Annotated in this window: 113 protein-coding genes, 2 tRNA genes and 1 pseudogene (2 of these 116 running past the window's edge); 76 read left to right on the top strand and 40 right to left on the bottom strand. The window is 58.4% G+C overall.

The window, feature by feature from the left end; all coding sequences use genetic code 11:
• A protein-coding gene (locus tag WG936_RS03690) for a hypothetical protein (protein ID WP_339572143.1) crosses the window boundary here: on the top strand, positions 1–559 show its 3' portion. The gene continues 350 nt to the left of window position 1, outside the view; 559 of the gene's 909 nt are visible here — the last part of the coding sequence; its start codon lies off the left edge, out of view; the stop codon is at positions 557–559.
• A gap of 170 nt (positions 560–729) precedes the next feature.
• Here the strand turns inward: WG936_RS03690 and WG936_RS03685 are convergent, their stop codons facing one another.
• Positions 730–1,572 carry a DMT family transporter gene (locus WG936_RS03685; protein ID WP_339572142.1) on the bottom strand — a complete coding sequence of 281 codons (843 nt, stop codon included), beginning with the start codon at positions 1,570–1,572 and terminating at the stop codon, positions 730–732.
• A 134-nt stretch (positions 1,573–1,706) separates the two neighbouring features.
• Here WG936_RS03685 and WG936_RS03680 point away from each other — a divergent pair, with 134 nt between their 5' ends.
• The 8 genes from WG936_RS03680 (at position 1,707) to WG936_RS03645 (ending at position 11,721) form a co-directional block, all read left to right on the top strand.
• Positions 1,707–2,972 (top strand): aspartate kinase, encoded by a 1,266-nt coding sequence (locus WG936_RS03680; protein WP_339565079.1) that lies wholly within the window; start codon positions 1,707–1,709, stop codon positions 2,970–2,972.
• An 85-nt stretch (positions 2,973–3,057) separates the two neighbouring features.
• Complete coding sequence (locus WG936_RS03675; RefSeq protein WP_339572141.1) at positions 3,058–4,086, top strand: aspartate-semialdehyde dehydrogenase; 1,029 nt, start codon at positions 3,058–3,060, stop codon at positions 4,084–4,086.
• Positions 4,087–4,583: 497 nt separating this feature from the next.
• Positions 4,584–6,029 (top strand): SpaH/EbpB family LPXTG-anchored major pilin, encoded by a 1,446-nt coding sequence (locus WG936_RS03670; RefSeq protein WP_339572140.1) that lies wholly within the window; start codon positions 4,584–4,586, stop codon positions 6,027–6,029.
• Positions 6,030–6,115: 86 nt separating this feature from the next.
• Positions 6,116–7,072 carry a class C sortase gene (locus WG936_RS03665; RefSeq protein ID WP_339565076.1) on the top strand — a complete coding sequence of 319 codons (957 nt, stop codon included), beginning with the start codon at positions 6,116–6,118 and terminating at the stop codon, positions 7,070–7,072.
• Entirely contained in the window at positions 7,065–7,850 is a 786-nt protein-coding gene (locus WG936_RS03660) for a SpaA isopeptide-forming pilin-related protein (protein WP_339572139.1), read from the top strand. Before WG936_RS03665 ends, WG936_RS03660 begins: the two co-directional genes overlap by 8 nt.
• A 3-nt stretch (positions 7,851–7,853) precedes the next feature.
• Positions 7,854–8,771 carry a class C sortase gene (locus WG936_RS03655; protein WP_339565074.1) on the top strand — a complete coding sequence of 306 codons (918 nt, stop codon included), beginning with the start codon at positions 7,854–7,856 and terminating at the stop codon, positions 8,769–8,771.
• Entirely contained in the window at positions 8,768–9,748 is a 981-nt protein-coding gene (locus WG936_RS03650; RefSeq protein WP_339572138.1) for a hypothetical protein, read from the top strand. Before WG936_RS03655 ends, WG936_RS03650 begins: the two co-directional genes overlap by 4 nt.
• 35 nt (positions 9,749–9,783) lie before the next feature.
• Entirely contained in the window at positions 9,784–11,721 is a 1,938-nt protein-coding gene (locus WG936_RS03645) for a SpaA isopeptide-forming pilin-related protein (protein ID WP_339572137.1), read from the top strand.
• A 43-nt stretch (positions 11,722–11,764) separates the two neighbouring features.
• On the opposite strand, the gene WG936_RS03640 is transcribed toward WG936_RS03645, so the two are convergent.
• Positions 11,765–12,325: an RNA polymerase sigma factor gene (locus WG936_RS03640; RefSeq protein ID WP_339572136.1), complete on the bottom strand. Its 561-nt coding sequence runs from the start codon at positions 12,323–12,325 to the stop codon at positions 11,765–11,767.
• 139 nt (positions 12,326–12,464) lie between these two features.
• Here WG936_RS03640 and WG936_RS03635 point away from each other — a divergent pair, with 139 nt between their 5' ends.
• A complete protein-coding gene (locus WG936_RS03635) occupies positions 12,465–12,890 on the top strand; it encodes an Ohr family peroxiredoxin (protein ID WP_339572135.1) in 426 nt (141 codons plus the stop codon).
• 77 nt (positions 12,891–12,967) lie between these two features.
• Here the strand turns inward: WG936_RS03635 and WG936_RS03630 are convergent, their stop codons facing one another.
• From WG936_RS03630 to WG936_RS03605, 6 genes are read right to left on the bottom strand one after another with little or no spacing between them, the layout of a single operon-like run.
• Entirely contained in the window at positions 12,968–13,234 is a 267-nt protein-coding gene (locus WG936_RS03630) for a Na+/H+ antiporter subunit G (protein ID WP_339572134.1), read from the bottom strand.
• Positions 13,231–13,482 (bottom strand): monovalent cation/H+ antiporter complex subunit F, encoded by a 252-nt coding sequence (locus WG936_RS03625; protein ID WP_339572133.1) that lies wholly within the window; start codon positions 13,480–13,482, stop codon positions 13,231–13,233. The genes WG936_RS03630 and WG936_RS03625 overlap by 4 nt, the downstream gene beginning before the upstream one ends.
• Complete coding sequence (locus WG936_RS03620) at positions 13,479–13,904, bottom strand: monovalent cation/H+ antiporter subunit E (protein ID WP_339572132.1); 426 nt, start codon at positions 13,902–13,904, stop codon at positions 13,479–13,481. Before WG936_RS03620 ends, WG936_RS03625 begins: the two co-directional genes overlap by 4 nt.
• A complete protein-coding gene (locus WG936_RS03615; protein ID WP_339572172.1) occupies positions 13,901–15,316 on the bottom strand; it encodes a monovalent cation/H+ antiporter subunit D family protein in 1,416 nt (471 codons plus the stop codon). Before WG936_RS03615 ends, WG936_RS03620 begins: the two co-directional genes overlap by 4 nt.
• A gap of 50 nt (positions 15,317–15,366) precedes the next feature.
• On the bottom strand, positions 15,367–15,783 hold the full coding sequence (locus tag WG936_RS03610) for a cation:proton antiporter subunit C (RefSeq protein WP_339572131.1): 417 nt from the start codon (positions 15,781–15,783) through the stop codon (positions 15,367–15,369).
• Positions 15,780–18,551, bottom strand: a complete 2,772-nt coding sequence (locus WG936_RS03605) for a DUF4040 family protein (protein ID WP_339572130.1) — start codon at positions 18,549–18,551, stop codon at positions 15,780–15,782. The genes WG936_RS03610 and WG936_RS03605 overlap by 4 nt, the downstream gene beginning before the upstream one ends.
• A gap of 174 nt (positions 18,552–18,725) precedes the next feature.
• Here WG936_RS03605 and WG936_RS03600 point away from each other — a divergent pair, with 174 nt between their 5' ends.
• The 3 genes and pseudogenes from WG936_RS03600 to WG936_RS03590 form a co-directional block, all read left to right on the top strand.
• Complete coding sequence (locus tag WG936_RS03600; protein ID WP_339565065.1) at positions 18,726–20,099, top strand: hypothetical protein; 1,374 nt, start codon at positions 18,726–18,728, stop codon at positions 20,097–20,099.
• Positions 20,092–20,370, top strand: a complete 279-nt coding sequence (locus WG936_RS03595; protein WP_339565064.1) for a metal-sensitive transcriptional regulator — start codon at positions 20,092–20,094, stop codon at positions 20,368–20,370. The genes WG936_RS03600 and WG936_RS03595 overlap by 8 nt, the downstream gene beginning before the upstream one ends.
• Before the next feature lie 507 nt (positions 20,371–20,877).
• Positions 20,878–21,306, top strand: a pseudogene (locus tag WG936_RS03590) (DUF5067 domain-containing protein); the annotation flags it as partial.
• Between the two features lie 147 nt (positions 21,307–21,453).
• On the opposite strand, the gene WG936_RS03585 reads toward WG936_RS03590, so the two are convergent.
• Together WG936_RS03585 and WG936_RS03580 are read right to left on the bottom strand one after the other, a co-directional pair.
• Positions 21,454–21,527: transfer RNA gene (locus tag WG936_RS03585), tRNA-Pro, on the bottom strand.
• Between the two features lie 48 nt (positions 21,528–21,575).
• A complete protein-coding gene (locus tag WG936_RS03580; protein ID WP_339572171.1) occupies positions 21,576–22,463 on the bottom strand; it encodes a metallophosphoesterase in 888 nt (295 codons plus the stop codon).
• 43 nt (positions 22,464–22,506) lie between these two features.
• Between WG936_RS03580 and WG936_RS03575 the strand changes: the two genes are divergently transcribed.
• Positions 22,507–22,947 (top strand): GatB/YqeY domain-containing protein, encoded by a 441-nt coding sequence (locus tag WG936_RS03575; protein WP_339572129.1) that lies wholly within the window; start codon positions 22,507–22,509, stop codon positions 22,945–22,947.
• A 6-nt stretch (positions 22,948–22,953) separates the two neighbouring features.
• On the opposite strand, the gene WG936_RS03570 is transcribed toward WG936_RS03575, so the two are convergent.
• Positions 22,954–25,332: a transglycosylase domain-containing protein gene (locus WG936_RS03570; RefSeq protein ID WP_339572128.1), complete on the bottom strand. Its 2,379-nt coding sequence runs from the start codon at positions 25,330–25,332 to the stop codon at positions 22,954–22,956.
• 127 nt (positions 25,333–25,459) lie between these two features.
• Between WG936_RS03570 and WG936_RS03565 the strand changes: the two genes are divergently transcribed.
• From WG936_RS03565 to WG936_RS03550, 4 genes are read left to right on the top strand one after another with little or no spacing between them, the layout of a single operon-like run.
• A complete protein-coding gene (locus WG936_RS03565) occupies positions 25,460–25,768 on the top strand; it encodes a WhiB family transcriptional regulator (protein ID WP_339565060.1) in 309 nt (102 codons plus the stop codon).
• Between the two features lie 2 nt (positions 25,769–25,770).
• A complete protein-coding gene (locus tag WG936_RS03560) occupies positions 25,771–25,926 on the top strand; it encodes a hypothetical protein (protein WP_339565059.1) in 156 nt (51 codons plus the stop codon).
• Positions 25,923–26,378, top strand: a complete 456-nt coding sequence (locus tag WG936_RS03555) for a RidA family protein (RefSeq protein ID WP_339565058.1) — start codon at positions 25,923–25,925, stop codon at positions 26,376–26,378. Before WG936_RS03560 ends, WG936_RS03555 begins: the two co-directional genes overlap by 4 nt.
• A gap of 22 nt (positions 26,379–26,400) precedes the next feature.
• Positions 26,401–27,228 (top strand): MBL fold metallo-hydrolase, encoded by an 828-nt coding sequence (locus WG936_RS03550; protein ID WP_339565057.1) that lies wholly within the window; start codon positions 26,401–26,403, stop codon positions 27,226–27,228.
• Positions 27,229–27,341: 113 nt separating this feature from the next.
• Here WG936_RS03550 and glxR read toward each other — a convergent pair whose 3' ends face one another.
• On the bottom strand, positions 27,342–28,025 hold the full coding sequence (gene glxR, locus WG936_RS03545) for a CRP-like cAMP-activated global transcriptional regulator GlxR (RefSeq protein ID WP_339565056.1): 684 nt from the start codon (positions 28,023–28,025) through the stop codon (positions 27,342–27,344).
• Between the two features lie 331 nt (positions 28,026–28,356).
• On the opposite strand from glxR, the gene nth reads away from it, so the two are divergent.
• From nth to WG936_RS03525, 4 genes are all read left to right on the top strand, one after another.
• Positions 28,357–29,106, top strand: a complete 750-nt coding sequence (gene nth, locus WG936_RS03540; RefSeq protein WP_339572127.1) for an endonuclease III — start codon at positions 28,357–28,359, stop codon at positions 29,104–29,106.
• Positions 29,106–29,657, top strand: coding sequence for a TlpA family protein disulfide reductase (locus tag WG936_RS03535; RefSeq protein ID WP_339565054.1), 552 nt, complete (start codon positions 29,106–29,108; stop codon positions 29,655–29,657). Before nth ends, WG936_RS03535 begins: the two co-directional genes overlap by 1 nt.
• On the top strand, positions 29,654–30,352 hold the full coding sequence (locus WG936_RS03530; RefSeq protein ID WP_339565053.1) for an NUDIX hydrolase: 699 nt from the start codon (positions 29,654–29,656) through the stop codon (positions 30,350–30,352). The genes WG936_RS03535 and WG936_RS03530 overlap by 4 nt, the downstream gene beginning before the upstream one ends.
• 81 nt (positions 30,353–30,433) lie before the next feature.
• Positions 30,434–31,615 carry a MarP family serine protease gene (locus WG936_RS03525; RefSeq protein WP_339565125.1) on the top strand — a complete coding sequence of 394 codons (1,182 nt, stop codon included), beginning with the start codon at positions 30,434–30,436 and terminating at the stop codon, positions 31,613–31,615.
• On the opposite strand, the gene WG936_RS03520 is transcribed toward WG936_RS03525, so the two are convergent.
• Together WG936_RS03520 and WG936_RS03515 are read right to left on the bottom strand one after the other, a co-directional pair.
• Entirely contained in the window at positions 31,608–32,321 is a 714-nt protein-coding gene (locus tag WG936_RS03520; protein WP_339565052.1) for an alpha/beta fold hydrolase, read from the bottom strand. The genes WG936_RS03525 and WG936_RS03520 overlap by 8 nt on opposite strands.
• Positions 32,322–32,383: 62 nt before the next feature.
• Entirely contained in the window at positions 32,384–32,890 is a 507-nt protein-coding gene (locus WG936_RS03515; protein ID WP_339565051.1) for a phage holin family protein, read from the bottom strand.
• Between the two features lie 134 nt (positions 32,891–33,024).
• On the opposite strand from WG936_RS03515, the gene WG936_RS03510 reads away from it, so the two are divergent.
• Positions 33,025–33,180: a hypothetical protein gene (locus WG936_RS03510; RefSeq protein WP_339572126.1), complete on the top strand. Its 156-nt coding sequence runs from the start codon at positions 33,025–33,027 to the stop codon at positions 33,178–33,180.
• A gap of 163 nt (positions 33,181–33,343) precedes the next feature.
• Here the strand turns inward: WG936_RS03510 and WG936_RS03505 are convergent, their stop codons facing one another.
• Entirely contained in the window at positions 33,344–34,156 is an 813-nt protein-coding gene (locus WG936_RS03505; protein ID WP_339572125.1) for an HAD family hydrolase, read from the bottom strand.
• Positions 34,157–34,587: 431 nt separating this feature from the next.
• Between WG936_RS03505 and ssd the strand changes: the two genes are divergently transcribed.
• The 7 genes from ssd to WG936_RS03470 are packed head-to-tail and all read left to right on the top strand — an operon-like array spanning position 34,588 to position 38,895.
• The gene (ssd, locus tag WG936_RS03500; protein ID WP_339572124.1) at positions 34,588–35,619 is read left to right on the top strand and encodes a septum site-determining protein Ssd; all 1,032 of its coding nucleotides are present in this window, start codon (positions 34,588–34,590) and stop codon (positions 35,617–35,619) included.
• A complete protein-coding gene (locus WG936_RS03495; protein WP_339572123.1) occupies positions 35,616–36,749 on the top strand; it encodes a TadA family conjugal transfer-associated ATPase in 1,134 nt (377 codons plus the stop codon). The genes ssd and WG936_RS03495 overlap by 4 nt, the downstream gene beginning before the upstream one ends.
• The gene (locus WG936_RS03490; RefSeq protein ID WP_339572122.1) at positions 36,746–37,528 is read left to right on the top strand and encodes a type II secretion system F family protein; all 783 of its coding nucleotides are present in this window, start codon (positions 36,746–36,748) and stop codon (positions 37,526–37,528) included. Before WG936_RS03495 ends, WG936_RS03490 begins: the two co-directional genes overlap by 4 nt.
• On the top strand, positions 37,525–38,067 hold the full coding sequence (locus WG936_RS03485) for a type II secretion system F family protein (RefSeq protein WP_339565046.1): 543 nt from the start codon (positions 37,525–37,527) through the stop codon (positions 38,065–38,067). Before WG936_RS03490 ends, WG936_RS03485 begins: the two co-directional genes overlap by 4 nt.
• A gap of 15 nt (positions 38,068–38,082) precedes the next feature.
• Positions 38,083–38,277, top strand: coding sequence for a DUF4244 domain-containing protein (locus WG936_RS03480; protein WP_339572121.1), 195 nt, complete (start codon positions 38,083–38,085; stop codon positions 38,275–38,277).
• Positions 38,252–38,578 (top strand): hypothetical protein, encoded by a 327-nt coding sequence (locus WG936_RS03475; RefSeq protein ID WP_339565044.1) that lies wholly within the window; start codon positions 38,252–38,254, stop codon positions 38,576–38,578. Before WG936_RS03480 ends, WG936_RS03475 begins: the two co-directional genes overlap by 26 nt.
• A complete protein-coding gene (locus WG936_RS03470; RefSeq protein ID WP_339565043.1) occupies positions 38,575–38,895 on the top strand; it encodes an Rv3654c family TadE-like protein in 321 nt (106 codons plus the stop codon). Before WG936_RS03475 ends, WG936_RS03470 begins: the two co-directional genes overlap by 4 nt.
• A 3-nt stretch (positions 38,896–38,898) precedes the next feature.
• Here the strand turns inward: WG936_RS03470 and WG936_RS03465 are convergent, their stop codons facing one another.
• Positions 38,899–41,244, bottom strand: a complete 2,346-nt coding sequence (locus WG936_RS03465) for a DEAD/DEAH box helicase (protein ID WP_339572120.1) — start codon at positions 41,242–41,244, stop codon at positions 38,899–38,901.
• A 274-nt stretch (positions 41,245–41,518) separates the two neighbouring features.
• Between WG936_RS03465 and WG936_RS03460 the strand changes: the two genes are divergently transcribed.
• Both WG936_RS03460 and topA read left to right on the top strand, forming a co-directional pair.
• Positions 41,519–41,722 (top strand): cold-shock protein, encoded by a 204-nt coding sequence (locus WG936_RS03460; RefSeq protein WP_339572119.1) that lies wholly within the window; start codon positions 41,519–41,521, stop codon positions 41,720–41,722.
• 229 nt (positions 41,723–41,951) lie between these two features.
• Positions 41,952–44,906 (top strand): type I DNA topoisomerase, encoded by a 2,955-nt coding sequence (gene topA / locus WG936_RS03455; protein WP_339572118.1) that lies wholly within the window; start codon positions 41,952–41,954, stop codon positions 44,904–44,906.
• A 63-nt stretch (positions 44,907–44,969) separates the two neighbouring features.
• Here topA and WG936_RS03450 read toward each other — a convergent pair whose 3' ends face one another.
• The gene (locus tag WG936_RS03450; RefSeq protein ID WP_339572117.1) at positions 44,970–45,962 is read right to left on the bottom strand and encodes a DUF5692 family protein; all 993 of its coding nucleotides are present in this window, start codon (positions 45,960–45,962) and stop codon (positions 44,970–44,972) included.
• Between the two features lie 145 nt (positions 45,963–46,107).
• Here WG936_RS03450 and WG936_RS03445 point away from each other — a divergent pair, with 145 nt between their 5' ends.
• Positions 46,108–46,656, top strand: a complete 549-nt coding sequence (locus WG936_RS03445) for a TetR-like C-terminal domain-containing protein (RefSeq protein ID WP_339572116.1) — start codon at positions 46,108–46,110, stop codon at positions 46,654–46,656.
• Positions 46,657–46,748: 92 nt separating this feature from the next.
• Here the strand turns inward: WG936_RS03445 and WG936_RS03440 are convergent, their stop codons facing one another.
• Positions 46,749–48,275 (bottom strand): adenylate/guanylate cyclase domain-containing protein, encoded by a 1,527-nt coding sequence (locus WG936_RS03440; RefSeq protein WP_339565037.1) that lies wholly within the window; start codon positions 48,273–48,275, stop codon positions 46,749–46,751.
• Between the two features lie 40 nt (positions 48,276–48,315).
• Between WG936_RS03440 and WG936_RS03435 the strand changes: the two genes are divergently transcribed.
• The 3 genes from WG936_RS03435 (at position 48,316) to WG936_RS03425 (ending at position 50,719) form a co-directional block, all read left to right on the top strand.
• The gene (locus WG936_RS03435) at positions 48,316–49,545 is read left to right on the top strand and encodes a DNA polymerase III subunit delta' (RefSeq protein WP_339572115.1); all 1,230 of its coding nucleotides are present in this window, start codon (positions 48,316–48,318) and stop codon (positions 49,543–49,545) included.
• A 64-nt stretch (positions 49,546–49,609) separates the two neighbouring features.
• Positions 49,610–49,682 (top strand) — tRNA-Thr (locus WG936_RS03430).
• A gap of 101 nt (positions 49,683–49,783) precedes the next feature.
• Positions 49,784–50,719: an NAD-dependent epimerase/dehydratase family protein gene (locus WG936_RS03425; RefSeq protein ID WP_339572114.1), complete on the top strand. Its 936-nt coding sequence runs from the start codon at positions 49,784–49,786 to the stop codon at positions 50,717–50,719.
• Positions 50,720–50,725: 6 nt separating this feature from the next.
• On the opposite strand, the gene WG936_RS03420 is transcribed toward WG936_RS03425, so the two are convergent.
• The 10 genes from WG936_RS03420 to WG936_RS03375 form a co-directional block, all read right to left on the bottom strand.
• Complete coding sequence (locus WG936_RS03420) at positions 50,726–51,901, bottom strand: HNH endonuclease signature motif containing protein (RefSeq protein ID WP_339572113.1); 1,176 nt, start codon at positions 51,899–51,901, stop codon at positions 50,726–50,728.
• A gap of 161 nt (positions 51,902–52,062) precedes the next feature.
• Complete coding sequence (locus WG936_RS03415) at positions 52,063–52,926, bottom strand: DsbA family protein (protein ID WP_339572112.1); 864 nt, start codon at positions 52,924–52,926, stop codon at positions 52,063–52,065.
• Entirely contained in the window at positions 52,927–53,283 is a 357-nt protein-coding gene (locus WG936_RS03410) for a DUF2304 domain-containing protein (RefSeq protein ID WP_339572111.1), read from the bottom strand.
• Positions 53,280–53,990 carry a glycosyltransferase family 2 protein gene (locus tag WG936_RS03405; RefSeq protein ID WP_339564413.1) on the bottom strand — a complete coding sequence of 237 codons (711 nt, stop codon included), beginning with the start codon at positions 53,988–53,990 and terminating at the stop codon, positions 53,280–53,282. The genes WG936_RS03410 and WG936_RS03405 overlap by 4 nt, the downstream gene beginning before the upstream one ends.
• Before the next feature lie 26 nt (positions 53,991–54,016).
• A complete protein-coding gene (locus WG936_RS03400) occupies positions 54,017–54,835 on the bottom strand; it encodes a glycosyltransferase (protein WP_339572110.1) in 819 nt (272 codons plus the stop codon).
• Between the two features lie 20 nt (positions 54,836–54,855).
• On the bottom strand, positions 54,856–56,049 hold the full coding sequence (locus WG936_RS03395; RefSeq protein WP_339572109.1) for a hypothetical protein: 1,194 nt from the start codon (positions 56,047–56,049) through the stop codon (positions 54,856–54,858).
• A complete protein-coding gene (locus WG936_RS03390; RefSeq protein ID WP_339572108.1) occupies positions 56,046–57,434 on the bottom strand; it encodes a M1 family metallopeptidase in 1,389 nt (462 codons plus the stop codon). Before WG936_RS03390 ends, WG936_RS03395 begins: the two co-directional genes overlap by 4 nt.
• A complete protein-coding gene (locus WG936_RS03385) occupies positions 57,431–59,407 on the bottom strand; it encodes a prolyl oligopeptidase family serine peptidase (protein ID WP_339572170.1) in 1,977 nt (658 codons plus the stop codon). The genes WG936_RS03390 and WG936_RS03385 overlap by 4 nt, the downstream gene beginning before the upstream one ends.
• 73 nt (positions 59,408–59,480) lie before the next feature.
• Positions 59,481–60,542: an alpha/beta hydrolase gene (locus tag WG936_RS03380; protein ID WP_339572107.1), complete on the bottom strand. Its 1,062-nt coding sequence runs from the start codon at positions 60,540–60,542 to the stop codon at positions 59,481–59,483.
• 97 nt (positions 60,543–60,639) lie between these two features.
• The gene (locus WG936_RS03375; protein ID WP_339564408.1) at positions 60,640–61,689 is read right to left on the bottom strand and encodes an alpha/beta hydrolase; all 1,050 of its coding nucleotides are present in this window, start codon (positions 61,687–61,689) and stop codon (positions 60,640–60,642) included.
• Between the two features lie 629 nt (positions 61,690–62,318).
• Here WG936_RS03375 and lpdA point away from each other — a divergent pair.
• Together lpdA and WG936_RS12250 are read left to right on the top strand one after the other, a co-directional pair.
• Positions 62,319–63,713, top strand: coding sequence for a dihydrolipoyl dehydrogenase (gene lpdA, locus WG936_RS03370; protein WP_339564407.1), 1,395 nt, complete (start codon positions 62,319–62,321; stop codon positions 63,711–63,713).
• Between the two features lie 226 nt (positions 63,714–63,939).
• Positions 63,940–64,113, top strand: a complete 174-nt coding sequence (locus WG936_RS12250; protein WP_445227785.1) for a DUF6767 domain-containing protein — start codon at positions 63,940–63,942, stop codon at positions 64,111–64,113.
• Here the strand turns inward: WG936_RS12250 and ramB are convergent.
• A complete protein-coding gene (ramB, locus tag WG936_RS03365; protein ID WP_339564406.1) occupies positions 64,110–65,537 on the bottom strand; it encodes an acetate metabolism transcriptional regulator RamB in 1,428 nt (475 codons plus the stop codon). The genes WG936_RS12250 and ramB overlap by 4 nt on opposite strands.
• A 414-nt stretch (positions 65,538–65,951) precedes the next feature.
• Between ramB and WG936_RS03360 the strand changes: the two genes are divergently transcribed.
• The 6 genes from WG936_RS03360 to WG936_RS03335 all read left to right on the top strand — a co-directional run bounded on the left by WG936_RS03360 (position 65,952) and on the right by WG936_RS03335 (position 71,746).
• Complete coding sequence (locus WG936_RS03360) at positions 65,952–66,707, top strand: succinate dehydrogenase cytochrome b subunit (RefSeq protein ID WP_339564405.1); 756 nt, start codon at positions 65,952–65,954, stop codon at positions 66,705–66,707.
• An 18-nt stretch (positions 66,708–66,725) separates the two neighbouring features.
• Positions 66,726–68,732 carry a fumarate reductase/succinate dehydrogenase flavoprotein subunit gene (locus tag WG936_RS03355; RefSeq protein WP_339564404.1) on the top strand — a complete coding sequence of 669 codons (2,007 nt, stop codon included), beginning with the start codon at positions 66,726–66,728 and terminating at the stop codon, positions 68,730–68,732.
• Entirely contained in the window at positions 68,732–69,481 is a 750-nt protein-coding gene (locus WG936_RS03350) for a succinate dehydrogenase/fumarate reductase iron-sulfur subunit (RefSeq protein WP_339572106.1), read from the top strand. Before WG936_RS03355 ends, WG936_RS03350 begins: the two co-directional genes overlap by 1 nt.
• Positions 69,482–69,522: 41 nt before the next feature.
• Complete coding sequence (locus WG936_RS03345) at positions 69,523–69,867, top strand: hypothetical protein (RefSeq protein WP_339572105.1); 345 nt, start codon at positions 69,523–69,525, stop codon at positions 69,865–69,867.
• A gap of 255 nt (positions 69,868–70,122) precedes the next feature.
• The gene (locus WG936_RS03340; protein ID WP_445227927.1) at positions 70,123–71,406 is read left to right on the top strand and encodes a DUF445 domain-containing protein; all 1,284 of its coding nucleotides are present in this window, start codon (positions 70,123–70,125) and stop codon (positions 71,404–71,406) included.
• A 49-nt stretch (positions 71,407–71,455) separates the two neighbouring features.
• Complete coding sequence (locus WG936_RS03335) at positions 71,456–71,746, top strand: DUF2516 family protein (protein WP_445227926.1); 291 nt, start codon at positions 71,456–71,458, stop codon at positions 71,744–71,746.
• A 3-nt stretch (positions 71,747–71,749) separates the two neighbouring features.
• On the opposite strand, the gene purU is transcribed toward WG936_RS03335, so the two are convergent.
• Positions 71,750–72,643 carry a formyltetrahydrofolate deformylase gene (gene purU / locus WG936_RS03330; RefSeq protein ID WP_339572103.1) on the bottom strand — a complete coding sequence of 298 codons (894 nt, stop codon included), beginning with the start codon at positions 72,641–72,643 and terminating at the stop codon, positions 71,750–71,752.
• Positions 72,644–72,679: 36 nt separating this feature from the next.
• On the opposite strand from purU, the gene deoC reads away from it, so the two are divergent.
• Positions 72,680–73,330 (top strand): deoxyribose-phosphate aldolase, encoded by a 651-nt coding sequence (deoC, locus tag WG936_RS03325; RefSeq protein ID WP_339572102.1) that lies wholly within the window; start codon positions 72,680–72,682, stop codon positions 73,328–73,330.
• Here the strand turns inward: deoC and WG936_RS03320 are convergent.
• Genes WG936_RS03320 through WG936_RS03310 form a run of 3 tightly spaced genes read right to left on the bottom strand, consistent with a single transcriptional unit; the run spans position 73,327 to position 75,486 of the window.
• Positions 73,327–74,139, bottom strand: coding sequence for an LmeA family phospholipid-binding protein (locus tag WG936_RS03320; RefSeq protein WP_339572101.1), 813 nt, complete (start codon positions 74,137–74,139; stop codon positions 73,327–73,329). The two genes, deoC and WG936_RS03320, sit on opposite strands and share 4 nt — an antisense overlap.
• A 26-nt stretch (positions 74,140–74,165) precedes the next feature.
• Positions 74,166–74,969 carry a class I SAM-dependent methyltransferase gene (locus WG936_RS03315; RefSeq protein WP_339572100.1) on the bottom strand — a complete coding sequence of 268 codons (804 nt, stop codon included), beginning with the start codon at positions 74,967–74,969 and terminating at the stop codon, positions 74,166–74,168.
• Positions 74,970–74,985: 16 nt separating this feature from the next.
• Complete coding sequence (locus tag WG936_RS03310; protein WP_339564396.1) at positions 74,986–75,486, bottom strand: DUF2505 domain-containing protein; 501 nt, start codon at positions 75,484–75,486, stop codon at positions 74,986–74,988.
• Positions 75,487–75,524: 38 nt separating this feature from the next.
• Here WG936_RS03310 and WG936_RS03305 point away from each other — a divergent pair, with 38 nt between their 5' ends.
• Together WG936_RS03305 and WG936_RS03300 are read left to right on the top strand one after the other, a co-directional pair.
• Entirely contained in the window at positions 75,525–76,634 is a 1,110-nt protein-coding gene (locus WG936_RS03305; protein ID WP_445227928.1) for a UDP-N-acetylmuramate dehydrogenase, read from the top strand.
• A 30-nt stretch (positions 76,635–76,664) separates the two neighbouring features.
• The gene (locus WG936_RS03300) at positions 76,665–77,354 is read left to right on the top strand and encodes a metal-dependent transcriptional regulator (RefSeq protein ID WP_339572098.1); all 690 of its coding nucleotides are present in this window, start codon (positions 76,665–76,667) and stop codon (positions 77,352–77,354) included.
• On the opposite strand, the gene WG936_RS03295 is transcribed toward WG936_RS03300, so the two are convergent.
• Entirely contained in the window at positions 77,351–77,602 is a 252-nt protein-coding gene (locus WG936_RS03295; protein WP_339572097.1) for a hypothetical protein, read from the bottom strand. The genes WG936_RS03300 and WG936_RS03295 overlap by 4 nt on opposite strands.
• Before the next feature lie 130 nt (positions 77,603–77,732).
• Between WG936_RS03295 and nrdI the strand changes: the two genes are divergently transcribed.
• Genes nrdI through WG936_RS03280 form a run of 3 tightly spaced genes read left to right on the top strand, consistent with a single transcriptional unit; the run spans position 77,733 to position 79,832 of the window.
• Positions 77,733–78,218, top strand: a complete 486-nt coding sequence (gene nrdI / locus WG936_RS03290; protein WP_339564392.1) for a class Ib ribonucleoside-diphosphate reductase assembly flavoprotein NrdI — start codon at positions 77,733–77,735, stop codon at positions 78,216–78,218.
• The gene (nrdF, locus tag WG936_RS03285; RefSeq protein ID WP_339564391.1) at positions 78,218–79,216 is read left to right on the top strand and encodes a class 1b ribonucleoside-diphosphate reductase subunit beta; all 999 of its coding nucleotides are present in this window, start codon (positions 78,218–78,220) and stop codon (positions 79,214–79,216) included. Before nrdI ends, nrdF begins: the two co-directional genes overlap by 1 nt.
• A 28-nt stretch (positions 79,217–79,244) precedes the next feature.
• On the top strand, positions 79,245–79,832 hold the full coding sequence (locus WG936_RS03280; RefSeq protein WP_339564390.1) for an NADPH-dependent FMN reductase: 588 nt from the start codon (positions 79,245–79,247) through the stop codon (positions 79,830–79,832).
• Here the strand turns inward: WG936_RS03280 and WG936_RS03275 are convergent.
• Positions 79,810–81,516, bottom strand: coding sequence for a long-chain-fatty-acid--CoA ligase (locus WG936_RS03275; protein WP_339572096.1), 1,707 nt, complete (start codon positions 81,514–81,516; stop codon positions 79,810–79,812). The two genes, WG936_RS03280 and WG936_RS03275, sit on opposite strands and share 23 nt — an antisense overlap.
• Before the next feature lie 109 nt (positions 81,517–81,625).
• Positions 81,626–83,335: a long-chain-fatty-acid--CoA ligase gene (locus WG936_RS03270; protein WP_339572095.1), complete on the bottom strand. Its 1,710-nt coding sequence runs from the start codon at positions 83,333–83,335 to the stop codon at positions 81,626–81,628.
• A 111-nt stretch (positions 83,336–83,446) separates the two neighbouring features.
• Here WG936_RS03270 and mshA point away from each other — a divergent pair, with 111 nt between their 5' ends.
• The 4 genes from mshA (at position 83,447) to WG936_RS03250 (ending at position 87,468) form a co-directional block, all read left to right on the top strand.
• Positions 83,447–84,712 (top strand): D-inositol-3-phosphate glycosyltransferase, encoded by a 1,266-nt coding sequence (mshA, locus tag WG936_RS03265; RefSeq protein ID WP_339572094.1) that lies wholly within the window; start codon positions 83,447–83,449, stop codon positions 84,710–84,712.
• 77 nt (positions 84,713–84,789) lie between these two features.
• Positions 84,790–85,536 carry a phosphoglyceromutase gene (locus WG936_RS03260; protein ID WP_339564386.1) on the top strand — a complete coding sequence of 249 codons (747 nt, stop codon included), beginning with the start codon at positions 84,790–84,792 and terminating at the stop codon, positions 85,534–85,536.
• Positions 85,537–85,545: 9 nt separating this feature from the next.
• Positions 85,546–86,778, top strand: coding sequence for a sensor histidine kinase (locus WG936_RS03255; protein WP_339572093.1), 1,233 nt, complete (start codon positions 85,546–85,548; stop codon positions 86,776–86,778).
• Complete coding sequence (locus tag WG936_RS03250) at positions 86,779–87,468, top strand: response regulator transcription factor (RefSeq protein ID WP_339564384.1); 690 nt, start codon at positions 86,779–86,781, stop codon at positions 87,466–87,468.
• Here the strand turns inward: WG936_RS03250 and WG936_RS03245 are convergent.
• Entirely contained in the window at positions 87,450–88,313 is an 864-nt protein-coding gene (locus tag WG936_RS03245) for a hypothetical protein (RefSeq protein WP_339572092.1), read from the bottom strand. The genes WG936_RS03250 and WG936_RS03245 overlap by 19 nt on opposite strands.
• Before the next feature lie 33 nt (positions 88,314–88,346).
• Here WG936_RS03245 and WG936_RS03240 point away from each other — a divergent pair, with 33 nt between their 5' ends.
• From WG936_RS03240 to WG936_RS03220, 5 genes are all read left to right on the top strand, one after another.
• Positions 88,347–89,276 carry a Ppx/GppA phosphatase family protein gene (locus WG936_RS03240; RefSeq protein ID WP_339564382.1) on the top strand — a complete coding sequence of 310 codons (930 nt, stop codon included), beginning with the start codon at positions 88,347–88,349 and terminating at the stop codon, positions 89,274–89,276.
• A gap of 5 nt (positions 89,277–89,281) precedes the next feature.
• Entirely contained in the window at positions 89,282–90,082 is an 801-nt protein-coding gene (locus tag WG936_RS03235; protein WP_339572091.1) for a hypothetical protein, read from the top strand.
• Positions 90,083–90,118: 36 nt separating this feature from the next.
• Positions 90,119–90,979 carry a pyrroline-5-carboxylate reductase gene (gene proC / locus WG936_RS03230; RefSeq protein WP_339572090.1) on the top strand — a complete coding sequence of 287 codons (861 nt, stop codon included), beginning with the start codon at positions 90,119–90,121 and terminating at the stop codon, positions 90,977–90,979.
• Between the two features lie 225 nt (positions 90,980–91,204).
• Complete coding sequence (locus tag WG936_RS03225) at positions 91,205–91,396, top strand: helix-turn-helix domain-containing protein (protein ID WP_339564379.1); 192 nt, start codon at positions 91,205–91,207, stop codon at positions 91,394–91,396.
• 320 nt (positions 91,397–91,716) lie between these two features.
• Positions 91,717–91,818, top strand: coding sequence for a 30S ribosomal protein bS22 (locus tag WG936_RS03220; RefSeq protein WP_003855542.1), 102 nt, complete (start codon positions 91,717–91,719; stop codon positions 91,816–91,818).
• Positions 91,819–92,003: 185 nt separating this feature from the next.
• Here WG936_RS03220 and WG936_RS03215 read toward each other — a convergent pair whose 3' ends face one another.
• Complete coding sequence (locus WG936_RS03215) at positions 92,004–93,050, bottom strand: HAD-IB family hydrolase (protein WP_339564378.1); 1,047 nt, start codon at positions 93,048–93,050, stop codon at positions 92,004–92,006.
• 113 nt (positions 93,051–93,163) lie between these two features.
• On the opposite strand from WG936_RS03215, the gene WG936_RS03210 reads away from it, so the two are divergent.
• The 10 genes from WG936_RS03210 (at position 93,164) to WG936_RS03165 (ending at position 104,854) form a co-directional block, all read left to right on the top strand.
• Complete coding sequence (locus WG936_RS03210; RefSeq protein ID WP_339564422.1) at positions 93,164–93,388, top strand: glutaredoxin family protein; 225 nt, start codon at positions 93,164–93,166, stop codon at positions 93,386–93,388.
• 127 nt (positions 93,389–93,515) lie between these two features.
• On the top strand, positions 93,516–94,880 hold the full coding sequence (locus WG936_RS03205) for a glutamyl-tRNA reductase (protein WP_339564377.1): 1,365 nt from the start codon (positions 93,516–93,518) through the stop codon (positions 94,878–94,880).
• Positions 94,877–95,779, top strand: a complete 903-nt coding sequence (gene hemC, locus WG936_RS03200; protein WP_339572089.1) for a hydroxymethylbilane synthase — start codon at positions 94,877–94,879, stop codon at positions 95,777–95,779. The genes WG936_RS03205 and hemC overlap by 4 nt, the downstream gene beginning before the upstream one ends.
• A 143-nt stretch (positions 95,780–95,922) precedes the next feature.
• Positions 95,923–97,620, top strand: a complete 1,698-nt coding sequence (locus WG936_RS03195; protein WP_339564375.1) for a bifunctional uroporphyrinogen-III C-methyltransferase/uroporphyrinogen-III synthase — start codon at positions 95,923–95,925, stop codon at positions 97,618–97,620.
• Between the two features lie 14 nt (positions 97,621–97,634).
• Positions 97,635–98,639, top strand: a complete 1,005-nt coding sequence (gene hemB / locus WG936_RS03190) for a porphobilinogen synthase (RefSeq protein ID WP_339564374.1) — start codon at positions 97,635–97,637, stop codon at positions 98,637–98,639.
• Positions 98,640–98,649: 10 nt separating this feature from the next.
• Positions 98,650–99,195 (top strand): hypothetical protein, encoded by a 546-nt coding sequence (locus tag WG936_RS03185; protein ID WP_339564373.1) that lies wholly within the window; start codon positions 98,650–98,652, stop codon positions 99,193–99,195.
• Between the two features lie 19 nt (positions 99,196–99,214).
• Positions 99,215–99,709: a hypothetical protein gene (locus WG936_RS03180; protein WP_339572088.1), complete on the top strand. Its 495-nt coding sequence runs from the start codon at positions 99,215–99,217 to the stop codon at positions 99,707–99,709.
• Positions 99,710–99,711: 2 nt separating this feature from the next.
• Positions 99,712–102,351 (top strand): heavy metal translocating P-type ATPase, encoded by a 2,640-nt coding sequence (locus WG936_RS03175; RefSeq protein ID WP_339572087.1) that lies wholly within the window; start codon positions 99,712–99,714, stop codon positions 102,349–102,351.
• A gap of 31 nt (positions 102,352–102,382) precedes the next feature.
• The gene (hemE, locus tag WG936_RS03170) at positions 102,383–103,441 is read left to right on the top strand and encodes a uroporphyrinogen decarboxylase (RefSeq protein ID WP_339564370.1); all 1,059 of its coding nucleotides are present in this window, start codon (positions 102,383–102,385) and stop codon (positions 103,439–103,441) included.
• Positions 103,442–103,453: 12 nt separating this feature from the next.
• A complete protein-coding gene (locus WG936_RS03165) occupies positions 103,454–104,854 on the top strand; it encodes a protoporphyrinogen oxidase (RefSeq protein WP_339564369.1) in 1,401 nt (466 codons plus the stop codon).
• A 405-nt stretch (positions 104,855–105,259) separates the two neighbouring features.
• On the opposite strand, the gene WG936_RS03160 is transcribed toward WG936_RS03165, so the two are convergent.
• Together WG936_RS03160 and WG936_RS03155 are read right to left on the bottom strand one after the other, a co-directional pair.
• Entirely contained in the window at positions 105,260–105,490 is a 231-nt protein-coding gene (locus WG936_RS03160; protein ID WP_339564425.1) for a hypothetical protein, read from the bottom strand.
• 1,226 nt (positions 105,491–106,716) lie between these two features.
• Positions 106,717–107,208 carry a hypothetical protein gene (locus tag WG936_RS03155; RefSeq protein WP_339572086.1) on the bottom strand — a complete coding sequence of 164 codons (492 nt, stop codon included), beginning with the start codon at positions 107,206–107,208 and terminating at the stop codon, positions 106,717–106,719.
• Positions 107,209–107,464: 256 nt separating this feature from the next.
• Between WG936_RS03155 and WG936_RS03150 the strand changes: the two genes are divergently transcribed.
• The 7 genes from WG936_RS03150 to ccsB all read left to right on the top strand — a co-directional run.
• Complete coding sequence (locus tag WG936_RS03150) at positions 107,465–107,779, top strand: DMT family transporter (protein ID WP_339564367.1); 315 nt, start codon at positions 107,465–107,467, stop codon at positions 107,777–107,779.
• 9 nt (positions 107,780–107,788) lie between these two features.
• A complete protein-coding gene (gene hemL / locus WG936_RS03145) occupies positions 107,789–109,105 on the top strand; it encodes a glutamate-1-semialdehyde 2,1-aminomutase (protein WP_339572085.1) in 1,317 nt (438 codons plus the stop codon).
• A 3-nt stretch (positions 109,106–109,108) separates the two neighbouring features.
• On the top strand, positions 109,109–109,717 hold the full coding sequence (locus tag WG936_RS03140; RefSeq protein WP_339572084.1) for a histidine phosphatase family protein: 609 nt from the start codon (positions 109,109–109,111) through the stop codon (positions 109,715–109,717).
• Positions 109,718–110,305: a TlpA family protein disulfide reductase gene (locus WG936_RS03135; RefSeq protein WP_339564364.1), complete on the top strand. Its 588-nt coding sequence runs from the start codon at positions 109,718–109,720 to the stop codon at positions 110,303–110,305.
• On the top strand, positions 110,306–111,091 hold the full coding sequence (locus tag WG936_RS03130; RefSeq protein WP_339564363.1) for a cytochrome c biogenesis CcdA family protein: 786 nt from the start codon (positions 110,306–110,308) through the stop codon (positions 111,089–111,091).
• 7 nt (positions 111,092–111,098) lie between these two features.
• Positions 111,099–112,676 carry a cytochrome c biogenesis protein ResB gene (locus WG936_RS03125; RefSeq protein ID WP_339564362.1) on the top strand — a complete coding sequence of 526 codons (1,578 nt, stop codon included), beginning with the start codon at positions 111,099–111,101 and terminating at the stop codon, positions 112,674–112,676.
• Positions 112,677–112,752: 76 nt separating this feature from the next.
• Positions 112,753–112,804: the start of a c-type cytochrome biogenesis protein CcsB gene (gene ccsB, locus WG936_RS03120; protein ID WP_339564361.1), read on the top strand. The gene runs 911 nt beyond the window's last position; the window shows 52 of its 963 coding nt (coding positions 1–52); it begins with the start codon at positions 112,753–112,755; the stop codon falls past the right edge of the window.

The following is a 112,804-nucleotide window of genomic DNA, read 5'->3' as shown; positions in this document are numbered from 1 at the left end:
CTGGCATTTTGGGGTGCGGGTGACCACTCTCGCCCGTACGGTGATTGATTCCGCACGTTGGCACAGTTTTGCGCAGGCATTGGCGATAGCGGATGGATTCATGAATCGTGAGGCACAGGCGCGTCGGGTATTGCAGGACGAGCTGGGCACGATTGGCCACACCAAAGGTGTGAGCAGGGTTAGAAGAGTTGTGAATGAGGCTCGCTCCAAGATCGGATCCGCAGCTGAGTCTTGGGCGCGGGCGCAACTGCTCGAGTCGGATATTCAGTACGCGTCTTTGTTAACGCAGCAGGATTTCATGACGAAGGGAGAGCGCTTCGTTGTGGACATGGTGCTGGATGGTTGGCTGGTCATTGAGGTAGATGGCGCGATCAAGTATTCCGGCAGCTACGGGCCGGAGGAATTGGTGCTTGCGGAGCAGGTACGTCGCGAACGAGAGTTGGTGCGGCTCGGGCTCTCAGTTTTCCGAGTCGATTGGGGGATGCTCCGGGAAGGGCGGTTCATTCCGGAACTGCGGGACTATTTGGCCCGCGCTTCTCGACGCCCGCTGTACCCCTAACCCGGTAGCCTGCGCCTTCGGTTCGGTGGCTACGCCTTCTCGTGAAAGTCGGATCATGAAAGTCGGATTTCGGCAGTAATCGGGTCGGGGACCGCTATTTGCAAGACTGTGGCCCCGAAATCCGACTTCCATGATCCGACTTCGAGCCATAGCGGACTGCAAGCACAGCGTTAACCAACCTCGCGCCGGGACAACATCACGGTGGCGAAGATCATGGACACCAGCGCGAGGGCCATCCACAACCATTCGAGGTCAGTGGCTTGGAACTTCTCACCCAGCACCAGATAGGACAAAGAGAACGCTACGACGGGTTCGGCGCTCTTCATCGCGGGCAGGGAGTTTTTCAGGGCTCCGGCGTTAAACGACGACTGCTGGACGATGGTGCCGAGCGTCGATGCTGCAATCAGTGCGTAGAGCTCCCAGTTGTTCAATAGGCCAATTACTCCCTGGAGCACGAAGATGTCTGCCACTGCCTTTGAGAACACGCTCACGTAGCCAAAGACCGCGCCCGTGACGATTCCGAGGATCAGCGCCTTTTCTCGCCTGATCTGGCGCGCAGCGAAGCGATCGAGTGTGAACAGGGCTAGGGCGCCGACGCCGACAGGAATGAACCAGCGCTCGAGAGGCGGGTGCGAGATGCCGGGCAGGGGGCGTCCGAGAAGGACGAGGATGGTCACTGCGAGGGTAAGAACTGTGGACCACGACATCTCTGAGACGGTGATGCGCCGGCCGTCGTAACGCGCGGAGAGGGGGAGAGTGAACATCAGCGACATCACCAAAATGGGCTGTACCACCAGCAATGGCCCAAAACCGAGGGCTACCACTTGTAGGAAGTAGGCGATGATGGCCGTGGACATGCCAGCCCACCAGAGGGGGCGTTTCATTGCGGAGAGGATTGGCGATTTCCCGCCTTGAGGTGCAGCTTCGGCGATGCGGTGGCGCACAACAGTCCCCCACGCGATGGTGAGGGCTGAGAGTAGTGCGAAGAGCACCGCCAGAAGGTTATTTTGCACGCATTCTAGGGTACTGGAAAATGGGAAAATCCCGGTACAGGCATTGATTAACTAAATGTTAACTAACGTAAGGATTGCTTAAAAAGGTGGACGCGGTACGATAGTTTCCAACGGATAAGGAAAGGTGGCGACGCATGGCACTCATAGTGCAAAAGTACGGTGGCTCTTCGCTAGAGTCCGCAGAACGGATTCGGGCGGTGGCGGAGCGGATTGTCGCTACCAAGAAGGCTGGTAATGATGTCGTAGTTGTGTGCTCCGCGATGGGGGACACGACCGATGAGCTGCTCGATCTTGCCGCCCAGGTGAACCCAGTGCCTCCAGCGCGTGAGATGGATATGCTGCTCACTGCCGGCGAGCGCATCTCGAATGCCCTGGTGGCAATGGCTATTGAGTCATTCGGCGCGAAGGCGCAGTCCTTTACTGGTTCTCAAGCAGGCGTCATTACTACGGAGCGTCATGGCAATGCGCGAATCGTCGACGTGACTCCGGGGCGCGTGCGGGAAGCTCTCGACGAAGGCAAGATCTGCCTCGTCGCTGGTTTCCAGGGTGTCAACCGCGAGTCCAAGGACGTGACCACCCTGGGTCGTGGCGGTTCCGACACCACTGCCGTCGCCCTCGCAGCTGCGTTGCGGGCCGACGTCTGTGAAATCTATTCCGACGTCGACGGGGTCTACACCGCCGATCCACGCATCGTCCCTAACGCACGCAAGCTTGATCAACTGTGCTTTGAGGAGATGCTGGAACTCGCGGCCGTCGGCTCGAAGATTCTTGTCCTGCGCAGCGTTGAGTATGCCCGCGCATTCAACGTGCCGATGCGCGTCCGTTCGTCGTATAGCAATGACCCCGGCACCCTTATCGCCGGATCTATGGAGGAAATCCCAGTGGAAGAAGCAATCCTGACCGGCGTCGCCACCGACAGTTCCGAAGCAAAGGTCACCATCCTCGGCATTCCAGATTCGCCAGGTGCTGCAGCAACCGTGTTCCGCGCGATTGCCGACGCCGAAATCAACATTGACATGGTGCTGCAGAACATCTCCTCGGTGGAAGACGGCAAGACCGACATCACTTTTACCTGCCCTCGCTCTGATGGCCCGCGCGCCATGGAACTCCTCAAGACGCTTCAGACTCAAGAGGGCTGGGAAAATGTGTTGTATGACGACCAGGTCGGCAAGGTTTCCCTTGTTGGCGCCGGTATGAAGTCTCACCCGGGGGTTACCGCGACATTCTGCGAGGCGCTGCGCGACAAGGACATCAATATGGAGCTCATCTCGACCTCCGAGATCCGCATCTCTGTCCTGATTCGCGAGTCGGAGTTGCCAGAAGCCGCTCGCGCGCTCCACGAAGCTTTCGAGCTTGGGGGCGAAGAGGAAGCCACTGTCTACGCTGGTAGTGGTCGCTAATTACCGTCTCGAACTTCCATACTCAGCTGGCCAAAACCTTGCAGCATCTGAAGATGGAAATCCCGCATCCTAGAAAGGCTTTCCCATGACTGTCGTCGCAGTTGTCGGCGCAACCGGCCAAGTCGGTCGCGTCATGCGCACGCTCCTCGAGGAGCGCAATTTCCCTTGTGATCAGGTTCGCTTCTTCGCTTCCGCTCGTTCGGCGGGATCGACGTTGCCGTTCCGTGGCACCGATGTAGTAGTTGAAGATTTGGCGCTGGTGACTGAGGAGTCGCTGCAAGGCATTGATATTGCATTGTTCTCCGCAGGTGGGGCTACTTCTAAGCAGTACGCGCCTATTTTCGCTGCTGCCGGTGCCACCGTGGTGGACAATTCCTCCGCGTGGCGCAAGGATGATGAGGTTCCGCTCATCGTCTCTGAGGTCAACCCCGTGGTGGTTCGTGAGCTGAAGAAGGGCATCATCGCCAACCCGAATTGCACCACGATGGCAGCGATGCCGGTGCTAAAGCCATTGCATGACCGTGCTGGGCTTGAACGCCTGCACGTGTCCTCCTATCAAGCAGTTTCCGGTTCCGGCGTGGCGGGCGTAGCTGCATTGGCTAGCCAGGTGGCGGGTATGTCTGATTCAACCGTGCTGGCTCATGATGGTTCCGCCTTGGCTCCTGAAGATTTGGGCCCGTATGTGGCTCCGATTGCCTTCAACGCCCTGCCCTTTGCCGGCAACCTTGTCGACGACGGCTCCCTCGAGACCGATGAAGAGCAGAAGCTTCGCAATGAGTCTCGCAAGATCCTCAACATCCCTGATCTTAAGGTGGCGGGAACCTGCGTGCGGGTGCCAGTGTTCACGGGACACACTCTAACGATCCATGCCGAGTTTGCACGAGCAATCACGGTGGAGGAGGCCGCGCAGCTGCTTGTCGACGCCCCCGGCGTCGAGGTTGTGGACGTGCCTACCCCGCTGATGGCCGCGGGTAAGGATCCTTCCTTCGTGGGACGCATCCGTCAAGATCAGTCCGTCGACGATAATCGAGGCCTCGTTCTCGTGGTGGCTGGGGACAACCTCCGCAAGGGTGCTGCCCTGAATACGATTCAGATCGCTGAACTACTGGTTTAAGCTTCTCCACTTTCTTAACCCCCTGACGCCAACCCTCAGAAACTTTGAGGACTGACGTCAGGGGGTTTCTGTGTTTAAGCAGGCTTGTTTCTGTGCTGAAACTCAGGAAACTGAGGTAGAAGATGTGAAGCAGGCAGGAGAAGGGCACGATTACCCCCATATGCGGGCAGGTTGCCACCCTATTAATTTGATGCAAATTGGCTATCAATTGGTGACGAATCTGCATCTTACAGGGCAAATAGGCTAAGGGTAATTGCCGAATACTTAACTTTGTAAGGAATTCGGTAAGGGTATTCTCATGAAACTACTTTTGAGGTTAGAATCATCAATATGCCAGTAAAGAGTTGGCGCTAGGGGATCCCAGCAGGGGTTTCTTAAGGGTGGAGTCCAGCAAAGCAGCCGATTTCTTCGGTTTAGCAGCTAGGAACGACCACAAAGCTCATTATTGTGTTCTACAAGAACTGTAGAACAACTCTGTCGTTTCAAAGAAAGAAACCATGATTAAGAATTCCGTCGCACTCCGCAGTGCTACCGCAGCTGCAGTTGTTGGGCTTACATTTGGCTTAAGTGTCCCGGTCGCCTTCGCGCAGACCGCACCGGTAGCTGCGGGAAATATTGATTTCGCCAAAACTGGCTCCATCAACATTCATAAGCGACTCGGCGCTGAGGGGCAAGATAACAACTCTGGCACTCCAATGGCCCCAGCTCCTGGTGCTGATTTGCCTGCCGATCTGCAGGGCAAGGTTTCCTTCAAGGTGGAACAGCTCGACTTTGATCTGGCAAAGGACTTCGCGGCCGCATCAAAGGCAACCGTCGATTCACCGTTGAAGTCGGGTGGCTACTCCAGCCAGAAGAGCGTCGCTGAAGGTACAAACTTCGCTAACCTGCCGATCGGCGTCTACCGGGTCACCGAGGTTGTCGACCCTTCAGTAACCACCCTGGTGCCGTCTCAACCGTTCGTCGTGTTTGTGCCTACAACGAATCCTGGCGGCACGGGCTGGAATTACGATGTCAACGTTTACCCGAAGAACTCGCAGGTTGACGTAAGTAAGACGGTGAAGGACGACGACAAGCAGGTAGGCGATATGATCTCCTACACCATCACGGGTCAAGCGCCACAGTTCTCTAAGGAAAAGCCACTATCCAAGTTCTGGTTTAAAGATACTCTGGACGTGCGCACCCAGTTTGACCAGGCAAACGCTGAAATCTCCGTCAAGACCGCTAGCGGTGTTGACTTGGGCGCCGGAGACTACACGGTTGCTGCAACTGGTACCCCACAGGTCTTGCAGGTTGAGCTGACTGATTCCGGCCTTGCGAAGGTCAAGCCTGGCGAGATCGTGTCCTTGACCTTCAGCGTCAAGGTACTTCCCAGCGGTGACGCTAGCGATATTGATGTGGTGAACAACGCAACGGTGATCACCAATAATCCAAACGGTGGTTCGGACATCGAAAACACTACAAACGATGTCACGACCTACTACGGAAAGCTGAAGATCGTTAAGACTGACGCCAATGGTGACAAGCCGCTGGCTGGAGCAAAGTTCCAGGTTATCAAGTGTGGCACCACCACTCCGATCGCTGTCAATGGCATCTCAGAGTTTGCTACGGGAGAAGACGGCACCATCACGATTGATGGCCTGCACGTTACCGATGTGGCAGACAATGCGACTGACACCTCTCCGTCCACCTTCTGCCTCCTGGAGACCAAAGCGCCTGAAGGCTATGCCAAGCAAGATGGTGAAATCCAGGTGGGTGACTTTGATTCCAAGACAGTTGAAAGCGCTCCAGAAAATACCATCTCTGTTGCGGTGAAGAACGTCCGCTCGGAAACTCCTAACCTGCCACTTACTGGTGGCGCGGGTATCGGTGTCCTGGCCGCGATCGGTGCGGCGCTGGTCGGTGCCGGTGCATGGTTTGCACGTCGCAACTCCAACAAGGGCTAATCACAGCCTTTTCCGCTCACGATGAGGCGGCCGTCCTGGTCGCCTCATCTGCACTTATCATCCGAAACCGACAAGAGTGATACATCATGACGCTAAGCACTGAGGCTCCACAGCCGGCAGTCGAGGGTAGCGGGCATGCCAAGCGCGACCTAAAGTCCATTGTGGTGCCCGCAGTCCTTGTGCTGCTCGGAGTCTTGGTGCTGATGTATCCGGTAGTTGCTACCCAGTGGAACAACATTGAACAGCAACGTGTGGCCGATGAGTATGCGAAATTTGAAGAAGAGACCGATCCTACCCAGCTGAACAAGATGCTGGAGGATGCTCGCAAGTACAACGAAGGCCGGAAAACTGGTCCGATCCTTGATCCTTGGCTTGCTCAAATCGCAAAGGATAATCAGGACTACCGGATGTACGAAGAGCAGCTCAACCAACATCCAATTATGGCGCGTTTGGTCGTCACGACAGGACAGATCAATCTGCCGATCTACCACGGCACAGAGGACGACACGTTGCAAAAGGGTGTCGGGCATCTCTTCGGATCAGACCTGCCGGTAGGCGGCAGCGGATCGCACACAGTGCTCACGGGTCATACCGGACTGTCTAATGCCACGCTCTTTGACAACCTGAAGGAAGTCAAAGAAGGTGATGCCATCTACGTTCAGGTCTCCGGCGAAAAGCTCAAATATCGGGTGGATCAGGTCAAGGTCGTGCTCCCGGAAGTCACCGAGGATCTGCGACCCGAAGAAGGCAAAGACTTGATCACCCTGGTGACGTGCACACCTTATGGCATTAACTCGCATCGTCTCCTGGTCCGCGGACACCGCGTTGACCTGGATCCTGAGGATCTCAAAGCGATTGAAAACGCCGAGGGATCGCAGTGGCAGTGGTGGATGTGGGCTCTCGTCGCTGGTGCGATTGCGGTGGCAGCCGCACTGTTGTACTGGCTGCGTAAAGAGCTGAAGAAGGAGCACGCTGAATCCCACGGCGTATCCGCGATGGATCTCATCCGGAAGTATGAGTTGGAGGGCGAGGGCCATGAATAGGAGCATCGCAGTTGCGGCCGCAGTCACCATCGCGGCACTAGGAATCACGCCAGCACTCGCGGACGTTGTCACAGTAACCGGTAGCATTTCTGGGCTCGAAGTGGCAGAGACCGCCCAGTGCGGTGCCATCGATGTCACCATGGTGGTCAACCGGACTCGCCCTCATGACGTCATCGAAGGCACTACGTTCACCCTCGACAAGGTCTCCGGCATCGATCTGGCCACGCAGGCAGGCTGGGACGAGGTAAAAGGAATGGACGTCGATAAGGTGCGCGATGCCCACAAAGACGGCTCCTGGCACGCCACTACCGACGCTACCGGCCATGCCTACTTCACCGGGCTGCCCATCGGCGCGTACTACGTTTCCGCCACCGTGCCTAACGACGGCAACCATTTGAAGCCCCAGGAGTTCATCATCACGTTGCCGACCGGTAGCAATGAAGGCTGGAACTGCACACCGATCATCAACGCGAAATTTGAACCAGTTCCCAGCACTACTACGCCAAGCACAACAACTCCTGACTACCCACCTTTCGATCCCAAAAATCCCGATACCTCCACGCCAGGCACACCACCACCAACCACGACGCCAACCGATGAGGTGGGCGGAATTCACAATGCCCCGAACGGAGGCGGAGACCCCAGGCAAGATCAGGTGCTCGGCATTAGCCGCGCATTGGCAACTACCGGTGCAGCAGTAATCGGAGTTTTCGCGGCAGCTGTGGCCCTTATGGTGATCGGTATCTTCCTGGTCCGTCGGCGAAAGAACGAACGTTAAACAATGGGTACTCACACCGCAGTTAAGGCCAAAGAGATAACAGGAAAGCGCAGTCTCACCAGCGTGCTTGTCCCGGTACTACTTGTGCTCGCTGGACTGTGTGTGCTGCTGTACCCGGTCGTCGCCACGCAGTGGAACAACATTCGGCAAATTAAAGTTGCTGAAGAATACGCCAAAATTGAGCAGGAGATTCCTGCAGAGGTAATTAACCAATCGCTCGTGGATGCTGTGGCATATAACGATAACCTCGGTCAGGCCGCCACCACTGATCCATGGACGGACGTCATCGACGAGCAGCAGCCCGGGTACCAGGAATACAAAAAGCAGCTCTCTACCTGGAACGCCATGGCCCGCCTCGTAGTGCCAGCCGGAGAGATCAACCTGCCCATCTACCACGGCACCAGCCATGAAACTCTGCAACGGGGCGTCGGCCACCTGTACGGCACTGACCTGCCCGTTGGTGGGGAAAGTCGCCACGCAGTGATGACTGGTCACACCGGACTGCAGAATGCCACGCTCTTTGACAACCTCTCCAAGGTCAAGGTTGGCGATGCCATCTACATCCAAGCAGCGGGCCAAAAAATGAAATACCGGGTGCGCAACATCGACACCGTCCTGCCCACTGAGGTGGAAAGCCTGAAGCGGGAAGAGGGCAAAGACCTTGTCACCCTTGTCACCTGCACGCCTTATGGCATCAACAGTCACCGGCTGTTAGTTCACGCCGAGCGTACCACCATGGATCCCGAAGACGAGAAGTTCTTCGAAGACAGCGGATTTCACTGGCAGTGGTGGATGTGGGTAATAGTGGGGGCTTCGATCCTCATCATTCTGCTTCTAGTGCTGTGGATCCGATCCATGCGACGTAGTTCTAACAAAATTCAACAATGTGAAGCAAGCACCGCAGTTAAGGAATGTCGATGATGAACAAACAAAGGCTCTACGGGCTTAGACGAATTCTCGCAGCTGTCTTATCTGCCTTGACCGTTTTATCGGCAGTCTTTTTTATTGATACTATGAACGGGCCTAGTGTGGAGGCGCAAGTAGCGAGCTGTCTTGCGGTAGGCCCCACCACGTCAGCCAAGGTGTCTTCTTCGGATGCGAAGTACCGTAGAACCTTTACTGCGACTGCTTCGATGACAGGGTCGATAGAGTCAATTGTTATTGATCTTCCTGATAACCTCAGTACGAAGTTGGCAAGCCCCTACGCTTACAATTTGGTTCAAATAGGTGGTAAAACTGTAGCGCGAGAATCATCAGCTCAAGCTAGCGAGCTCACCTTGTCGATCGCGCGGGATCCCGCAACCGGTACTATCACGGTTGATTTTCCAACGGCTGTTAATGTCAATGCTGGTCAAACAGTGATGGTGCAGGTAGGATTCCTCGCTGATATCAATATCACATCCACGAATATGGCTCTAACTGGCGTGTGTCCTGCGCCAACTTCCACGCCTGCGGTTAGACCAACCCAGACGGCAACCGCTACGCTAACCTCAACTCCGGCAATTTCGTCAACCCCTATGGCAACTCCGGTTGCTACTTCGACGCCAACCTTAACTCCGACGGCAACCGCTACCCCATCCCCAAACCCAATCCCCTCCCCAACCCCAATCCCTGCCGGGCAGGCCGCAAATTTCAAAGTGGTTGCTCTTAGAGGTATCGAGATCGGTACCTCTACAACGACGGGTACGAATCCCTTTACTACGCAAACTAACGTCGTCAGTGCTACACAGTTTGAGCGAGCAGTTGTCAAGGTAAAATTGGCAAACGTTGGAGCAATGGACAAGGTTTTCAAGTTTGGTATCGATCAAATTGAGCCCGGAGTGGAATTGGGGCAGCGAGTAGTTACTCAAAAGGACAACTATGTAGAGGTTGAATTCTTCCCGGAAAAAACGGTGTGAGAGTAGGATCTACCGTAATTCCGGAAGGTGCATTGTTGTCCTTAGCTACTGAGCTTTTCGGAGTTTCAACCGATATCGACGCGACCCTGGAACTCTACGGTACCCAGCTTGTGACCGTACAGCCCGTTCCGGATGCGATTTTGAATTTGCAGGACCCGCTGCAAAATCCTCCGTTGCAACAACGTTGTGGCCAAAATATCGCCGTTGTCTTCGACCTTTCTTCATCGATCACACGCACGCCTACCGGGCTTTCCTCTATTGTGGATGCAGGGACAGCGGCTATAAACTCCCTGGCTGGAACTCAGACCAAAATGGGCCTATATAACTTCGGTACCAGCGCTTCTACCGTTCCAGTTGCTGAAGTCAGAACACCGCTTAGTTTGAGTGATCCAAAGAACGTTACGACGCTAAAGAACTCGATCCAAACTTTGAATACGTACAATCCAAATGCGACTCAAGGTACTAACTGGGAGGCAGCGCTTAAATCAGTACTTGCCGCAGAGCAGAGCGGTGGGTTTGTTTATGATGCCGTGTACTTTGTGACCGATGGCTTGCCAACCAATTCCAGCCAGGGGATGCCTTACGGCGCAAGTCCAAACTTCGTGACCGATGCGACAGACCTCGACACTGCTATCGCTGCGGCCAACAATGTGAAAGCACTTGGCACTCATATCACTACGGTGCCGATCGGTGTTGGTGGCACAGAGTATCTGCTTAAGGGTACCTATCCATCTCTTAAAGCAGCTCAAGCAGACAATTGGTCTCGAGGAAATTACTACCTCGAGAACGGTAACAGCGATCAAAACGTATATGACTTGATCAAATCCGGCAAAGCGTGGGTGAAAAATCGATCCGGAGCTATTGAGCCTGATTCTGCAAAGTGGAGCGAGGGTGCTTACAGTAGCACGCAAATTATCCAGTCGATGATGGGGCCAAATCAGGTGGACGGTGGATTCGACATCGCTTCTACCGATCTTACAAATTTCATGAAGAACCTGCGGACTGCGGTCGCAAGCACTTGTGCTGGAAAGCTTATCGTTAATAAGACGATCGTAGATGTGAACGGCAACGTGCTAATGCCCGGTGAAGGCTGGCGATTCGACGCCACAGCAATTGATGCAGTTAACTCTCCACAGCAGAATATCGTGTATACGGATGTCGACGGCAAGTCAACTAGGACGGACAAGCGATCACAGATGACCGATGCTCGCGGTCAGGTGATTTTCAACATTGATTCCACCACCGACCAGAAGATTAGTGTGAATGAAGTGATCCCAGAAGGCTCTGGGTACGCTCTGTTTAAACAACATGGTGAGAATGCCGTGTGCAACATCATTTCTGAAGATCCAAATACAGGAGTGATGTCTAAGACCCCGGTGAGTGTCGTGAGTGATGCTGCTGGAGTTGGGTTCTCTGTGATCCTGCCCTATGACAAAACGATGGCGTCCGTACGCAATGTCGAATGCGACGTACGAAATCAGGAAAAACCGCAGGAGGCAATGCTCAAAATCACAAAAGTTGCTTATGATTCAGACGCTACTAAAGACAACTATGTAATCATTGATGGATCCAATGCTGAGTTTGTAGTTTATCCAGACAAGGAGGGTAAGCCTGATTATGCTGGCGTACCTTTGTTAACTCTGAAAGCGGGCGAAACTGCTGCTAAGGGGCTGGAGGCAGGTACGTATTGGTTAGTCGAATCCAGGTCACCAGCAGGCTATCAGCTTCTTCCATCGCCTGTGCGCTTTCAAATTACCCCAACTGGTGAGGCCTGGACCACCACGATTCAAAATGACGGTACTTTGGTGTTCGAAGATGACGTTAACAAGCCGACAAATGAAATTTGGCTGAAAGTTGCGGACATTAAGACTGGTAAGCTACCTAAAGCTGGGGGTAATGGTGTCTTCGTGTACCTGTTGCTTGCCGTGTCGTTGATCGGAGTGGGCGCACTGTACGCTCGACGTCGAGCCTAGCTCAAAGTGCCTCTTCGCGATGCTGGGGAGGAACTTTCAGGTTTTAGGCTTCCTTAATTAATGGAATTTTGGAAGCCGCAATCATGTCCGCCCTGGCACGTGCCACGCGGGAGCGGATGGTGCCCACGCGAACATCGGCGATGCGTGCGGCTTCCTCGTAGGTGTAACCCAACACCTGGGTGAGGATCAATGCTTCACGACGGTCGGGGTCGAGGGCGTCGATAAGCATGCGGGCGTCGACAAGCTCTGCCCAGCTGCTGGACGTGGCGGTATCGGCAGCAGCATCCTCGAACTCGGTCGCGGATTTGCGGGGCCGCGCCATGTCGTGGCGGATGTTGTCCACCCACACACGGCGGGCGAGGGAAAGTAGCCAAGTTTTCGCAGAGCTGCGGGCCGAGAAGCGGGGGAGCGCCCCAATGACGCGGAGGTAGGTTTCCTGGGTGAGATCATCGGCGATATCACGGCCGCCGAGGTGAGCGAGCAGCCGCCACACATCACCTTGAGTGAGTTCGATGAACTCGCTGAGGGCACCCCGATCGCCCCGGCCGGCCTTCAAGGCGAGCCGGGTGACGTAGGAATCGTCGCGCTCGGGTTTGAAACTCATGAAACCCTACTCTACCAGGTGCGATCACCAAACTAAAAGACAGTCGATCTGGGTGACATGCCAACTAATTTGGGGATGGGGAAGATCCAAGGGCGGGACTTTTCGCTACACTGGGCAACCCCGACCAAAGGAGAACTGAATGTCTGAAAAGCTGTACACCGCATCCGTAACCTCAACCGGTGGTGGCCGCGATGGCCACGTAGTCTCCACCGATGGCCAGATCGACTTTGATGTTCGTCCGCCCAAGGAACTAGGTGGCTCCGGCGAAGGCGTCAATCCAGAGACTCTATTCGCAGCAGCCTGGGCTGCCTGCTTCAACGGCGCCCTGCAGAAGACGATGAAGGAAGCGGGAGTTTCCGTAGCCGATCACGCGCCGACGGTCACTGCCGAGGTGGACCTCAACAAGGTTTCTGACGGTTTCCGTCTTTCCGGTTCGATCTTCGTTGCTTTTGCAGATCAGGATGCCATGGAAGATCCCGCAGGTCTCGTGCAGAAGGCACATGAATTCTGCCCGTACTCCCGCGCGGTACGCGGCGACTTCGACGCAACTGCTGGTTTGAAGTAGCACGCACCCTGTTAACTACAGCTGCACCCGGCCGAAAAATCGCATTCACTCGGCCGGGTGCAGTTTTGCTGTGGGTCTTAGAGATCGTGCACTGATCGGGCGATGTAAAACGAGGACACTGCAGCAACGACCCACAACGCGGCGATGGTGAGCAGCGCGCGCACGAGGTTGTGCCAGTCGAAAGGATCTGAAATCAGGTGGGCAATGACAAGCAGCGGCAGCGCCACCCCCACCGTGGGGCCCATTAGGTTGATTCTGGTCAGGGCATCAGGGGCACGCCACATGATGACGGTGGTGCCCAGAATGAACACCGCAGCGATAATCAGCAGAATATTGACAATCATCGTCGTCCCTTCGACAGGATTCGGGCAACGGAGACGGTTGATAGGAGACCTAAGAGGGATCCTAGAACCACAACTTCGTAGACAATCGAGGTCGGCCACACCAAGGTCCACACCAAGTAGATGGCAATCATGAGGTAGAAGATCATGTCGGCGAGTACGCCTCGCGTGGCGTCGTCACGCAGGATGATCAGCATGAGATTCGCCAGCAAGCACAGCGCAATAACGCCCATGACTAGGTAGGCAATCATGAGTTGTCCTCCATTTCGGCGGTAGAGGTGGGGCCGTAGTTATGGTCCGAGTGGCCGGCGACGAATGTAGAGTGCAATGGGTTGCCGAGCCCCTGGCCGGGAGCGCCCTTATCGATGTCTCGTACAGCGGGCACGAGGCGTTCCTCCATTTCAGCCAGGCCTGCGAGTACTTCGGCGGGGTCCGCGCCGTATACGGCGTGGACGAGGAGCCTATCGCCGCGCAGTCCTAAGGAGAGCGTGCCTGGGGTGATGGTGATGCAGGTGGAAAACCAGAAGATGTGCCGGTCAGAGGTAACTCGCAGTGGGTATGAGACCACCACGGGTTCAATGCCCGCATTCCGAGAAAAGGCAGAACGGACGATGACTGCGCCACCCACGATGATCTGGCCAATCAGCCACAAGACGAATCGCAACAGTGTCATCGGACTACTCCAATCGCGTCGGTGCCGAGGATGGCGGAGCTATAGGCGGGGACGTCGAGAAGCGCCTGCGAGGCGCCGGTACACCAGGAGGTCACTGGGCCGGCGCACAAGAACATCAGCACGGACAACACTGCCAGCGTTCCACCGGGTAGCGCCTTGATTGGCATGACAACCAGCGTCGATGGGTAGCGAGTAGGCGGTTTTCCCCAGAAGACCTTGCGCCATACTCGCAGCAGGGAAAGGAGCGCGCCCAGGGAAGCGATGACGATCGTGCCGATGATGAGCCAGGCACGTGGGCCGCCTGCGGTAGCGACCTCAAACATGATGCCTACCTTGCCCCACATGCCGGAAAACGGTGGGAAACCGACAAGAGAGAAGGCTCCAGCCGCCCAGATGGTGGATGTCCAGGGATCGCGGCGCGCGATGCCAGACAGCTTGGAGAGCGTGCTAGTACCGTAAGTTTCTTCGATCGCGCCCGTGGTGAGGATCAATGAACCGACCGTGACCATGTGGTGGATCGTGTAGAAGATTCCTGCTGCTAGTGCCCCAGCGGAAGGGAATGCCAACATCACCAGGATGAAGGGCATGCCGTTCACCATCTGGTAGGCAATCACGCGGCGGATGGTGTTTTCTCCTAGGCCGGCAAAGCCGCCGACCAGCATCGACACCATCATCACGCCGATGATGAACCAAGCCCAGCGCGGGGAGGCATCGAAAATCACCACATAGATGCGGTACAAGGCGTACACCGCGACCTTGGTGTGTAGACCGGAGAACAAGCCCATTACCGCTGAGCTCGTCGAAGGATAGGTGCGTGGCAGCCAGGTGTGCATTGGAAACACTCCCGCTTTGATGCTCAGCGCCAGCACGACGATGCCCATGGCGATCACGATCGGACCCTGGTCGGCGGCGCCCGCCAAAGCTGCGATGTTTACGGTCCCTGCCACCCCGTACACTACGCCGACGCCCATGACGAGAAGCGTGGAAGCTAGCAAGTTAGACAGCACAAAGGTGCGGCCCGCCGCCAACCGGGAACGCCCACCTGTCATCGCTAGTAGCGCATAGGAAGGCAGCAGCATGACCTCCACCATGACGAACAGGTTGAACAGATCCGCGGTCAGTAGCGCGCCGTAGACGCCTCCTAAGAGCATGAGCGCCAGTGCGGGGAAGAAGCGCGCTCGAGTCTCCCCGACGATGACCGCGAAGAGGCAGGAGAACAGCGCCACTATCGACGCCGCGATGATCATCACCGCAGAGAACTTGTCCGACACAAAGGGGATGGCTACACCGCCGACATAGAGACCGACGGAGTGGGCGATCGTTCCGTGCTGGAACAGGAATACGCCACCACAGATTCCGGCGAAGGGAACAGCAAGTAGCAAGCAGTCACGCACCGCCCGCCACGGGAGCATCGCGTTGAGTGCCGCGGCGAACAGTGGAATGGCAAGAAACAGTGGCAAGATCACTGGCCTGCCTCCGATTCAGCAGCCTGGACCCTTCGTACGCGTGCACTATCCTCCGGCAGTGGACGGACGTTGCGCGCCGTCGTGATCAAAGGTGCGAGCGCAACGTGTGCGGCGCGCTTTGATTTGGTGTCATCGTTGTAGCCAACTGCGGACAGCGCAAGCATAAATGTGGTGGTGGCCATCGCAATCACAATAGCGGTGAGCACAAAGGCTTGGGGAAGTGGATCTGCGGCCAACTCCAGTGGTGAGTTGATGGGTTCGGCGCGCCACTTGGGGATACCGAGGGCTAGGATCGTCAGGTTTCCGGCGTGGCCGATCAAGGACATTCCCAGAATCAGCCGGTACATGCCGCGCTGTAGGACGAGGTACACGCCCCCGGCCATGAGAATGGAAATGGTGAGAGCCATTATCATGAGCGGCCTCCTGCGGTCTGGTCGGTGGAAACTGAGGTACGTGGTCCGGGCACTGGACTGTCTTTGGGGCGCTCATAAGGTGTGTGTTCCACACCTGGCCGGAGCCTTTGCCCCAGAATGTTGATTCCTAGGGTGATCATTCCAAGCACCGCGAGGAACACACCCGCGTCAAAGATCATCGAGGTGGTGACGTGTTCGCCAGCAATATGGCCGTGAATGGCGTACAAGAAAGAGCCATGGGTCATGCCAATGAACCCGGCCACCAAGGCAGTGATGACACCCAAGCCGGTGAGCAGGAAAGGCACGTTCTTAGGTACTACCGGCGCGTCCTTAGGGGCTGCGAGATACTTCAGCATGAAGATGCTGGAAGCCACCAGCGCGGCAATGAAGCCACCACCAGGAGCGTTGTGGCCCCGCAAGAAGATGAGTACGGAGAGCGCAATCACGATTGGGATCAGCAGCTTTCGGAGGTATTCCAGAGGGAGTGCGTTGCGCTTTGGCTCTTCAAACTCGGAGAGTCGGAGTGTGTCCTGGCGTGGCATGGAGCCCACCACTGCTGCAATAGCGACACCAGCCATACCCAGCACGGTGAGCTCGCCCATGGTGTCTAGTGCGCGGAATTCCACCAGGATGGTATTCACCACGTTGGCACCGCCGGAGATTCCGGGAGCTTCATTCAAGTACCACAATGCGAGTTCGGGGCGCTCATGCCGGCCAAGCAGGCCGTAGACGATGAAGAAGCTCGACAATCCAGCAGCCAATGCGATGGCGCCGGTCCAGTACTTGCGGTTCTTTGACACGGTGTAGAAACCGCGCGGATGGTGGCGGAGCACCATCATCATCATGACGATGACCAGCAGTTCCACCATGAACTGGGTCAGCGCAACATCTGGTGCACCGAGGAACAAGATCTGCAAAGTAACACCGACACCTACCGCGGAAAGCAGCAGGGTGGCGGCCAGGCGCGAGCGCACGAACAACAACACTGGAACAGAAATACCGACTATTGCCAGCGGGATGAGGTCCCAGGGCCGATCGATGCCAGGCACTCGCGGGGCGAAACCCGCACCGTCGAGCTGGGTGAAGAAGCCGAAAGCCATCAGGCTGGCTAGCCCAACAAATGGCCACGCCAGGTGGCGAGCTGGGCTGAAGGAGTCAGCCATGCCCCCCAGCCACGTTCCGACGCGTTTGAGGTAGCGAACCTTCAAGTCCAGGAGGGCAGATCCTGTGACAGGAAGTAGCTGCCGCCCAGTGATTGGGGCGAGGAGCTGCTTGCGGAAGACTACTCCGACCACGCCCAGCACGAGCACAGCCAACGACACCAGCAGCGGTGTGTTCACACCATGCCACAGGGCGAGATGTGCCGCATAAGGCAGGCCAATGTCTGCCAGTGCAGCGGAAATTGGGGTGTCCAAGACGCCAACGAAGAATGCCAGCGGCAGGGACAAAAGGCCGGGGAGGGCGGCTGGCAACCACAACGCGACGGGCGCTTCGCGGACGTGGCTCAGGTCGCGCGGGCCGTCGACAAAAGCGCCAAATACGATGCGCGCAGAATAAGTGAAGGTCAGCAACGCGGCTAGTGCGGCGAGCGCCAGCATGAGAGGGTATTCCTCAAAGGCTGCCAACATGGACTCCTTGGACACGAATCCGAGTAGCGGTGGGACGGATGCCATGGACAACGCCGCGATGAGTACCGAAGCGAAGGTGAAGGGCATCTGCCGCACCAACGGGCCTAGGCGTCGAATATCGCGCGTACCAGTTTGGTGATCCACCACGCCGATCAGCATGAACAGCGAGGACTTGAACATTGCGTGCGCAAGGGTGTGGAGCAGCGCCGCCGCGAGTGCAAACGGCGTGCCGACGCCAATTACCGCCACCAGCCAGCCCAAATGGGACACCGTGGAGTATGCCGTCAGTTGCTTCAGATCGGTCTTCTGAATCGCAAAAAGCGCTGCCATGATCGCGGTAGTCATGCCCACGCCCATGAGTAGGTGCTGCCAGATCGCAACGTCGTGGAATAGTGCGGATAAGCGAATTAGTAGGTAGATGCCGGCTTTGACTACGGCGGCAGCATGCAGGAACGCAGAGACCGGGGTGGCGGCAGCCATAGCTTCCGGGAGCCAGAAGTGGAAGGGGAGCTGCGCGGCCTTGGTAAATGCGGACACCGCGATCAGCACTGCCATCACCGGAGTTAGTGGGTTGTTAGCCCAGGCATCGCTGTGGAGGATCGCAGTCAGGTTCGTGGTATGCGTTTGAGACACCGCGATCGCGGTCGCAGTGAGCAAGGTTAGCCCGCCGATGAAAGTCAGGATGAGGGTGCGGGATGCGCCCGCTTGACCCCCTGATCCCGAACGGGCAATAAGGAGGAAGGATGCGAGCGAAACCAGTTCCCAACCTGCGAACAGGACAGTGACGTCGTCGGCAAGCACGAGTAGTAGTACCGACAACATGAACGCTGACATGATCAGGTAGAAGCTGGTGTTGCCCTTTTTTGCCGGTAGGTACGCGGCGGAATAGCAAAAAACGACCGCGCCGATGAGCAAAGCTAGCATTGCGAAGAAGAAGGATAAGCCGTCGGCTTTTAACGCGAAGTTTGCCCCCAATGCCCATGGGAAACTCACTGCGGGCGGATGGCCCGCAAGCACAGTAGCGGCGGCCAAGAAAAGTACAGCCAGCGGCCAGCCGGCTTTCCTATCCATGACGCGAACGAGTAGCGGAGAAGCTACCACAGCTGCCCCGGCAAGAAAAAGAACGAGGAGCAGGGTCACGTGAAAATCACACCTTGCTTGATCGAATGCGGTCAGTACAGGCCTGTTGAGCCCTTTAAAAAAACTTGGCATGGTGACCAAGAAAGCAATACGGAAAATCTTACCAGGTGGAACACTCGTCACATCGGTGCGCCTAACAGTGGACAGTCCCACAATTCCTTAGATTCATAGAGTATGAGCCTGCTTCGCCGCGTACTCCTAACCCTGATGCTGCTTGCGCCACTGATCGGTGGCGCGATTTACTCAGCCACGGTTTCCCTCGAGCCTGCATCCTCATGGTCGGAGGAGCCAGCCGCTGCGCCGGGGGCTGTGGACCTCGTGCCTGCGCGCCGGGCGGCCGGCGAGGCGAGTTCCCAGGCGGGCTTCCTGAAGCAGGGTACTACCGGGCTTGTCGACGGCACCGGCAAGCTTGCCGACGGCACCAACCAGCTTGCGGGTGGCTCCACCGATGCTGTGGCAGGGGCAAACGAGCTGGCTAACGGCATGACCCAGATTCAGGCGGGTACCGGCCAACTTGGTGATGGCGCCGTGAAAGTAGCCGACGGGGTCTCTCTGGCTGTGGACCAGGTGCAGGGAATCGGCCTAGTGCAGGGGCGCATCGTCGAAGAAATTAACCGAGTGGACGCGGACCTGGCGAAGAAGAAGGATCCGGAATCCGTCGCGTTTCGTGCGCAGCTAGCCGAGTTCAAGACTCAAGTAGAAGCTTTCAAATTGGATGCAGCGGTGGTGGATCAATTGGCGCAGCTGCGCTCGGGCTCGCGGGAGATCGCCAATCAACTTGCGGTCCCTGGATACGGCTACCATGACGGAATATATTCCGCGACGAAGGGTTCTAAAGAACTCGCCACCGGACTTACTGAGTTAGACAAGGGGCTGGCGGAGGCGGCCACCGGTGCCGGGGAGCTCAAGGACGGCGCGGTGAAGGTTGACGGCATGGCTACGTCCAACAAGGACAAGATCGGGGCCGTGCAGCGTGCTTTGCCTGCGGATCCAGCAACACCTACGCAGCCACAGCCGATGCTCGTACCGCTCTTCGGGTTCTTTGTCGCCGCCCTGGTGATGGTCGGCGCGGCGCTGAGTAGTCGTTGGCGCGCGCTCGCAGCGGTGGCCCTGGGTGCGATGATCATTCTCATCATGGCGGCTGACCTCTCTCCACTGGTGGGACTGGGGCTGGTTGGCGTGGTGGCGTTGGCTGGCCTCGTCTCGGCCCTAGTGAGCCGCGCGCTCGTGGGCTTGTTTGGGGAACGTGTTGGTCGCATCGCTGTCTACGTAGGATTGCTCCTCCAGGCTGGCGTTGTCGGCTGGGTGTGGAAGCTGGCTTCTACCGATAGTGTTTCCCCGGTTCTGAACGTGCTGACGCACCTGATGCCTATGCACTACGCCACCTCTGCGATGTCTGCGCTTGGTAATGGGGGTTCGAATATCGTGCTCGGACTGTCTTGTGGGGTGCTTGCCGCCCTAGTAGTGCTCGCTGCGGTCACGCTCCGCCTAGCTGGGACTGCGCCTGCGCTCGAGCCCGTTGATATCGAGGCAGATCACGATGCATAGCCACGGCTATTCACCGGACAAAGAGAAATACCTCACCCGCCTGCGCCGAATCGAAGGGCAAGTGCGCGGTATTCATCGCATGGTTGAGGAAGACGAGTACTGCATCGATATCCTCACGCAGATCTCTGCGGCTAACAGTGCCCTAGAGAATGTGGCGCTGGCGCTGCTCGGCGATCACCTCGAGCATTGCGTTGTCGATGCGGCAAGAAATGGCGATCCTAGCGAGAAAATCGAAGAGGCGAAGGCGGCCATTCGGCGCCTGGTTAAGTAGGCCAACCTCCCATACTCACTAGGATGTTGCGGTTCCTTTTGGAGAGATGAACATGTGACTATCTGGCAGGACTGCTGTGCGGATGGATTAGAGCAGTCGCACTGCTAGAACGGGACTGTTCATTGATGACCACAGGGTATAAGTAAACACTTATTGCTTCTAAACGTCTTAGTATTAGCTATTTATAACTATTTCATTACATTGTGCGCCTTGGGTCATGAGTTTTGATTAGATGCTTCTAAAATTGTTTTCGACAGGAAAGTATGACATCAGTGCAGTTAGATGACCTTGTTCTTGTCGTGTCCACATATAAGACTTTCAACTTTTGTTGAACAATTTTGGGAGCTCCTCATGAAAACCCCATCCAAGCTTGCAATTGCTGCACTGTTTATGATCGCCCCACTCACCCTCGCCGCATGAGGCTCCGGCGACTCTGAGCCGGAGGCGAAGAAAGAAACCCAAGCCACCACTGCAGACAAAGCTTCCGGAAGCTCGGCAGCTAAGCCTGCGGCACAGCCGAGCGGGAAGCCAGGATTCGCCGACAGCGTCTTAGAGACCGAAGACTTCGTAGCCACCATCACCGAGACCAAAGTGATTCCGGCGGGCGAGAAGGGCAATACGAATGGCAACAAGCCAGTGGTCGCGTTCTACTACGACATGACTTCTAAATCTGCCGATGACGTAGTCCCAGGCGTGTCCTGGACTTTCGTGGTCACCGCGTACCAGGGCGGAACCGAAGAATCGAATGAAATCGAAATCGCCCCGAACCCTGATGACAATTTGGCGCTCGCCGAGTTGGCTGCAATCAAGCAGGGAGAATCCCACTCCAACATCGCCGCCTACTACCTTAACGACGAGACCACCCCAGTCACCCTAGTCGCCAGCGAAGATCTCGGCTTCACTGAACTCGGCAAGCAAAACTTCGAGGTCAAGTAAGCACACTGCGGTGGCGTAGCTGCCGAAATGGAAAGCGGTCCAGCAGAAGAACTCGTTCTGGTGGACCGCCCCTCTTGTTAGCCAGCTTGCGTGCTAGTGCCGTGTAAATAGCGAAAAGCCACCTCCTCAGAGGTGGCTTTTACAGAGTCGGGATAACAGGATTTGAACCTGCGACCCCGTCGTCCCGAACGACGTGCGCTACCAAGCTGCGCTATATCCCGCTGCTTTTTCACCATACGCCCGTGCGAAACAGTGACAAAATCAGCAGGTCAGCGCTTTTCGACGACATGTATCAGCGTAGCTGAGGGCCGGCAGAATACCCGGAATGGCACAAACGGCGAAGTGCCGAGGCCATTGGAAACGTGCATAAACATGCGGCCGAATCTGTGCAGTCCGCTTGCCCGTGCCCGATCGATGCCACAGTTGGTGACAATCGCGCGTTCTCCGGGAAGACAAAGCTGGCCGCCGTGGGTATGGCCAGAGAGGGAGAGCTGGTAGCCATCGGCCTCAAACTGTCCGAGTACCTGCGGTTCTGGGGAATGGGTCAGCGCTATGGCGAGATCGGCGTCGATATTGGGGGCGCCTGCGATCTGGGCGTAGTCATCGAGGTCATGGTGCGGGTCATCGACACCAGCGGCAGCGATTCGTACGGGGCCGATTTTAAACTCGTGGCGTTGGTGGGTGGCATCACGCCAGCCGTGTTCGAGGAATGCTGCACGCATCCCTTCCCACGGTAGCTTCTCCTCGCTGACCTTGCGTTTTTTCCCTACCAAGTACTTGAAGGGATTAACCGGTCGCGGCCCGAAGTAGTCGTTGCTGCCGAAGACGAACAATCCGGGGCGTTTGAGCAATGGTGCTAGCGCTCGAAGAACAGCTGGCACGGCATCGGCTGAGCTGAGGTTGTCGCCGGTGTTGACCACCAGATCGGGCTGCAACACGGACAGCGCCGCAACCCAATCTTGCTTGATGCGGTGGGAGGGCAGCATATGTAGGTCGGAGAGGTGCAGGATGGTGAACTCTTCGGCGTCGTCAAGCGTGCCCGGCTCGAGGAGCGCCACGGTTTCATGCTTGAGGCGGAACTTGCTGAGCTCGGAGAACCCCCAGCCCGCCACGGCGAGTCCGCCGAAACCACCAACACTGACGAGGGATAACAGGATTTTCTTCACGCCCCTATGCTACCGGTGCGTATTCTTGTAGGTTATGAGCGACCTAAAGAACCAGATCCGTGCAGATCTCAAAGAAGCGATGAAAGCCCGCGAGAAGCAGCGCACCAATACGCTGCGGATGCTGCTTGCTGCAATCCAAACCGAGGAGGTCTCCGGCACGAAGCATGAGATCGATGATGAGGCGATCCTCAAGCTGATCGCCCGTGAGATCAAGAAGCGCAAGGAATCTGCCGAGGTGTACACCAATGCCGGTCGACAGGAACTCGCCGATAACGAGCAAGCAGAAGCTGAAATCCTGGCCGCTTACCAGCCCCAACAGCTCACTGACGAGGAGCTCGCAGCCCTGGTCGCCAGCGTGATCGCCGGCATGGACGAGCCAAAGATGGGGCCTGTCATGCAGGCTGCAACCAAGCAGGCCGCCGGGCGTGTCGACGGCAAACGCCTGTCCACCGCGGTGCGCGCGGCGCTTTCCTAGCTCGGCTTACAGTCCGTTCTGTCTTAAGAAGTCATCGAGCATCGCGCCGAGATCCGGAATCGGTGGCGGGGCCGGTGCTGGCCCGGGAGCTCCCGGGATCTCGTTTCGCGGCGCCGGAGCTGCTCGCTGGGAGCCGTCAGATACCAGCAGGGTGACTGCGGGCTTCGCGTCCCGGAGGTTGGCCAACTTTACGTTGATGACCTTGCCCTTCTGGTTTGAAGGCCCGGTTACGGTCTCTGTGTCTACCTGGTATCCCTGGCTCTGTAGCAGCGCCTTAGCGGAATTCGGATCCTTGCCGGTGACCTGGTCTGCAATGGCTTGTGTCTTACCCTTGACCAGCTCTGGAGCCGCGCGATTCAGAGAGCCGGAGGCGGCGTTGGGGGTATTGGATGCTGCTGCCATCCAGGACGCGGCCGGTTCCATGCCTCCGAAGAGAGTGCCTTCGTAGCACTGTCGCACTGGTGCGGTGCACAGCGGCGTGGTTTGAGTGCCATCGTTGTAGATGTACGGCACAGCTGCAAAATTGGAGTTAAAGCCCATAAACGCGGCAGATTGGTGTGACTCGGTGGTGCCGGTCTTGCCAGCCGTTGGCACGCGCCAGCCGAAGTTACTTGCTGCGGGGGCTGCGGTGCCGTTTTTGATGTCATCGCTCATGGCGTCGGAAAGCGCATGTGCAACCTTGGGCTCCACTGCCTGCTCGCAAGGAGTCTTCTTAAGCTCTACTGGGGCGCCATTACGGTCGGTGACGGCCTCAATCGGGCTGGGTTCGCACCACGTGCCGTCGGATGCCAAAGTGGCGGCAACATTGGAGAGCTGCAGCGGATTTACGGCCGTTGGGCCGAGGACGAATGAACCCAAGTTGTTGTCGGTGAAGAACTGCGCGATGGAGGCTTCGCCGTCGAAACTGCCGGCTTCTGTGTAATCGCGAAGGCCGAGGCGCACCGCGATATCGACAGATTCCTTAACTCCCACCTGCTCGATGAGCTTGATGAAGGTGGTGTTAGGAGATTGCGCCAACGCTTGTTTGAGAGTCAGCTGCGGTTTGAAAGCACCGGAGTTTTCCACGCAATAGGAGCCCGCAGGGCAGTTGTCCGCACCGCCATTGCCCATCCCCCGCACTTCTACGCGCTTCGGCACGTCTAGTACCGTCTCGATGCCCATGCCCTGTTCGATCGCGGCAGCAGCGGTGAAGATCTTAAAGACTGAACCGGCACCGTTGCCTACGCGGCTGACAGGTTGTGGGAGAACCGTTTGGTTTTGTTCGGGATCTAGGCCGTAGTCACGCGAGGAGGTCATCGCGAGGATGCGGCGAGATTCGGTGCCCGGCTCGACTACATTCATGACCTCCGCGACCCCTGCAGCCTGGGGGTTCGTCTGCCCTGTGACCGCGTTGTGGGCGGCATCCTGCACCTGTGGGTCCAGGGTTGTTTTGATGGTGAGGCCATCGCGCGTAATCCGCTTCGGGTCGAGGCCATGACCCTCGAGGTATTTCAGTGCATAATCGCAGAAGAAACCGCGATCGCCAGCAGCGATGCAACCATTCGGTAGCCGGTTGGGAGCCTCCGGAATGCCAAGTGGCTCGGCCTGGAACTGGACGGCCTGCTCCCGAGTGAGATCGCCCGTGGAGACCATGGCATCGAGGACCTGATTACGGCGCTCCGTCATCCCCTCGGGGTTAGTAAACGGGTTCAGCGCGGAGGAAGACTGCAAGATGCCAGCGAGTAGCGCTGATTCGGGAACGCTGAGTTGGCTGGCAGGTTTAGCAAAGTAGGTTTGGGCAGCGGCTTCGATGCCGAAAGCGCCGTTGCCATAAGGCACGATATTGAGGTACCTGGTGAGGATTTCGTCCTTGGACAGGTGCTTTTCCAGATCGGAAGCCATGCGCATTTCCCGTAATTTACGGGTGTAGCTCGTCTCGGTGGCTGCGGCCTGTTCCGCTTCGGTTTCCGCATCGACCAGCAGGAGATAATTTTTGACGTACTGCTGGTTGAGTGTGGATGCGCCCTGTTCGACGGAACCGGAGGTGAGGTTTGTCACCATCGCGCGGGCGGTGCCACGCCAGTCGACGCCATCGTGCTCGTAGAAGCGGCGGTCTTCGATGGCAACAATCGCCTTTTTCATGTTCGGAGAAATCTGTTCTGAAGGGACATCTCTGCGATATTGGTCATATACCCAAGCGATCGGAGCGCCAGAAATGTCCGTAATCGTGGACACTCCTGGGGCTGTTCCGTCGGTCAAATCCGAAAGGTTCGACTGCATCGTTGTTTCGGTCTGGGCAATTGCCACACCCGAAAGGCTTGCAACGGGGGTAAGCGCGAGGGCACCGGCAACACCGGCTACGACCACTGCGCCGAGGGCCTTAGACATTGACTTCAAACTGGACACCCCTAATACCCTACGCAATAAACCTGAAAAGGCAGACCCCCATTCGTGTGACGCACTCGACATTCTGCAAACCGAGTGAATACACTTACATGCATAATATTGGTGTGCGACTCGAGGAGGCCGAGACATGACTGCATCGTTAGTGTCTGAACAGCAGTTAATCGACCGTGGGGAGTGGGTCACGTTCGCGAAGTGTCGAGATGGGGATCCGGACGCGTTGTTCGTGCGCGGGGCAGCCCAACGACGCGCCGCAGCAATTTGCCGCCATTGTCCTGTCATGCTGCAGTGTCGCGCGGATGCCTTGGATAACCGAGTCGAGTTCGGGGTATGGGGTGGTCTGACTGAGCGGCAGCGCCGCGCCCTCTTGCGCAAGAATCCACACATCACTAGTTGGGCCGAGTATCTCGCCTCGGGAGGGGAACTGGTAGGAATATAAGCATGACTACTTGGGAATACGCCACCGTTCCACTGTTGACGCATGCAACAAAACAGATCCTTGACACTTGGGGTGAAGATGGCTGGGAGCTCGTCTCCGTTGTGCCTGGTCCTAACCCGGAGAATGTCGTCGCTTACATGAAGCGAGTGAAGCAGTGATCTCTGAGCGTCTCAAGGAACTCGGCATCGAACTGCCGGCAGTAGCTGCACCAGTCGCGTCTTATGTTCCAGCTGTCCAAGCGGGGAACCAAGTGTGGACTTCTGGCCAGCTGCCATTCAAGAACGGTCAGTTACTCGCTTCCGGCAAGGTCGGGGCAGAAGTAACTCCGGAAGCAGCGGAAGAACTGGCACGCACTGCCACTCTGAATGCGTTGGCCGCAATCGATGCCGTGGTGGGCATCGATAACGTCACGCGTGTGCTCAAAGTGGTTGGCTTTGTCGCCTCCGCTGAAGGCTTTGGTGGGCAGCCAGGCGTAGTGAACGGCGCGTCCAACTTGTTGGGAGAGATCTTCGGTGAGGCTGGCCGTCATGCTCGTTCGGCTGTTGGGGTGTATGAGCTTCCGCTTGGAGCCCCAGTTGAAATTGAGATTGTGGTTGAAATCGCCGGTTAGCTCAGTCGCTAATCCTGAGTAAATGATTAAGCTGGTATCTATGGAGCATCCTGCTTACAGTCAACTACGTCCTGTTACTGAATCCGCTGCCGTTGTGCTGTGCCCAAACCCTGGGTACAGCTCACTTGAGGGCACTAATACGTGGGTCATCCGCGCCCCTGAAGATGCAGCGAGCATCGTCATTGATCCAGGTCCTGAGGACGAGGGCCACCTTAACGTTGTGCAACAAAAAGCTGGCAACGTGGCGCTGACCTTGATCACCCACCGTCACCACGATCACGCTGATTCCATCGACAGGTTTCGGCAGCTCAGTGGTGTGCCGGTGCGAGGCTTCGATGTCTCCTACTGTCGCGGCGGTGAAAAACTGGTTGATGGTGAAATCATCTCTGTGCCCGGCGTGACTCCGCAGATCGAGGTCGTGCACACCCCGGGGCACACCAGCGATTCCGCTTGTTTCTTCATTTGGAGCGGGGAAGTTGGTTCCTCCACTCTTGAGGGCATCGTCTCCGGAGACACCATCGTCGGTCGGCACACCACCATGATTTCTGAAACTGACGGCGAACTTGGTGCTTACCTGTCTTCGCTGCGCATGCTTGAAGAGCGTGGGGAGAACGTCATGTTGTTGCCAGCCCATGGGCCAGAGAACCCTAATGCTGCAGCTTTGGCGCGAAAGTACATCGACCGCCGTGAGCAACGGCTCCAGCAGGTGCGCGACGCCCGTGCTGCGCTTGGCGACGACGCGAGCATCGCAGAACTCGTTGACCACATCTATACTGACGTTGATCCGGTGTTGCGTGGTGCTGCGGCGCAGTCCACCCGGGTGACCGTGCGTTATTTGGATTCGCTGTAGCTTAAGTTTTTGGATAGTCCCGCTGCTGGCTTTGCGCCGGCAGCGGGATTTTTGGGTTGGGGACGCAAAAGCCGCCAGCCCCAAGGAAGGCTGGCGGCAGGGGCTTGCGGCTATTAACGAGCGCGCTTAGCCAAGTGCTCAGCGTCAGTAATGAGCACGGATTTGCCCTCGAGGCGGATCCAGCCACGCTGCGCGAAGGTTGCTAGTGCCTTGTTTACGGTTTCGCGAGAAGCGCCGACCAGCTGGGCGATCTCTTCCTGCGTGAGGTCGTGGTTAACACGAAGCGCATTGCCTTCTTGCGCGCCAAAACGATTGGCGAGCTGCAGGAGGGTCTTGGCGACGCGCCCAGGAACATCGGTGAAAATGAGGTCAGCCAGAGAAGCATTGGTGCGACGGAGACGTCGGGCCAGGACACGGAGCAGTTGCTCGGAGATCTCCGGGTACTGGGCGATCCAGCTGCGCAGCATCTCGGAGTTCATGGTTGCCGCCTGAACTTCAGTAACACACACGGCTGAAGAGGTGCGTGGGCCTGGGTCGAAGATGGAAAGCTCACCGAACATGTCGGATGGGCCCATCACCGTGAGGAGATTCTCACGACCGTCGTTTGCGTGGCGGGCCAGCTTCACCTTGCCGGAGGTAATGATGTAGAGGCGATCTCCGGGTTCGCCTTCCTCGAAAATCGTAGTGCCGCGAGGGAACCGGACAGTTTCCAGGTCGCGGATCAAGCTGTTTACTGCGATTGGATCTACGCCCTGGAAAATGCCAGCACGTGACAGGATGTCCTGTACGCCTTCCAAATCACTTCTCCTTCTACTAAACCTATGGCGCGCCGGTAGTCAAAGTGTGACTACTCTTTTTTGGAGGCGCGCGCAAGAGCTCTGATAAGACTTTACTCGTTCTTATTTAGATTGTGCACGAAGTGTTGTGACAAGTGCAACACGAGAGCGCTCATGTGAGCGTTCATGCAGCAGGATCGGTGACAGGTTCGGAAGAGCGGGTTGAGAACGTCTCGAATCGCTCCATTTGCATCGCGAAAACTGCGACAACAACCGGGGTGAGAATTGCGAAGAGAATGCCCATAATTGCCAACTATACGTTCTCAGCCTCCGCGCGGTTAAGCTAAGGCTTATGGCCAAGGTGAAACAGGTGAAACCGGAAAGCCCACTGGCGCTGAAGCGACGGGCGCGCCGCATCAATCGTATGCTGGCCACCTGCTACCCAGACGCCAAAGCGGAATTGGATTTCCGTAACCCGCTGGAGCTCCTGGTAGCTACGGTGCTGTCTGCGCAAACCACTGATGTCCGGGTAAATCAAGTAACCCCCAAACTCTTTGCTACCTATCCGACAGCGGAGGCTTATGCATCGGCACAGTTGGCCGAGGTAGAAGAGCTCATTCGGCCGACCGGCTTCTATCGTAACAAGGCAAAAGCCCTCATCAGCCTCGGACAACAACTGTGTGATGACTTTGGTGGCGAGGTGCCGCGCACCCTGGCAGAGTTAATCACACTGCCAGGGGTGGGGCGGAAAACAGCAAACGTAGTGCTAGGCAATGCCTTCGGGGTGCCAGGGCTGACGGTGGATACTCACTTCGAGCGCCTGGTGCGTCGGCTTGGGCTCACAACCGAAAAGGATCCGGTGGCCGTCGAAAAGCACATCATGCAGCTCATCGAGCCATCCGAGTGGACCATGGTGTCGCACCGCTTGATCTACCATGGTCGACGCGTGTGCCATAGTCGAAAGGCTGGGTGCGGTGCGTGCTACATCGCTAAGCTGTGCCCTAGCTTTGGGATTGCGGGCCCAGCAGACTTTGTAGATGCGGCGAAATTGATCAAGGGACCGGAACGAGAGCATCTGCTGCGGCTGGTGACGGAGGAATAATGAACAAGACCACGGTGTGGACAGTCATCGTCAGTGCGGCGATCCTGGTTGCGCTGGTCTTTGTGGTTCCTGGCATGCTGCAGACTGATACCGAGCCTGCGCAACCCGAACCACAGTCCGAAGTCCAGCCGCGGCCCGATTGCCCAACAGGTTCCGTAGGGCGGGTGGAATTGCCATGCCTCGGTGGACAAACACAACAGTTGGAAGCCAAGCCGACTGTGGTCAATGTGTGGGCGTGGTGGTGCGGGCCGTGCCGCCAGGAACTGCCGCTTTTCGACGCCCTCGCCGAGGCTCACCCGGAGTGGAACGTTGTTGGGGTCCATGCAGACACCAACGCAGCCAACGGGGCAGCCATGCTGAATGAACTCGGTATCAAGATTCCGAGTTACCAAGACGACGCGAACCAGTTTGCTGGCACGCATGGCCTGCCGGGAGTTGTCCCCATCACCGTTGTGATCAGCCCGGAGGGGGAGTTGCTGCAGTCATTCCCGGCTGTCTTTGTCTCCCCGGAGGAACTGGATCGGGCGGTGAGCGGGGCGCTGAGCCGATGAGCGATCTGCCTGGATTCAACACCGCATTGCGTCCCGCTGATGCGCCTACCTGGATGAAAACCCTCGTGGATACCGCCCGTGATGGGAGCATCCACGGTGGGCTGAGCCAGCGGGCACGAGCGGCCGCACGGTCCCAAGCCCAGATGTCTGCCGTGCTCATGCTCTTTTCTGGACGCACCGCCGCAGAGGCGGAAATTTTACTCACTCATCGCACGCCCACTATGCGTTCGCATTCTGGGCAGATCGCGTTTCCCGGCGGCCGTATTGATCCAGACGACAGTGGTGCGATTGATGGTGCACTTCGAGAGGCCTGGGAAGAGACCGGTTTGGATAGACGTACCGTCACTCCAGTCGCAGAACTAGCACCATTGGCGATACATGCCACTGGCAATCCGGTGGTGCCGGTCCTCGGGTTTTGGCATGAGCCGCGGGAATTGCCCGTGGTCAGCCCGCTGGAAAACGACGACATCTTTCGGGCGTCGATAAGCGAGCTTGCCCGCCCCACCAATCGTTTTTTGGTGCGCAATGGTGATTGGGTCGGACCTGCATTTTGGCACCGAGGATATGTGGTGTGGGGCTTCACGGGCGGCTTGTTAGCTGCGACGATGCGCTTCGCGGGGTGGGAGGAGCCCTGGGACCCCATTGAAATAGATTTGCGGACTGCGTTGCGTAGCTCTCGAAACAATGAGCCTTAAACCCGTAAGATGAGTCAAGTAGTTTTTGTTCATGGCTGATGCAGGAGTCTCGTGCCCACCTATCTAACAGACAACCCCGGTGTGATCGTCGATGTGCTTTTGGGGCTCGCACTGTGTGGTGCACTTGTGACGGGCTGGCGCCAAGGAGCTTTCTCCTCGGTGCTGTCAACGATAGGTGTCATTCTCGGCCTGGTGTGCGGAGCCGCAGCCGCGCCGCTCGTGATGAGCTATACCGAAAGCACTGCCTTTCGCTTCTTGCTTGCCCTCGGCACAGTGCTGCTGCTCATCGGCATCGGCAACATGCTAGGTGGAGTCATCGGGGGACGGCTGCGGCAGAACATGCGGACCAAGTCTGCGCAGCGCATTGATTCCGCTGTCGGCTCGGTTTTTCAGGTGCTGGCGACATTGATCGTTGCCTGGCTCATCGCGATCCCGCTCGCTACCGCAGCTCCTGGGTCCATAGCCCGGGGTATCTCTGGCTCAAAGATTCTGCAAGGGGTGGACAGGTTCGCCCCGGCGCAGCTGCACGCACTGCCGAACCAGATCTCGGCCATGCTGAATGAGTCCGGTCTCCCGCCGCTGCTTTCTCCATTTGAGGCGGCATCCTCCGCCGAGGTGGCAGCACCACGCATTGAGGTGGAGAACCGCGCCATGGTCGAGGACCTGCGCGATTCGGTTGTGCACGTTACTGGACAAGCAGCGAAATGCCGACACACACTCTCCGGCTCAGGCTTCGTCGTATCCGATGACTATGTGCTCACTAACGCCCACGTAGTAGCCGGTACCGAGTCTGTGGAACTGGATACCGTGCTGGGCGTACGAGAGGCCACCGTGGTGCTTTATGACCCAGGAGTGGATGTTGCAGTGCTGCATGCGCCCGGCCTCGGACTTGAGCCGCTGCAGTGGGCATCGGAACCGGCAGAAACGGGTGCCGACGCCGTTGTCATGGGCTACCCAGGCTCCGGCCCCTTCACTGCTACCTCGGCCCGCATCCGCGATCGCATCACCATCAACGGGCCAGATATCTACGCAGGAAGCCGGCTGGACCGTGAGGCATACACACTGCGCGGCTCCGTGCGGCAGGGCAATTCGGGTGGCCCGCTCACTACAGCAGATGGTGAGCTGCTCGGAATGATCTTCGGCGCTGCCGCGGACACTACCGATACTGGATATGCGTTGACTAAGGAAGAAATCATGCAGACCATTGGTGACTACACGGCGCTCACCGCTACCGTGAACACCCAGGAATGCGTACTCAAATAGTCCGCAGGCTCTCTGCCCACTCTTCCGGATTCTTAAGGAAGGGCATCCCGGTGAGCTGATGGATGTGAAGCTCAGGTTGGGCTGTCCAATTCAGCGGCAGCGGTACTAGCGCGAGCCGCGCATGCCGGACGCGAGGTTGTTGCGTACCGCCCACTGCATAAGACAGGGCGCGCAGACGCCTGAGTTCGGCGTCGTGATGTGGGAGTAATGAGCGGAGCGCTACTTGTTCGGGAAGCCGTTGGCAGGCGCGTGCGTGCAGAACGCGGAGGCGGCTTTGTAGCGGGTTGCGTGGGGTCAGGGGATCTATTAGCTGGAGTCCGCGGACGCGTTCTGGGTAATTGGCCGCGAGGGTCGTCGCCACGCGGGCTGCGGACCCCACCGCCACCACAGTAGCTGCGCCATGGCCCAGCGCTCGGATCATGCCGTTGACGTCCCCCACCGCGTGCCGCATGGAATAGCCGCTAGGTGGTTTGTCGGACAGGTCAAAGCCACGGGCAGACATCGCTGCGACGTGGAAGTGCTGGGCAGCCGGCGCAATGGCGTGGCGAAAATCGAACCAGCCACCGAGGCAGTCATGCAGCAGCAGGAGTAACGGCCGGGCAGTATCGCCCGCCACGGCGGCATGTAGCCGTGTGCCTCGGGTGTGCACTAGCTCGTGTTCGAAAGGGCCCGGAAGCGCCAGTTCGGTGGGGGAAATCTTCTTCATAATTGTGGGTGGCCACGAAAAACGCCCACCTTGAACAGCAGGCGGGCGCGGGCCGTTCGTACCTAGGAGTACAGGCCGTGATTCTTAGCTTCGAGCTTCTTAGTGGCCTGTCCGGGGACCAGGTTCTTCATTTCCTGCACAGACTCGATCGTCTTTGCCGGGGCCTTAACCTGCTTGACCTTCTTCAGGCCGACGAAAGCGAGGATGCCCGCGAGAGCCAGCATGATCAGGAAGACGATAAGGAAAGCGGCCCAGGTTTGTACCCACAGGTCCAGTAGCTCGGCGAGGAAGAAGAAAAAGAAGAACGAGCTGTAGAGCGCGATCGTGCCTGCGGCGCCGAACAAGCCTCCACCGATGGCACCCTTCTTAGCGCTGTCGGCGATCTCGGTCTTGGCGAGCTCCACCTCGGCGCGGAACAGGCTCGACATTTGTGCAGTCGCGTCGCTCACCAGGTCACCAATGGAGCCCTGGCCCGCTGCGCGGGAATCCACATCGGAAAGAGGGATAGCGTTCACCCGAGGGGCGAAGTTATCGTCGCCTGCGGTGTATAGCCCCTTGGCATTGCTCACGGTAATCCTCCAAAATCAGTTTTGCGATGTTTGTTATAAAGCCTGCAGTCAATCGTGCCACGAAAATCGCGCTGGTGCGAACAACTAGTTATATATTAGCCTGCGCAGAGCGATCGGCAGGGAGATAGAGCCTAGTGTCTGGGCGCGCACCGCCGCGGTGCTACCGGCGCCGTACCTCCAGTGCTGTGGGTTTGAGGGCACGAAATTGGTTGCGGCCCGGCGCAGTGATTTCCGCCGCGCTTATCGACGTCCTACCTGCAGAAACCGTTTCTGGCACGGCCGTTCGCTAGCCTCATCTTCATGGTTTAGTTGCCGGTTTTCGTGCGGAGCGTTGCGGGAAATATCGCAGGCCAGCTGAACTGCAAAGTTGCAGCTTTGCAACAACTCGCACACGTAACAGTCTCAGAGGTTATAAACGCAGGTTTCCTGTGGAGGTTGACTTTGGGGTGCCGCTCAGGCTGTGCCTTTGTTGTTTTTGTAGAGCCAAATCCCGCCGGCCGTGAGCGCGGCGACGCCAGCAACCACTCCAGTTCCGATAGAAACTTCCCGCGTGGTTGGGACAGTAAACAGGGGCACTGGGTTCTTAAAGGACTTGATCTCCCAGTTGTTGGCGATTGCTGCACGACGCAACGCACGATCGGGGTTCACCGCCACGGCATTGCCGACGCATTCCAGCATCGGGATGTCCGTTGAGGAGTCGGAATAGGCGAAGCTTCGGTCGAGGTCGTAGCCGTGTTCTTTTGCGAGTCTCCGGATCTCATTGGCCTTCGCGGGCCCTTTCGCGTAGAACAACACTTCGCCGGTGAGGACACCGTCCTTGGTCGCAAGCTCGGTGGCTACGATCTGATCCACTCCAAGTTCTTTCGCGATGGGGGCCACCAGCTCTGTGGCAGAGGCGGAGATGATGATGACGTCATGGCCTAGGTTCTGGTGGAAGTTGATGAGGTCCCTGGCCTCTGCGTAGATCGCCGGAGATACCACGTTTTTCATCGTCTCTTCCGCGATCTGGCGCACTTGTGCGATCTCCCAGCCCGCGATCATCGTGGTCAGCTGGTCGCGGGTGTTGTCCATCTGTTCGCTGGTGTGGCCTGCAAGGATGTAGGTTGCTTGGGCCAAACTCATTTGGAGGGCAGCGCGAGGCGAGATGAGCCCGCTGCCTATGAACTCCTTGCCGAATGCGTATGCGGAGCTCGTGGCAATGATCGTTTTGTCCAGGTCAAAAAAGGCAGCGACACGTGGGGACTGGAGCTCGGTGCTTGCAGTCACGGCAGTGTTTAGGCCTTCGGATTTCACAACTACCTAGTGTAACTGGAGTCGTAGCTGGCTGGCCGGGCGTCGCTGCTCCTGTCAGCAACTTCCTGCAGTTATCACAGTTTGGTTGAGGTGAGGACAAAAGCGATTCCGTTCATTGTGTTGGTTCATGTGGCGTGTATAATTACCGATGCAGGGCCCCGATATACCGTGTGGCCAGCCCCGGCACGACCCCCCTGTTGTCGGGTAAGAAAATAGACGGCCCGCGCAACCCCCCCGAAGCGCGGGCCGTCGCCTTTTCTTTGTAATCGCTCCCTAAGTGCTTTGGCTGAACCTGGGGTGCGTTATCCACAAAGAAATGTTGAACTGGCCACAATTGCTCGAGTTATCCACAGCTCTGGCCGCAGGCGTGCCCCGGAGCGGAAAAGCTGCGTCATCCTAGCTGCATGAAGTCAAGCATTGTGGTTGCAGTCGCAGATCCAGCCCTACATCCTGAGGTGATGCACATCGCAGCAGCGACGGGGCGCAGCATTGTCGACGCGACTGCCGTAGCCACATTGCGGAGCGCTGCGCCTCGCGCTGACGCAGTGCTGCTGGACAGGGAGATGGCCAGCGAATTGGGGATGGCACTTGAACAACCACGGGTGTTTTTCGTTGCCGGGGATCCGGGGCCGGTCGATTGGCAGCTGGCGCTACGGTGCGGAGCTACTGATGGCTTCGTAGTTCCCGCACAGGCGCCCGACCTGCTGCGCGTACTGGGGCAACGGCCACGAGAACAGCATTCCTCAGCTTTGGCGATCGGTGTGGTGGGCGCGGTGGGTGGTTGCGGGACCAGTGTTTTTGCATCGGCACTGGCGCAAGAACTTGGTGCTGGTGCGGTGCTCATTGACGCAGATCCATTTTCAGGTGGTCTTGACCTTTTGCTTGGGGCTGAAGAGTGCCTCGGGGCGCGTTGGAATGATCTGAGCTTGGAGCACGGACCGGTCGACGGTGATGATCTCTTGCAGGCCTTGCCAGAGGCACAGGGGGTTAGGGTGCTCACCGTGGCGCGCGGCAGAGGGACAGTTGCCAGTGTTTCTGCCTCCGCCGTTGCCGCAGCTGTGGAATCGGTACGGGGCCAGCCCACAGTGGTGGATCTACCACGACATTTGCTCGAGGCTCAGGACGTGGTGCAAAAGCTCGGTGCGTTAGTGGTGCTCGTCCCGGCAGAACTGCGGGCGGTAGCGGCTGTGGTCGCTGAGCTCACCGCATTGCGGGCTGCGGGCTGCGGCGCCTCGATCGTGTGTGTTGTGCGGCATCGCGGGTGGTCCGGATTGGATGAGGCGGAGGTGGCAACGCTAGGCGGTGTTGAGGTAGCTGCAGCAATCCCTACGGTAGCTGGCCTAGCGAAGAGCATTGAGTTGCGAGGCATGGTACGTGTCCCACGATCACTGCGGCAGGCGGCGCGGTTGGTGCGGGAGGCGGTGTCTTCCCAATGAGTATTGATTCGGGGTTGATAGACCGCATCCACGTACGGCTTGCTTCCCGGCCGCGGGAGGGCGGCGGGGTAAATGCCGCCGATGTTGCGGCAATTGTGCGCGAGGAGGCTGGCGTTATCAGTGATCTTGATTTGCTCGATGTGCTGCGAATTGTCCGCCAAGAATCGCATGGCGCTGGGCCCCTTGATCGGATACTGGGGATTCCGGGGGTGACAGACGTGCTGGTTAACGGTGCCACTGAAGTGTGGTTTGACCGCGGTGAGGGGCTGGAGCTGGCCGAGCTCACCTTTGAATCTGAGGAGCAAGTACGCCAGCTTGCAGTTCGGCTCGCCGTGGCCTGTGGTCGCCGCCTGGACGACGCCCAACCCTACGCAGACGGGCGACTATTGCGTGACGACGGCACGAGCATCCGAATCCACGCCATTGTCCCGCCACTAAGCGAAGCCGGCACCTGCATTTCCTTGCGGGTGCTTCGCCAGGCCGCGCTTAGGTTGACCCAATTGGTGGACTCGGGCACGGTGACGGTTGAAGCAGCTGGGGTGCTGCGCTCGGTGATAGAGCAGCGGCATTCCTTTCTCGTGGTGGGAGGTACAGGATCTGGTAAAACAACGCTCCTTTCGGCGCTGCTGGCCGAGGTTCCTGAACGTGAGCGGATCATCTGTATCGAGGACACCCCTGAGCTACGCCCGCTGCATCCGCATGTACTCAACTTGGTGACACGCAACTTGAACATTGAGGGAGCGGGTGCGGTGAGTATGGCGGACCTGCTTAAGCAGGCGCTAAGGATGCGGCCAGATCGTATTGTGTTGGGCGAGATTCGCGGCGCAGAGGTAGTGGATCTGCTTGCTGCGCTCAATACCGGCCATGACGGCGGTGCCGGGACGGTGCATGCCAACTCAGCTCGTGAAGTGCCTGCCCGAATGGAGGCGCTCGCGATGTTAGGAGGTCTTGGTGCGGAGGCGTTGCAACGGCAATTTTCGGCTGCTGTGCGCTACATCGTTGTGATGGAGAAGTCCCATATGGGACGACGCGTTTCAGAGATTGCGAAAGTGTCCGGTTTTCCATTGCAGATAGAAACTATATGGAAAAGCGATGATCAAATACTTCCATTACGGGGTGCTTCCATATGATAAGTGTGCAGCTCATGGCGGTGGCTATCGCGGAAATACTCGAAGCGGCAGCCCCGATTCGCCGGGTGCGTCCATCGGAGAACCGACTTCCGGCAGCTCCGATCTTGGCGATACCGTTCGCGGGATTCGTGCTCTACCACGGCGCTGGAGTGGCCGTCAGCGCTCTGATGGTGGGCCTGACAATCGGATGGATTTTGCGCCAACGACTAAAAGAAAAGCGGCGTCGTCAGGCAGCCGAAGCGACCGCAGCGATAGTGGGAAGTCTGGCTGAAAACATCAAGGGTGGGGCTTCGCCGCAACAGTCGTGGGCGCATGTCGCGTCCGAGCCGCCCGCAACGATACCGATGGCCATGCGCGACGTGGTGGCACTAGCTGCGCGGCGCTGCGCCGCAGGCGCGAGTGCCGCTACCGTTTTGTTGGAGGCCCCAGCAGAGTTCTCTGACCTGCGTGCGACGGGACACTTATGGTCCGTCGCAGAACGACGCGGCATCGGGGTATCAACCCTATTACGTCATATGCAGCAACGCATTGATGCGGCAGTGCGCCATGAGCGGGCCACAGTGGCCGCACTACAAGGTCCACGGGCAACTGCGATCATTTTGGCCCTGCTGCCACTCGCAGGTATCGGAATGGGTACCGCGATGGGAGCCAATCCGGTGAGCTTTTTGACGGGGACCACTACTGGTGCCGCATTGTTGCTCAGCGGCACCAGTTTGGCCTGCACGGGCTTCGTGTGGGTTGAACTGATCGTGTCTCGAGCAGCTGGTGGTACGCGATGATGTGGACAGTGTGGTGCGCCCTCAGCCTCCTCGTCGCTGCCCCTAAGGCGGCCACGAGAATACGCACGCGGGCCGAACCAACAGTGCGGGCACGTGATGGTCCGTACCAAGCCCTCAGCCATGCCGCTGACATAGAACTGTTTGCCGCCTGCCTGGCTTCTGGTGCCACCCTTGCAGTTGCTGCCGAAGTAGTAGCTGACGTGAGTGGAACGGCCCGGCAGCAGTGGTCCAGCGTCGCCGCGATGCTGGCCATCGGTGTCGATGCGCGTACTGCCTGGACTCCCATGCGGGATGCCACAGAGCTTGCGGAAGTAGCCCGCGTGGCAAAGATATCCGAACGTTCGGGCAGCGCACTGGCAACTTCCTGCGTCCGCATCGCAGAGGACATCAGGCAACGAACATCAGATAGCGCCACCGCGGCCGCAGAGCGGGCAGGCGTATTCATCGCCCTACCGCTGGCCCTGTGTTTCCTGCCCGCCTTCTTCATTCTCGGGCTGGCACCAATCGTCATCAATCTAACTGCCACCATGATTCCCTAATCCAAGGAGAAAGCAATGTTCCGAAAAATCTCAAGCTCCGTAACCACGTTCATCCGCGACGAGGAGGGTATGAGCACTATTGAGTACGCGATGGGCTCCCTCGCGGCGGCCGCCCTGGCTGCAGTGCTGTACACCGTTGTCAACGGTGACCAAGTGGTAACAGCTATCCAAAACATCCTGACAGATGCGCTGTCCAACACACCGGCCTAGCGCGCTTCTCGACGACAACGGCTCAGTCACCATCGAAGCGGCCTTTGGCCTCGCGGGGATTGTGACCGTGACGTTGCTGGTGGTGTCCGCCATGATCACGCTAGCTAGCTACATCGCTGCCGTGGACATGGCGGGAGCCGCAGCGCGAGCACATTCCCTAGGGGAGACTTTTGAACCCGAACGTGGTGAGGTGGCGCTGAGCAGCGACGGCACGTGGGCGACCGCAACGGTTTCCATTGACACTGGCGTGGTGCCGATCTCCGCAAGTGCGGTGTACCCAGCAGAAATGGCCACATCGTGACAGCGCGTGGTGAGGAAGGAAACATCACGATTACTGCTGCGGGAGCAATTGCCGCGCTCATCGCGCTGCTGTTAGTCATCGCCGTAGCTGCGCGCGGAGTAATTGCTGCGCACCAAGCTCAAGTGGCAGCGGAAGGCGCAGCGCTAGCCGGGGCTCATGCGGCCTTCGATGCGTCTTCGCAGCCATGCGAACGAGCCCGTGAGACAGCTGAACGTAATGGTGCCGAGCTGGCCTCGTGTCGGGTGGACAACGTGGATGTGGAGGTGAGAGCGGAGATCCGGGGGCGCCAAGCAACCTCGCGCGCCGGGCCAGTGTGAGTCCTAGGCGTGCAGTGATACCAAGGCGCCGAGGAGACTGATTGCGCCAGCCTTGTTCAGTGGCTGGTTGCCGTTCCCACACTTGGGAGACTGCACGCACGACGGGCAGCCACTGTCGCAAGTGCAGGAGCGGACTGTCTCAAAAGTGGCTGTGATCCACTCCTGGAAGCGTTGGAAGCCGTGGTCGGCAAAGCCTGCCCCGCCGGGGTGACCGTCGTAAACGAAGACGGTTGGTAGTCCCGTGTCTGGGTGTTGCGCGGTGGAAACCCCACCGATATCCCAGCGGTCGCAAGTGGCTAGCAGTGGCAGCATGCCGATCGCAGCGTGTTCTGCCGCATGCAGGGTGCCGGGGATATCGGCTGCTGAGATGCCGAGCGAGGATAGCGTCAGCGGGTCCACGGTGTAGGCCACAGCGCGTGTGATGAGTCGTTGCGCTGGCATGTCGAGTGCAACGGAGTCGAGCACGGTGCCGTCGGCAAGCTTGGTTACATAAGAGGTGACCTGGGTGGTAACTTCCACATCCACTGCGGCAACCCATACCCCGCCACCGAGCTCCCGGATGTTTTCTCCCGGGCCGTCGATGATTCGAATGTCGGTGCTGCTGCGAGAGAAAGTAGACCAGTCCGGGGCCTCAGGGTCAGCAAGGGCAAGGTGATCGTCGAGGTGTAGTTCCTGAATCACGTACGTTTCACCCTGGTGCATGTACACAGCACCGGGGTGTACCTGAGCAGGCGCACGCTCGGAATCGATGGTGCCCAACACTCGACCGGTGGTGGATTCTACGATCAGTACTTCGGCAGTCGAGCTGCCGCGGAGACCGAGCAGCTGATGGGCCGTATCCGGGGACAGGGCGTTGGCATCTGCAGCAGTCACGGCAAACCAACCGTGGGGGCGGCGCCGCAGCAGCCCCTCAGATTCAAGCTGTCGGACAACTTCGGCTGCCCCAAACATGGCAATGTCGGCCGCTGTGAGGGCCTTTTCGATTGCGGCGCAATAGACATGGCCCCGCAACACGAATGGATTCTTAGGGTCGAAGATGACCCGCTCAATGGGACGCTGAAGCAGCGCCTCCGGATGGTGGATGAGGTAGTTGTCCAGCGGCTCATCGCGGGCGACAAACACCACCAGCGATCCCTGTCCACGGCGACCCGCCCGGCCAGCTTGCTGCCAGAAGGAGGCTATCGTGCCGGGGAATCCGGCAGTTACGACGGCATCCAAGCCACCAATGTCAATACCTAGCTCGAGGGCATTGGTTGTGGCGACACCAAGCAACGAGCCGTCATCAAGCATGTGTTCGAGGCGCCGTCGATCCTCCGCAAGATAGCCGGCCCGGTAGGAAGCAACACGCTGCGCAAAGTCGGGTTTTCCCAGCAGTGTGAGTTCTTCGGCAGTCCGCAGCGCCACCACTTCGGCCCCGCGGCGGGAACGGACAAAAGTGAGTGTGCGAGCCCCCTCGGAAATGGCGCTGGCCATGATGCCTGCAGCTTCGCTCGTCGCGGCACGGCGCACAGGTGCCCCGTTTTCTCCTTCTGCGCCGTCGATAAGCCCGGGCTCCCACAGCATGACCGTTCGCGCACCTGTTGGAGCGCCGTCCTGGGTGACCGCATGCACGGGGGAGCCAATGAGGTTTTCCGCATGCTCGCCTGGGTCTGTGGCGGTGGCGGAAGCGAGGATGAAAACCGGCTCACTGCCATAGCTGGCAGCAATACGTCGCAGGCGCCGGATGACTAGTGCAACATGTGCCCCGAACACCCCGCGGTAGCTGTGGCATTCGTCGATCACCACGAATTTTAAGTGGCGTAGCAGGCGCCCCCACCGCACATGGTTTGCTAGTAGTGAAGCGTGCACCATATCGGGGTTGCTGAAAATGAATCGCGAGGAATCTCGAATGCCGCTGCGCGCGTCGGTTGGGGTATCTCCGTCATAAGGCGCAGGGGCGATGCTGCGCAGCTCAGGGATGTCCCCGGTGAGTCGCAAGGCGGTGCTGAGCTGGTCTGAGCCCAAGGCCTTTGTAGGAGTTAAATACAATGCGCACGCTGTCGGATCTGCCTGCAGGGCAGACAAGATCGGTAGCAAGTAGCCGAGCGACTTGCCGGAGGAGGTCCCCGTGGACACCACCACGTGTTGTCCGTCGAAGGCGCGTTGTGCCACCTCGGCTTGATGGGAAAACAACTGCTTGATCCCGGTGTCTGTTAGGTGCGCCCGCAGGGCGGGAAAAACCCAATCCGGCCAATCAGCATAGACGGCAGGGCGTGGCGGAATCGTCTCCAGGTGAGTGCAGGTGGATTGCGGGTACCGGCGCTGAATGAAGTCAGCGATTTCAGTGCCTATCGTGTGGAATTCGGCCATCAGTGTCCCTTTTTCGCCTGTTGAAATAAATTTCTTTTGAGTGTTGACCTGCGCTTTTGATTGTTTTTCCAGTTTAGGGCTATCGCCGTCACCAATTTCATGACACACTGGAACTCGGTCGCAGCTTTTCCAAGTGCAGTGTTACATAGCGCTCGCAGAGGATTTTGTTATTGCGAGCGCTCATTCTCTTTCGAGTGAATGAGAGTTCACAACGACCCGGTACTCCCTTCAAATTGCGGGAATACTGCTTCGTTCGAAAGAAAAAGGTTTTAATATGGCACAGGGTACTGTGAAGTGGTTCAACGCTGAAAAGGGCTTTGGTTTCATTGCTCCGGCTGATGGATCCGCAGATGTCTTCGTTCACTACTCCGAGATCCAGGGCAACGGTTTCCGTACCCTCGAGGAGAATCAGCAGGTTGAGTTCGAGATCGGTGAAGGCGCAAAGGGCCCACAGGCTCAGAACGTCAACGCTGTCTAAGAGAATTCTCTGGCATCGCCCGGTCACTTCCACATTGTGGAGGGGCCGGGTTTTGTTGTGCCTGAACCCTTCCTGGGAGCGGGTATCGAAGGCCTTTCTGGTTGATCGGACGAGCAATATTCGCCCCTGAAATTGTCTAAAACATGACCAGTGCGTAGTAGAGCCATATATAACTGTGTACGGTAGTGGAGAAAAGCTCGGTCCGGAGTCGGAAAAGAAAGTTGGCAAGGTGGCAGATTCGAATGCAGGCGTCAAGCGCCTCGTGATCGTGGAGTCGGCGACTAAGGCGAAGAAGATCCAGCCTTACCTGGGTAAGGATTACATCGTCGAGGCGTCCGTCGGTCACATTCGAGACCTTCCGCGGGGTGCCGCGGATGTGCCGACCAAATACAAGAAGGAATCCTGGGCTCGTCTCGGTGTGGACACCGACCATGGATTCGCGCCCCTGTACGTGGTCAGCTCGGACAAGAAGAAGAAGGTCGCGGACCTTAAGTCCAAGCTCAAAGAAGTTGATGAGCTGCTGCTAGCAACAGACCCCGACCGTGAAGGCGAGGCCATTGCTTGGCATTTGCTTGAGGTGCTCAAGCCTAAAGTGCCGGTAAAGCGCATGGTGTTCAACGAGATCACCAAGCCAGCGATTATTGCTGCGGCTGAAAATACTCGTGAGCTGGACGATAACCTCGTCGATGCTCAAGAAACCCGCCGTATCCTAGACCGTCTCTACGGTTATGAAGTCTCCCCGGTGTTGTGGAAGAAAGTCATGCCACGACTGTCCGCCGGGCGAGTGCAGTCCGTGGCCACCCGCGTCATCGTGGAGCGGGAGCGCGAGCGGATGGCTTTCAAGTCTGCAAGTTACTGGGATTTGAATGCCGAGCTCGCGACGGACAAGCAATCCAGCCCGGAGAACCCGACTGAATTCGCGGCGCGGCTGACGGCCGTCGATAAGCAGCGCGTTGCCCAAGGGCGCGACTTTAACGACCGCGGCGAGCTGAAGAGCAAGGGCGTCGTGGCGCTCGACGAGGCGAAAGCGAAGCAGCTTGCCGACGCCCTGAACGGCCAACTCATGTCGGTGGACAGCGTCGAAGAGAAGCCTTACACGCGGCGCCCATACCCACCATTCATGACGTCGACGCTGCAGCAGGAAGCCGGCCGCAAGCTCCACTACACCTCGGAGCGCACCATGCGTATTGCGCAGCGGCTTTACGAAAACGGCCACATCACCTATATGCGTACCGACTCGACCACGCTGTCTCAGTCCGGCATCCAAGCGGCGCGGCAGCAGGCCAGCGAGCTGTACGGCGAGAAGTTCGTGGCTGACCAACCAAGGCAGTACACCCGCAAAGTTAAGAACTCGCAGGAAGCACACGAGGCGATCCGCCCAGCTGGCGAGACTTTTGCTACGCCGGGACAGCTGCATGGCCAGCTCGACGCCGAGGAATTCAAGCTTTATGAACTAATCTGGCAGCGCACCGTCGCTTCCCAGATGGCCGATGCCCGCGGCACCTCGATGAAGGTGACCATTGCGGGTACCGCAACCAGTGGTGAACGGGTTGAATTCGCAGCCACGGGCCGGACCATCACCTTCCCTGGCTTCCTCAAGGCCTATGTGGAGACCACCCAGCTTGAGGATGGTCGGGATGTGGCTGACAACGCCGAGAAGCGCCTGCCTCCACTGGCAGCGGGCGATGCTCTTGCCACTCGGGACATTAAGGCGGAAGGGCACGCAACGAACCCGCCGGCCCGCTATACCGAAGCTTCGTTGGTGAAGAAGATGGAGGACCTCGGTATCGGGCGTCCATCGACCTATGCGTCGATCATCAAAACGATCCAGGATCGTGGCTATGTGTTCTCGCGCGGTAATGCGTTAGTGCCTTCCTGGGTCGCCTTCGCTGTGGTTGGGCTGCTGGAGCAAAACTTCTCCTCCCTGGTTGACTACGACTTCACTTCCTCGATGGAGGATGAACTCGATGAGATCGCGGCCGGTAATGAAGATCGAACTGACTGGTTGAACAGCTTTTACTTCGGCAATGCCGAGGCCAGTGAAAAGATGGCTGACTCGATTGCGCGCCAGGGCGGTCTGAAGTCCTTGGTCGGTGACAACCTCGAGCATATCGACGCCCGTGAAGTGAACTCTTTGCGCCTGTTCGTGGATTCTGAAGGCCGCGACATCGTGGTCCGGGTGGGTCGTTTCGGACCGTATCTGGAGCGGGTCGTTGGCAAGAACGCTGACGGCGAGCCGGAGTACCAGCGCGCAAATCTGCCGGAATCTACTACCCCTGATGAGCTTTCGCTCGCTGCCGCTGAGAAGCTTTTTGCCATCCCACAAGGCGGCCGCGAACTGGGAGTTAATCCCGCGAATGGCCGCACCATCGTGGCAAAGGATGGCCGTTATGGCCCTTATGTGACCGAGCAGGTCTTGGCAGAGGAACGCGAGCGCGTTGCTGCGCAGGCTGAAGAGATCGTGGCTGCAGAGCGTGCCGAAGAAGACGCGCAGCGTAAAGCAGAGGGGAAGCGCGCTAAGAACTGGGACACTAAGACTGCGGCAACGCAGAAAGAAAAGCGGATCAACCAGATCATCGAGGAAACCCTCAAACCCGGAACGGCTTCGCTGTTTTCCACCATGGAACCATCCTCGGTCACTCTCGAAGATGCCCTGCGACTGCTGTCCTTGCCACGCGAAGTGGGCGTTGATCCGTCCGATGGTGAGACGATCACAGCCCAGAATGGTCGCTATGGCCCGTATTTGAAGAAGGGCAGCGACTCCCGCTCCCTGGCCAATGAAGAACAAATCTTCACCGTAACCTTGGAGGAAGCGCGCCGGATTTACTCGGAGCCTAAGCGTCGTGGACGCAGCGCCACCGCTGCAGCACCACTGAAGGTGCTTGGCGATAACGATGTCTCAGGAAAGCCAATGCAGGTCAAGGACGGCCGTTTCGGGCCGTACGTCACCGACGGCACTACCAACGCCTCCCTACGTAAGGGAGACAACCCAGAGACGCTTACCGACGCGCGTGCTAATGAGCTGCTTTCCGAGCGACGGGCTAAAGAAGCTGCCGATGGAGGCGCTCCGAAAAAGAACTCTCGGAAGAAGACTCCCACGAAGAAGGCATCAAAGAAAACCACCAAGAAGGCCGTGAAGCAGACTACTAAACGTGTTGTTAAAGCAGGTGCGCGGAAGAAGTAGCGTTGGCCGCCCCTGGTGAATTATCCCGGGGCGGCTGTTGGTGTTTTGCTGCTGGGTGGCCGATTAGATGAGATGGGTGCCAGAGCGCTTTCTGTTTTTTGTAGACTCCGCGACCTCGAATGATTCTGGAACTGCAATATTGGAGACGAGGACATCGTGATGGGCGGAAAGGTGCGTGTAAAGCTCGTCCCGAAGCAGGTGCTTCTTGTGAGTGATGGCGGTATGCATCTGGTAGCCGAACACAGCGATGTTGGCTGCCAGCGCTATGAAGGACACGATGAACAGAGCCTTCGGATCGTGTGAAGCTGCGACGGAGAACTTCGAATCTGTCACAAAGCTGGGCACTGCCATCGTGAACATCATCCAGAATGCCAAGGTGTGAGCTCTATGCTGCAGCCACGCGCCCTTTTTGATGAAGAAGGCCGGGATGGTACAGGAGATGAGCAACGCAGCGCCTGCGTAGAACGAGTGATCGCCGACGCAGTTGTACACATAAGCGAAGTTCCACAGATCATAAGCGATGATCCAGAACCACAGCATGTCAGGCCAGATCATGTCTTTGGTGGATGAGCGGGAGATAATGATGCCGGTCCAGCCGCAAATTGTGATGAGGTTGAGCAGGCCGGCGATGCCGTTCATATAGTTCCACGCGCCGGACACCATGTACACACCGTCAACCACACCGTCCGCGTTCATTGCGCCGACTTGGAAGTCACGGATGCAGGCTTCCAGAATGTTGAGCCCGAGGATGAACGGAGGGAAAACCTGCGCCCACTTGTTGGCTGCGAGCTTCGGGTGGTAGCGCAGCGCCATGAAACCCAGACAGCCTGCCAGCGCGGAGTACACTTTGACCCAGTGAAACCAGGTCCCGGTGGATGATCCCGGGCCGGCAGTAGTGGGCCATACGAAGATTGTTAGCGCTATAGGCAGCGCTATGAACAGAGCCCAACCTGCGCCACGCCAACGACGGGAAATTTCATTCAGCCCGATTAAACCAGCTAGAACTAGTAGCCAGGCGCCCCAGGAATACCAAGGGATGGCGCTAAACAAAAACATGACGTTCCTCATTTCGATTTTTGGGCGCGAGCCTTGCGCCCAGGCCAGAAGGAGCGCGCCGTTGGAAGTGATTTCACCTATTAAGCTTATGGTTCGACGAAAGCGCTGTATATAGACATTTTGACGCTTATGTAAAGTGGTAACTATGGATGCTCGCGATGCTCTCGCTGCTGCGCTCAAAAGCGAGCTGCACAACACCGAACTTTCGCGCATCACTGTGGCCCGACTTGCCACTCGCGCTGGGGTGACTCGCCAGGCGTTCTACTATCACTTCGACGACGTATACGATGCTGCCGAATGGCTATTCCAAGATGAGGTTGCTCGGCATATCCTCGCTCATGCGCGTTACGACGCTTGGGCCGAGGGATTTGAGCAGCTCATGACGTATATGTACAAACACCGTACCCAGGTTCAGGCAATCCTCAAGTCGCTCAAGACTGGGAATACAGTGAAGTTTTTCTTTCGATCGCTACGTGAAATGATGACAGCCATCGTGACCGAGCTCTCCGCTGGATACGATTTGGATGAGGTGGATCGACAGTTCATCATCGATCACTACACCCTGGCTGTGGTCGGGCATCTGCTGCACTGGATTGCCACCGGAATGGCTGACGACCCAGCGCAACTTGCTCGCCAGATCGAAGTAGTGATGCAGGGGCATGTTCTGGAATCAATCCAACTTTATAGCAGGTAAAAGGCCAATTAGGGGTGGTCGGATAAGTGGGAGATACCCAAGTGTGCCCTGCCCGATCTATATCGGAAAGGTTGGAAGTAGCGAACAGTAGCCTAAGACCGGTCTGCGAGCGTCGGACGGATCGGGCGGGCCAGCTGGGTGAGTTCGCCTCGTCCGCGCAGCTCCACCGATTTGAGGACCGTCCAGCGCGCCTGCTCGGCCTCGTTGGCAGCGCGCAGGGTAGAGGCGGAGGTGAGCACTCGGCCCGGTGTGTCCTTGGCTAGTTCGGTCAGGCGCGCAGCCTGGTTCACCGCGTCACCGATGACGGTGTATTCGAAGCGATCGTGTCCGCCAATGTGGCCAGCGACCACGTGCCCAGAGGCGACGCCAATGCCCGCGGCTAGATCCATGTCTTTGAGTTCGATGCGGAGCTCTCGGGCGGCCGCGAGGGCCATGCCAGCGGCGTCGGCAAGCAGTAGCGGAGCGCCGAAGATCGCGAGCGCGGCATCACCCTGGAACTTGTTGATGACACCCTTGTGCTCGTGAACAACATCAACGACCTTTTCGAAGAACTTGTTGAGTGCAGCAACGACCTCTTCTGGGGTGTGATTGACGGCGAAGGTGGTGGAGCCAATGACGTCGACAAAAAGCACCGCGACGCTGCGGTCTTCACCACCTAGGGTAGGGCGTTCCTCCATGGCCCGGCGGGCAACCTCGGTACCTACGTAGCGTCCGAAGAGATCGCGCACCCGCTGCCGTTCCCGTAGACCGCGCATCATCTCATTGAAGCCTGCCTGTAACACGCCGATCTCGGAACCATCGTAGATATCTACGGCTACGTCGAGTTCGCCGCGTCGCACTCGGTTGATGGCGCTTTGCAACTCATGAATGGGGTCGACCACGCTCATAATTACCAGTGTTTGTGCTGCGAAGCCGGCTAGGAGCGAGGTAGCGCCAAGAGCAAGGATCGCGGGCAGTAGGTCGGCGGCGTCATCGGTGAAGTAGTGGTAGTGATGTCCAACAACGAGGAGGCAGATCCCTATTAGCGGTACAGCTGAGGTGACGAGCCAGGTGAAGCGAAGCCGCTGTGTAACCGGCGGTTCTAGGGTGGAGTCCTCGAAACGTTTGGCTAGCGCCTCAGCCGCGACGGGGCGCACGATCCGCTCTGCCTCCAGATAGGTGAGCAGGACGACAACGGAGCCTCCGAGCAGGGATGCCAAGCCGAGGACTAATGCCACCCGACCACCGTGGGTAGTTGCCATGAGGGTGACGATGATGATTCCGATCAGCCACATCGCGGCACAGAGCATCGCCTGATACACGGGGATGCGCATGACGAGGTTGCGAATCATGTTCGGATCGTGGTCTTCCGGGCTGTGCTGCCAGGCCAGTACGGGTCGGAAGAGCAGGAAAGACAACACGGCCCCGACCAGCGAGCCGACAACCAGGTACCCGATTCCGACCGTGGGCAAAGGGCCGCTGAAGCTGAGGAATTCATTCTTTCCGGGCATCGGGATGAGCCATTGGAAGAACATCATTGTGGCGATGGCGCCCAGCACATTGGAGAAGAAGATGGTGGCAGCGTAGAGCGGCCAGGAGGTCTTCCATAGCCACTTCACGATCTGCACAAAACGAGTCATGCCTCTTACTTTATCTGGCTTGCAATATAGGGTGGGTTGGGTGAGCGAAAATTCTGTCTTTGATCGGCTATCCGGGGCCGAACAACTCCGCCGCACGCTTATCGACGCCGCCTCCGCAGCTCGTCAGCTGGCTGCCGGTGTCGGGGGTGAAAAGGGGGCCACTGCGGCGGCGATGACCCATTCTTGGCTCTTTACGGGGCCTCCGGGGTCCGGTCGTTCTAATGCGGCGCGGGCATTTGCTGCTGCGCTGATGTGTACTTCCCCAACCGAGGTCGGTTGTGGAACGTGCCAGAATTGCCGCGATGTGATGGCGGACAAGCACCCCGATCTTGTCCACGTGGTTCCCACAGAGCTATCGATTGGCGTAGATCTGATGCGAGAGAAGGTAGTGGGGCCGGCGCTTGCGCTGCCGACACTGGCGCACTGGCGGGTCATCATTATCGAGGATGCGGACCGGCTATCGGATGGTGCCGCGAATGCATTGCTCAAGACGGTTGAAGAGCCTTCTGCCCGCACAGTGATCATGTTGTGTGCTCCTTCCACCGATCGCCGCGATATTTCCGTTACCTTGCGATCCCGCTGTCGGCATGTGTACGTGCCCACGCCTTCGCTTGAGGACGCCACCCGGATCCTGCTGGCGGAGGGTGGTGTGAACGAAGAAGCTGCTCGGCTGGCGGCTGCCGCAACATCCGGCCACATTGGTCGCGCTCGACACTTGGCTCACTCCGCGGCCGCCCAGTCGCGTCGAGCACAGGTGCTACATCTGGCGGAGCTGGTGTACCACAAGGAGGCGGCTTTCCAGGAGGTCGGCGCACTGGTAAAGACGGTGGAGGATGAGGTGAAGACCGATCTTGCCCCCGCCGAAGATCAAGAACTGGATAAGCTACGCAATGCCTTCGGAGCCGGTGTTAAGGGTAAGGGCACGGCGAGGATGACAAAAGGGATGGAAACGGAGGTCAAGGCGTTGGAAGCAGTGCACAAGAAGCGACAAACTCGCGCCAAGCGCGATGCTTTTGATCTAGCGTTGATCGACCTTGCTGGCCTCTACCGCGATGCCCTCTTGAAGGCTTCGGGTGCGTCGATACAGTTGACTCATCCTGATTTTGATGGACTGTCCACGGACCTGGCTGGGAAAAATACGCCGGAGGCGCTCACTGATTGCCTTGAAGCGATCAATCTTTGCCGAGAATCACTTGGGCACAATGTGCGTCCAGTGGTTGCCCTCAGTGGCTTAGTGGGGCGACTGCGGAAGGCATGCCAGGTGCAGTAACCTGCTGTTTTTTGAACTAATCTACCGTGCGGTAAGCTTTAACGACGATGCTGTGTGCATCGGTGCCGCCTTAGCTCAGTCGGTAGAGCATTTCACTCGTAATGAAAAGGTCGCGAGTTCGATTCTCGCAGGCGGCTCAAGAATAAAGCAGGTCTTCCGGTTTCCGGAGGCCTGCTTTTGGTATGTGGGCTGGGAGTGTTTCCGTTTCGGGGCTTTTATTTCCACTAAGGTGGATCTCATGCGCACTCTTGTTACCGGCGGGGCCGGGTTTATTGGTTCTCATTTGACGGATCTGTTAATTGAGAAGGGCCACGATGTCGTTGTGGTGGACAATCTCAGCCGCGGTCGAACCGAGAACCTTGCCGCGGCCCAGGCCACCGGGAAGTGCACCTTTGTTGAAGCTGACATCTTGGAGTTGGACTTCGACGCGTTCCTGGCTGAGCATCGTCCGGAGGTGATTTTCCATCTGGCAGCTCAGATTGATGTGCGGTACTCGGTTGAGGATCCGATTCATGACGCCACCACTAATATCATCTCCACTATTCGTATCGCGGATGCGGCGAGGAAGAACGATGTGCGCAAGATCGTCTTTACCTCTTCGGGCGGTTCGATTTACGGTACTCCGGATACCTTCCCGGTAGATGAGTCTTTCCCGATTGATCCGCATTCACCGTATGCGGCGTCGAAGAGCGCTGGCGAGATCTATTTGAATACCTTCCGGCATTTGTATGGGCTGGATTGCTCGCATATTGCGCCGGCGAATGTGTATGGTCCGCGTCAGGATCCGCATGGTGAGGCGGGCGTTGTGGCGATTTTCTCGGAACGGCTGCTGCGTGGAGAGTCCACACGTGTGTTTGGTGACGGTGGCAATACGCGCGACTACGTGTATGTCGGTGATGTGGTGCGGGCGTTTTATTTGGCGTCGGGTTCTGAGGGGGGTGGGCTGCGATTTAATATCGGCACCTCCGTGGAGACGTCGGATAGGCAGCTGCACTCTTTGGTAGCAGCCGCTGCGGGTGCGGTTGACGATCCGGAGTTTGCGCCTGCGCGGCTTGGCGACGTTCCTCGCTCTGCCTTATCTTTCGAGCGGGCTAAGGACGTGTTGGGGTGGCAGCCGGAGGTTGCCATTGTTGATGGCGTCCAAAAGACTGTCGATTACTTCCGCGCGGTTTAGGTCGCGTTAGCCTGGGGGTTTGGTTCTGATTCGTTTCCCGGCGGCTTTCTTGGCTGCTGGTGAGGTGTTTTCTGCCAAGCCGAGTCGGTCTATCCATCGGACGTGACCGGCTCGCTTTTCCATGTGTGGGCCATCCCAGTCGTCGTGGTTGCGCCGGTGGTGATTGCGGCACATGAGTCCGAGGTTCTCGAGGGCTGTTTTATGGCACTGTGACCACGGGATAATGTGGTGGGCTTCGCATCTACCGGCGGGGACATCACATCCTGGGTATTGGCAGACTAGTTGCTCGGCCAGGAGCGCGATACGGAGATGGAAGCCAGCGGTTCGTCGTGCGCTAACCAGCTTCTTCACCGCTCCGGTGTGGGTGTGGACTGCAATGAAGTCGGTGATCCGAGAATGCCCTAGATTGGCGAGTTCGAGCAGGTTTAGCTCAAACGCAGTGTTGGTAGGAAAGCGCCGATAAAGGTCGAATTCATCATCCTCGGTCACCGATACTACGAGGCTGGCATGTCCAGTGGCTTCTACTCGATTGCTGCTGGCCCAACGCACTACGCGGGCGAAGGCATCATGCTGCCGTTGTCTTATGGTGCGAGTCTCATCGCCGTCTTTCGGAGTGGCACCGAAGGATTGGTCCAACATGGATTGGAGCAGTGCGCCGATTTCTGGGGTGACATAGCCGGAAAATTTTGCACCCCCATGTTCGTCTGGAGCATGCAGTGTGAATCGTCGTTGCGCACGTGCTTGGAGTGGATCTTTGGCTAGCCGCTGGTTTTCCGCAAGCACTTGGTCACGAGTGAACTTCCAGGTTTGGTCTGGGTGGGTCGGGCGGTTGTAGTTTCGCACTTCCTGTGCAGCGGCGTCGTAGATTTCCTCACGTCTTTTAGAGTCGGGAGATAGATTGCTGAGTACCCGCAGAATCTCATCTTGATGGGCTACGGGGACGTCATCGTCCCAGAAGGAACTTGCGCGTCGAATAAGCGTTCGTGCTTCGCGTGGATTCACGTTGCATTCATGAAGAGATTTTGGGGTCATGTTGGCGGCCAGATTCGTCTCAAAGCGAGCCAGGAACTCTTTGAGTGCGGAAACCTCCGACATGGCAGATTCAACATCGAAGGGCCTGCTCATGTCAATGTTTTCGGCGGCAACCCGCAATCTGTAATGGGCGACTTTAAGCTCGTTCACTGTACAGCACCCCCTAGTTCGCATCCCCAATACGACTGTTTCCTAACTACTATTCTAGTTCAAAGTCAGACCCTGTCAAGGGGAAATTCAAACACGTATGCGAATAGTAGGGTCTAAAAAATCCCAAGGCCGAAACCTTGGGATAGTGATGGGCGGAGCCGCTAAACTGTCATCGCCAGCTGCTCGTCGATAGTGGCTTTAAAAACTTCCCAGGGCTGCGCACCGGAGACAAACTTGGTGCCCACCAGGAACGCTGGGGTGCCATTGACGCCCAGCCCGCTGCCGTACTGGACGGCCTGGGAAATCGCGCCGTCGTACTTGTCGGATGCAGCGTCAGCCTTGAACTTCGCCATGTCCGGGACTCCGGCTTCGGTGGCAAAACGCTCAAAGTCGGCTTCGCCAAAGTTCGGGTGACCGTCCTTTTTCGCGGCCTCTGCGAACAGTGCGTTCTTGAATTCATTGAACTTGCCTTGTTCGGCGGCGGCGCGGCCAGCCTTGGCGGCGGCCTCAGCGGCGGGGCCGTTGATCGGCAGGTCGTTCCATTCGATGCGCACGAGGCCCTTGTCCACGTATTCGGACATAATCTTAGGGTCGGTCTCAGTGGCGTAGCGGGCGCAGAATGGGCACTCGAAGTCGGAGAACTCGGAAATAACGACGGGTGCGTCAACTGCACCAATCGCGAAGGGGTCTTCGGCGTTGCGACGGTGCACATTAGTGATGTCTTTTTGCGACTGCAGCGGTCCACCAGAGCCTTGGATCTGGGCATTGTACGTGCCGTCGGCGAGCGGCTTAGCGGTCTTATCGCCGGTGCCTGCCTTGACGTCCTTTAGCTTTGCCTTGATTGCTGTGGCAGAGGAGGGGTTCTCGGCGATGAACTGCTTCGTCGCCGCGTTGCCGCCCATCATGTAGCCGAGGAGCCCGGCGATGGCAGCAATCAGTGCCACTATGACAACCAGGAGAGGCGTGCGGGAACGGGCAGCAGCTGGCTTATCGACGACAACAGCCGATGCTTCTGTTTCAGTCAACTAACTCAACTCATCTTCCGGTTTGATGGCGTTTCGCAATGCAATGGCACGCGCGAGGCGGGCGTAGCGTAGCTCCTGCTCGCGGAAGCGAACATAAGAGCTGAGGGTGGTGAACATAAAGGCTACTACTAATGCGTATAGCAGCAGGTCGGTGCCCCGAGAGACCCCGAGCCAATTGGCCACTATGGTCAGGTCGTCTGGACGCAGCACTGCCCAGATACAGGCAAGTACAAACACGATGAAACCGATCTTGACCCCTGCTTTTGCGCGGGCCTTGCGGCGGTTGCCCAAAAAGTAGACCACCAAGAATGCGGTGGCGATGAGCAGAAGAATCTGGATGAAAAGCTGTCCGCTCATGGCAGTTTCCTTGCAAGTAGTCCGTCGGCGAGGATGTTGACGCCATTGATGAGCGATTGCCCCTTGCTCAACGAATATTCGGTGTACAAGATGTCAACGGGGTGCTCAGAGACCCGCCATTTCTTCTCGTCCATCGTAGCGACGAACTCAGAAGCGTGGCTCATACCGTTCATGCGGAGGTTGAGCTCGGTGGCGACCTTCTTGTTGAATACGCGCAGGCCGTTGTGGGCGTCGCTCAGCCCCAGGCGACGGGTGCGTGAAGAGAGCAGCACCACGGTCTTCAAGACGATGCGCTTGATGAGCGGGACCTGATCGTCTTCCTTACGGGGCCGACCGAAGCGCGTGCCCACGATGATATCCACCGGCTCCGCACGCAGACGCTGCAGCATTGCCACTACATCTTTGACTTGGTGCTGGCCGTCAGCGTCGAAGGTAACAAAGTACTCCGCACCCGGCTGCATTCTGGCGTATTCGACACCAGTTTGAATTGCAGCGCCTTGGCCTAAATTCACAGGATGATTGACAAGATGCGCGCCAGCCGCGTGGATGCGGGCGGCAGAATCATCGGCAGAGCCATCGTTGACGGCGACGATGTTCGGGAAGGTTTTCCGGGCGTTTTCGATGACTTCTTGGATCACTGAGCCTTCGTTGTAACACGGAATCACCAGCCAGGTATCCAGGTTTGACTGTGAATTCGAGGTATCCATGATGGGAATTAGCCTAACCTATGGCCCTAGCCGCGGTGGAACAACTTGCCGTATGCCGCCTTGAGAGCATTACTAGGTAGGAGACGAAACGCGGTCCGCGCCAACAGGTTAAACGCCGCCCGAGGTTTGGATATCAGGCCGTAGTGCACGAGGTTGCGTTGCATCTGGCGCTCGGCTGCGAACATTCCCGAGCCGGTCCGCCTCTCGAATACATCGTCACTGGAGCGGAAATAGGTGAGTGGCTCCTGCAAGTTGTGGAAGCGCTTTCCGCTGGCCAATAGTCGCGCATAGAGATCGTAGTCCTCCATGTGGTGCACATTTTGATAACCGCCCGCATCCTTCACGGCCTGGGTTCGCATCATCACGCTCGGATTGTTGATAGGCGAATTGATCAGCGCATATTTAGCGAGCTTGGTGTGGGTCTCCGGGAGCGTCCGAACACCAACGATGTTGTCTGGTGTGCCGTGAAACTCTGCGAGGGCGGTTCCCAGCACATCTACGGCGGGGTGCTGCTCGAAGAAGGCCAGCTGTGTGGCGAAGCGTTCGGGGTAGGCGATGTCATCGGCGTCGAGACGCGCGATGAAGTCGGTAGAAATAGACTTCAGCCCAGCCTGGGATGCGGGTCCGGCCCCCTGGTTGCGGGCCAAAACGAGGGTGCGGGCGGAGGGAGTGCTGGCGACAAAGGTATCAATGACCTCGCGTAGCTCGGATCCTACTGGACCGTCCTCCACGATCACGATCTCATCCGCCGGTCGCGTTTGTGCAGTGAGCGACTCGAGCGCTTGGCGCAGCTCAGTGGCGTTGATGCGATGATAGACGGTCACGAGGGCAGAAAGCGTCGGCATGACTGTAGATCCTAGCGGTTTTAGGCCTTGAGCAACCCGATGACTTGAAGCACCGCACCACTAATCGGGCCTGCCAGCAATGCGGCGCACACCGCAACAGGCATACTCAGTGGCAGGAGCAGAATTCCGAATGCCACGATGGAGGCTAAAATCCAGCCACCGATGTAAAGGCGGTACAACTCTGTTGCAAGGGCAGCCGTGCTGGTGATCATGAGGGAACCGGTGCATGCCGAGGCAAAGGTGAGGATCGCGAGGATGGAGCCGGGAACGAAGAAGTCCGGCTTAAAGAAGGTATGTAGGATCCATGGTCCGATCAACCACGCAGCCACTGCCCCGAGCATTCCGACACCGAGAACTGCAGCGACAGGTCGCGCCAAAGCGCTCAGTAGTGCTTCTCGACGCTCCACAAAGTTCACGATCAGCGCAGATTGGAATCGCTGGAGTGGCACCAATATCGGTGCCCTGGTCAGGGTAATGGAGAACATCAGACCGGCCATGGTCACACCGCTTTCCGGGGCATCGGCTAGCGTGAACTTCATGGCGGTGGGAAACCCGGTGATGAGTATCGCCGTGGCGCCGGTCGCCAGCATCGCCTGCATCGCGTTGACACGAAAGACACGCATGTCTACGTCTGTGGGAGCGCTCAGTGCTGCGCGTGCCCGGGGTGAGGAAAACAGGATGACAGCCCAGCTCAGTGCGCCAATTACGGTGATTACCAAGAACGCTGGTAGTCCCCAAGCAAACCACCAGGCAAGTCCCATCAGTACCATGCGGATGCCGGAATCTAGGGCTAGCAGTCCCGCGTATTGCTCCCATAGTTTCAAGCCGGAGAGCAAACCAGAGAGCAAAGCTTGAAACGCATAAGACAACAGTCCCGCGGTGAGCAGCGCCGTTGCGGACGCCGTGTGCCCCTCAACCAGCCGATCCATCCACAGCCAACTCGTGCCAACGATCAGTGCCGACACCACGATGCCGATCAATATCGCAAACCGCAACGGCTTGGCGTTGCCAACCTTTCCGGTCTCTTGGGAAGCGGACACCGCCCGGGTGGTTTCTTGGGTGAGGCCGTCGATAAGCCCGGTGCAGGCGAAGAACAGGCCCCAAATCGCCATGAACTGTGCGTTGACCTCGGTGCCGAGGAGGTGCGAAGCGCCGATGACGATCGCAAAGCCGGAGAGAGCTGCGAAAACGGTTGCTAGGGAGAGGGCTTTCATGGGTGGTCGCCGCAGTTCCCGGTTGAAACCCTGTGGGCGGGGAAACTCGGCAAAGCAGGAGCATGCAACCAGGCTTGCCATAGCCTCTCCAGTTCTGCGGCGGGCACATCCATAGTGGAGCAGGCCAGCAGCGCCTCCGCGCGGAGGTCGTGCGGCTCCACCACGCCGTGGCGGCCGGCCTCCACGTAGCGGCGGAGCATAGCGAAAAAGGCTTCATCACCCAACAGGGTGCGCAGGCAGTGGACGGTCAGCGCGCCCCGCTTGTACACCCGGTCATCGAACATGTCCTTCTTGCCAGGATCGGCGAGCAACAGATCTTCGTCCTTAAGGGCAAGCTTCTCATAGTGTTCGCGAGCGGAGGCTTCCGCCGAGGTGCCGGAGGAGTGTTCGAACCACAACCATTCGGAGTAGCAAGCAAAGCCCTCGTTGAGCCAGATGTCATTCCACTGCGCTAGCCCCATGGAGTTGCCGAACCACTGGTGGGCAAGCTCGTGTGCGATGAGTCGCTCCCAACGGCCGTGCCCGCGGGCATGGTTAGCGCCAAATATGGACAGTCCCTGTGCCTCCAGGGGAATTTCCAGCTCGTCTTCGGTGACCACAACGGTGTAGGACGCGAAAGGGTAGTCGCCGAAAGTAGCGGCGTAGAACTGCAGCATTTCTACCTGCTGCGCGAAATCTTTCAGGAACCCGGCTTTCAGCGCGGGTGGCACGTAAGCCACCACTGGTACGGGGTCGGTGCCCAGTTCAATCCGCTCGAACTCGCCCACCATCACGGTAGCCAGGTAAGTGGCCATCGGATGCTCCATCCGGTAGGTCCATCGGGTGCGCGAACCTAGGCGTCGAGTAGCGCTCAGCGTGCCGTTGCACACCACGGTGAAGGGATTGTCCGCGGTGACGGTGATCTCGTAGACGGCCTTCTCATCCGGGGTGTCATCGCACGGATACCAGGTCGGGGCGCCACAAGGCTGCGAGGCCACGAGGGATCCGGAGGATAGTTCCTCCCAGCCGATCTCCCCCCAGGCAGTTCGCAAAGGGCGCGGTGACCCCGAGTAGCGGATAGTTAACCGGAACTCGGTATCGGCTGGTAGCTCTTCCGAAAACGTCAGGCGGAGCTTATTTCCAGACTGCTTGAACCGCGCAATCCGTGCCCCGTGGCCCTGTACTTTGCTCACGCGCAGCGAGTCGACCAAATCAAGGGTCATCGCAGCTAAGGGCTCATAGTTTTCTACGTGCAGGGTTGCTGTGGCGCTGAGATTGTTCGGTAGGACTCGGTAGTCCAAGTCCAACTCATACCGGCTGATATGAAAGCCGAGGTTGAAGTCAATCCCGGTGTAGCTATCGCGGGTGCCGGGAATGGGTGTTGAGCGCAGGCGTTGAGTGGTCATCGTTTCTTTAGGGTACTCCAAAGCCAGGAATGGATGAGCGCCTCCAAGTGCGCTACTTGACTATTGTCGGCGGCACCCGCATGACCGCCTTCTGTGTTTTCGTAGTAGTCGACGGGCTGCCCGGCCTCGCGCAGTGCAGCGGCGAAGAGGCGCGCGTGGGCGGGGTGGACGCGGTCGTCCCGGGTAGAGGTGGTCACCAGCGCCGGCGGGTATGCCGGTTGCTTATCGACGCCAGCAAGCGGCGACCACGTGGCAATAGCTTCCCTTTCCTCCGGATTGTCAGGGTCGCCGTACTCCGCCATCCAGGACGCACCGGCGCTCATCGTGTGATAGCGCAACATGTCAGTGAGAGGTACCTGGACCACCGCAGCTCCAAACAACTGCGGATAGCTTACAAGGGCGCCCGCGGTGAGCAAGCCACCGTTCGAGCCACCGCGGATAGCCAATTGCTCTGGGGTGGTGTAACCCCGGGCTACCAGGTCTTTGAGCACTGCCTCGTGATCTTCCCACACCTTATGGCGGTTCGACTTGGTCACCTGGGAGTGCCAGGAGGGGCCGAACTCGCCGCCGCCTCGCAGATTTGCCTCTACGAACAGTCCGCCACGTTCCAACCAGCCAATACCGCGGGTGGCGGAGTAGTAGGGGCGCAGGGACACCTCGAAACCGCCGTAGGCGTGCACCAAAGCTGGCTGTGGCTGCGTGTGAAAATTGCCGGTGATGAAGTAGGGAATCTGGGTGCCGTCTGCCGAGGTAGCCCAATGTTGGCACGTGTCAAAGTCTGTAGTGCAGAACAACTCTGGAGCTCGTTTCACCGCTTCCATGGCGCCTCCTGCAAAGCCGTGCAGCAGGGTGGCGGGCTGATCAAAGCTGGTGGTGCTCAACCAGAGTTCGTCGTCGCGAAGCGGGCTGGTGCCGATGACGGTCGTCGTGGCTAGCGGATCGACAGCCAACTCCGTTGACTCCGCCCACTGTCCCAGCCGGATGAGCTGAATTTTGCTGGCCACATTATCGAGCAGCGTCAAAACCGCGTGATTCTTGGTGAAGGTTAGGCCCTGGAGCGAGGTAGCAGGCGAAGGGCTGAATACTAGCTGAAATTCGCGCGCCCCGGCGAGGAAGGCCTCGAAATCAATGACGCCTAATCCGCCTGCGGGTACGCCGGAAAACTCGGTGCGGGGAGCAATGAACATCCACTCTCGAAATGTGGAAAAGCCACAGTCACTAGGGATCTCAATCAGCTCCAACCCATCTCGATCCAAGTAGGTGTAGCTGTTGTAGAAGTCGAGGGAGCGAGTGACAAAGGTTCTTTCAAATCCCGGCATCGAGTCATGCCAGCCACCTACAGCGACATCCGAGGCCTCGCCGGCGAAAAACAACTCAGCCGCCGCCAGTTCTTGGCCGCGCTGCCAGCGGTAAACGTGGGCCGGATAGCCGGACGAGGTCAAAGAGCCCTCGCCCATGTCAGTGCCGACCAACAGAGTATCTAGATCCACCCAGGAAACGTCGGTCTTTGCCTCTGGGATGCTGAAACCGTCCGCAACGAAGCAGCCTCGTTCCAGATCGAACTCACGGATCTCGGTGGCATCAGCTCCACCACGGGAGAGCTTGATCAGGGCACGGTCATATTCGGGAGAGCGCACGTGAGCACCCTTCCACACCCAGTTTTCGCCCTCGGCGGCGGCAAGGGAATCGACGTCGATAAGCGTGCGCCACTGCGTATCGCCCAGGTAGCTATCTAGCGTGGTGCACCGCCAGATGCCGCGGGGATGCTCCGCATCGCGCCAGAAGTTGAAGAGCAGTTCGACGCGGCGGCGAGGCAGCGGGATGCGAGCATCTGTGTTCAAGGCCGCCAGCATGCGCTCTTGCAGCTCTAAGCGGGAGCTGGGCAGCTGCGCGATCGTGCGATCAGACCACTCCCGCGCCCACTGCAGCGCCTCCGGGGAATCGATCTGCTCGAGGAAAGAATTATCAGCCACCATGACAACCAATGTTAGCTAGCGCCTGCTCGCTGCATGGATCGGGGATGAGATGTAAGCCCTTCGAGAGCTACTACATGCCGAATGCGTAGCGAAAGGTCTCCCAGGAAGCGTGCATGTCTTCCTCCCAGTAGGCCCAAGAGTGGGTGCCCACTGGGCGGAACACCCAGTCAGCGCCGATGCCCTGGGAATCGAGCTTAGCCTTGAGGTCGTGGGTGCACTTATTGCTGCCAGCTTCAATGGCGGCGCCCTCCGTGTTGAGTAGTGCGACGTTTGCAGAGTTGCCCTGGACGCGCTCGCCGCTCCACAGATCATCTGGGCCGGCGAGGCCGGAAGCGTTGGAGATGTACATCGGGGTGCCGCGCAGCTTCTCGGAATTGGTCAGCGCGTCGTTGTAGTGCCAGGTGCCGGTGCCCAGTGGGCCCCACATCTGTTCCCTGGTGGCTCCGCCTCGTTTCAGCGTCTGGTCGAGGCCGAACAGGCCGGCACCTTGGGAGGTCTGGGCGCAGCCGGAGAAGGAACCGATGGCGTCGTAGAAGCCCGGCTGGTGCTGCGCGTACAGCAGGGTGGTGGTTGCGGTCATGGACATGCCGAAGATGGCGCGCTGATCGTTGGCGTTGAGGTTGTCTTCGATAGCCTGTGGGAGTTCCTTGGTCATGAAGGTTTCCCACATCTGTTTGCCGCCGAGGTGGGGAACCTCCTGCTGCCAGTCGGTGTAATAGGAGAACTTGCCTGCCATCGGGATAACGAGGTTGACATCTTTGTCGGCGTAGAAGTCGAGGATGTCGGTCTGCATGACCCAGTTCGCGCGACCTTCGCCGCCGTCGCCACCGTTCAAGGCGTACACAGTTGGGCGGCCGGGGTTAACAGCGCGCTTGACGACGAGCGGGATCCAGCGATCCATGGATGGGGAATAGGCCCACATTTCCTCCGCTTGTGGGTGTTCTTCCACCTTCTGGCGCCACTTTGGTGCGGTATCGCCCATCGGGCCTTCGTGGATCTGGGCAGGGGTGATACCTGCGGCAACCTCGGCGACAGGCGTGCCGGCGAAAGCGGCAGGCGCACCGAGTGTGAACAGGGCCGCAGCAGAGATCGTAGCGATGAGGTTTCGAGTGATATGCGGAGCTAGTTTCATATTAAGAGTTGCGCATCTTTCTCAGGAGACACATGTGCGGCCAATCCCTGGTGAGAGGAATTGGCCGCACAATGTTAGAACGATTTCTTAGAGCCGACTACATGCCGAATGCGTAGCGGAAGGTTTCCCAGGAGCCGCGCAGGTCTTCCTGCCAGTAGGCCCAAGAGTGGGTGCCCACTGGACGGAAGGCCCAGTCAGCGCCGATGCCCTGGGAATCGAGCTTAGCCTTGAGATCGTGGGTGCACTTGTTGGTAGCGGCCTCGATGGCGCCACCCTCAACGACCAAGACACCGACGTTTGCAGAGTTGCCCTGGACGCGCTCGCCGCTCCACAAGTCCTGCTGGCCGGCGAGGCCGGAAGCGTTAGAGATGTACATCGGGGTGCCGCGCAGCTTCTCGGAGTTGATCAGAGCGTCGTTGTAGTGCCAGGTGCCAGTGCCCAGTGGGCCCCACATCTGCTCCTTGGTTACGCCGCCACGCTGCAAGGTGAGATCGATGGCTGGCAGGCCAACGCCACCGGAAGTCTGGGCGCAACCGGAGAAGGAGCCAATGGCGTCGTAGAAGCCCGGCTGGTGCTGCGCGTACAGCAGGGTGGTGGTTGCGGTCATGGACATGCCGAAGATGGCACGCTGATCGTTAGCAGCCAAGTGAGTCTCGATAGCCTGTGGGAGCTCCTTGGTCATGAAGGTTTCCCACATCTGCTTGCCGCCGAGGTTGGGGGCATCCTGTTGCCAGTCGGTGTAGTAAGAGAACTTGCCGGCCATTGGCATGACCATGTTGACATCTTTGTCGGCGTAGAAGTCGAGGATGTCGGTCTGCATGACCCAGTTCGCGCGACCTTCGCCGCCGTCGCCACCGTTCAAGGCGTAAACAGTTGGGCGGCCTGGGTTAGCAGCGCGCTTGACGACGAGCGGGATCCAGCGATCCATGGATGGGGAGTAAGCCCACATCTCTTCCGCCTGTGGGTGCTCTTCCACCTTCTGGCGCCACTTTGGTGCGGTATCACCCATCGGGCCTTCGTGGATCTGGGCAGGGGCGATACCTGCGGCAACTTCGGCTTCTGGCGTGCCGGCGAAGGCTGCAGGCGCGCCAACGAGGATCATTGCGGCTGCTGCGGCAGACGCTGCAATGCGACGGAAGTTCTTCATAGATGCAGTCTTTCCTTGAAATTATGGATGCTGGGTGAAAGGACACAGCGAAACCGAATTGAATATCGAAATTAATTTAAGACTTCGATTGGGTTGTCGGGTTTTGGTGTCCAAACGTTAACACTCGGCCAATCTTTCCGTGAAAAGCCACAAGATTCAATAGCATGAAGCGTTTTTTCTATCGAAAAGCTAACCACTTAATAAAATAGCAGGAAACCTGTGGCGGATGTTACTCAATGTCACTATTGTTACAAATGGTGTTAATGTGGGCCGTGCTAATAAAGGTGGCTCGGGCGCCGCACACGTGTAACAGAACGAGGCGGAGCACCGCTTCAATATAGGTACAGCGCTTCCACGCGGCACCTTCAACAAGGAAAACGTAAAGGAAAAATTATGCAGATCCTCGAACAGATCATCCTCTTCATCAACAACGGTCTCGGCCCAGCTCTTCATGCAGGTTCCTCCGGATCCAGCCAGCTGGCACTGGCTCTCGGCCTGCTCTAATAAGGCTTTCAGCTTCACTTCTTTTGGGCGTCGAAAAGCGGCATTGACCGCCGTTCGGCGCCCTTTTTGTGCCTAACGGGGCCAAACACACGACATCGTGGGCGTAGGCACGTATCCTAGGAACCGTGACTGAACATTATGACGTAGTAGTACTCGGCGCTGGCCCTGGTGGCTATGTGTCCGCCATTCGCGCAGCCCAGCTCGGACTGAAGGTTGCTGTTATTGAAAAGCAGTACTGGGGAGGTGTCTGTCTCAACGTCGGTTGTATCCCGTCCAAGGCCCTGCTGAAGAACGCGGAAGTTGCCCACATCTTCAACCACGAAGCCAAGACCTTTGGTATTTCCGGTGATGTCTCCTTCGACTTCGGTACCGCGCATGCCCGCTCCCGTAAGGTTTCGGAGGGCATCGTCAAGGGCGTGCATTACCTGATGAAGAAGAACAAGATCACCGAGATCGATGGTTGGGGCTCCTTCAAGGACGCAAAGACCATCGAGGTAGATGGCAAGACCATCACCTTTGACAACTGCATCATCGCTTCCGGTTCCGTAGTGCGCTCCCTGCCCGGCGTGGAACTGTCCAAGAATGTCGTCTCCTACGAGGAGCAGATCCTCAACCCAGAGGCACCGAACTCCATGGTTATCGTGGGTGCGGGCGCCATTGGCATGGAATTCGCTTATGTCCTGGCCAACTATGGTGTTGACGTCACGATCGTCGAGTTCATGGATCGTGTGCTGCCTAACGAGGACGCAGACGTCTCTAAGGTCATTGAAAAGGAATACAAGAAGCTCGGCGTCAAGCTGCTCACCGGCTACAAGACCACCGCTGTGCGCGACAATGGCTCTTCCGTTGAGGTGGATGTCGAATCCAAGGACGGGTCTAAGAAGGACACCCTCACCGTCGACCGTGTCATGATCTCCATCGGCTTCGCACCTCGCGTAGAGGGCTTCGGCCTAGAGAACACCGGCGTCAAGCTCACCGAGCGCGGCGCCATCGATATCGATGACTTCATGCGCACGAATGTCGATGGCATTTACGCCATCGGCGACGTCACTGCGAAGCTACAGCTGGCGCACGTGGCTGAGGCTCAGGGCGTTGTCGCTGCTGAGACCATCGCCGGCGCTGAGACCATGGAGCTCGGCGACTACATGATGATGCCGCGCGCCACCTTCTGCAACCCGCAGGTCGCCTCCTTCGGCTACACCGAGGAACAGGCCAAGCAGAAGTTCGAAGGTCGCGAAATCAAAACCGCGATGTTCCCATTCTCCGCGAACGGCAAGGCTGCAGGTCTCGCCGAGACCGCAGGCTTTGTCAAGCTGGTGGCTGACGCTGAGTTTGGCGAGCTTCTCGGCGCCCACATGGTCGGTGCTGGTGTCTCCGAGATGCTCCCAGAGCTCACCTTGGCCCAGAAGTTCGACCTTACTGCTGAGGAAATCGGCCGTAACGTGCACACCCACCCGACGCTTTCTGAGGCAATGAAGGAAGCCGCAGAGGGCATCATGGGGCACATGATTAACCTCTAAGGGTTTGGCTTTCGCTCCCGTCTGGCAATGCGCCGGGCGGGAGCTTTTGCATGCCGCTTCTCGACGGCAATAGTGGCGGGGAGTCGCTAGCTGGACGGACTTCGCGAACATCTCTTGCCGAACTTCCCAGGATGTCAGTCATTTTCAATAGTGGTCACCAGGGAAGTTCGGCAAAAGAAGTTCGGCGGAAAGGTGTGCTGAGTGTGGGCGTACCATCGAACCCGCAATGAAACACCACAATCCGAACCCCAAGTGCCCTATTCGGTATGGCGAGCCCTGCACTGCGTGCCAACCGGGGACGAACGGGCCCAATGACTGTCAGCTCGTACAGCTTGTTCGCGAGGACCCGGATCTCAAGGAGCTTATGGTCGAGATGATCAAGAAGGGGCGACAGACTTAGTAGGGTGCCACCGTCGATTCGTGTGCATCGATATGAATGTTGCGATGGACCGGAGGGAAGGCCCGCTGGGCGCAATTGTCGCGAGTACAGACGCGGCATCCTGCGCCGATCGGGGTTATGGCAGTCATGTCCTCTAGGTCCAGGCCTTCGGCGTAAATCGTGCGTTCTGCATGTCGCGCCTCGCAGCCGAGTCCAATGGCAAAGAGCTTTCCCGGTTCTCCATAGCGGCCCCGGTGATGGCGTACCGTGCGGGAGACCCACAGGTAATTGCGTCCGTCTGGCATCTGAGCTAGCTGACGCATGATCGTGCCGGGGTTGGTGAAAGTTTCGTAGACATTCCAGAGCGGGCAGGTGCCGCCGGAATGGGTGAAGTGAAAACCCGTGGCAGATTGGCGCTTTGACATGTTGCCAGCGCGGTCAACTCGCACGAAGGTGAAAGGGATGCCGCGCAGTTGCGGTCGCTGCAGCGTCGAAAGGCGGTGGCATGTTGTTTCGTAGCCAACGCCGTAGAGCTGACAGAGATATTCGATGTCGTATCGAGACTTTTCAGAGTCAGCATGGAAGCTGCGGTAAGGCAGCATGAGGGCCGCCGCGAAGTACTGGGCGACACCACGCAGTGCCAACTCATAGGACTCGGGTGAGGTGAAGTGTCCGTCGTCGACATACGAGCGGATCATCTCTGATGCTTCTAGCTGACCAAGCTCGGAAGCCATGCGGAATGCCCGTTGTCCTGGGTGGAGGCGCGTGGACAAGGTGAGCTCGCGGGTGTCGGGGTCGAAGCGGTGCAAAATGCCGCCGACTTCGTTCGAAGAGTTGATTTGGACGCCATGCAAGCTGGTCAATCGGCGTGCGATGGAGTCTTCGGTGGCCCGGATATCGTGCGGCCCGATGTGTAGCTCCGTTGCGATGCGCTCAGCCTGCGTATCGACGCCGTCGAGGTAGTTTTGACGTGCATAGAAGAAGTCGCGGACTTCCTCATGCGGCATGGAGAGGGCTTGGGCGCGGGGCGTGGGGGCGTCGGGAGTGGGGGAGTGTCGCGTATCGACGGCGAGATTGAGCTTGTCGCGCACATTTCGGTAGCGCCGGTGCATATCCACCATTGCGCGGGCGAGAGTGGGGTGGTTGTAAACCATCTCGGATATTTCTTGTAGCTCAACCGCCGAGGGGCAGATTTCTTTATCAAGTACTACGTCTTGTACCTCGGCGAGGAGTCGGGAGTCGTCATCGCGTGAGAAGAACGTTGCATCGACCCCGAATGACTCCGTGATGCGAAGTAACACTGGCACAGTGAGTGGGCGAACGTCATGTTCGATTTGGTTCACGTAGCTAGCGGAGAGGCCAAGGGTCGCTGCGAGTGAAGCTTGGCTGAGGTCGCGTTCACGGCGTAGTTGGCGGAGGCGTGAACCCACATATGTCTTACCCATGAACGCACTATAGCGTGATGGGAGTCACGTTTGCTGGAAAACTTCACAACATTTTACAAAGCTAAATTTGCAATTCGCTAAACTAACAAAATTCCAGCTAGAAACACCATTTAGCGAGCACTTTTGTTGTCATATATGGAAAATGGCAGCTACAACTTTTGAATGAGTTGCATTGGGGGGTGCTGGTGTCCGTTTTTGGAATTTGTGACCAAGCGCACATTATGGTCACAACTGTTGGCAAAGTTCCAGTTGGGCAACGGTTGTTACGCGTGGGAATGCATGGCAGTGGCCAAAAAAGATGCTATTTCGGTGATATTTCCTCCGAAAACACCGGTGCCACAGATCACTTAGGCGGTCATTGAGTGGTTGATTAGCCCTGCTTGGCCGTAGAGTAATAGCGACACTGGAGGTGCCATGACTGTTAAATTTGATGACCGTGACGCAGTTGTTCACGGTAAAATTACTGAGAAGCCGCTTCGAGAGAAGCCAACTATCCCATCTTGGGCGCTTAAGCTGACCATGGCGGTCACGGGCGTTATCTTTGGTCTTTTCGTGCTGGTCCATATGATCGGCAACTTGAAGATCTACCTGCCTGACGTTGACGGCAAGAAGGATCTTGACGTTTACGCGGCATTCCTGCGCGAACTGCTCGTTCCGCTGCTGCCACACGGCTTGTTCCTGTGGATGTTCCGAATCGTATTGCTGCTCTGCCTCGTGCTGCACATCTATGGTGCTTTCGCACTGTCCGCTCGTGCGCGCCAGTCCCGCGGCAAGTTCCGCCGTACGGGCATGATTGGTGGACTGAACTCTTTCACCGCTCGCTCGATGATCGTCACCGGCATCGTGCTGCTGGCCTTCATCATCTTCCACATTTTGGACCTGACTGCAGGTGTGCAACCAGCAGCAGCTGACACCTTCGAACACGGCGCCGCATACGCAAACGTCGTCGCTTCCTTCAGCCGGCCAGGCGTAGCAATCTTCTACGTCATCGCAATGGTTGTCCTGTTCCTGCACCTGTCCCACGGCCTGTGGACTGCAGTGAGCGACCTCGGTATCACCGGCAAGCGCTGGCGTGCCATCCTGCTTTTCGTGTCCTACCTGATCCCAGCTGCAGTGCTGGTAGGTAACAGCACGATTCCGTTGGGCGTCATGTTCGGCTTGATCGGTTAAGGCTAAGGAAACTAAACAATGAGCATTAATTCTGAAACCGCAATCAAGCCGGAGTTCAACGCTCCCGCTTCCGTCGTCTCTGGCGTTGCCGTTGGCTCCGTGCTGGATTCCGCACTGCCTGAGGGCGTCTCTTACAAGGAGGCCTGGGAGTACCAGAAAGATCACTACAACCTGGTTTCCCCGCTGAACCGTCGTAAGTTCCGCATCCTCGTCGTCGGCACCGGCCTGTCCGGCGGTGGCGCAGCTGCCGCTTTGGGTGAGCTGGGGTACGACGTCAAGGCCTTCACTTACCACGATGCCCCACGCCGTGCGCACTCCATTGCTGCACAGGGTGGCGTTAACTCCGCTCGTGGCAAGAAGGTCGACAACGACGGCTCTTACCGCCACGTTAAGGACACCGTCAAGGGTGGCGACTACCGCTCCCGTGAGGCTGACTGCTGGCGTCTGGCTGTCGAGTCTGTTCGCGTCATCGACCACATGAACGCCATCGGCGCACCATTCGCTCGTGAATACGGTGGCGCTCTGGCTACCCGTTCCTTCGGTGGTGTGCAGGTCTCCCGTACCTACTACACCCGTGGCCAAACCGGTCAGCAGCTGCAGCTTTCCTGTGCAGCAGCGCTGCAGCGTCAGATCCACAAGAAAACCGTGGAAATCTTCACCCACAACGAGATGGTCGACCTGATCATCAATGAAGTAGAGGGTAAGAAGGTCTGCCAGGGTGTCATTATGCGCAACCTGATCACCGGCGAGCTCACGGCCCACACCGGCCATGCTGTGATCCTGGCAACCGGCGGCTACGGAAACGTGTACTACATGTCCACGCTGGCTAAGAACTCCAACGCTTCCGCCATCATGCGTGCGTACGAGCGCGGCGCTTACCTCGCATCGCCTTCCTTCATTCAGTTCCACCCAACCGGCCTGCCGGTGAACGCTGAGTGGCAGTCGAAGACAATTCTGATGTCTGAGTCCCTGCGTAACGACGGCCGCATCTGGTCCCCAGTGAAGCCAAAGGACGACCGCCCAGGCAACGACATCCCTGAGGAAGAGCGTGACTACTTCCTAGAGCGTCGTTACCCTGCATTCGGTAACCTGGTGCCTCGCGACGTTGCATCCCGTGGTATATCCCAGCAGATCAACGCTGGTCTCGGTGTGGGCCCACTGCACAACTCCGTGTACTTGGACTTCCGCGATTCCATCCAGCGTCTCGGCGAGGATGTCATTCGCGAGCGCTACTCCAACCTCTTCGAGATGTATGAAGACGCTATTGGTGAAAACCCATACAAGGAGCCAATGCGTATTGCTCCAACCTGTCACTTCACCATGGGTGGCCTGTGGACCGACTTCGATGAGATGACTTCCATCCCAGGTCTGTTCGCAGCCGGCGAGTGCTCTTGGACCTACCACGGTGCGAACCGTCTGGGTGCAAACTCCCTGCTCTCCGCATCTGTAGACGGCTGGTTCACCCTGCCATTCTCCGTGCCTAACTACCTGGCACAGCACTTGAATGAGCCACGTCTGCCGGAAGACAGCCCAGCGGCTGTACAGGCGCTGAAGGAAGCTCAGGCTCGCATCGACAAGCTGATGAGCATCAACGGCGAGCACGGTCCTGAGTACTTCCACCGCCTGCTTGGCGATATCCTCTACTTCTCCTGTGGCGTTGCTCGTAACGTCGAGGACCTCAAGAAGGGCATCGAGGACATTCGCAAGCTGCGCAAGGACTTCTGGTCGAACCTGCGCATCACCGGTTCGCCAGAAGAGATGAACCAGGTTCTCGAGTACGCTAACCGCGTCGCTGACTACATTGACCTCGGTGAACTCATGTGCGTCGATGCTCTCGACCGCGACGAGTCCTGTGGTGCTCACTTCCGCGAGGATCACCTCTCCGAGGAAGGCGAAGCAGAGCGCGACGACGACAACTGGTGCTTCGTGTCCGCATGGGAGCCAGCCGGCGAGGACAAGTTCATTCGCCACGCTGAGCCTCTCTACTTCGAAGCCGTCCCGCTTCAGACAAGGAATTACAAGTAATGAAACTGACTCTTGAAATTTGGCGTCAGGCTGGACCAAACACCGAAGGACACTTCGAGACCGTCCAAGTCCCTGACGCAGTAGAGCAGATGTCCGTCTTGGAGCTGCTCGACCACGTCAATGAAGGCATGATCGAGGCTGGCAAAGAACCATTCGCTTTCGCCTCCGACTGCCGTGAAGGCATCTGTGGTACCTGTGGCGTCAACGTCAACGGGCGCCCACACGGTGCAGACAAGAACAAGCCTGCCTGCCAGCAGCGCATGTACAACTACAAGGATGGCGACACCCTTAAGATCGAGCCAATGCGTTCCGCTGCATTCCCTGTCATCAAGGACATGGTTGTGGACCGCTCCGCATTGGACCGTGTCATGCAGCAGGGCGGCTACGTCTCCGTCGATGCAGGTACTGCACCAGATGCAGATACTTTGCACATGAACCACCAGATGGCCGAGCTGGCCCTGGACCACGCAGCCTGCATCGGCTGTGGTGCTTGTGTCGCTGCTTGCCCTAACGGTGCGGCACACCTGTTCACCGGCGCAAAGCTCGTTCACCTCTCCCTCATGCCTATGGGTAAGGAAGAGCGTGGCAAGCGTGCTCGCCAAATGGTGGATCAGGTGGAAACTTCCTTCGGTCCATGCTCGCTCTACGGAGAGTGCAGCGATGTCTGTCCTGCTGGTATCCCATTGACCGCAGTTGCAGCGATCAACAAGGAGAGGGCACGTGCTTTCTTCTCCGCTAAGGACAACTAAGCTGTAAGCAACTGCAGCTTTTGAGAAAGGCGACTAGCACAATGAATGACAGCAAAGCTATCCAAGATTTCCGGGTTTACGAGGGCTCGATCGAGTCGAGCTACGTTGAGGGCTACACGCCAGTCAGCTACGAGGCACCACACTCCTCGTTGCACAAGTCCATCACATGGATTGGCATGGGCTTGCTCCTGGTTTCCCTCCTAGGCTTCGGCATCCTCATCTTTGCCATTGGGTCCAAGACAGTGGGCTCTCAGGCGAATTGGGATCTGTACGCGATGGTCGGCGGCATTCTTGCCGCAGTACTGGTTATTGCGGGCTTTGCAGCCATCTACGCTGGTCGAGCTGATCTCCGAAAGTGGCGCGCACGCACTGGTCGTAACGACTAACCTGCACGCGCAACTCGCTAATTAGCAGCGGCCTCGGCCCCCTTGGTTTTCCTTGGTGGCCCGAGGCCGCTGCTGCGTTCGATTACAGTGGTGGCATGAACTCACGCAACCTCATTCTGGTCTTGATCACCCTCATCACCGTGCTCTCAGTGCTATTGATGGGTAAGTACTGGTGGGCGATGTACGGGGGCTAGTGCGTGCACTGTGTATTCGGCAAAATTTCACACAACGCGTAGATAGGCGATAATGGCAGGTATGTCTTTTCGACCTATGCCAGTCCCATCCGATGAAGCCGAGCGACGCGCCGCGCTTCGCCGGCACAAGCTCCTGGCTACGGCGTTGCTCGGAGTTGCCGCAGTCATTTTCCTGAGCATGCAGTACCTGGAGATCAAATCCGGTTTAGATGCAGCATGGGTTGGATATGTGAGGGCTGCTGCTGAGGCCGGAATGGTCGGTGGCCTCGCAGACTGGTTCGCGGTGACGGCGCTGTTCAAATACCCGATGGGGCTGAAAATTCCGCACACCGCGATCGTAAAGAACAAGAAGGATCAAGTCGGCGTCGCTATGTCGGAGTTCGTGGGGGAGAACTTCCTCAACGCCGAGCTCATCACCGATAAGGTTCGTCAGTATGGCATCCCGGATCGCCTGGCGGTGTGGCTATCCGAGCCCGATAATGCTCAGAAAGTCTCCGCAGAATCCGGCAAGCTGATAGCCAATGTAGTGCGGGCCCTTGACCCCGCAGACGCAGAGCACCTCATAAGGAAGGCGCTGATTGAAAAAGCAGCAGAGCCGACCTGGGGTCCACCAATTGGCCGAGTCCTAGAGCAGCTGATAGCCGATGGAAAAACTGAGCCCATGGTGGAAGAGGTGGTGCAGTGGATGCACCGCAAGGCCGTCACCTCCGAGGACTTTGTGGTTAAAGTCATTGATGAACGGATGCCTACCTGGGCTCCCCGCTTCGTGCATGACCTCGTGGGTGAACGTGTGCACCGCGAGGTGGTGCAGTGGACAGCGACCGTAGCTGCGCAACCTAACCATGAGGCACGCCAGGCGATCCGTAAGTTCATCAACAACCTCGCACAGGACCTCCAATTCGACTCGGTGATGATCAGCCGCGTAGAGGAATGGAAAGCCGAGATCATGGGCTCGCGCCAGGTAGAGGCCGCTCCGGCGCTGCTGTGGGAATCTGCCGCGAAATCCATCATCGCTGCTGCGGAAGATGCGGATTCACTCCTGCGCGCCAAGATCGCTGAGCTCTCCCTGGTGTGGGGAAACAATTTGCGAGATGATTCCGCGCTCCGTGACTCCTTGGACCGTCGTATCACCGGCGCTACCCGTTTCTTGGCTGACAACCTTGCCCCTGCGGTTTCTGAGATCATTTCGGAAACGGTGGAACGGTGGGACGCCGAGGAAGCTTCTGACAAGATCGAGCTGATGGTGGGGAAAGACCTACAGTACATTCGCTTGAACGGCACGATCGTCGGTGCGCTGGCAGGTCTGGCTATTTACACTCTCTCTCAACTCATCTTCGCAGCCTAGCTGTTAGGATGAGCTTTCGAGCAACCGTCGTCGCAAAGGATTAGCCCTCGTGTTCCAGAACATCAGCATCATGACGAGCATCATCATGTACGCGCATTACGCCTTGACGCTGTGTGCGCTCTTTGGTGCGGTGCAAGTAGCCATGACGCGTGAGGACGCATTTCCGGCAGCTGATCGGCAGAGCAAGTGGATGTGGTTCGGCATCCTGATTGGTTGCGCGTTTGCTATTGTTGCCGGATTGCCAATCCTCAGCTGGATCGCCATCGTTGCGGTGGGCGTGTACTTCTTTGATGTTCGGCCCCAGATCAAGGACCTCATCAGCGGAAACTACCGCTGGTAGTTCCTACACCAGGATCACAGTGTGGTTGCCGTGGATCAGCACGCGATCCTCTAGGTGGAAACGCAATCCACGCGCTAGTACTTGTTCCTCGGCATCGCGACCTATGCGTTGCATGTCCGCAGGGGTGTCCTTATGGGAAATTCGGATGACGTCTTGCTCGATGATCGGGCCGTCGTCTAGATCGCTGGTGGCGTAGTGACATGTCGCACCGATGAGCTTCACGCCACGCTGATAGGCCTGGTGGTACGGGCGCGCACCCATAAATGACGGTAGGAAACTGTGGTGGATGTTGATCGCGCGACCAGCCCACATTTCGCACAAGTCGGCAGGCAGTATCTGCATGAAGCGGGCGAGCACGATGGCATCCGGTTCGTGAGCATTAACGAGTGCCGCAACTTCGTCGAAAGCTTTGCGCTTGCCGACGGCATCCTTTGGGAACGGCACGTAGTGGAAATCGATCCCGTGTGCCTCCGCTAGCGGGCGAAGATGCTCGTGGTTGCCGATGACGGCGGCAATCTCCATCGGGTAGTCATTCTGCGCGACGCGACCAAGCAGGTCATGCAGGCAGTGACCTTCCTTAGACACCAGAATAACGGCCTTCTTCCGCTGTGCGTTGTCGTAGAGGCGCCACTGTGCGTTGTCACCGATGGTGTCTGCGATGGCGGCGAACTTGGCCTTGAACTCCTCGAAAGGGATGGAGATGGAGGAGGCCCGCACTGCTTGGCGAGTAAAGAACCAGCCTGAGTGAGCATCGGTGAAGTAGTCAGCCTCCACGATCCAGCCGTCGCATTCCTCTAAGAAGGCGGAGATGCGTGCCACGATGCCGGTGGTATCTTGGCAGCTCAGCGTGAGGATGTACTGGTGCTCGTCAGTTTCTGGCAGTGCTACAGGGGTCATGAGCGCATTTTACCCCGCCGTGTATAAGGTGAGAGCATGAGTCTCACCCCAGAATCTTTGGCACCGAAATTGGAGTACGAGCTGCTGGATCCGCTGGCCACGGCTGTGGACGTCGAGAAGCTGCTCGCCACGGCGCAGGACCTCAGTGTGCCGGCGATCTGCGTGGCCCCGCACCTACTTCCCGCAGTGCCGGAAACTGAGCTCCAGCTAGGCACGGTGTGTGGTTTCCCTACCGGGATGCACCACAGCCTACTCAAAGCCACGGAGGCACGGTTCGCTGTGCAGTGCGGTGCGATCCAAGTGGACTTGGTGCCGAACCTAGGCGCGGTGCAGGCGGGGGACTGGAACACCCTATTGGCGGAGATTGTTGCGGTGCGGGAAGCAATCACCGATCATGTGCAGCTTACGGTTGTGCTGGAAAACGCGGTGTTCTCGGAGGAGCAGCTGGTGCAAGCAGCGCGAACTGCGGTGCAGGCAGGGGCAAACAATGTGAAAGCCGCCACCGGTTTCCATCCTGCTGGTGGTGCGACGGTGGCGGCAGTGCGGGCGCTCGCGGGTGCTGTCCCAGCCGGCATCGGCGTCAAGGCCGGGGGCGGGATCGAGACTTTTGAGCAGGCTGCGGCGCTTATCGACGCCGGGGCGACTGCCCTCGCGGTTTCACGCGTACGCGAGATTCTCGCGGGTTAGGAGCGTGGCGTCCCAGATTGGGTTGCACCTTCAACTTGGCTCAACGGGACGTCATCGCCGGAAAAGCGTAGGTGAACTGCTTCGTCAGAGACGCTGATATCCTCAATCTTCAACTGGCCGGACATCTCGGTGGCTTGGCGTTCAAAGGCCTGTGTGATCGCAGTGGTGGCCGATTCCGGTAGATCCATGCCGAGCACGCTAGCTTTCTCTGCGGTGAACTTGACCTTGTCGCCCTCCATAGTTGGGCGCAGGGTCAGGGAAGCGGCACCGTCAGTGAACTCCACCTTGACGGCCTGTTCTGCCTCGATGGCATCGATCTTCGAGACCTTGATCAGGCCACTGAGTAGCTGCGAAGCGAGGCTATCGCCTGTTTTTCCGGCCTGCTCGGCCATCGAAGCTTGTGCTTGGGCAAGAAGATAGTCTTCTTTGATATCGGTGTTGACGAGCAGATGTCCCGCGATTGGGTTGTTCTTATCTTTGATGTTGAGGTCTTTGACAGAGATGTCGGCAGCCGGAGCCCCCTCAACCACTGGGGCGCCGTCCTTGCCCTCGAAAACGGAGTAGGACGCTGGCATTGACATATCCAAAGACGGTATGGTGCCCGTCAGCTGCGAAAGCAGGACCGGGGTTGGGCCGAAGGATATCGAGGGATCTTCCGCGGCCGGAGCCGTGCTGGCGAATTCCTTCTTCAAGTTGTCGCTGATCATCCAGCGCACGCCAAATTCTGCTGCTACGAGCAGCAGAAGCGCCAGCAGGATGAGGCTGACAAGGACTTTCCACACTATTGAACCGGTTCGTTTAGTAGTCACGGTGTACCAGTGTGGCAAAAGTAGCGTCAATTTGCCACGAATTCCCAAGGAACTGTGATCAGGTTGTCCCGAATCCGGCGCCGAATCGGCGCGAGCGGGACACCACTTGTGGCTAGTAAATCGCGAGCTTCGCGCCAGCGGATGCGGGGGCCGTGCGGTGCCCACCCGGCGGTGCGAATCCAGGCGTCATCCATGGCGTGGAGCAAATCATGAATGGCGGTTCCAGGGACATTGCGATGGATGAGCTTCTTGGGCAGCCGCTCAGCCATTTCGCTCGGCAGCGTCACATCGAGTGGATCCCAGGCGAGTGTGAGGGAGCGGGGGCCTGTGTCGTCGAGCAGCACCCAGCTGGAGCGTCGTCCAAGCTCATCGCAGGTACCTTCCACGAAGAGGCCACTCGGTGCTAGTCGGGAGCAGACCTCGGCCCAGGCGTCGTCGACTTGCTGGACATCGTATTGGCGCAGCACGTTGAAGGCGCGCACTAGGTTCGGGCGGTATCCGGCTAACTCGAAACCGCCCAACTCGAAGGTGACCCCACTGCGCGGTGGCAGGATCCGTTCTGGATTGATTTCCAGCCCTGTCACCTGGATATCCGGGCGAATACGCCGCAGCCAGCCGGCCCATTCGACGGTGGTGGTGTGGGAAGCCCCGTAACCCACGTCGAGCGCTAAAGGGTGTGGCACATTCAGGGCGGTCTGCACTTGTGGGTGGTAGCGCAACCATCGGTCACAGCGCCGAAGCCGGTTGATATTGGTGGTGCCCCGGGTGATAACGCCAAGAGGCCGACCACGCGCAGCGCTGAAGCGCAGATTGTGAGCGTGATCGGCCATGATGAACTAGCAGAACTTAAAGGTTTTCAGCGATCCACTTTTCAGTGAGGGCTGCTTCGTTGTTGAAGAAGTCAACGAGGGCCTCGGCCACCTTTGGCTCGATAGCAGGTCCCATGAACGGGATGTCCACCTTGACCTCGTTGTTGTAAGCCAGGGTGGTGGAATCGGTGCCGGAGATGGTGATGTCGCCCTTGAAGTCGACCGGGGTGCCCTTGACGTCAGCAGCATAGGAAGCCTGGGCGGTGTCGCCGATCAGCTGGCCCACCTTGATGGTGCGCTTGACCTTCAGTGCCTGAGAGATCATGGCGCGAGCTGCTTCTGGCATGAGCTCTTGTGGCAAGACCTCGAACAGGACGACCTCGATGCCTTCATCGGTCTTGTTGAACTGGTTGACCTCACCAGGTTCGGTGGAGAAGTTAGCTACGTTGTACGCCCAGTAGTCGGCGCTGGAGTAAGCTTCCAGGACTTTTGCGGGTGGAAAATTAATAGTTGCGGTGTTCTCGCTACGCTTAGCCATGGTTACAGACTACCGTTATTGGTGTGCATGACCTACTGATGACCCAGAAACTCGCCGAAATCCGCCCAGAAATCGATCGAATTGCTGGTCTTGAGCTGCGCGAAATGGAATTGCGGGAGCTGACCACGCTGCATCTAGGTGGCCGCCCACTGCTCACGGCGCGCTGTCTTAGCCAGGACGCGGCCACCGCGCTGATCGCGCTTCTCGACGCCCATTCCCTCCCGCTGCTCGTCATCGGTGGTGGATCCAACTTGGTGGTCGCCGACGGGGACCTCAACTTGGTGGCCGTGGTGTTGGCTTTCCAAGAGATCTCCAGCGAGCCAGAGACAGGGATGATCCGGGCAGAGGCAGGCGCGGTGTGGGATGACGTGGTCCTGCATGCTGTGGAAGCCGGGCTTGGTGGTATCGAGTGCCTTTCGGGGATCCCGGGTTCTGCCGGCGCCGTCCCGGTGCAGAATGTGGGTGCCTATGGCACCGAGATTTCCAGCGTGCTCACCCGAGTGAAGCTGCTCGAGCGCACCACCGGTGTGGTGGAGTGGGTTCCAGCCGAACAACTTGAGCTGGCTTACCGCTATTCCAACCTCAAGTTCACCGGCCGGGCGGTCGTGTTGGAAATCGAGCTGCGTTTGACCCCAGGCGGGATGTCCGCCCCACTGCGCTTTGGGGAGTTAGCACGCACGCTGGGTGCCAGTGAGAGTGGTGAGCGGCGTCCAGTGGCGGATGTACGCGAAGCAGTGCTTCAGCTGCGGCGTGGCAAGGGCATGGTGTTTGAGGAAAGTGACCATGACACCTGGTCGGCGGGGTCCTTCTTTACTAACCCGGCCGTCGATAATCGCGTGGCTGATTATGTTCGTCGGGTAAGTGGCGAGGCCGACATGCCGTGTTTCCCCATCGCCAACACTGATCAGTCCAAGCTTTCGGCCGCCTGGCTTATCGAGCGCGCCGGGTTCCCCAAGGGATTTCCCGGCGGTGATGCTCCGGCCACGTTGTCCACGAAGCACACCCTGGCGCTGACTAACCGTGGCTCGGCATCGGCAGCGGACCTTGCCGACCTCGCGCGCACGATTCGCGCCGGAGTGTTGGACAAATTCGGGGTGCAATTGGAGCCGGAACCAGTGTGGATTGCTATGGAGATCGACGAAGACTAGCCCCGGGTAGTGCGGTGTTAACATACATCCATGGATAAGCCTGAAAGCGTCTCAGATCTTTCTGCGAGCAGCCAGAACTATCTGAAAGCAGTGTGGGGGCTCCAGGAATGGTCTGCGGAACCGGTGACCAAGTCTGCGCTAGCTGAGTGTGTGGGAGTGAAGCTTTCCACGGCTTCCGACGCGGTCCGCAAGCTGCGTGATCAGGGGTTGCTCAACGATACTCGTTATGGGGCGGTCACCCTCACCGAGACTGGAGCTGAATTGGCCGTTGCGATGGTGCGACGGCACCGGTTAATTGAGCTGTTCCTGTGCGAAGTGTTGGATTATGAGTGGCACGAAGTGCACGATGAAGCAGAGGCGCTGGAACATGCGGTATCTGATCTCTTTGTCACGCGTATTGCAGAGCGGTTGGGTTTCCCGGAAAGAGATCCGCATGGCGATCCGATCCCGCGCGCCGATGGCTCGGTGCCTACGTTGCGTGCGGTGCGATTAAGTGAACTGGGCCCGGGCGCCGGTGGCGTCATCGAGCGGATTAGCGATGGTGATCCGGAGCTGTTGCGGCACCTCGCGGCTAGTGGGATCGTGATCAACGCTGAGCTTGAGGTGCTTGCGGGGGCGCCTTACAGTGGCACTTTTGCTATCCGGCTTGGCGACGCCTCGGAGGCGCAGCACCTCAGTGCCGGCGCAGCCAACGCGATTTGGGTAGGGGAGCGTTACTAGCGCGCGGGAGAATCCATGGGTGGCGGCCCCACGTTGAAGGCGACGTTGATGAAGTGATCAAGCTTTTCTTCCTCTTCAGCGCTGAGGAATACGTGCAGCATTCTTAGGAAACAGCGCAGGGTGGCGGCGGGATCAGGCGTGGAGGTGAGCAAGCGAAACGCTCCCACTTGATCGCCGTATCTGATCTGCTGGAACAGTGTGATGGATTCGAGCCAGGCGCTGTCTGGCGTGCCGGATGTTAGCTGCATATCTCAACCTTTTCTTTCGAAGTGGTGACGCTTGTCTTGCAAACTACGGTTCAACGTAGTTATAACTACTGTGTAGCGTAACATTAAGGTTCAATAAGCTCCAGCATGAAGAAAAGGTGGCCCACCTCAAATGAGCTCCCCCTCCTTGGTTGGTTTCCGGGATTTGACCCCAGACCAATCTCCCGAACTGGTGTATTTCTCCAGTGTCTCCGGCAATACCCACAGATTTATCCTTCGGCTCGGACGGCCCGCGGTCAGGATTCCACTGCGCCTCAAAAAGGAGCCGATGATTCGGGTCTGCCGTCCTTTCGTGCTCGTAGTCCCCACCTATGGCGGCGGAAAGCGGGCCAGTGCAGTGCCCAAGCAGGTGATCGCCTTTCTCAACGACCCTGTCAACCGCTCCTACCTGCGTGGCGTAATTACCGCCGGAAACACAAACTTCGGCGTGGACTATTGCATCGCCGGGCCGATCATCGCTGCCAAATGCCAGGTTCCCGAGCTATACCGCTTTGAACTATTAGGTACCCAGCGCGACCTTGCCCGTGTGAATCGCGGCCTCGAAGCCTTTTGGGAAAACTCCCCTAACACCCCTCAACGAGAAAGGACCCGTTCCTAATGCCCGTAACCGCAATATCACCCCCGGGATTTCGTACTACGCCGGAGGCTCGCCTGCGTCCCATCAATTGGAACCGGGTTGATGATGAAAAGGACCTCGAAGTATGGAACCGGCTCACCGCAAACTTTTGGCTCCCGGAGAAAGTTCCGTTGTCCAATGACCTTCAAGACTGGGCGCAGCTCAGCGACGTGGAGCGCAGGCAGACGATCCGGGTATTTACCGGGCTGACCATGTTGGATACCATCCAGGCGACCGTCGGTGAAGTTTCCCAAATCCAAGATGGTCTTACTGATCATGAGCAAGCGGTGTATACCAACATTGCGTTCATGCAGTCCGTGCATGCCCGGTCCTACTCTTCGGTGTTTTCCACACTCACCAGCACTCCAGAAATAGACAGCGCCTACCACTGGGCGGTGCACAATGATCTCCTGCAGCGCCGCGGCAAAATGCTCATGCAGTACTACTACGGTGCGGATTGTTTAAAGCGAAAGATCGCTACCACCTTGCTGTCTTCGCTCCTGCTCTACGCCGGCTTCTACTTGCCATTGCATTTTGCTGCGCACGGCAAGTTGATGAACACCGCCGACATGATACGGCTCATTCTGCGGGACAAGGCGGTCCATGGCTACTACTCCGGCTACAAGTTCCAGCGCGGATTGGAACAGCATGCCCCGCAGCGGCGCGCTGAACTGGAGGAATTCACCTTCGGCCTGCTGGAAGAGCTCTATGAGCTGGAGCTGAAGTATTCCGCTGAGCTGTACGAACCCCTCGGCTTAACCGCAGAGGTGGCGGTGTTTGTGCGCTATAACGCGAACAAAGCACTGATGAACCTCGGCTTCCGGGAGCGCTTCTCCGCGGAAGAAACCGAGGTGAGCCCGGAGGTGTTGGTTGCGCTTGCGCCAGGTGCCGACGAGAACCATGACTTCTTCTCTGGTTCCGGATCCTCCTACGTCATCGGTCAAGCCGAGACAACCTCCGACTCCGATTGGGACTTCTAGTACTACTGCACCAGGAAAGGTGATTAACATGCACGATTACCGGATTAGCATCGTGGTAGGAAGCCTGCGCAAGGCCTCCTATGCCCGTCGTATCGCAAGAAACGCGGTGGAGTTCTTTCCAACTAACTTCAACGCCGAGATCGTTGAGATCTCCCACTTGCCCCTTTACAACTTCGATTATGACGACCCCGAGGTGCGTGAAATCCAGCTCCCGCCGGCGTACACCGCGTTTCGGGAGACGATCAAGGCTTCTGACGGCATCCTCTTTGTCACCCCCGAGAACAACCGCACGATTCCCGCTTGCCTGAAGAACGCGGTGGATATTGGATCGAAGCCGAACGCGGACGTTGCCTGGCGGGGTAATCCGGCAGGAATCATCAGTCATTCCGTCGGTCGGATGGGTGGGTACAGTGCGCAGAAAAACCTGCGCCTGGCGCTGTCCTATTTTGACATGCCGCTGCCGGGGCAGCCTGAGGTATTCCTAGGCCGCTCCCCAGAGCTTTTCGACGCCGACGGCCGGCTTAGCGGTACCGGCACCGCCGATTTTGTGCGTGACTATATCGAACGCTTTGCGGCGGTGGTGGCTGAAGTGGTCACAAGCCGTAACGCTGAATAAGCTGCTCTCGTACTTCGCGACGGCGAATCTTGCCCATCTGATCCTGTGGCAGGTCCTCGAAGTGGTAGAACACGCGAGGTACCTTGTAGCGGGTCAGCTGGGTACGGCAGAAGGTCTTGAGAGCTTCTGGATCCATAGCTGCGCCCTCGACCAGGGTGATCGCTGCGCACACGTTTTCGGAGCCGTCCTTGCGGGGGATGCCGACAACGGCGCAACCAGCTACGTCTGGGTGACTGTTGAGTACTTCCTCCACCTCTACCGGGTAGACGTTGAAGCCGCCGGTGATGATGACTTCCTTGATGCGGGCAACGATCTTGATGAAGCCATCGGGTTCCATGACGCCGACATCGCCGGTGCGGTACCAGCCGTTGTGGAAGGACTCGGCAGTGGACTCTGGCTGGTTGAGGTAGCCGGGGAAGACCTGCGGCCCCTTGACAAGCAGCTCGCCTTCTTGCCCATCGGGCCGGGTCTCATCCAGGTTATCGGGGTTGGCAATGCGAATGTCGGTATCCGGGAACGGCAAACCGATGTAGCCGGGGCGGCGTCGGCCGTCCATCGGGTTGCCTACGAGGATGGGGGAACACTCGGTGAGTCCGTAGCCTTCTACGAGGCGACCGCCGGTGATCTTCTCCCAACGTTCCACAATGTCTGCCGGGAGGGCTGAAGCGCCGGAGAAGGAGTTGCGCACGCTGGTGATGTCCACCTGGGACTCCTCGGCGATTTCCGCGATCTTCTCATAGAGAGTTGGCACGCCGGGCAGGAAGGTAGGGGAGTTCTTGCGCATGTTCTTCATGATCAGCTTCATGTCTGGAGCTGGGAGCAGGATGAGTTCTGCGCCGCAGTGGATGCCGATCAAGATGCATGTGGTCAGGCCATAGGCATGGAACATCGGCAGTGCGGAGAGGAATCTCTCCTTGCCGTCGCCAAGCCCTGGAACCCACGCCATCGCTTGCTCGAGGTTCGCATGCAGATTCCCGTGTGTGAGCTGGGCACCCTTGGGTGCGCCAGTGGTGCCGGAGGTGTAGAGGATGAGGGCGATGGAATCCTTGGTCACAGTAGTGGAATGTTCCAAACCATGGCCATCTCCACCAATGGCGGTACCAATGAGCAGTTCCCAAGGCACGGTGTTTGGGGCCTCTCCACTCAGTTTGGCGCGGGCCTTGCGGATAGCAGGGAGGGGAAGACGCAACGCAGCCTGCTGTAGCGAAGGCATCGCCTCGATCATGTTGACCGAAATGATCGTCTCCAGGGCGGTCTTATCCCGCAGATCTTCGAGCATAGGGGAGGCCTTGTCCCAGCAGATCGCTATCCGGGCGCCGTGGTCATTGAAGGGGTGCTCCAACTCGTGCGCTGTGTAGAGCGGATTGTGCTCGACCACGGTTGCGCCCAACTTCAGAATGGCAAAGAACGCCGCGACATGCTGGGGGCAGTTGGGCAGCAGGATGGCGACGCGGTCGCCGGGGCGCACGCCGAAAGCTTTCAATCCGGCGGCGGCGCGGCGGACTTGACGGTCCAACTCCGCATAGGTCAGGGAACGGCCGAAGAAGTCAATGGCAACGCGGTCGGCGTGTTCTGCCAGCGTGTTGTCGTAGGAATCGAGCAGCGTTGCATCCCCGAAGTCGAGGTGTTTCGGTGTCCATTCTGCGTACTGCTCCAGCCAGGCCTTGGTCTCAAACGCTGACATTTCTTCGCTCCTAGAATCACAATGATACTTTTATGCTAAAAATTGTATCCTGTTTCAGGTTGGAGCTTAGTATCGGCCAGCGTCGTCGATAAGCGTGCGGCTGCGCAGGTTAGGCGTCGCCATGCCGGGAGATGAGCTGTTCCTGCACCTCACGGCGACGCACCTTGCCCATTTGATCCGTCGGAAGCTCCTCGAAGTGGTAGAAGCGCCGCGGAACCTTGTAGCGGGTCAGCTGCTCGCGACAGTACGTTTTCAGACCTTCCGGATCCAGCGCCGCGCCCTCGGCAAGAGTGATTGCGGCACACACCGATTCCGAGCCGTCCTTGCGCGGCAAACCAACCACGGCGCATTCCTTTACGTCGGGGTGTTCCAGGAGGACTTCCTCAACTTCGCCCGGATAGACATTGAAGCCACCCGTGATGATGACCTCCTTCAAGCGTGCGACGAGGCGAATGAAGCCATCTTCCTCCATGATGCCGATGTCGCCGGTGCGGTACCAGCCATTGTGGAAGGAGGCCGCGGTAGCCTCCGGCTGGTTCAAATAGCCCTGGAAGACCTGTGGGCCCTTTGCGAGCAACTCGCCTTCTTGCCCATCGGGCCGGGTCTCATCCAAGTTGTCTGGGTTGGCGATGCGGATCTCAGTGTCAGGGAACGGCACACCGATGTATCCCGGGCGACGGTTGCCGTCCATGGGATTGCCCACCAGAATCGGGGAACACTCGGTCAGCCCGTAGCCTTCCACCAAGCGGCCTCCGGTAAGTTTCTCCCAACGCTCCACGGTAGCTACTGGCAGTGAAGAGGCCCCCGAGAAAGAGGCTCGGACGCTGGAGATATCCACCCCATTTTCTTCTGCGGCCTCGATGATCTTCTCGTACAGCGCAGGAACACCTGGAATCCACGTTGGGCGGTTCTTCTTCAGAACCTTCATGATCAGGTTCATGTCTGGCGAAGGCAGCAGTATTATCTCGGCGCCACAATAGACCCCCTCGAGTCCAACCATGGTCATACCGTAAGCGTGGAACATCGGAAGCGCCGCCAGGAAGACCTCCTTGTGATTGCCGAGTTCCGGAACCCATACCTTGCCCTGGCGCATGTTTGCCACCATGTTGCCGTGGCTCAGTTGCGCTCCCTTAGGTGCGCCCGTGGTTCCAGAGGTGTACAGAATCAGCGCAATAGTGTCTTTAGTTAGCTCGGGATCAGTCTCAAGGTCGGAACCATCGCCACCGATGGCGGAGCCGAGAAGCACTTCCCACGGCACGGTATTCGGTGCCTCACCACTGAGCTTGGCGCGCGATTTGCGCAGCATAGGGATAGGTAGCCGCAATGCCGCCTGCTGTAGCGTGGGCATCGCCTCGATCATGTTGACCGAGATTACGGTCTCCAGCGCGGTTGAAGCGCGCAGCTTTTCGAGCATCGGTGCTGCCTTGTCCCAGCAGATCGCTACCCGTGCGCCGTGATCCTGGAAAGGGTGCTCCAGCTCGTGCGCCGTGTACAGCGGATTGTGTTCCACCACAGTCGCACCGAGCTTCAAAATCGCGTAGAAGGCGATGAGGTGTTGTGGGCAGTTCGGCAGCAGGATGGCCACGCGGTCGCCGGGGCGCACCCCAAATGCGCGTAAACCAGCTGCTGCTCGGCGCACCTGCCGGTCCATTTCAGCGTAGGTGTGACGACGCCCGAAAAAGTTTAAAGCCGGGTCGTCTGCGTGGTCCTTCAAGTTGTTGTCGTAGGCGTCGATGATGGTCATGTCGCCGTAGTCCAGGTGGTGCGGGGTCCACTCCGGGTAATGATCGAGCCAGGCCTTGGTTTCGAAAGCAGACATGGTACCTCTCTTTATAGCCGTCAATCGCCAGATTGCTCACAGGATTGGTTTAAGTCATCAGTCTAACCACTCCGCTCAGTCGCGGGGCAGGTGGGCGACTAAGATGGGCCCATGCGTATTGCGATGATTTCGATGCATACTTCTCCGCTGCAGCAGCCTGGGCAGGGCGATGCTGGGGGCATGAATGTTTACGTGCTCAACTCCGCCTGCAAGCTCGCCGAACAGGGGATTGACGTGGACGTGTACACGCGTGCAACCCGTCCCAGCCAAGGGGAGGTTATCCAGCTCTCTGAGCGGCTGCGGGTGATCAATATCGTCGCTGGCCCCTATGAAGGGCTCAGTAAGGAGGAGCTGCCCACGCAGCTCGCTGCCTTCGCAGGCGGCATCCTTGTCTTCGCTCGTTGCAATGACGTGAGCTATGACTTGGTGCACTCCCACTATTGGCTCTCTGGCCAGGTGGGATGGTTGCTCCGCGATGTGTGGCGAATTCCGCTGGTGCACACCTCGCATACCTTGGCTGCGGTGAAGAACGCTCATCGTAGTGCGCACGACTCCGTCGAATCCGAGTCTCGACGCATCTGCGAGCAGCAGATAGCGGACAACGCTGACCGCTTGGTGGTCAACACCTTGGAGGAGAGCAAGGACCTCATCGTGCATTATGACGTCGATGAGGACAAGGTGGCGGTGGTCGCGCCGGGAGTGGATGTAGATCTGTTCAATCCGGGCAATGATCGGGCCACGGAACGTTCCCGCCGCCACCTGGGCATTCCGATCCATACCAAGGTCATTGCCTTCGTCGGTCGGCTGCAGGTGTTCAAGGGGCCAGATGTGCTGATTCGTGCCGTCGCAGAGCTGGTGCGCAGGAACCCGGACCGGGACTTCTTGGTGATTGTGTGCGGCGGGCCCTCCGGGGCGTCGACCAGCACAAACACTTACCGCGACTTGGCGCAGCAGCTGGGGGTATCCCGCTTCGTGCGCTTCCTGCCTCCGCGGCCCCCGGAGGAACTTGTCAGCATTTATCGTGCGGCGGACGTGATTGCCATGCCAAGCTACAACGAGTCCTTCGGTTTGGTGGCGATGGAGGCCCAAGCTACTGGAACCCCCGTCGTTGCGGCGCGGGTCGGTGGGCTGCCGATCGCTGTCGCAGAGGGGGAGAGCGGCGTGCTTGTCGACGGCCATGATCCGGAAGACTGGGCGGACACCCTTGCCGCAGTGCTCGATGACGACGAAGCTCGCATCCGCATGTCCGAAGAAGCAGTAGACCACGCGGCGCAGTTCTCCTGGACGGCAACGGCGGAACGCCTCACCGGCGTATACAACGATGTGCTCACCGATTCGATCCATGGCTGTTATGACCGGCACCCAGAGGGCTCATAACCCTGCCTGTTCGCTGCAGCGCAACTAGGAGGGGTAATAGTCAGCGCAGCAGAGCGAACGCTGGCAAGATAGAACCCATGACTACTGGAAAGCTAATTTTGCTGCGACATGGCCAAAGTGAGTGGAACGCTTCTAACCAGTTCACTGGCTGGGTCGACGTCAACTTGACTGAAAAAGGCGAAGCCGAGGCTAAGCGTGGCGGCCAAATGCTCAAGGAGCAGGGCATTCTTCCCGACGTGTTGTACACCTCCCTGCTGCGTCGTGCGATCCGCACTGCCAATATCGCCCTCAACGAGGCCGACCGCCACTGGATCCCAGTGGTGCGCGACTGGCGCCTGAACGAGCGTCATTATGGTGCACTGCAGGGCTTGAATAAGGCAGAAACCAAGGAAAAGTACGGCGAGGAGCAGTTCATGGCGTGGCGTCGTTCTTACGACACTCCACCACCAGAGCTCGCCGAAGACTCCGAGTACTCCCAGGTCGGCGACGTTCGTTACGCAAACCTGGACAAGGTTCCTAATACCGAGTGCCTGCTCGATGTGGTCAAGCGCTTCGTCCCTTACTACGAGGAAGAAATCCTGCCACGCGCCAAGAAGGGCGAGAACGTACTGATTGCAGCACACGGAAACTCCCTGCGCGCACTGGTCAAGCACCTGGATGGCATTTCTGATGAGGACATCGCAGGCCTGAACATTCCAACCGGTATCCCGCTGGTCTACGAGTTGGATGAAAACGGCACCGTCCTCAATCCTGGTGGCACGTACCTGGATCCAGAGGCTGCGGCCGCGGGTGCTGCCGCTGTGGCAGCACAGGGTGGCAAGTAGCCCACTTTAATGTCGGTTGTGCTGGGATTCATAGCGGGCGTGGCGTGTGCTGCGCTCGCTTTTCCTGCTGCCGATTTTCTGAAGCGGCGTTATCGTCGGCACAAGGTGGCCAGTACTTTGTCCACGAACCAGGTCACCACGGTCAGCCAGGTGCTGCACTTGGCAGTGCAGGGCGCCCCGACGGGCATCGTGGTGGTGGATCGACATGGCGAGGTCATCTTGTCCAATGGCAAGGCGCATGACATGGGCATTGTCCATGAGCGAACTGTCAATGAACAGGTGTGGTCGGTCACGCAAGAGGTCTTTGAGGACCAGGAGACTCGCACTCTGGATTTGAAAAGCCCGAAGCGACGCACCGGCTCACGGGTCACAGCCGTTCAGGCAGTGATCCAGCCACTCACCCTGGTTGACCTGCGCTACAACGTGATCTATTCCACCGACGAATCTGAAAACGTGCGCATGGAGTCCGCTCGCCGTGACTTCGTGGCTAACGTCTCGCACGAGCTGAAGACCCCCGTCGGTGGCATGGCGCTGCTAGCCGAGGCGCTGCTGGAATCCAGCGACGACCAAGAATCGGTTGAGTATTTTGGCACCCGCCTGCAACGTGAAGCGCACCGCATGGCCGACATGATCAATGAGCTGATCTCCCTCTCGAAGCTGCAGGGCGCCGAAGCTCTGCCCGATATGGAGCCAGTGCTTGTCGACGACGTGGTTCGCGACGCGATTGCCCGTACTCAGCTCGCCGCCGATAACGCTGACATTCGGATTACCGCGGGCCGGCCGTCTGGTGTTTTTGTTAACGGCGATCAGTCGCTTCTCGTTACCGCGGTGGCGAATCTGATCAGTAACGCCATCAATTACTCGCCCAATTCCACCCCGGTCACAGTGTCACAAAAGATTACGGGAGACGGCACAGTCCTGGTCAGGGTGACTGATCGGGGCATTGGCATCAGCAGCGAGGATCAGGCGCGCGTCTTTGAGCGCTTCTTCCGCGTGGATAAAGCACGTTCGCGTAGCACCGGTGGCACCGGCCTGGGCCTGGCTATTGTCAAGCATGTGGCTGCGAATCACGGTGGCGCGATCAAACTCTGGTCCAGGCTCGGAACTGGCTCAACGTTCACACTTGAATTACCCATCTATGATCCCAATTCTGAAGGTCCGCAGACTCCAGAATTAGCTCCGGAAATTCCCTCTGCACGGCATGGCCGCGTACTCGCACGCGGTGAAAGGACGAAAGCTTAAATGACTAGCATTTTGATCGTTGAAGACGAAGAGTCTTTGGCTGACCCACTTGCGTTTTTGCTTCGCAAAGAAGGCTTCGCCACCACTTGGGCACCGGATGGACAGGCCGCTCTGGTGGAGTTCGAGCGGGGCGAGTTCGACATCGTCTTGCTGGACCTCATGCTTCCCGGCATGTCCGGCACCGATGTTTGCAAGCAGATCCGTAGCGTTTCCGCGGTGCCAATCATCATGGTCACTGCCCGCGACTCGGAGATCGACAAGGTAGTCGGACTGGAACTCGGTGCGGATGACTACGTCACCAAGCCCTACTCCTCCCGCGAATTGATCGCCCGTATCCGTGCAGTGCTGCGTCGCGGTGGCGAGGCAGACTACAACGAGATTGACGAAAGCCAGATCCTCGAGGGCGGACGCGTACGCATGGATGTGGAACGCCACATCGTTACTGTTGCTGGCCAGCAGGTATCCATGCCACTGAAGGAATTCGATCTCTTGGAGTACCTGCTGCGCAACACCGGTCGGGTGCTGACCCGGGGGCAACTCATCGATCGCGTTTGGGGCGCTGACTATGTCGGAGACACCAAAACCCTCGACGTCCATGTGAAGCGCCTGCGCTCCAAAATTGAAGAGGAACCCTCGCGGCCACGCTACCTAGTCACGGTCCGCGGCTTGGGCTACAAGTTCGAAGCCTGAGCGGCAACCGACGCTGGGTGGGGTGCCAGCCGAGCGCCAACCTCCGCCCGGCGCTGACAATAGGCAGCGAGCTTCTCATAAGGAGCGTCGCCCATCAAGGCGCGCAGCTCGGCTTCATTGGTGCGCCAGATCGGTTGCGTTGCGGTGTGGCAACCAGGTGCGGTGGTGCAGTACCAATCAAAGTCTTCGCCACCATTGCCCCAGCCGCGCCGGTTGTACTCGGTGATGGTGGTGCGCAGAATCTCCACACCGTCAGGGCGGTCCTCGTAGGCCTCCAGCCTGCGTAATGGCAGCTGCCAGCACACTTCCGGCTTCACCACTGTCAGGTCTTCGCCTTCGGCGACGGCCCATTGATGCAACGCGCACCCGGCGCCGGTGGGCCAGCCGGGGCGATTGGCGAAGATGCATGCGCCGTCGACAAGCACCGTTTTGAGGGCGGGTTCTGGGGTGCCATCATCGCCGTCTAGTTCGTCCCATTCCAGCCAGGGTTCGAGATCGCCGCCGTCGATGTCGGCGGGGCGCAGTTGCCAGTATTTCGGAGGCATGCGGTTCACGGCGTCGACAAGCTGGGCCCGGTCGGTGTCGTCGGAGAGGAAGGCGCCGTGACCGCAACAGCCGAGCGAGGGGTTTTCGGCGTCAATGCCCTTGCAGGCGGCGGTGCCGAAGCCACAATTCCAGTAGGACTCCAGCCACGTCAGATCGATGGTGAACTGGTGTAATGGGTCTTCCGGGCTGGTGAATTCGTACCATTCCCGCTCGAAGTCTGGGGGGAGCTCATCGCCGCGGTTGATGGCAGCGGCGGCGCAGGAGTCTTCAGGAAAACCGAGAAAAACGGGGGGATTCACACTTTTAGAGGGTAGACCGTCTAATCTATAAGGGTGCGATTAGGTGTATTAGACGTTGGTAGCAACACGGTGCATTTGGTGGCGGTTGATGCCCGCTCCGGTGGTCACCCCACCCCAATGTCAGACTGGAAGACGACGATGAAGCTCGTCGAGCACCTCGATCCGGAAGGATTTATTGACGACAAGGGCATCCGCAAGCTGGTGAAAGCCGTCGGCGAGGCAGTCGAGCTGGCTGACACCCTCGGATGTTCCGAAATGATCCCTTTTGCTACCTCTGCCCTCCGTTCCGCCAGCAACGGGAAAGAAATCCTTAACCTGGTGGAAAAAGAGACCGGAGTACGGCTCGAAGTGCTTTCCGGCGACGATGAAGCCAAGCTGACATTCCTGGCGGTTCGTCGCTGGTACGGCTGGTCTGCGGGGCGCATCACCAACCTGGATATTGGGGGAGGTTCCCTCGAGCTGTCTACTGGCACCGATGAAGAACCGGATGTGGCGTACTCCCTCGATCTGGGGGCAGGCCGACTCACCCATACTTGGTTTGATACGGACCCGCCGGAGCGGAAGAAGATTAATATTCTCCGGGATTTCATAGATGCCGAGCTGGCGGAACCTGCACGCGCCATTAGGGCGACCGGTGCCGCGGATCTGGCAGTGGCAACCTCGAAAACCTTCCGTACGCTGGCGCGACTCACTGGTGCCGCTCCCTCTTCGGCAGGCCCGCGGGTTACGCGGACTCTTACGACACCCGGTTTGCGGCAGCTCATTGCTTTCATTTCGCGCATGACTGCGGCTGATCGTGCAGAGCTGGAAGGTATCAGTTCCGATCGTTCGCATCAGATTGTCGCAGGCGCTCTAGTCGCGGAGGCTAGTATGCGTGCATTAGGTTTGGAACAGCTACAGATTTGTCCGTGGGCCCTTCGCGAAGGTGTCATTTTGCGCCGCATCGATAAAGGTTTGGAATAACTAACATGTCTGAGAAACAGCTCACCGTTGCCGAATTGATGGCGCGTGCGGCCGCAGAAGGCCGTGGGGACGCGCCGAAGCGTCGTCGCCGTCGCAGCCTAGAAGACGGCGGTGTCTCTGTTGCTGAGCTCACGGGATCTCTTCCAAAGGTAGAGGTGAAGCCGGCGGAACCTCGGCACACCAGCCAGCCTATCGACGCCCCGGCTGCGGAATCGTCAGCAGCACCGGCAGAAGCTAAGCCGGAACCAAAGCTGGCCACGCCTAAACCAGCTCCGGTCAAGCCGGTGGCTGCGCCTAAGCCGGCTGCTGCAAAGGCTGCGGAAGTCGCGCCGGTTGTCAGTGTGGTGAAGGATGACGACCCAGTAAAGCTCACCACCGATGCTTTCCCAGCGCAGCGGGTTGAATCTAAGCCGGAGCCGGAGGTCAAACCGGCAGTTAAGCCTGTTTCGGAGTTTGACCAAGAAGAAACGGGTGTGTTGCCCGTTGTCGTCGATAAGCCGGCCGAGGCGGAGCTGGAACCTGTCGCCGAAGAGGATGAGGACGACGGCGGCAGAATTTCCATCGGCAGCGTCATCGTCATGGCTGTCCTCGGGATCGTGTTGGGTGCAGCAGTGTTCCTCGGTTTCAAGGCGCTGTGGATCAATTCGAATTCCTTGCTGGTTGGGGCGTTGGCAGGCGCTATGACGCTGGGCATCGTTGGCTTGGTGCATGCCCTGCGTACGGAACGCGATGGCCTCTCCATGACCCTGGCCGCCATTACTGGTTTGGCGCTTACTTTTGGGCCATTGCTGATCATCGGCCTGTAATCGCATCTGCAGGACATCCGCGTTATGGTGTTCTGCATGACAAAAATTGCTGTAATTGGTGGCGGTAAGATCGGCGAGGCTCTCATTTCGGGCCTCGTGGCGGGTGGTACGAACCCGAAAGACATCCACGTTGCTAATCGACGCCCCGAGCGCGGCAAGGAGCTCGTCGAAGCCTACGGCGTCACTGACTACACCGACGTGAATCAAGCCGTCGAGGACGTAGACGTTGTCTTCCTGTGTGTTAAGCCAAAGGACACCCTGTCGGTCCTTGCCTCGGTGACGGACACTTTGGATAACAACTCCCAGGACACCACAGTCATCTCCATGGCGGCGGGTATCGCCGTGAAGTCCCTGGAAGAAGTCGTGTCGGCGGGTACCCCAATCGTGCGGGTGATGCCGAATACCCCGATGCTGGTTCGTCGCGGTACTACTGCGATCAGTCCCGGTCGCTTTGTTATTGAGGAGCAACTAGAGCAGATCAAGGATCTGTTGGGCGCGCTGGGCGATGTCTTCGTGGTTGAAGAATCCCAGATGGATGCGGTGGTTGCTATGTCCGGCTCCTCTCCAGCCTATTTCTTCCTCTTCGTCGAGGCGATGATCGATGCCGGCATCAATTTGGGGTTGCCACGTGACTTGGCCAAGAATCTGGCTGTCAGTGCTGCCACGGGCGCCGCAGCGCTGATGCAAGAAACAGGCGAGGAGCCTGCCATGTTGCGGGCTAATGTGAGCTCTCCGGGAGGCACCACCATTAAGGCGATCCGCGAACTGGAGCAGTCTGGCTTGCGGGGCATGGTCTACCGTGCCACGGAAAAGTGTGCGGCTCATTCTGAAGAATTGGGTGCGCCGAAGCTGAAGAAGGTTTCGAAGACGGTGTCGCAGGAAATGGACTCCGAATAGCTGCATTTTGGTACACCCGTGGGAAAGATGTGACTGATTTGTTAAACCGGCAACTAGCTGGGCTGATGTGGTTAGCTCAGGAAGCTACTGCCGAATCTTTAAATATTTTCTGGCACTCATGTCGCAATAGTCACATGGTTCACGGTAAGCTGGCACAAGCACGTGCGTGACCGTACTGCGGGAGGGGAAGCCTGCAGCGCGCTGCGTGTGTGAAGGGTATTGATTATGGCTAATGAAGACAATGGCACTTTCTTGACTGTCGCCGAGGTTGCGGAAATCATGCGTGTTTCCAAGATGACGGTGTACCGCTTGGTTCACTCCGGTGAATTGCCTGCAGTTCGTGTGGGTCGTTCTTTCCGCGTGCACCAGAGCGCTGTCGATGAGTACCTGGATTCCTCTTTCTACAACGCTGGCTAATTTAGTCCTGCGCTGCAAGAGGCCCCTGCAAACGCTCCTTAGGAAGATTCACCGCCTATATTCTGGGCTGGCGAGTGTTCTTAAGGAGCGTTTTCTATTGTGTGGGCAATTTTTGAACCGAGCCCCCTGCGCGGTAGTATGAAGTCCATTCGTGTCAGCGAGCCATTTCGGTGACCGTAGCTGCGCCTGCTCAGGGTGCGGTGGCGGCTCGGCGGGCGAAAGTGCACTCGGACGTCGGTTCAATCTGGTTCACCCAGGATGCCGGTATGCACGTTGGCAGGTTATGTACGTACAACGACTATTAAAGCGAGGTAAACCCCATGGGTTCCGTCATCAAGAAGCGCCGCAAGCGTATGTCCAAGAAGAAGCACCGCAAGATGCTGCGCCGTACTCGCGTTCAGCGTCGTAAGCTCGGCAAGTAAGCCGCAATTAGCTTCCGCACACATTGGCGTCCCAGAGAAATCTGGGGCGCCTTTGTGTGTTGTAGGGGGGGGCAGGGGAGCGAAGTCTTCCCCGTCTAACCGTGTCTGGGTCTGGGGATTGAGCGTCGAATCCGCGTGTTGGCGGGGAAGATTTCCCCGAGCCAGCACATCGACAATCCCACAACCTAGTCTGTCGACTGTTTTCGCGATATTTTCCGCACTTGCCAGCGGTAAAGTCCTAGCGCTGCGGTCGCTAATGCTGGAACCCCAAAAGTTCGCACGGCCTTCCGCACTGAGCGGTAGTCTCGGATCTCCCACCCTTGGATCCTTGCGATCCGCAACAGCTCGCGATCCGGGTTGATCGCCACGGCCGTGCCCACCATGGACAGCATCGGTACATCGTTAATGGAATCGGAGTAGGCGGTGCAGCGCTCTAGTTCCAAACCCTCCACGGAGGCTAAGGCCGCAACCGCGTGCTTCTTGCCCGGGCCATGAAGGATATCGCCCACTAGGCGACCAGTGAACTTACCGTCCTTAACCTCTGCAACGGTGCCCAGGGCGCCGGTGAAGCCGAAGCGCCGGGCCAAGATCTGGGCTAGCTGCACGGGGGTTGCGGAGACAAGCCAGACTTGTTGGCCGGCGTCGATATGCATTTGGGCGAGGGCGCGGGTACCGGGCCAGATTTTCTCTAGCATGGTGCTGTCCACGATGTCCTCGCACAGCTCCACCAGTTCCTCCACGCTGCGCCCCTTGATGAACTCCAGGGCTTGCTGGCGCCCCTCCGCGACATCGGCGGCGTTTTCGGAGCCGGTGAGGCGGAATTTGAGCTGTTTCCACGCCACGGGCGCGATATCGCGCAGGGTGAAGTACTTGTGGCGGTAGAGGCCGATGGCGAAGGTGATGATGGAGGCACCTTGGATGAGGGTGTTGTCGACGTCGAAAAACGCGGCCGCCCCGGGATCCTGCGGCACGTCCGGGTCGGGGTCCGTGACGGCGCGAGAACCGGCCGCCTCGAATGCACCGGACACAGATTCGACGCCGGCGTGGAAGGAGTCGAGGTCGAGGTCGTACACAGTCCGGACGGCCTCTGATACCGCGGCCTCGCCGGCAGCCTTCTGGCTCGCCTCATCGACAGGCGGGAGGGCGCGATCCTCCAGGAAGCGGCGCAGGTTGCCTCGGGACGCGCTCCAGTTCGCGAGGAATTCCTCGGGGGTAAGCGCGAATCCGTCCATGATGTGTCCTCTCCACGGCCTTAAGTACGATAGTCAATCGTAGGCATTGAGTAGCGAACCTGTCGGAGTGGCAGGCCAAAAAGCAGGAGAACTTGACGGTGCTGGTGGAATTGATGGTTCGGGCAACCTGTGGCTCCTGCGAAAGGGTGCGATCCCAGATCGAGCCAGTGGTGGCGGCCGCTGGGGCGCGCCTCAAGGTTGTTGATGTGGACCAGTCTAACCTGGCGGCCGAGTTTGGTGACCGCGTGCCGGTCGTGCTTATCGACGGCGATGAATTCGCCTGCTGGGAAGTGGATAATGCCGAGCTCGCGGCCGAGCTATGTGGGGGAGCACACTAGTCGCGGTTGGCTTGACAACTCCATTAGGGCTACTGTGAAAGATCGAATATTCGACCAGCTGGGGTGAATCAAAAGTTCGATCTTTGCCCCTCGGCGGAAGAGCTGTTGAAAGCGGTGAGTAAAAAGCGTGAGCGTACTGGTAGTCGGTATGTCCCACCGGTCTGCGCCAGTAAAGGTACTGGAGCAGGTAAGTATGGATGACGCTGTCCGCGACGAGACCTCGATGGCGCTAGTCGACCAACCCTCCCTTTCAGAGGCCATGATCGTGTCCACCTGTAACCGGGTGGAGGTTTATGCCGTAACGAACAGCTTTCATACCGGAGTCAACGAGGTGGTACAGGTTTTGCACCAGCGCTCGGGCGTGGACATCGATGTGCTGCGAGACCATCTCTATGTTCGCTATGCCGACGCCGCCGCTGAGCACATGCTGACGGTGGCCTCCGGTCTTGATTCCATGGTCGTCGGCGAGCAACAGATCATTGGCCAGGTACGCACCGCCTACCAGCGCGCCGGGGAGATCGGCACTGTGGGCCAAGCCCTGCACTCTCTCACCCAAGTCGCGCTGCACACCGGTAAGCGCGTCCACACGGAAACTGACATCGATGATGCCGGCGCCTCCATGGTGAGCTTTGCCACCACCCGCGCCTTAGAACTCATGGGCCTCCCTGATGGGGAATCTCCGTTGTTAGGAAAGCGTGCTCTCGTCCTAGGAGCTGGCGTGATGTCCTCCCTCGCAGCGTCCCACTTGGGGCGACTCGGCATTAGCGAGCTCGTGTTCGCCAACCGCACCAAGTCCCGCGCTGAAGTCCTCGCAGAACGCTCTCGCGACCTGGGTATTAGTGCGCGCACCGTAGACTTTGAGGAACGCAGCGTCGCGCTCAGCGAGGTTGACTTGGCGATTTCTGCCACCGGCGCCGATTCCTTCACTATCGAACCGCAGCACGTCCCTCGCACCGGCATGCCGCTGATGCTGGTAGACCTCTCTATGCCGCGGGACATCGATGACGAGGTGGCCGCGATCCCTGGGGTACAGCTAGTCAACATTGAGCGTCTCCACGAAGAACAAGATACGAATCCGAAGGGCGCCCAGAAGGAAGCCCGCGCGATCGTGGATAGCGAGCTGCAGCACTACATCTCCGAACAGCGGGTGCGCAACGTGGTGCCCGCTGTTGCGGCGCTGCGTCGCCACGCTAATGACATCATGTCCGTGGAGCTGGAAAGGCTGGGTACCAGGACGCCGACGATGGATGAGGCGGACCGCGAGGAAGTTGAGCGGGCGGTGCGACGGGTCGTCGATAAGCTGCTGCACCAGCCGACCGTCCGGGTCAAGGAACTCGCGGTCACCTCAGGCAGTGTTTCCTACGAAACTGCGCTGCAGGAACTGTTCGGGCTGGAGGCTACTCGCTCTGTTGATGTGCGAGCGAAGGATTTGCCGAAAGAGAACGTTCCCAAAATGGCAATGTCAATCAACCAAACCCAAGGGGAGAAGTGATGCTGAAAATCGGCACCCGAGGTTCGAAGCTGGCAACCACCCAGGCCGGCCACATGCGCGATGCGCTCATTGCCGCTGGCTACCCGGCTGAGCTCACCATCATCACCACGCCAGGTGACGTCAACATGTCCCCAGTCGAGCGGATTGGCGTAGGCGTATTCACCCAGGCGCTGCGCGATGCGATGGTAGCAGGGGAGTGCGACATTGCAGTGCACTCCTTTAAGGATCTGCCGACCGCGCCTGATGAGCGCTTCCACTTAGTGGTTCCGAAGCGTTCCTATCCTTTCGACGCGCTCATCTCCCGAGACCGCCTGACCCTGAAAGAGCTGCCGGAGGGCGCCCGCGTAGGTACTTCTGCGCCGCGTCGTGTCTCCCAGCTACGAGCACAGCGCCCAGACCTGGATATTCGACCGCTCCGTGGCAATATCGATACCCGCATGGGCAAAGTGACTTCCGGCGAGCTGGATGCCGTCATCCTCGCTGCCGCCGGACTGGCGCGTATCGACGTCCTAGACCGGGCAACTGAGGTGCTGGACGTCAACGTGTTGATGCCAGCCCCCGCCCAAGGCGCGCTTGCCGTGGAGTGTCGTGCCGAGGACGCGGAGATCGTCGCAGCGCTCAATACGCTTGCTGATCCGCAGGCCACCGCGGAGGCTACCGCCGAACGCGCAGTACTGCGCACCTTAGAAGCTGGCTGTACCGCCCCGGTGGCGGCCTATGCTTCGGCTGGCTCTGATTCCCTGCTCCTCGTGGCAGGAGTGTTCTCACTTGACGGCACCAAGGTGTTGCGGGAACAGATCTGCGGGCCTGTAGCAGAAGCCGAAGAACTGGGCCAGACCTTGGCACAGCGGCTGCTCGAATTAGGAGCGGCTGAGATTATGCAGGCGAAGGATTTTTAGAAAAACAGGCCGCATGCTTTAGGGTTGACCTAGCATACGAGAGCCGAGCCCAAATGCATTGGGGTCGGTTTAGATTTACAAGTTGTTTCGCGTAACTTGTCTGCCTACCCGGCACTGACAGCTGAGTATTAGAAAAGACATACATGAGCAAGGCCCCACAGGCTGAGAAGCAAGAAGTAGTAGGCACCGTCGTTTTCGTTGGTGCCGGCCCCGGCAACCCCGACTTGCTTACGGTACGCGCCCGCGAAGTCCTCGCCGGCGCCGAGCTTGCCGTCGTTGACCCCGCAGTATTAACAGGCGTTCGGGCGATCGTCGGCGAAGATCTGCCGATTCCGCCCGAGAAACAGAAAGCTTTTGACCAGGAATACGAGCGCATATGCGCTGAAGCCAAGGCTGCCGGCGCGCGCCGTCGACCGCCGAAACCACCGGGGCCGTCAGCTGCCGAGGTGTACGAGGTTGTCGCCGGTAGTGCAGCTGATCGTGCGGCGCAACTGGCACGGCTGGTGGCTGACGGGGCAAACGTTGTCCGTCTAGTCACTGGTAACCCGCTTTCTAGCGATACCGTTCTCGCCGAGATCAATGCCGTGTCCGCGGCTGGTCTGGAATTCCACGTGGTCCCAGGGATGTCGCTCCCGGCTACCGTGCCGACCTTCGCTGGCATCGCTCTCGGTTCTACCTACACCGAAACCGATGTCTCCCGCGGGGATGTGGATTGGGACAGCCTGGCCGCCGCGCCACAGCCGCTAGTCCTCCAAGCAGAGGCCGGCGACTTGCCGACCATCTCCGCAGAGCTCAAGAGCCGTGGCCTGTCCGCAGACCTTCCGGCGACGGTCACCGTCAATGGCACCACCCGCCTGCAGCGCACCTACGACACCCGCCTGGGAACTTTGGGCAAGATCGACGGTGAGCTCCCGGGCCGCATCGTGATCACCCTGGGCAAGGGTGTCGACGACCGCTCCAAGTACTCCTGGTGGGAGAATCGTTCCCTCTATGGCTGGCGAGTCCTAGTGCCGCGTTCCAAGGAACAGGCCGGTCCGATGTCGACCCGGCTTGCTTCGCATGGGGCGATCCCGCAAGAAGTGCCGACGATTTCGGTGGAGCCACCACGCAATCCCGCCCAGATGGAGCGGGCCATCAAGGGGATCGTGGAGGGTCGCTACCAGTGGATCGCGCTCACCAGCGTGAACGCAGTGCACGCACTGTGGGAAAAAGTCACCCAGTTCGGCTTGGATGCTCGGTCTTTCGCGGGTGTCCACATCGCGTGTGTTGGGCATAAGACGGCCGAAGCCGTGAGCGCTTTGGGGATCACCCCAGAGCTGCTGCCGAAGCCTAGCGAGCAAAATGCAGCTGGTTTGGTCAGCGTGTTCCCCGAATTTGATGAAGACCTTGATCCCGTCGGCCGGGTGCTGCTGCCCCGCGCAGATATTGCCACTGACGTGCTTGTCGACGGCCTGATCGGTCTTGGCTGGGAAGTCGATGACATCGTGGCCTATCGCACGGTCCGGGCGGCGCCACCATCTGCGGAAATCCGCGACATGATCAAGTCGGGTGGCTTCGACGCAGTGTGCTTCACCTCCTCCTCGACCGTCGCGAACCTGGTAGGTATCGCAGGTAAGCCGCACCAGCGCACGATTATCGCTTGCATCGGTCCGATGGCTGCCACCACGGCGAAGGAACTCGGGCTTAGAGTAGATGTAGTGCCAGAGGTTGCGGGAGTGACTGAACTGGTGGATGCGCTCGCTGAACATGTAGCCGGGCTTCGCGCCGCCGGGCAGCTCCCGCCGCCACGAAAGAAGCGCCGGGCGCGTCGTAAGGTTGTGGACGCGCCCGAATCCAACTAGGAAGGTTCATCTACATGTCCCAGCACATTTCTCGCCGACCACGCAGGCTGCGTACGAATCCTGCGATGCGGGCCTTCGTGGCTGAGACCACGCTGCGCCCAGCGGACTTGATCCTGCCAATGTTCATTGCAGATGGCATCGATGCGCCAAACCCCATCGCATCGATGCCCGGTGTAGTCCAGCACACCCTTGACTCGCTCCTTGCGGCGATCGCCGAAGCCAAGGAAGCCGGGATTAAGTGCATCGACCTGTTTGGTGTGCCACTGGATTCTGATAAGGACGAAGTAGGCTCCCCGGCGTGGGCGGAATCTGGCGTGCTCAACCGGGCAATCGCAGCCGTCCGTGCCGAGTTTGGCGACGATATCCTCGTGATGGCAGACACCTGCTTGGACGAGTTCACCTCCCATGGACATTGTGGCGTCCTCACAACTGACCGTTTCGGCAGCACCGTGGTGGACAATGATGCCACGCTGCAGCGCTATCAACAGATGGCGGTGGCCCAGGCCAAAGCAGGTGCTCACATTGTTTCCCCGTCCGGCATGATGGACGGCCAGATCGAGGCGATCCGCGAGGCCCTAGATGAGGCTGGCTTTAAAGACGTGGCGATCATGGCCTACTCCGCAAAGTACGCGTCCGCCTTCTACGGCCCTTTCCGCGATGCCGTCGGATCCTCGTTGGAAGGAGATCGACGCACCTATCAGCAGGATCCCGCGAATATTCGTGAGTCCCTGCTGGAAGTGGAACTGGATCTTGCCGAAGGCGCGGACTTTGTGATGGTCAAGCCTGGCCTGCCCTACCTCGACGTACTGCGCGCCGTTGCTGAGGCATCCCCCGTGCCCGTCGCGGCATACCAAGTTTCCGGTGAGTACGCGATGATCAAAGCCGCCGCGGCTAACGGCTGGCTGGACGGCGATGCCTGCCTGATGGAGGCCTTGGTGTCCCTCAAGCGCGCCGGGGCTGATCAGATCCTGACCTATTTCGCGGTGGACGCAGCACGCATCCTGCGCGCCAACTATTAAGAAGGTGTCTGTGCCTGAGAAGCTGCTTGCTGCGCAACCCGCAGCTAACCGAGAACGTCCCGAGTCTGTCCAGCTTGCCTTCAAGACCTGGCTCGTGGTGGTTGCTTTTGAAACTGTGCACCAGTTGCTCAACGTGGTGATGAGTCTGCTCAATACCTCTGAGCTCAAGGCCGCCGCGCGGGAATCGCTAACACCGGAGCAGCTCAGTCAGGTTTCGGATACCACGCTCAGTCTGATGGCATCCTTGGCGGCGATCATGGCCGGAGTGTTGGCTATCGGCATCGTGGCTGTCATCGGGTGGACGGCCAAGGTGTTCCACAATGGCAACAAGTCTGCGGAAGGAGCACGTCGCTTCCTCACCGTTTTTGGGGTCTACCTAGCAATCCGCGCCCTGTTCGTGTTTGAAATGGCACAAGGTAGTGGGGTTGCGGTGGCACTGTTGCTGTGTGACGGCTACGTTCAAATCTTAGTCGCGGTATGCGCCGTGCTGGCCGCCATCTTCGGTGGCAAGAAGGAATCCGTGGACTGGGCGCGGGCCGGTATCCCTGAGAAGTGATAGGACTTAAAGATCAACCATGACTAACATGTTCCCGTCGATGCACCGGGGAGGCGAGCAACCGCACGCACCAGTTTCTTCTGCCCCGAGCGCAAACCTGGGGACGGAGCCTATGGCGCTGCGCGTTGGATATTGGTGGCTGGTCGTGGTGTCTGCCTTTGCTATCTTCTTTGGCCTCGTGGTGGCTACCTCGGGTTATACCGGTGACCCGAACGTCGAGCCACAGTTTAAAGCGGCGGTGGAAGCGAATCAGCGCGTCATCGGAATCTGGAACATATTCGCCGGCTTCATCATCACTGTTTTGCTGACTCAGGTGCGAAAGGGCGCGAAATACTCGCGGCGTTGGACGGTAGGCGTTGTGGTGATCACCGTATTCGTGGATTTGATCGCGTTCACGGTGAAGGCTGCCGGAGTGGGGATCTCGCTGATTCCCATTCTGCTCACGATCGGTGCACTATTGCTGTACCGTCCGAGTGTCAATGATTTTGTCGCCTACCGCAACGATGAGTTGTAGCCATGCCTGAACGTGAAGTAGATCATCCTGATTGCCCAGTAGAGTTGCGTTCCTCGCAACAGCAGATGGATTCCGCCATTGCGGAAGCCAAGAAGGCTGCCGCCGAGGTCGGCATTGGTGGCGGCCGCGATCTCGAGGAGTCGCCACATGTACGCCTGGCGCGGCGACAGGCCTCTGCTTCGACCTCTTTTGCCCTGGAATTGGAAGGGCTGGAGTCTGCCTTGCATGTGGCGGATATCGAGGAAGCCTTGGAGCACATCCCTGGCGTGCGCGCTTCGGTGGTCTATGAGTCCGCCACTGCCTGGATCACGGCCGCGGATGACATTATGCCCGACCGAATCATTCAGGTTTTTGCTGAATTCGGGGTGCAAGCTAACCTCACCAACGCTTCGCTTCGCCGCCGCGCGGAGCGCCTCAACCAGAAAAACCGCCGACCTGTTCCGCTGCGAAGCGGTCAGACGAAGCTAGCACTGCGGGCGGCGCGGCTTCCACGCAAGAGGCGTCGTAAAGCGGAGGAGCGTACGGACCTTGCCGCACGACGCGCCGGAAATCTGCGCGATACCCAGCTGGTGCGGGTGCACGAGGAAGAACCAACCGAGGTCCTGTTTACGGCCAAGGAGCTGCTGACCAAGCGACGCTTGCTGCTGAGCGCGCTGCTGAGCCTGCCAGTCTTTCTGCTTTCCTACATTTCTGAACTGCAGTTCCCATACTGGCAATGGGCATGTCTTGCCTTTGCGACGCCGGTGGTTACGTGGGGCGCGTGGCCCTTCCACCGCGCTACCGCCGGTGGGTTGCGCCGCGGCATGTCTGCTCTCGACGCCGCTAGCTCCGCCGCCGTGCTCGCCGCCTATGTGTGGTCCGTGGTGCTCTTGATTTTTACCCCGGCCGGTGATCCGGGCTGGCGCTTCCAGCCACAATGGTTAGCGCTGAACTACAACCGGATGGCGCAGGGCGAGTTCTTCCTCGATGTTTCCTGCGGTGTGACAGTGTTTATGCTGCTCGGAAGCCTGTTTATCCGTCGTTCCCGCCCAGATCTGATGGATGAGTACAACGCGAACCTGCGGGGTGAGCTGAAAACCGTCACTGTGGTGCGCAAGGACCCGGCGACCTCGAAGTCAGTACACGTGGATATCCCATTGCAGGAGATCCGGGTTGGCGATGACATCATCGTCCCCGGCGGCTCCACCATTCCGGTAGACGGCCGCGTGATTGGTGGCGCAGCTGAGATCCAGCCGGGGATGTTCTCGAACTTCAAGGGCATCATTGAGCGCGTGAAGGTGAACTCCAACGTGCATGCCGGCAGCTTTTTGCTAGGCGGTCCGCTGAAGATCCGAGTGCAGAAGACAGGCTCGCAGACTCGTCTTGCGGCGATCCACCGGTGGGTCAAAGAGGCCTCCCATTATCAGAACCGCTCGGCGCAGCTAGCCACGCGTACTGCCTCGCTGCTGGTGCCGTGGGCGCTAGGAATCGCCCTGGTGGACTTTCTACTGTGGTGGTTGATCGGTGCAAACATCAATGCTGCGGTAGCTTCTGCGCTGGCAATCCTCGCTGGTGTGGCTCCGATGGCGCTCGCACTATCCACGAACGTAGCCATGAAACTTGGTATCGAACAGACCGCCCGGCACGGCATCCTCGTCCGTAATGCCGAGGTGATTCGTGAGCTAGACGAGGTGAACGCGGTGGTCTTCAACCGCGTGGGCATCCTCACCAAGCAAGACATGTTCGTGGAGACGATCTCCGTAGCAAAGGGCGAGAATCCGGAGCTAGTGCTGCGCGTTGCTGGCGCACTGTCGATGGAAAGCGACCACCCCTCGGCTAAAGCACTGGTACGTGCGGCCCGTGAGGCTCGCGATGCTGGCACTGGTGGCGAGGATATTCCGCACTGGATCGAGGTGAGTCACCCACACTTGCGGGAGGACGGCAACTTTGCTGGCGGCATCGAAATCCCGATGAAGAACTCCGACGGTGAGGTAGAACTCCGCCAAGTAGAGGCCACTCTGGTACGACCCCACGACCTTTCGGGGCTATCTAGCAGGCTCTCCAATGTGGCGGTGAGCGGCGGCATCCCGATCGTGGTCAGTTGGAAGGGACAGGCGCGTGGCGTAATCACCCTGCGGCAAGACAACAAAGAGGATGCGGTTGATGCCATTGGCTCCCTCGAGGACATGGGCATTGAAACCATCATGATCACGCGTGACATGTACCCAGTTGCTCGTCGGCTAGCAGATACCCTCGGCATGTCCCGCGTGCTGGCGGGCATCGCGCTGAAGAAGAAAGTCCTTGCGGTGCGCAACGTGCATACGCAAGGTAACAACGTGGCCATGGTCGGCGACCTAGGAGTTCGCGAATGCTTGCATGTCGCCGATGTGGGCGTGCTGATGGATCCAAATATCAGCCTGGATGTGCCCGAGGCTGATGTCGTGCTGCTGCGCGAGGACGTTAGCGTGGTCTCTGAGATGATGGTGCTTTCACGTCGGATCTCTGCCCTCGTCGACCGCAACCTGATGGTTGCGTGGGCATACAACGCAGTGGTCATCACCGCAGCAGTCGCCGGCCTATTGCACCCCATGGCAGCTACCTTGTTTACCATCGGCTTCACCTTCATGATTGAAGCTCGCTCAAACCAGGTGCGGAAGTTTTAGAATTACAACTTTTGGTTGATATTCGGGCACAATGGAAGCCATGACTCGACGCTCTTTGAAGAACGCCCCGCTGCTCGACGCCATCGCTGGCAAGACCCCATCCCGCACGCCAGTGTGGTTCATGCGCCAGGCCGGCCGCTCCCTCCCGGAGTACCGCCAGGTGCGCGAGGGGATTCCGATGCTGGATTCTTGTTTCATGCCGGAGTTGCTCGCGGAGATTACGCTGCAGCCGGTGCGTCGCCACGATGTGGATGCGGCGATCCTGTTCTCCGATATTGTGGTGCCGCTGAAGGCGGCGGGCCTGGATATCGATATTGTTCCTGGTAGAGGTCCGGTGTTAAAGGACCCGATTCGCACGGCAGCGGACGTCGATAAGCTGCCGATCTTGGACCGTGAGGTGACCGAGGTGCGCGAGGGCATCCAGATCATCCTGGACGAGCTGACTGACAGTCAAGCCCTGATCGGTTTCGCGGGAGCGCCATTCACCTTGGCGAGCTACCTGATTGAGGGCGGGCCGAGCAAGAATCATGAGAGGACTAAGGCGATGATGCACGCCGAGCCGGAGGTCTGGCACAAGCTGATGCAGCGCCTTACCCCGACGATCATCGGGTGGCTACAGTCGCAGGTGGATGCCGGTATTGACGCGATGCAGCTGTTCGACTCGTGGGCGGGCTACCTCACTGAGCGCGATTACCGCGAGTTTGTGCTGCCGTACTCCACCGAGATCCTGGCATCTATTAAGGAGATTCCACGCATCCACTTCGGCGTCGGCACCGGAGAGTTGCTGGCTGCGATGGGCTCTGCTGGCACTGAAGTCATGGGTGTAGATTGGCGCGTGCCGCTGGATCAGGCCGCTGAGCGCATCCGCCGTGAGAATGGTGCGAAGGTGCTGCAGGGCAATCTTGATCCGGCGATCCTGTTCGCGGGCACCAGCGTGCTCACTAAGGAGATCCAGCGGATCAAGGATGAAGCTGCCCGCGCGATTGCCGTCGGGGACGCCACTGGGCACATCTTTAATCTGGGGCATGGCGTGTTGCCGAACACCGCGCCGGAAGCCATCACCGAAGCTGTTTCGATTATTCACTCTTAGGAGATCATTTCCATGAAGTACGCGATCATCGGCGCAGGTCTTGCCGGACTCACCGCCGCTTATGAGCTGCGCCAGCTTGATCCAGACGCCGAGATCGACGTCTTCGAGGCCGACGAGCGCATCGGCGGCAAGCTCTACACTGTCCCCTTTGAATCCGGTCGCACTGATATGGGGGCCGAGGCGTTCCTGGCCTTCCGCAAGGACGCCGTGGACTTCTTCACGCAGCTCGGTCTTGGCGACGCCATCGTTAGCCCCTCCGGTCTGAAATCCCTCGTCTATTGCGGGGGATCCCTGCATCCGATCCCGATGGGCGGTGCCATGGGCATCCCCGCCACTTCAGAGGGCCTCGACGGTTTGATCTCTGCTGAGACTGCCGCGCGTATCGACGCCGAGAGCGACCAGCCGGGCATCGACTGGCAGCCGGGTGGCGATATGTCCGTAGGTCAGCTGGTGCGGGAGCGTTACGGCGATGACGTGGTCGATCACGTGGTGTCTTCCCTGCTGGGCGGGGTGTATTCCTGCAGCGCGGATGACCTGGGCATCCGGGCGACCGTGCCACAGTTGGCGGTGACTTTTGACAAGATGGTGGCGGCTGGGGAGAAGGTGACTCTTTCCGGGGCCGTCGCCAAGCTGGACGAGGCGCGTGCCGCCATGCGTAAGGCTGCCGATACTGCTGCGCCGAAGCCTGTATTCGGGGCATTCCAGGACGGCTACGCCCAGATGTACGAGGAACTGGCCGAGCAGTCCGGTGCGCGGATTCACCTGGATGCGTTCATCTCTGAGATTAAGCGTGTATCCGGTGGGTTCTCCTTGGTGAAGGCCGAGGGCGCGTTTGATCGCGTCTTAGTGGCTACCCCGGCACCGACCGCAGCAGCGCAGCTGCGCACCGTGGCTCCGGAGGCTTCTGCCGAGTTGAAGAAGGTGAAGCTCGCATCTTCTGCCGTGGTGGGCATGAAGTTCGACTCCGCAGAAGGATTGCCAGACAACTCCGGCATCCTCATTGCGCTGGATGAGCCGGGAGTGCATGCTAAGGCGTTTACGTTGTCCTCCAAGAAGTGGCCGCACCTAGCCGAGCGGGGTGGCGCCCTCGTGCGGGCTTCATTCGGACGATTCGGGGACGATGCCATCGTGCGTGCCTCCGAGGATGACCTTGTGGACTATGCCTTGGATGACCTGCAGGCGATCACAGGATTCGATGGTCGCGCAGCAGGCCTATCGGAGATCTTTGTGCAGCGTTGGTTCGGTGGGCTGCCATGTTATGACGAAACCCACTTGGCCACGGTGGCGGCCGTACGCGAGGTACTGTCAGGCGTTGACGGTATCGAGGTTGCCGGTGCCTGGGCCGATGGCGTGGGTGTGCCGGCCGTCATTGCGGGGGCCAGGGCGGCCGCGGGGCGGTTGATTAGTGTCTAACTGGACAGGGCCGTTGTCTCGGAAGTTAATCCATCTCCCAAACCCTTTCAAGTGGAATTTAAGAGCCTTGAATCCATTGAATTCATGAATGTACGTTGAGACATAGTGGCAGTGATGCATTGGCCCTTAGAACGCGCCCGTCAGTGTTTTCCTCGCACTATGTCTCACGGCATGGCGGGCCGGTGCAATCCATTACTGAGGTTAGATCTAACAGCACGGTGCCATAGGACGGATGGCTCACCGGGCTGATGGGTGTGTCGCCACACATGTTCATCGATCCCGAGTACCCTTAACCTCGCTTGAAGTGACTGGGGCTGTCATCGAGAGCCTCACTGCAGACATCAACATTGGCTCTTGTCGACCAATTCCCAACCCTGTCCCAGGGCTTTGTGGTGGCGGGTACACTCATTCGATCTCTTGCCACGCGTTGGAGCAAGTGAACCGTGAGACGCGTAGGCGCAGGCGGGTGAGGAATCCCACCACAGGCAGATCGTCAAGTTCATCGGTGATGTGAGCACGAAGCTTGCCCTTCGCGAAGCGTAAGGGACAGGTAACAGGCACTGGGACGGCTTCAGCCTGGAAGATGGTGACATCGAGTTTGATGGTGCGGCACATGGTAGCAGCGTTGACACTCATTAGTAGTTCGTCCGTAAGGTCTTGGTTCGCGGAAGATAATGTTCCGCAGCTTACATTTTGTACCAGCCAGGCCTCTAGAGCCTGTACCGAGACTAGTTGCGCACCCAAAATACGAACAGGCGGATTACTGTGCTCCTACGTCGATCTATCCAACATTACGGCTGCGTGCGCGGGGGTGGTGTCCGTGTGGCCGGACTCGTTGGCGTCGACGGCGTCGTTGCCGGCTGCTTGGGCAATCGGACGTCCTATGGCAGGTCGAATTGCCAGTATTTTTGCTATTCAGATTTCACTACGCCTGGTCGATTTGGTGCTTAGCGTCCCGAGACGGCAAAGCGCTTCATCGGAGGCTTTACTTTATTCACGGTTAATCGCATGCTCCGGAATTTAGCTAGTCCGCGTCAAAGGTGTACCAAGATCCAGTTATGTGATTAACACGAAATGACTCCAATGGTAGGACGTCCGCTTCTTCGTTGTAGATCCATCCAGAAATTGAAAATAAGGCAGATTGATCGGCATCGATAAATATAATTTGCCCTTCTCGTGTATATTCAATCGAAAATATCTCAAGACGGCCGATGTTTCTTGGTGATTCGAAACCGTACACTTCGCGCCACCCTGTTCCTCTACTTTGTATGTCACTAATAGCTTGAACGAGCTCGTTCTGTGAGTTGTTAAAGTCTCGAGAATGCCACATGCAAGAAAGTATGGTGCAGATTAAACCGACGATACAGGTCAAAATGGTCAATCGTGACAGTGCGGGTGGTTGGTGCCTAGCATTGGAAAAATTTCGCAGTACACAGTAACCAACTCCTGGAATTAGAAATAAACCCGCCCCAATGAAGGCTATTGCCCTATGGGAATCATCAATATTGCGTCCGAATAGATTCCAGTCTCCTGCAAGTAGCGTGAGTACGGTTGAAAGCAGCACAAACAAGGCCAGCGTTCCCCAGTCGAGGATGTTCAGTAGCCTGAGAAACGAAGAACTGTGTTGTTTGGATATCCGGTTTTTCCCGGAAGGAAATGGGGGGGTGCGGAAGGGAATTCATTCGTGCAAAATTATTAGGCTATTGGCGGTGGAGTTCGGAAATTCAGCAGCAGGATCAACAGTGACTTTTGCAGTTTGAGCGTACCCGAGGCAGACAGACTGGATTTCGGATGGGTTGCCATCGTTGCGAAGTCCGGTGTGAATTCCGGTAATGTTATTGAACTCGTCCATCAGCTTCGATTCAGTTGGGTTGTTGGGAGTCTTTTCGTGAGCTGCTGCCAGTTTTGTTGCAAAATCGGATGGCTCCGCAGACCTGGTGGGTGGTGGGCCAGTAGGATCGGCAGTTATCGGCGGCCAAGGTGTTAACGCGGGGTTGTTCGCCTGCTGGGTAGATGCCTAATTCGTGTGTTTCTTGTATTTCTGCTTCGTCGGCTTCTTTTTTGTCCACTTCGCCTGGAATGTCCATGCGATCCGAGCGCATTTGTCCTTCGATAATCTCCGGCTTTGGATCGTCGGTGGGGAGTTTGTCTTCGTAGTAGTGGTTGTCGATGCTGTTTTTGTTCATGCCGGGCTCTGAGAAGTCCCAGTTAGAGGTGTCGACATCGTAGATGTCCCGTTCGGAAGGATGTCGCAACTGGGATATCTGAGGTGCTAACTCGTCCTCGGTGGTGGTCTCAGGAGCTTGTGCGCCTGCGGGGACGGGGCTCATTGCTGCGGTGGCAGTAACGGCCATTGCTGCCGCGATTTTTTTAGGGTGGTCTTCACTTGTGCGTCCTTGGGGTATCGCGTGTGATGTGGGACAGCCTTACGGCTGGGTGTGTTATATATCTATCGTCAAATTTAAATTATTGGCTGCAAAAGTTCCTAGCGAATGAGAATTTAATCACTGATGTTGTCTCGTGGATGCGCACGGCTGCCCCGCGTTTGCCCGCGTCTACAACTTTTGGATAGGGTAGGGCGCTATAAGCTGCGCGAACTTGGAGGACGTCATGCCTTGGCTCATTCTGATTCTTTCCGGCTGTTTTGAGGCAGTGTGGGCTGTGGCGTTGTCGCGTTCTGAGGGGTTTACGCGGTTGCTTCCGAGCATCGTTTTTGTGCTGGCCTGCGCCTTTTCGATGGGTGGGTTGGCGTGGTCGATGAAGCAGCTTCCGGTCGGCACGTCCTATGCGGTGTGGGTCGGAATGGGCGCTACGCTCACCGTTGCTTACGCCTTCGTCGCCGGCGAGGAGGCGGTATCGCCGCTCAAGGTACTGTTTATTGCGATGATCCTCGGTGGCGTCATCGGCCTGAAATTTTCACATTAAGGAATCGATATGTCTGTGCCTACCTCAGCAAACACCGCGAAGTCGGCCGAATGGTTTGACCGCGCTCTAGCCCTCACCCCGGGAGGAGTGAACTCGCCGGTCCGTGCGTTCGGCTCCGTCGGCGGTCAAGCCCGCTTCATCAAGCAGGCGAAGGGCAGCACGCTTATCGACGTCGACGGCAACGAATACGTCGACCTCTTCTGCTCCTGGGGACCGATGCTCATGGGTAACGCACACCCGGAGATCGTGCAGGCCGTTCAGGACGCCGCCGTCAACGGCCTTTCCTATGGCGCTCCGACCGTCGGTGAGGTAGAACTCGCGGAGATGGTTGTGGCCCGTACCAGCGTGGATGAAGTGCGCTTCGTTAACTCCGGCACCGAGGCCACCATGTCTGCAGTGCGCTTGGCACGTGGTTTTACTGGTCGCCCGAAAATCATCAAGTTCGACGGCTGCTACCACGGTCACGTGGATGCACTCTTGGCGTCGGCAGGCAGTGGCGTGGCCACCTTTGGCCTGCCGGACTCCCCGGGCGTGACGGGTGCCGCCGCGGGTGACACCATCGTCGTGGAGTACAACAATCTCGAGGCTGTCCGCGCAGCCTTCGCGCAGCACCCCGGCGAGATTGCTGCTGTGATCACCGAAGCCGCTGCAGGGAACATGGGCACTGTCGCCCCGAAGCCGGGCTTCAACCAGGGTCTGAAGGACATCGCTCATGAGCACGGTGCGCTGCTGATCATGGATGAGGTTATGACAGGTTTCCGCACCTCATACTCCGGTTGGTTCGGCGTCGATAAGGTTGCCGGTGACCTCACCACCTTCGGCAAGGTCATCTCTGGTGGTCTTCCTGCTGCTGCGTTCGGTGGACGCAAGGACATCATGGAATACCTCGCGCCGAACGGTCCCGTGTACCAGGCGGGTACGCTGTCGGGAAACCCGGTCGCCATGGCTTCCGGAATGAAGTCCCTGCAGCTGGCTACCCCGGAGGTGTATGAGACTGTGAACGCTAACGCGGACCGTCTTGCCGGCCTATTTGCTGAGGCGCTGACCCGCGAGGGCGTGGCTCACCACATCCAGCGCGCCTCTAACATGCTGTCCATTCGCTTCGCCGAGGGCGAGGGCCATAATTTCGCCGACATGAAGGCAGCGGACACCTTCCGCTTCCCGGGCTTCTTCCACGCCCTGCTGGATAACGGTGTGTTCGGATCCCCAAGTGCCTTTGAGACTTGGTTCGTTTCTAGCGCGCTGACTGACAATGACTTCGAGCGCATCGAAGCCGCCCTCATCCCGGCAGCTCAGGCAGCTGCCGCAGCAAAGAAGGACTCTTAATTCATGAGCACCACTATCGTTCACTTGCTGCGGCACGGTGAGGTTTACAACCCGGATCGCATCTTGTACGGGCGGCTGCCCGGCTACCACTTAAGCTCCCGCGGTCATGACATGGCGGCTGCTGCAGCCGAGGCCCTGAAGGATCATGACATTACCTACCTCGCGGCTTCTCCGCTGCAGCGTGCCCAGGAAACTGCAGCTCCGCTCTCCCGCGAGCTGGGGCTAGATGTGGACATTGATAAGGGATTGCTCGAGGCGGGCAACCGCTACGAAGGGCTGCGGGTGAAGTCCTGGAAATCGCAGCTCTGGAACCCAGTGCGCTGGCCATTGATGAAGAACCCATCCTTGCCCAGCTGGGGAGAACACTACGATGTCATCGAAGCCCGCATGATGGACGCCATTGAGCGAGGTCGCGTAGCCGCCGAAGGGCACGAAGCCGTCATGGTGACACACCAGCTGCCGATCGTGATGATCCAGCGCAGTATCCAAGGCCTCTCCCTGGCACACAACCCGGCGATGCGCCAGTGTGAACTCGCCTCCCTGACTTCCCTGGTCTTCCAGGATGATCAGATCACCGACATGTACTATTCCGAGCCGGCGCAGGGGATCTAAATGAAGCGCGCAGTTATCGCAGCCTGCCTGGCGCTGTCCCTGGCGGGCTGCTCAAGCAGTGACACCGCCGGGCAAGACGCTGTTGCTATTGGCGGTACTTTCACCTTCATCGCACCGGGAGGTCAGACTGACATTACTTATCCGCAGGATGAGCGTAAGCCGGTCAAGGAATTCTCCGGCGAGGGCGTTGCGGACGGCCAGTCCATCAATCTCAAGGACTATGAAGGCCAGGTCGTGGTGCTGAACGCCTGGGGGCAATGGTGTGGACCATGTCGCTCCGAGTCGGATGATATGCAAGAAGTGCATGAGAAACTGCAGGAAACCGGTAAAGGTACTGTCCTCGGCGTGAACGTGAAGGATTACCAGCGGGAAATTTCTCGCGACTTCATGGTGGACAACGGCATGACCTATCCGTCGCTGTACGATCCACCGTTCAAGACCGCCGCCGCATTGGGTGGAATGCCTGCCTCGGTTATTCCGACCACTATCGTGCTTGACAAGCACCATCGCCCAGCCGCGGTGTTCCTCCGCGAGGTCACGGCCAAGGATGTCTTAGAAGTCACCCTGCCGCTTATCGACGAGGCGTAGATGGGTTCACAATTTGCCGAAGTCGCTGCTAGTGGGCCTCTTCTGCTCGGTATGCTTGTTGCGGCAATAGCAGGATTGGTTTCCTTTGCCAGTCCTTGCGTGGTGCCCTTGGTCCCGGGCTACATGTCCTATCTTGCCGGTGTTGTGGGCAGCGATATGGAACTGGATGAGAAGCAGGGGCCGGTCGTCGCGAAGCGGGGGCGGTGGCGTGTTGCTGGCGCTGCCAGCTTGTTCGTCCTCGGTTTCACCGTGGTGTTTGTCCTGGCCACAGCTACTGTGTTCGGTGCGATATCTGCGTTGACTTTGAATCAGGATTTGCTGCAGCGTATCGGTGGCATTGTCACCATCGTGATGGGGCTCGCATTCATGGGAATGGTTCCGGCGCTGGATAGGGATACCCGTATGCAGCCGAAGCGCCTATCCACGTGGATCGGCGCCCCGCTGCTCGGCGGAGTGTTTGCGCTTGGCTGGACCCCCTGCCTGGGTCCCACTCTTGCAGCGATTATCTCGGTGTCGGCGGGCACTGCTGGGATGACGGCGGCCCGCGGCGTGCTCCTCATCATCGCGTATTGTCTGGGGCTTGGGCTGCCGTTTCTAGTGGTTGCCCTGGGGTCGGCGAAGGCGATGCACGGTGTTGGGTGGTTGCGTCGGCACTCGCGCACTATCCAACTCATTGGCGGGGTAGCACTCATCATCGTGGGGCTGGCGCTGGTTAGTGGTCAGTGGAGCGTGTTCATTAATGTTGTTCGACAGTGGACCGTCAACTTCGGTTACACACCGATCTAGGAGTCACATGTTCAAGAGAATTCCGTTGCTGGCGTGGCGCTGGCTGACCAGCATGCGCACCGCGCTGACGTTGCTGTTCGTCCTCGCCATCGGCGCCATCCCCGGCGCCTTGTTGCCGCAGCGTTCCCTGAACGAATCCAAGGTCAATGACTACATCCAGGCCAACGGCCAGCTCGCACAGTGGTATGACAAGCTACAGCTCTTCGACGTTTTCTCCTCCACCTGGTTCACGGCCATCTATGTGCTGCTATTTGTCTCTCTGATCGGCTGTATCTTGCCGCGCTCTTGGGAGCATTACAAGGCGTGGAAAACGCAGCCGATTCGCGCGCCGAAGAATTTGGAGCGGCTACCGCATCATGGGGCAGGCGTCGTCGATAAGTCGCTAGCGCAGGTATCGGACGAGGTCCGTGCCACGCTCAAGGGTTGGCGAGTGGCCGAGTACTCCGCCGCGGAAGATCGCGACGGCAAGCGTTCCTTCGCCGCAGAACGGGGCTACGCGCGCGAGCTATTCAACCTGGTTTTCCACCTCGGCCTCGTGGGAGTTTTGGCCACGATCGGTGCAGGCAAAATGGTGTACTACGAAGGCCAGGCCATCGTGGTGGCGGGCGCGGAAAACTCCGAGTTCTGCAACACTGCCGTCGCGAACTTTGACTCCTTCCGTGCCGGCACGCTTGTCGACGGCACCAAGCTCAACCCCTACTGCGTAAACGTTAAGGATTTCACGGCAGACTATCTGCCGAACGGCCAAGCCAAGATGTTCACCTCCAACGTGGACTATGCGGTGGGCGATGACATGTTCAAACCCCATTCCGAATGGGATGAATACACCATGCGGGTGAACCATCCCCTGCGCATCGGCGGCGACCGCGTTTACCTGCAGGGTCACGGTTTTGCTCCTAAATTCACCGTCACCTGGCCCAATGGTGAAACCCGCACCCAGATGATCCAGTTCCGGCCAGATGATCCGACGTTCTTCCTGTCCTCCGGCGTCATGCGCTTCGACCCGCCGGCGGGTATGTACCCAGATCTGCAGGAGCGTCGCAACAAGGGCATCGCGATCCAGGGCTTGTTCGCCCCTACCGCACAGTGGACAGGGGAGACCGGACAACTATTGTCCTCGGCGTACCCAGCGATGAAGGACCCAGCCGTTGCCATCGACATCTACCGTGGCGATGCAGGCCTCGACTCCGGCCGTGGGCAGTCCCTATTTTCCCTCGACCCGACGCTGCTGCACACCGGTGCGCTGCAGAAAATTGAACGCGTCAATATGGCGGTCGGCGAGACTGTGACGCTTGACGACGGCACCGTGGTGAAGTTCGAAGGCGCCAACGAGTTTGCCAACCTGCAGATCAGCCACGATCCCACCCAACTTTGGGTGCTGGTGACCACCCTGATTACGCTCGGCGGATTGGTCGGCTCGCTGTTCGTGAAGCGCCGTCGCATCTGGGTGCGCCTGTCCGAGTCTGGTTCGGGCACCTTGATTGAGACCGCCGGCCTAGCCCGCACCGACCGCGCAGGTTGGGGCGACGAGTATGACCGTATTCATCGCACATTGCTGGGATTGCCGGAGCCGGATGTGGAATAGAACTTGAACCGCCGCCATGCTGACCTGTATGGTTTGCGTATCCATCGAAAGTTGGATTAGGGAGAAAGAAGACGACATGCCGGTCAATCAGACGTTCGCCAATTTTTCAAACATGAGCTTCAGGACAG

The sequence above is a fragment of the Corynebacterium sp. H127 genome (genome assembly GCF_037482665.1).
Lineage (GTDB): Bacteria > Actinomycetota > Actinomycetes > Mycobacteriales > Mycobacteriaceae > Corynebacterium.
Note: the sequence above shows the minus strand (reverse complement) of the source record. Positions and strands in the feature narration are given on the sequence as shown.

Coding starts and splice junctions, on each gene's coding strand:
- WG936_RS03680 (WP_339565079.1), top strand. CDS start 1,707: ATGGCACTCATAGTGCAAAAGTACGGTGGCTCTTCGCTAGAGTCCGCA.
- WG936_RS03675 (WP_339572141.1), top strand. CDS start 3,058: ATGACTGTCGTCGCAGTTGTCGGCGCAACCGGCCAAGTCGGTCGCGTC.
- WG936_RS03670 (WP_339572140.1), top strand. CDS start 4,584: ATGATTAAGAATTCCGTCGCACTCCGCAGTGCTACCGCAGCTGCAGTT.
- WG936_RS03665 (WP_339565076.1), top strand. CDS start 6,116: ATGACGCTAAGCACTGAGGCTCCACAGCCGGCAGTCGAGGGTAGCGGG.
- WG936_RS03660 (WP_339572139.1), top strand. CDS start 7,065: ATGAATAGGAGCATCGCAGTTGCGGCCGCAGTCACCATCGCGGCACTA.
- WG936_RS03655 (WP_339565074.1), top strand. CDS start 7,854: ATGGGTACTCACACCGCAGTTAAGGCCAAAGAGATAACAGGAAAGCGC.
- WG936_RS03650 (WP_339572138.1), top strand. CDS start 8,768: ATGATGAACAAACAAAGGCTCTACGGGCTTAGACGAATTCTCGCAGCT.
- WG936_RS03640 (WP_339572136.1), bottom strand. CDS start 12,325: ATGAGTTTCAAACCCGAGCGCGACGATTCCTACGTCACCCGGCTCGCC.
- WG936_RS03635 (WP_339572135.1), top strand. CDS start 12,465: ATGTCTGAAAAGCTGTACACCGCATCCGTAACCTCAACCGGTGGTGGC.
- WG936_RS03630 (WP_339572134.1), bottom strand. CDS start 13,234: ATGATTGTCAATATTCTGCTGATTATCGCTGCGGTGTTCATTCTGGGC.
- WG936_RS03625 (WP_339572133.1), bottom strand. CDS start 13,482: ATGATTGCCTACCTAGTCATGGGCGTTATTGCGCTGTGCTTGCTGGCG.
- WG936_RS03620 (WP_339572132.1), bottom strand. CDS start 13,904: ATGACACTGTTGCGATTCGTCTTGTGGCTGATTGGCCAGATCATCGTG.
- WG936_RS03615 (WP_339572172.1), bottom strand. CDS start 15,316: ATGCTCCCGTGGCGGGCGGTGCGTGACTGCTTGCTACTTGCTGTTCCC.
- WG936_RS03610 (WP_339572131.1), bottom strand. CDS start 15,783: ATGATAATGGCTCTCACCATTTCCATTCTCATGGCCGGGGGCGTGTAC.
- WG936_RS03600 (WP_339565065.1), top strand. CDS start 18,726: ATGAGCCTGCTTCGCCGCGTACTCCTAACCCTGATGCTGCTTGCGCCA.
- WG936_RS03595 (WP_339565064.1), top strand. CDS start 20,092: ATGCATAGCCACGGCTATTCACCGGACAAAGAGAAATACCTCACCCGC.
- WG936_RS03575 (WP_339572129.1), top strand. CDS start 22,507: ATGAGCGACCTAAAGAACCAGATCCGTGCAGATCTCAAAGAAGCGATG.
- WG936_RS03565 (WP_339565060.1), top strand. CDS start 25,460: ATGACTGCATCGTTAGTGTCTGAACAGCAGTTAATCGACCGTGGGGAG.
- WG936_RS03560 (WP_339565059.1), top strand. CDS start 25,771: ATGACTACTTGGGAATACGCCACCGTTCCACTGTTGACGCATGCAACA.
- WG936_RS03550 (WP_339565057.1), top strand. CDS start 26,401: ATGATTAAGCTGGTATCTATGGAGCATCCTGCTTACAGTCAACTACGT.
- nth (WP_339572127.1), top strand. CDS start 28,357: ATGGCCAAGGTGAAACAGGTGAAACCGGAAAGCCCACTGGCGCTGAAG.
- WG936_RS03535 (WP_339565054.1), top strand. CDS start 29,106: ATGAACAAGACCACGGTGTGGACAGTCATCGTCAGTGCGGCGATCCTG.
- WG936_RS03530 (WP_339565053.1), top strand. CDS start 29,654: ATGAGCGATCTGCCTGGATTCAACACCGCATTGCGTCCCGCTGATGCG.
- WG936_RS03520 (WP_339565052.1), bottom strand. CDS start 32,321: ATGAAGAAGATTTCCCCCACCGAACTGGCGCTTCCGGGCCCTTTCGAA.
- ssd (WP_339572124.1), top strand. CDS start 34,588: ATGAAGTCAAGCATTGTGGTTGCAGTCGCAGATCCAGCCCTACATCCT.
- WG936_RS03495 (WP_339572123.1), top strand. CDS start 35,616: ATGAGTATTGATTCGGGGTTGATAGACCGCATCCACGTACGGCTTGCT.
- WG936_RS03490 (WP_339572122.1), top strand. CDS start 36,746: ATGATAAGTGTGCAGCTCATGGCGGTGGCTATCGCGGAAATACTCGAA.
- WG936_RS03485 (WP_339565046.1), top strand. CDS start 37,525: ATGATGTGGACAGTGTGGTGCGCCCTCAGCCTCCTCGTCGCTGCCCCT.
- WG936_RS03480 (WP_339572121.1), top strand. CDS start 38,083: ATGTTCCGAAAAATCTCAAGCTCCGTAACCACGTTCATCCGCGACGAG.
- WG936_RS03475 (WP_339565044.1), top strand. CDS start 38,252: ATGCGCTGTCCAACACACCGGCCTAGCGCGCTTCTCGACGACAACGGC.
- WG936_RS03465 (WP_339572120.1), bottom strand. CDS start 41,244: ATGGCCGAATTCCACACGATAGGCACTGAAATCGCTGACTTCATTCAG.
- WG936_RS03460 (WP_339572119.1), top strand. CDS start 41,519: ATGGCACAGGGTACTGTGAAGTGGTTCAACGCTGAAAAGGGCTTTGGT.
- WG936_RS03450 (WP_339572117.1), bottom strand. CDS start 45,962: ATGTTTTTGTTTAGCGCCATCCCTTGGTATTCCTGGGGCGCCTGGCTA.
- WG936_RS03445 (WP_339572116.1), top strand. CDS start 46,108: ATGGATGCTCGCGATGCTCTCGCTGCTGCGCTCAAAAGCGAGCTGCAC.
- WG936_RS03440 (WP_339565037.1), bottom strand. CDS start 48,275: ATGACTCGTTTTGTGCAGATCGTGAAGTGGCTATGGAAGACCTCCTGG.
- WG936_RS03425 (WP_339572114.1), top strand. CDS start 49,784: ATGCGCACTCTTGTTACCGGCGGGGCCGGGTTTATTGGTTCTCATTTG.
- WG936_RS03410 (WP_339572111.1), bottom strand. CDS start 53,283: ATGAGCGGACAGCTTTTCATCCAGATTCTTCTGCTCATCGCCACCGCA.
- WG936_RS03405 (WP_339564413.1), bottom strand. CDS start 53,990: ATGGATACCTCGAATTCACAGTCAAACCTGGATACCTGGCTGGTGATT.
- WG936_RS03400 (WP_339572110.1), bottom strand. CDS start 54,835: ATGCCGACGCTTTCTGCCCTCGTGACCGTCTATCATCGCATCAACGCC.
- WG936_RS03395 (WP_339572109.1), bottom strand. CDS start 56,049: ATGAAAGCCCTCTCCCTAGCAACCGTTTTCGCAGCTCTCTCCGGCTTT.
- WG936_RS03390 (WP_339572108.1), bottom strand. CDS start 57,434: ATGACCACTCAACGCCTGCGCTCAACACCCATTCCCGGCACCCGCGAT.
- WG936_RS03380 (WP_339572107.1), bottom strand. CDS start 60,542: ATGAAACTAGCTCCGCATATCACTCGAAACCTCATCGCTACGATCTCT.
- WG936_RS03375 (WP_339564408.1), bottom strand. CDS start 61,689: ATGAAGAACTTCCGTCGCATTGCAGCGTCTGCCGCAGCAGCCGCAATG.
- WG936_RS12250 (WP_445227785.1), top strand. CDS start 63,940: ATGAAACACCACAATCCGAACCCCAAGTGCCCTATTCGGTATGGCGAG.
- ramB (WP_339564406.1), bottom strand. CDS start 65,537: ATGGGTAAGACATATGTGGGTTCACGCCTCCGCCAACTACGCCGTGAA.
- WG936_RS03360 (WP_339564405.1), top strand. CDS start 65,952: ATGACTGTTAAATTTGATGACCGTGACGCAGTTGTTCACGGTAAAATT.
- WG936_RS03355 (WP_339564404.1), top strand. CDS start 66,726: ATGAGCATTAATTCTGAAACCGCAATCAAGCCGGAGTTCAACGCTCCC.
- WG936_RS03350 (WP_339572106.1), top strand. CDS start 68,732: ATGAAACTGACTCTTGAAATTTGGCGTCAGGCTGGACCAAACACCGAA.
- WG936_RS03345 (WP_339572105.1), top strand. CDS start 69,523: ATGAATGACAGCAAAGCTATCCAAGATTTCCGGGTTTACGAGGGCTCG.
- WG936_RS03340 (WP_445227927.1), top strand. CDS start 70,123: ATGTCTTTTCGACCTATGCCAGTCCCATCCGATGAAGCCGAGCGACGC.
- purU (WP_339572103.1), bottom strand. CDS start 72,643: ATGACCCCTGTAGCACTGCCAGAAACTGACGAGCACCAGTACATCCTC.
- deoC (WP_339572102.1), top strand. CDS start 72,680: ATGAGTCTCACCCCAGAATCTTTGGCACCGAAATTGGAGTACGAGCTG.
- WG936_RS03315 (WP_339572100.1), bottom strand. CDS start 74,969: ATGGCCGATCACGCTCACAATCTGCGCTTCAGCGCTGCGCGTGGTCGG.
- WG936_RS03310 (WP_339564396.1), bottom strand. CDS start 75,486: ATGGCTAAGCGTAGCGAGAACACCGCAACTATTAATTTTCCACCCGCA.
- WG936_RS03305 (WP_445227928.1), top strand. CDS start 75,525: ATGACCCAGAAACTCGCCGAAATCCGCCCAGAAATCGATCGAATTGCT.
- WG936_RS03300 (WP_339572098.1), top strand. CDS start 76,665: ATGGATAAGCCTGAAAGCGTCTCAGATCTTTCTGCGAGCAGCCAGAAC.
- WG936_RS03295 (WP_339572097.1), bottom strand. CDS start 77,602: ATGCAGCTAACATCCGGCACGCCAGACAGCGCCTGGCTCGAATCCATC.
- nrdI (WP_339564392.1), top strand. CDS start 77,733: ATGAGCTCCCCCTCCTTGGTTGGTTTCCGGGATTTGACCCCAGACCAA.
- nrdF (WP_339564391.1), top strand. CDS start 78,218: ATGCCCGTAACCGCAATATCACCCCCGGGATTTCGTACTACGCCGGAG.
- WG936_RS03280 (WP_339564390.1), top strand. CDS start 79,245: ATGCACGATTACCGGATTAGCATCGTGGTAGGAAGCCTGCGCAAGGCC.
- WG936_RS03275 (WP_339572096.1), bottom strand. CDS start 81,516: ATGTCAGCGTTTGAGACCAAGGCCTGGCTGGAGCAGTACGCAGAATGG.
- WG936_RS03270 (WP_339572095.1), bottom strand. CDS start 83,335: ATGTCTGCTTTCGAAACCAAGGCCTGGCTCGATCATTACCCGGAGTGG.
- mshA (WP_339572094.1), top strand. CDS start 83,447: ATGCGTATTGCGATGATTTCGATGCATACTTCTCCGCTGCAGCAGCCT.
- WG936_RS03260 (WP_339564386.1), top strand. CDS start 84,790: ATGACTACTGGAAAGCTAATTTTGCTGCGACATGGCCAAAGTGAGTGG.
- WG936_RS03255 (WP_339572093.1), top strand. CDS start 85,546: ATGTCGGTTGTGCTGGGATTCATAGCGGGCGTGGCGTGTGCTGCGCTC.
- WG936_RS03250 (WP_339564384.1), top strand. CDS start 86,779: ATGACTAGCATTTTGATCGTTGAAGACGAAGAGTCTTTGGCTGACCCA.
- WG936_RS03235 (WP_339572091.1), top strand. CDS start 89,282: ATGTCTGAGAAACAGCTCACCGTTGCCGAATTGATGGCGCGTGCGGCC.
- proC (WP_339572090.1), top strand. CDS start 90,119: ATGACAAAAATTGCTGTAATTGGTGGCGGTAAGATCGGCGAGGCTCTC.
- WG936_RS03225 (WP_339564379.1), top strand. CDS start 91,205: ATGGCTAATGAAGACAATGGCACTTTCTTGACTGTCGCCGAGGTTGCG.
- WG936_RS03220 (WP_003855542.1), top strand. CDS start 91,717: ATGGGTTCCGTCATCAAGAAGCGCCGCAAGCGTATGTCCAAGAAGAAG.
- WG936_RS03215 (WP_339564378.1), bottom strand. CDS start 93,050: ATGGACGGATTCGCGCTTACCCCCGAGGAATTCCTCGCGAACTGGAGC.
- WG936_RS03210 (WP_339564422.1), top strand. CDS start 93,164: ATGGTTCGGGCAACCTGTGGCTCCTGCGAAAGGGTGCGATCCCAGATC.
- WG936_RS03195 (WP_339564375.1), top strand. CDS start 95,923: ATGAGCAAGGCCCCACAGGCTGAGAAGCAAGAAGTAGTAGGCACCGTC.
- hemB (WP_339564374.1), top strand. CDS start 97,635: ATGTCCCAGCACATTTCTCGCCGACCACGCAGGCTGCGTACGAATCCT.
- WG936_RS03180 (WP_339572088.1), top strand. CDS start 99,215: ATGACTAACATGTTCCCGTCGATGCACCGGGGAGGCGAGCAACCGCAC.
- WG936_RS03175 (WP_339572087.1), top strand. CDS start 99,712: ATGCCTGAACGTGAAGTAGATCATCCTGATTGCCCAGTAGAGTTGCGT.
- hemE (WP_339564370.1), top strand. CDS start 102,383: ATGGAAGCCATGACTCGACGCTCTTTGAAGAACGCCCCGCTGCTCGAC.
- WG936_RS03165 (WP_339564369.1), top strand. CDS start 103,454: ATGAAGTACGCGATCATCGGCGCAGGTCTTGCCGGACTCACCGCCGCT.
- WG936_RS03160 (WP_339564425.1), bottom strand. CDS start 105,490: ATGAGTGTCAACGCTGCTACCATGTGCCGCACCATCAAACTCGATGTC.
- WG936_RS03155 (WP_339572086.1), bottom strand. CDS start 107,208: ATGGCCGTTACTGCCACCGCAGCAATGAGCCCCGTCCCCGCAGGCGCA.
- WG936_RS03150 (WP_339564367.1), top strand. CDS start 107,465: ATGCCTTGGCTCATTCTGATTCTTTCCGGCTGTTTTGAGGCAGTGTGG.
- hemL (WP_339572085.1), top strand. CDS start 107,789: ATGTCTGTGCCTACCTCAGCAAACACCGCGAAGTCGGCCGAATGGTTT.
- WG936_RS03140 (WP_339572084.1), top strand. CDS start 109,109: ATGAGCACCACTATCGTTCACTTGCTGCGGCACGGTGAGGTTTACAAC.
- WG936_RS03135 (WP_339564364.1), top strand. CDS start 109,718: ATGAAGCGCGCAGTTATCGCAGCCTGCCTGGCGCTGTCCCTGGCGGGC.
- WG936_RS03130 (WP_339564363.1), top strand. CDS start 110,306: ATGGGTTCACAATTTGCCGAAGTCGCTGCTAGTGGGCCTCTTCTGCTC.
- WG936_RS03125 (WP_339564362.1), top strand. CDS start 111,099: ATGTTCAAGAGAATTCCGTTGCTGGCGTGGCGCTGGCTGACCAGCATG.